The organism is Rhizobium esperanzae (assembly GCF_014197615.1).
Taxonomy (GTDB): Bacteria; Pseudomonadota; Alphaproteobacteria; order Rhizobiales; family Rhizobiaceae; genus Rhizobium; species Rhizobium esperanzae_A.
This window is the reverse complement of record NZ_JACIFY010000003.1, coordinates 1-115,343: the sequence shown is the minus strand read 5'-3', so window position 1 is coordinate 115,343 and position 115,343 is coordinate 1. Positions and strand designations below refer to the sequence as shown.

Here is a 115,343-nt window from a genome sequence, read left to right as displayed (position 1 = left end):
GACAGCACGCCGGACGGTGTGCCGGGCATCGGCGAGATCGCCACCCTTCCGGGTTTCATCCTGGCTGCCGGCTTCAGCGGCCACGGCTTCGGCATCGGGCCGGGCGCCGGCCATCTGATCGCCGATATCGTCACAGGCGATGAGCCGATCGTCGATCCCAGGCCCTATCATCCCGACCGCTTCGGGACATCCGCCTGGGGCAAAGTGGCCGACTTTTAAATAAAGAGCGCCGCATCGACCTGCTTCACATCGCATATGGCAATTTATTGCGTGTCTCCGTCCGGCGCTTTCTTAGAGTGGCGATCGATTGACAGGGAAAGCCATGACACCGTTGCAACTGAAGCTGAAGCCGGAACGCCGCACGCTTGCCATTACCTGGGAAGGCGGCGACATCTCTCTCCTTCCCGCCTCTGAGCTCCGCCGGCGCAGCCGAGCCGCCCAGGCGGTGCGCGCCTCCCTCGACGGGCGCGAGGCGAGCTTCGACAATGTCACAGTGACCGGCATCGAGCCGATCGGCTCCTATGCCGTCAGGCTGGTTTTCTCGGATGGGCATGATCGGGGGATCTACCCCTGGCAATATTTGCGCGAAATCGCCGATTCATTGGCTTGAGGAATGATGCATGGATAATTTTGTAGAAGGCCTGTCCGAGGTCGAATGCGACGTGCTGGTGATCGGCGGCGGCACGGCCGGGCCGATGGCGGCGCTCAAGGCGAAGCAGCGTAATCCCGAGCTGAACGTGATCCTGCTGGAAAAGGCCAACGTCAAGCGCTCGGGCGCGATCTCCATGGGCATGGACGGGCTGAACAATGCCGTCGTGCCGGGTTACGCGACGCCGGAACAGTACACCAAGGAAATCACCATCGCCAATGACGGTATCGTCGATCAGGCGCCGGTCTATAAATATGCCTCGCGATGCTACGAGATCATCGAGGAGCTGGATCGCTTCGGTATCCGCTTCCAGAAAAATGCCAATGGCGATTTCGACCTCAAGAAGGTGCACCACCTCGGGACCTATGTCCTGCCGATGCCGAATGGAGACACCGTCAAGAAGGCGCTTTATCGGCAGTTGCGCCGCGAGCGCATTCTGATCTCCAACCGCTACATGGCGACGCGGCTCCTGACGGCGAAGGACGGCAGGATTGCCGGGGCGATCGCCGTCAACACACGCTCGGCGGAGTTTCTCGTCCTGCGCGCCAAGACCGTGATCCTCTGCATGGGCGCGGCGGGGCGGCTGGGATTACCCCATTCGGGATATCTCTACGGCACCTATGAGAACCCGACCAATTCCGGCGACGGCTATGCCATGGCCTATCATGCCGGTGCCGCGCTTGCGAACCTCGAATGCTACCAGATCAACCCGTTGATCAAGGATTATAACGGACCCGCCTGCGCCTATGTCGCAGGCCCGTTCGGCGCCTATACCGCCAACAGCGAAGGCAACCGTTTCATCGAAAGCGACTACTGGTCGGGCCAGATGATGCAGGAATTCTACAACGAACTGCAATCCGGCAAGGGGCCTGTCTTCCTGAAACTCAACCATCTGCACCACGATACGGTCGGCGAGATCGAGCAGATCCTGCACAAGGTCGAACGGCCCTCACGCGGCCGTTTCCATGAGGCGCGCGGCACCGATTATCGCGAGAAGATGATCGAGATGCACATCTCCGAAATCGGCTTCTGTTCCGGCCACAGCGCCTCAGGGGTGTTCGTCGATGAGTTCGCGCGCACCACGGTCGAAGGTCTCTATGCGGCGGGCGACATGGCGAACGTGCCGCACAATTACATGCTCGGCGCCTTTACCAACGGCGCCGTTGCCGGAGAGCATGCGGCCGACCTGGCCGCGGAAACCGAGCTTCCCGACTACGACCCTGAATTTGTCGCACGAGAGCGCGACCGCGTGCTGGCGCCGACGCGGCGCGACGACGGCATTCCGCCCAACCAGCTGGAATACAAGGCGCGCCGCCTGGTCAACGACTATCTGCAGCCGCCGAAGGTGACGGCCAAGATGCGGATCGGCCAGCAGCGGCTCGGCGAAGTCCGCGACGACCTCGAAACCGCGCTCGTCGCCCGCGACGCCCATGAACTGATGCGGGCGCTCGAAGTCTCCTCCATCATCGACTGCGCCGAAATGGCCGCCCACGCCTCGCTTTTCCGCACTGAAAGCCGCTGGGGCCTCTACCACAATCGCGTCGATTACCCTGACAAGGATGACGACAACTGGTTCTGCCACACGCTTCTCAAGAAAATCGACGGCCGTATGGTGTCGGAGAAGCGCAAGGTAGAGCCCTATGTCGTTCCGATCGAGACCGAAGAACGGACGGCCTACGACCGTCTGCGTGTTCAAAAGCAAGCCTGACAGGAAAACCCATGCCTCTCGCACTCTCCCCGAGCACAGTCCCCGTGATTGTCGATGACGCCAAATGCATCGCCGACAAGGGCTGCACGGTCTGCGTCGACGTCTGCCCGCTCGATGTCCTGCGCATCAGCGATCTCACAGGCAAGGCCTATATGAAGTTCGATGAATGCTGGTACTGCATGCCCTGCGAAACCGATTGCCCGACCGGGGCCGTCACCGTCAACATCCCTTATCTGTTGCGTTGATATGAGCGCTTTTGAACCTTTCGAAGCCTTTGGCGATATCGAGGCCATCGCGGAACGCCTGTCGGATGCGGATGCCGCCGTTCGCCGCCTCGCGGTCATCGAGCTTGCGGAAACCGCAAGTCCCGAGGCGCTGCCGCACCTGATCGAGGCGGCTGGCGATGCCAGCGAAAATGTCCGCCTCCAGGCGGCGATCGCGCTCGCCGAATTCGACGGCGCCGGTGCCGCCGGCGGCCTGGCGCGGCTGGTCGTCGACGACGATCCATCGGTCGCGCAGGCTGCGGCCGACGGGCTGGCGGAGCTGAAAAAACAGGAGGCCGGCGGCAGCTTGCTGCCGCTGCTGGATCACGCCAGCGCCTTCGTGCGCGCCGCGGCATTTCGCGGATTGAAGGGGCTGCGGCTGCAGGATGCACTCGGCCCCGCCCTCATTGCGCTGCGCGACGCGGACGCATCGGTGCGGGTGCAGGCGCTCGGCACCATCGCCTATCTCAAGCTCGACTCGACGCTTCCCTCCCTGATTGCGGCAACGCGCGACGAGAATAACGAGGTGCGCGCCGCAGCGGTCAATGCCCTGACGTTCACGGCGCAGCCGGCTGCGGCCGAAGCTGTGGCTGCGGCGCTCGGTGATGCGAACTGGCAGGTCCGGGCGGCGGCGGCGGAATCGCTCGGCCGCATCGGCCACGCCTCTGCGGTCGAAGCGCTCGGCAAAGCGCTGTCCGACGACTATTGGCAGGTGCAGCAAAAATCGCTCAATGCCCTCGGCAAACTGAAGGCGGAGACCGCCCTGCTCCGGATCGCCCTTCTGCTCGAAAGCGGCATGCCCACCTTGCGCAAGGAAGCGGCAGCCGCCCTTGGCGAGATCGGCAGTCCCCGGGCCAGCGAAGCGCTGGCCGCGCATATCGACGATCCCGATCCCGATGTGCGCAAGACCGTGCGCTGGGCGCTGACCCGCCTGGGTTAGGAAAAACGGCTGTCGGCGGCGCTTAAGCGCCGCCCTTCGACACCATCGCCATCAGCAGATGCGGCCGCTCGATGCGGATGTGCCGCGGCGTGACCGTCAGCAATCCTTCTTTCTGAAAACGCTTCATCATCATCGTCACCCATTGCCGGGTGGAGCCGACCATGGCTGCGATCTGGTCGTGGGTCACCTTCGCATTGATGATGACGGCGTGCCCATCGCGCACGCCGTGCAGCTTGCCGAGGTTCGTCAGAAACTGCGCCAGCCGCTCGATGACCGAGCGGGTGCCGAGCATCTGGGCCATGGCCGAATAGCTTTTGCCCTTCGACGCCAGGCCCTGGATAAGACAGAGCGCGAAATTGGGCAGTTCGACGATCAGCTTGCGCAGGACGGGACCGGGCAGAAACAGAATCTGGCAATCATCCATAGCCTCGCCCGACCAGATATGCGTGCCGCCGCCGGTCATCTCCGGCCCGCCGATGAAATTGCCAGGCGTCCAGTAGGCCAGCGTGATCTCGCGGCCGGAAGGAGCCGAATAGAAAACGCGCACCGAGCCGCGCTCGATGATGAAGACGCCGCCATGCCGGTCACCCTGCGTGAAGATCGCTTCACCGGCGGAGAAGCTGAGCTGGCGCCCGTGACTGCGTAAAACGGCCCATTCCTCCGGCTTGAGCGGATCGAGGAAATGCGCGCCCTCGTCCAGCCCGTCGACGGTCTCGCTCAGAAACAACGACTGGGCGCCCGGCAGGATGGCCTGTGGGGGCAGCTCGGGACTTATTTCGCGCAATCCGCGTTTCGGTTCCGGCCTTGCGATTTCAAAATCCAAGCTCATCGATAGCCCTCTCTGGTGTCGAATGAGTGGTTCAATAAATATAAAATCTATGGACTATAAAGAAATATATTTGCGTATTCGCTGACGAAAGTGGTCGTTTATCGCCGGAAATCCTAGCAACCTACCCAGGCGAATGGCAACTAAGCAATTGTAATAATTTATATAAATTCGCCGATATCTGTCGGGATCGATCCCCTCCGGACGTCTGGCGCCGACCTGACGCAATAGTCATGCAAATTAATTGCTTCCGCCGTCATGGGTCCTCGCCACATAAATTTGCGCGACGGCGGCAGGTGAAACAGCAGCTGCGGTCGGCAAGAATTCGGAGATTTCCCGCCGCGAGGCGACGGACAATAATGGGTTGGCACGATGCATTTTCGCTTAACATTGGCAGCCGCAGCCTTGGCTGCGACGAGTTTCATCGGCGCGGCGCATGCGGAAACCATTCGCGTCGCCATCGGAACGCAAGACACGACGATCAACACCGCCACCGGCGGCCTCCTGATCCGGGAACTCAACCTTCTCGAAAAATACCTGCCGCATGACGGCAAGTACAAGGACGCCACCTACGACATCCAGTGGAAGAATTTTACCAGTGGCGCGCCGATCACTAACGAGCAGATCGCCGGCAAACTCGATTTCGGGGTGATGGCGGACTTCCCCGGCTCCTTCAACGGCCTTGCGCATCTGAAGGCGGGACGCAGGAGCCTGTTCATCTCGGTCCTTTCCGGCAGCGTCAAGGGAAGCGGCAACGGCATCGTCGTGCCGACGGATTCCCCGATCCAGTCCATCTCCGAACTGAAAGGCAAGACGATTTCGGTTCCCTTCGCCTCGACCTCACACGGCCTGCTGTTGCGCGCCATCAAGGCTGAGGGCTGGGATCCCGAAAAGGACGTCAACATCATCGCCCAGGCGCCCGAAGTGGCCGGCGCCGCGCTCAAGTCCAACCAGATCGAGGCGCATGCCGACTTCGTGCCCTTTGCGGAGCTTTATCCCTGGCGCGGCTTCGCGCGGAAGATCTATGACGGCTCGCAGGCGAACGGCCCCACCTTCCACGGCGCGCTTGTTGATGCGGACTATGCCGAAAAATATCCGGAGATCGTCACTGCCTATCTGCGCGCCGCACTCGAAGCCGACCAGCTGATCGCCAAAGAGCCGGAAAAATACAGCGAGCTCATCGCCAAAGTGACAGGCGTCGAAGCGGAAGTGGACTATCTCTTTCATGGCCCGCTCGGTCTTCAGACCCGCGACCTCACATGGAAGCCGGAATACCGGCAGGCCGTCGGCACCGCGATCGAAACCCTGCAATACCTGAAGAAGGCCGATAGCGGGCTCGACGTCGACACATTCATCGACGATCGTTTCATCAAGGCCGCCTTCAAGGCCTCGGGTCTCGATTATGAGGCAAGCCTGAAGAATTACGATCAGCTTCCGCTCGACGCCAAGGACGCGGCAACCGGCGAGCCGATCAAGGATCCGAAGCGCGTCGCCGAGATCTGGGTCAAGGACGAGCCGCTCGTCCGCCATTACGCCACGGCGGAAAATGCCTTCAAGGCTTTGAAGGCGCTCGAAGGCGAAGGCAAGGCCATCCGCGTCTTCTATGCCCAGGATCGGGAAAGCGGCATCAAGCTGCTCGGCAACCAGGCCTGGTTCGTGCGCGGCGACAACGGCGAGGTCAGCGCCTTCCTGCTCAAGGAGAATGCCGAGGGCTGGGCCAAGGCGCATGGCGGCGCCGTGCTCGATTTCACCAGGGCCAAATCCTCCGTCGTGGCAAGCAACTGAGGCCGATAATGACGACGTGGACGCACCCTGATTACGGATCTTGGCTGCGCCGCGCGGGATCGATCGCCATCTGCCTGTTCCTGTGGCAGATGGCGTCCACCCTGCGGCTCGATCTCGGCCTTGTCACCTTCCAAAACGTGCCTTCGCCGGTGGAGGTGCTGGCCGCCGCCCTGGGGTTCCTCCAGTCGCCGAAACTGTTCGCGCATGTTTCCAGCAGTCTTGAAAGGGTGTTTGCCGGATACGCGATCGCCGCCGTCGCCGGCATCGCCTTCGGCCTGGTCATCGGCCGGTCGCGAAAAGTCGGCGATTTCCTGCTCGCGCCCCTCGAGCTCTTGCGGCCGATCCCGGCCGTCGCCTGGATCCCCCTTGCCGTGCTGATGTTTCCGTCGTCCGAATTGTCGATGATCTTCATCACCTTCACCGGCGCCTTGTTTCCGATCTTGCTCAATACGGTCCATGGGGTCGAAGGCGTCGATCCGCGCCTGATCGCCGCCGCACGCAGTCTCGGCAGCACCCGCCGCGCGATGCTGTTCGAAGTCATCCTTCCAGGGGCGGCGCCAAGCATCGTCACCGGCCTTGCCATCGGCATGGGCACGTCGTGGTTCTGCCTGGTCACCGCCGAAATGATCTCCGGGCAATTCGGCATCGGCTACTACACCTGGGAAGCCTATACCTTACAGAACTATCCCGAAATCATCGTCGGCATGGCAGTGATCGGCGTGCTCGGCATGGGCAGCAGCACCTTGCTGCGCACCCTGGGCAACGCCCTTATTCCCTGGCAGAAAAAGGAAACGGCACGATGAACAGCCACCAGCGCCTGGTGCGATCGGAAACCGGACGAATCCTCGCAGACTGCGTTTCCATCCGCCTCGGCAAGGGCAAGGCCGCTTTCGAAGCGGTGTCGGATGTCAGTTTCTCCGTCGCGCCCGGCGAGTTCGTCTGCCTGCTCGGCCCGTCCGGTTGCGGGAAATCGACGCTTCTCGGCGCGCTCGCCGGCCATATCGACATTGCCGGCGGCCGGCTGGATGTCGATGGCACTCAAGTGCGGGGACCACACCCCGAACGCGGCATCGTCTTTCAGCACCATACCCTGTTTCCCTGGAAGAGCGCGCGTGACAATGTTGCCTTCGGACCCAAGATGCGCGGCGTCGGAAAGGAACAGCGCCGGCGCGAGGCGCAGAGAATGCTCGATCTCGTCGGCCTGAACGGCTTTGCCGATCGCTATCCCGCCCAGCTTTCCGGCGGCATGCAGCAGCGGGTGGAAATCGCCCGCGTCCTCGTCAACCAGCCGCGGCTCTTGCTGATGGATGAGCCGTTCGGCGCGCTCGACGCCCTGACGCGACTGAAGATGCAGGAACTGCTGCTCGCCATATGGGAACAGTTCCGCAAAACCATCCTGTTCGTGACGCACGATATCGACGAGGCGCTCCTCTTGGCGGACCGGATCATCGTGATGAAGGCGCGGCCAGGCCGCATTCACGAGGAGATCACCGTCCCCTTCCCGCGACCGCGAGCGACCGATATCGTCGCGTCATCAGAGTTTTCACGGCTGAAACGTCACTGTCTCGCGCTGCTCCATGAAGAAGGCAGCGCCGACACCCTTCCCCGCCTGACACCGCTTGGGTTGGGCAGATCAGTCTGACCTTCCCGCCATGTTCGGCTCAAGGCGGTACTCTCAGGAAGCCAGCGACATCGATGGGCTGGCTGCCCTGCGGCCATCGGCGACAGCGGTCTGGAAGTGCGAGATTCTTTCATTCAGGACTTCCACCTGGTGGCGGAGCCGGTGAATTTCCGCGGTGTTCTCCTCCACCATGGCGGCATTGTGCTGGGTGATGTACTCGACGTCGCGCACGGCGTTGTTCACCTCATCGATACCCTTGTACTGCGTCGTCGTGGCCGACGAGATGACCTGCACCAGCCCGTTGATCGAGGTGAAGTGCTCCATGATCGCCGAAAGCGCCTCACCGGTCTCCTCGACGAGCTTGACCCCCGTGCCGACTTGCGATGCACTGTTGGAGATTAGCTCCTTGATCTCGCGGGCAGCCTTGGCGCAACGCTGCGCAAGTTCGCGAACCTCTTGCGCGACAACGGCAAAACCTCTGCCGGCCTCCCCCGCGCGCGCAGCTTCCACGCCGGCATTGAGCGCGAGAAGATTGGTCTGGAAGGCGATCTCGTCGATCACGCCGATGATGCTGCTGACCTTTTCGGACGACCGGTTGATGGCGCCCATGGCGTCGACGGCCTTGGCGACGACGGCTGCGGAATGCTCAGCCTGACGGTGTGCTTCGGCGACCGAACGCGACGTCTGGCTGGCATTTTCGGCTGTCGTGCGCACGCTGGCTGTGAGTTCGCCGAGCACGCGCGAACTGTCTTCGAGGGCCGCGGCCTGCTGCTCCGTGCGGCGGGCGAGATCGTCGGCAGCGCCTGAAAGATTGGTGCTGCCCTCGGCAATCTCATAGGTCGTGTTGCGAACCTCGGCGAGCGTCAGGCGCAGCGCGTCGATAGCGTGATTATAGGTGCGGGCCATGGCGACATATTCAGCGGCCAGATCCTCGCTCATCTCCGCGGCGAGATTGCCGTTGGCAAGCTTGCCGAGCATGTCCGATAGAGCGCTCAAAGCCTCGCTCTGTTCCGCCTCGATGCGCGCCTGCTCGGCTGCACGGCGAGCCTGCTCCTGTTCGTCCCGCGCCCTGTTTGCTTCGGCAAGCTCTTCCAGCCTGGTCTTCTCCAGCGCCTGGTCGCGGAAGACCGTCACCGATCGGATCATGTCGCCGATCTCGTCGCCGCGCTTGCCGTCGCCGATTGAGATGTCGAGATCGCCGTCGGCCAGTCTCATCATCGTCTGGGTGATCCGCTTCAGCGGTCCGCGCAGGGTTTCGATCAGCATGAGACCGCCGATGATCGCAAGCACCGTGCCCGCAATCATTGCCGCAAGCGACATTGTCGCCGAGCGCTGGCTGATTTCCTTGCCGCTCTCCTGCGCCGTGCTGACGAACTGTTCGAGCGTGTGGCTTGCGTCGGCCACCAGTGCGGTCGCCGCCTCCTTATTGGCGCGCCACCGGTCGGCGATCGATATCAGAAGCGAACTATCCTTTTCGATCGAGGCAAGCGACGGTTCGATCTTCTTGGCAAGATCCTGCAAGGCGGCGTTTTTCCCGCTCAAGGGTACGAGCTGGGCAGCGCTCTCGCGCAACGCCTTGAGATCGGCGAGAACAGCATCCCGCGCCTCGGCATCGACCCGCCTGTTCAATTCGCTTAAGTGCAGGCGCAGATCGTCAATCGATTTGAACGCGGTATTGACGATCGCCGCCATAGAGCGAAGCGTCGATATGCTTGCATCCATACCGACAAAACGCTCGATCGCAGTATCCGCATTCCCTGAGGCAAGCTTTCCGAACTTCTCCTCGAAACCCTGCAGGTCCTGGTCGACAGGAGCGTAGCCCTCGAGCGTCAGGTTGGCGCTGTCCTTGGCCATCGCGGCGAGCTTGTCCAATACCGGTTTCAGTGCGGCAACCTGGCTTTGGGCTTTGTCGGAGGCGAGTGCGGCGCTCCCGCCGACTTCCTTGACGAGCGGCGGCAGGAGGCTGCCGAGAGCGCCGGCGATATCGGCGGGCGCAGTTGCCTGCGCCGTCGCCTTGCGCAACTTTCCAATACGCTGCGCGAGATTCTTGTAAACGGAGGCATCGAGGAGCAGCGCCCGGACGAAGGCTTCTTTTCCGTTTGCCTGATCCTGGAGAACGTCAAGCTGCTTGCGGGCGGTCTGGCTTTCCTTGAACAGCAGGGTCACGGCATCGTCGATCGCCTTTTCGGTATTGGCGCGCTCCTGCGACACAGCCCAAAGCGCATCGGCGCCGCTCTGCATCTTCGCCCCGAGTTCGCGCACCACGGCGATCTGCTGCTTTTGGGCGGGATCGATCAGCATCGCATCGAGCGTCGTAGCCCCCTTCTCCTGATCAGAGATGCTGGCAACCAGCCGATCGCGCGTGGCGGCCGCCGGAAGATCGGTAAAGGCCGTCAGCGAAGACCGCAGTTGCTGGAAACTGGAAAGGGCATCGATCGTCTGCCGCGTCAGCGTCATCTGGCCTTTGAGCGTACCCGCGGTGAAATAGCCGAATAGCCCGATACCGGCGATGAGAACGATCAGCGGCACCAGGAAGAAGAGGACCTTCGTCACGATCCGCATGCGCTGCAACAGTCGGTCAATCAATGCCATAAGAACCCCGCCCCCAGGAATGGTCACGCCTTATGGCGCGAAGATAGCCGCAACTGCTAAAAAAATGGTCAATGGTGTCGAGTTTATTCAGTGTCGCTGGAAGCGTGATCGAGGCACCGCATTTTCTGCATCTTCAGGCTACCAATAAAGCTCGCTCTTTGCTCGGCGCTATCCTCGGCCTTGTGCCGAGGATCTGCTGCCCTATCGAACGGAGGCAGATGCTCGGCACAGGCCGAGCATGACGATGGAGAGGTTGGCAGCCTGGATCAGTGGCCTGGAGGGCGCATTTCCGCGCCCTCGTCCTGTCTGGCTCAGCCGATCGCCATCAGGCTCGCGTTGCCGCCGGCTGCCGCGGTGTTGATCGATGTCGACACCTCCTCCAGCAGCCAGTTCAGGCAATAGGCCTCGGGATCGCTCGCCAACTCCTCGCTCGTCGCGGCCTGGACCAGCAGAAGCGGACCGGGCAGAGCGGCGATCTTCCGATTGACAAGCAGAACCCTGTCGCGATCCCCTTCGACGAGTGCGCCCGAGAACGGCCCGTCCTTTTCCCAATCCGACGTCCAGGAAACCCGGCTGGCGACAGCCGCCGGCAGATCCGCCAAGGTCGATTTCGGCAGGGAGCCGGCGTCCACGACGATGTGGTTGCCCGTGGACAACGCTGCGGCGATCTGGCGATGGAGCCCGCTTTCGGTATCAGGCACCGCAAGAATGCGACCGCGGGGATGGAGCGCGTAGAGATTGCGCTCGCCGACCGGACCGGTGAGTTCGCGTTCGAGCCCGAGCGCCGAGCGGCTCGCATATCCGCGCGCCGCTTCCCCTTCACCCGGCAAGCCCTTCTTGTCGAGCCAGACAATATAGTCGCGAAGGGCGAGGTCCGTATGAATGGAATCCTGCTGCGGCGGCACGGGAGCCCGCTGTACCAGCCGGCCGATATAGAGCGGACCACCGGCCTTCGGACCGGTGCCCGACAGGCCGCGGCCGCCGAAAGGCTGCACGCCGACGACAGCGCCGATGATGTTGCGGTTGACGTAGAGATTGCCGGCCTTGATGCGGCTCGTCACATGGGCGATCGTTTCGTCAAGCCGCGTGTGAAGCCCGAATGTCAGGCCGTAGCCCGATGCATTGATGTCGTCGATCAGCCGGTCGAGGCCGTTCCGCTTGAAGCGCACGACATGCAGAACCGGCCCGAAGATCTCCCTGGTCAGGTCCGACAGCGACTTGATCTCGATGATCGTCGGCGGAACGAAGGTGCCCGCCGCAGCACTTTCGGGCAGCGGCAACTGATCGACCTTGCGGCCGCGGCCGCGCATCTGCTCGATATGCTGGTCGATCTCGGCCTTTGCGCCATCATTGATGACAGGACCGACATCTATGCTCAGCCGGTCGGTGCGACCGATCGTCAGCTCGCGGAAGGCGCCCTTCAGCATGTTGAGGGTCCGGTCGGCCACATCGTCCTGCAGGCAGAGAACGCGCAGCGCCGAGCACCGCTGGCCGGCGCTGTCGAAAGCCGAGGCAATGACGTCGGCGACGACCTGCTCGGCCAGGGCCGAGGAGTCGACGATCATGCCGTTCTGGCCGCCGGTTTCGGCAATCAGCGGGATCGGTTTGCCGGTGGAAGAAAGCCGTTCGGCCAGTTGGGCCTGGATCATGCGGGCAACTTCGGTCGAGCCGGTAAACATGACGCCTGCTGTTTCCTCAGCGCCCACCATGCCGGCGCCGAGCCGGCCGCTGCCGGGCACGAACTGCAAGGCACCCACAGGCACGCCCGCCTCATGGAGGATCTTGACGCTCTCCGAGGCGATGATCGGCGTGACGCCGGCAGGTTTGGCAAGCACGGGATTGCCAGCCACCAGTGCAGCGGCAACCTGCCCGGTGAAAATCGCCAGCGGGAAATTCCACGGGCTGATGCAGACGATCGGGCCGAGGGCCGCATGAGACGGCCCAAGCGTCTTGCGCGCCTGTTCGGCGTAATAACGCAGGAAGTCGATCGCTTCACGCACCTCGCCGACGGCATTGGCCGCCGATTTGCCGGCCTCGCGCATGATGATGCCCATCAGCGTCTTGATGCGGGCCTGCATGATGTCGGCCGCCCGCTCCAGGCAGGCCGCACGCTCGGCCGGCGGCACCGCCGCCCATTGCGGGGCATGCTCGGCCGCCATCGCGACGATCCGGGCGGCGTCTTCGACCTTCAGTTCGGTGACCGTGCCGACGACATCGCGGTGATCGGCAGGATTGAGGACGTCACGGGTCACCCCGTCCGTCGAGCCATCGGCCAGGATCGGCAGCGCATGCCATGGGCTTGCGGCCGAGGCGGCGAGCACCTGCGCCAGATCGGAAAGGGTCGCCTCGTTCGACAGGTCGAGACCGTCGGAATTGGCGCGGGCGCTGCCGTAAAGCGCTTTCGGCGAGGCGATCTGCGCGTGGGGAGCGCCGACGACAGGCATGGCGGCGACGGTTTCGGCAGGATCGGCGATCAGCGCCTCGACCGAGACGTTCGGATCAGAGATGCGGTGCACGAAGGAGGAATTGGCGCCGTTTTCCAGAAGGCGGCGGACGAGATAGGCGAGCAGCGTCTCATGCGTTCCCACAGGCGCATAGATTCGGCACGGCCGATCAAGCTTTTCCTTGCCGACGACTTCATCATAGAGAGGTTCGCCCATGCCGTGCAGGCACTGGAATTCGTATTTGCCGACGGCGAAATCGGGACCGGCAAGGTGATAGATCGTAGCCAGCGTCTGCGCATTGTGGCTGGCAAACTGCGGAAAGACGGCATCGGGTGCGTTAAGAAGCTTGCGCGCGCAGGCGATATAGGCGACGTCGGTGTAGATCTTGCGGGTATAGACCGGATAGTCGTCGAGACCATCGAGCTGAGCGCGCTTGATCTCCGCATCCCAATAGGCGCCCTTGACCAGACGCACCATGACGCGGCGTCCGGAGCGCCGTGCGAGATCGATCACATAGTCGAGCACGAAGGGGCAACGCTTGCCATAGGCCTGCACGACGAAGCCCAGGCCATTCCAGCCTGCAAGATCCGGGGCAAAGCAAAGTTCTTCGAGCAGATCGAGCGAAAGCTCCAGCCTGTCGGCCTCCTCGGCATCGATGTTGAGGCCGATATCGTAGGACTTGGCGAGAACCGCCAGCGCCTTGACTTTCGGCAGCAGCTCGCCCATCACCCGGCCGGCCTGCGCCCTCGCGTAACGGGGATGCAAAGCCGAAAGCTTGATCGAAATGCCGGGGCCATCATAGATGCCGCGCCCATCCGACGCCTTGCCGATGGCGTGGATCGCCTTTTCATAATCCTTGAAATAACGTTCGGCGTCGGCGGCCGTTGTCGCTGCCTCGCCCAGCATGTCGTAGGAATAGCGGAAACCGCGCGCTTCGAGCGGCCGGGCGCGCTTCAGCGCCTCCTCGATCGTTTCGCCGGTGACGAACTGCTCGCCCATCATGCGCATCGCCATATCGACGCCGCGACGGATGACCGGCTCGCCGGCGCGCGCGATCAGCCGCGTCAGCGCCGCCGACAGGCTGCGGTCGTTAACCGTCGAGGTGAGTTTACCGGTGACGACGAGGCCCCAGGTGGCGGCATTGACGAACATGGATTTGCCGCCGCCGATATGCGAGGTCCAGTTGCCCTCGGCGATCTTGTCGCGGATCAGCGCGTCGCGGGTGTCCGTATCTGGAATGCGCAGCAGCGCTTCGGCAAGGCACATCAGCGCGACGCCTTCCTGGCTGGAAAGCGAATATTCCTGCACCAGCCCTTCGACGCCGGTGCCCTTATGCTTGGCGCGCAGCGCCTCGATCAGCGTGCGGGCGGTGCTGCGGATGTCATAGCGCTTGGCCTCGGAAACGCGTGCTGCTGCGACGAGCGGCGGCAGGCATTCGGTTTCCGGGCGGCGATAGGCGGCCGTGATTGCCTGGCGAAGCTCGGATTGCGGCCGGATCGGCGGCGCGAAGGCGGCGAATGGCGCGCCCTCGGCGGGATCATTGGAGGAGGCGGGGTCGATCGCTGCGTTCAACATGGGAGTCCCTGTTCAATCAAAATCTGTTTAGCGGATAAATGGAACACCGGGCTCGTCATCCCAGAGGGCATCATCCAGAAAAGCGGGACCGGAATATTCCGTCTCGCGAAGCGGGCGCGCATCCGGCTTGTCGCGCTTGACGGTGAACGCGGCCGCGACCGCTCTTATCGCCACCGGCCGGTAGTGAACGAGCAAGTCGGGTTTCCGATCGTCATCCGCTTGTTTCTGCTGCATCCGTGATCCCCCTTTTTGGTGCGGCGCCGCTGCCGATCCCGGCAATGCGCCAGGCGCTCGTACCTTCTTCCCATTACCGCCGCAGAATGTACCACAGCCATAAATCGCGATCTCACTTGATTTTAGCGGTTTTCAAGCTGTATGAACTTTTAAAGAGATCAACGAGAGTTCAAATGGCTAACGAAACCGACGTCTTTAGTGAATTGGACCAATTCGACAGAAAGATCCTCGCGGCGCTCGCCGAGGACGGCAGACTGTCGATCACCGATCTTGCCGCGCGCGTCGGGCTTTCGAAGACGCCCTGCCAGCTCCGCTTCAAGCGACTGATCAACGACGGCTATATCGAAGGCTTCAAGGCCGTCCTCAATCCTGCGAAAATGCAGCTCGACCATATCGCCTTCGTCGAGGTGAAACTCTCCGATACCCGCGAGGCCGCGTTGAAAAGCTTCAATGAGGCCATCAAGAAAATCAGGGAAGTCGAAGAATGCCATATGATCGCCGGCAGGTTCGACTATCTCCTGAAGATCCGCACCCGCGATATCGGCCGCTACCGCCGCGTTCTCGGCGAACGCATCTCGACGCTGCCGCATGTTGCCAACACCTCGACCAACGTCGCGATGGAGACGATCAAGGAAGGCTGGGACAAGTTCGGCTCGAGCCTTTCGTGATCATTGACCCTGCGGCTACATTGCCGCATTGAGCTTTCGGCTCGGGAGCATTATCAACGTTTCACGCCGGATGGCGGGGGAACCATGCAAAGTCGTTCGGACATGATCGGGAAGTGGCTGGTGCGCATTCTATGCGCCATCGCACTCGTGTCTGTCGGATTTGCTCACCAGGCCCCGGCGATCGCGGCCGACCCCGTCGACCTTGCCGAATATGTGCTTCCGGACGGGACGCTGCCTACGCTTTGCGTTACGGTCTCCGACGACGAAGGCAAGACGGGCACCGATCACAGGCTCCACAATCACGGCTGCGAAGCCTGCCGGATCAGTGCTTCCACCCTCCTGCCGCCGCCCGCAGACATCGCCGGGAAGGCTGTCGCATTTTCCGTTCGGGTGGATTTTCCGATCCGCATCGAAGCCTTCCACCGGCACATTTACCCGCCCAATACCGGCCCCAGAGCTCCTCCTACCGATCCGATCCTGACCTGAACCAGCGCATCAGCCCTGCTGAGGCGCGCGCTTTGTTATCGGCCGCGCCTTTTCCAGCGGCCACGGATTCGGAAATTTCATCATGTCGACCATCACTTCCGCCGCTCCGGCGGAAAACGCCGTAGCCGGCGTCTCGCTTTACCGCGCCATCTGGCGCTGGCACTTCTTCGCCGGACTGCTCGTCATCCCCTTCATGCTGAATCTGGCGATCACCGGTTCACTCTATCTCTTCAAGAACGAGATCAACGAAAGCGTCTTCGCCTATCGCTATGGCGTCGTCGCTTCGGGCCAGCCACTGGCGCCGGAAAAGCTGGCGGAGATCGCGACAGCCGCCGTCCCCGGCGCTGCTGTCACCTCCTACAAGGATCCGGCAACGCCTGAGCGCTCGGCCATCGTCACGATGTCAGGCCATGCCGGCTCCACGCTGGTCTTCATCGATCCCTATAAGGGCAAGGTGCTCGATACGGTCGGCTCGACCGAAGAGTTCAACTACGTCGTCAAGCGCATCCATAGTCTTGCTTTGTTTGGGGGCCTTCCAAACAAGCTGATCGAGATTGCCGGCGGATTCGCCATGGTGCTTGTCGTGACCGGCATCTATCTCTGGTGGCCGCGCCGCCAGACGGGCGGCATCGTCACCGTCCGTGGCACACCGGCCCGACGCGTCTTCTGGCGCGATCTGCATGCCGTGACCGGTGCCTTCGCCGGCCTCCTGATCTTCTTCCTGGCGATCACCGGCATGCCGTGGTCGGGCTATTGGGGTTCGAACGTGCAGGCATGGCTCGGAAGCCATGGCCTGGGCTATCCCACGCAACTCTGGGACGATGTGCCGAAATCTGAGAAAGTTACCCAGGACATCCTGCCTTCAGTCGGCTGGACGGTCGAGCAGGCTCCGGTCCCGCTCTCCGACATTGTCTCTGCCCGATCGAAGAAGCCGATAGGCCTGAACAAGGCCGTCGAAATCGCAAAGGCTGCCGGTCTGACGCCGGGTTTCGACCTTGCCATGCCTTCCGGTGAAACCGGCGTCTATTCGGCGGCGATCTATCCCGATGATCTCGCCAAGGAACGGACCATCCACATCGATCAGTATTCCGGCAAGCCGCTCGTCGATATCTCCTACGGCCAGTATCCGGTTTTCGGAAAAGCCATCGAGTGGGGCATCAACGTCCACCAGGGGCGCGAATTCGGCCGCGCCAATCAATTCCTGATGCTTGCCACCTGCCTGGCGATCATTCTTTCCTGCGCGACCGGCCTCGTCATGTGGTGGAAGCGACGCCCGTCCGGACGTGTGGGGGTTCCACCGCTGCCGCCGCGGCGATCGGTTTATTTCGGCCTATGGGTCATCGCGGCCGTCTTCGCCCTGGCCTTTCCGCTGACCGGTCTCGCCATCCTGCTGATGATCGCGGTCGACCAGGCCATCATTCGCACGATCCCGCCGCTTCGGCGTGCCTTCGCTTGAGGATGTGCCGATAAAGACGATCCGCACCCGCCCTCCGACGAAACTTTGACAAACGACCGCTCCCACTGGCAACTTCAAAGGAAATAAGTGAGATGACCATGTCAAAACTCGCCCGCATCGCTTCCATCGCACTGATCTTGACGGCCGCGACCGCCAGCCAGGCCCTGGCTCACGCCCACCTGAAAACTTCGAGCCCGGCTGAGAAGGCGTCCGTCGTCTCTCCCGGCGAACTCGACCTGACTTTCACGGAAGAACTCGATCTCAAGTTCAGCGGCGTGAAGCTCACAGACCTGGGCAAGAAGGACATCGAGCTTGGCGAAGCCGGGCTGAAGGACGATGGCAAGGTTCTGACGGTTCCGGTTTCCGCAACGCTGGCACCAGGCGACTACACCGTCGACTGGCATGTTCTTTCGACCGACGGTCACAAGACCAGCGGCAGCTATACCTTCACCGTCAAGCCGTGATCACGCCCGAGACGGCCTATATCGCTTGCCGCTTTTTCCTGGACATCGCTGCCCTGTATCTGTGGGGCAGCTCCGCATATCTGTGGCTGCTCGTTCCCGCTTCCCTTTCCGGGAATATCTGGACACGGCAATATTGGTTTCGAGCCCTTGCCGTCGGCTGCATCATGGCCGCCACAGTCCTTGCCCTCCCCTTCAGGTCCGCGATCCTCGGTGAAGACTGGGCGCAGGCATTTGATTTCAGTGCAATGCTGGATATTCTTTCCGGCACCACGATCGGCACGGCGTGGATGTGGCAGGCGGCGGGAGCCGCCTTGGTTTTTCTCGCATACATCGCGGCGCCCATGCGATTGCGGGCCGCTACCACGACGATCGCCGCGGGATTCCTGTTGGCCGGTCTTGCCGCGAGCGGCCATGCCGCCATGAACACCGGCTGGCTTCGCGCCCTGCATCGGGGCAACGATATCGTCCATGTCCTGGCGGGAGGCGCCTGGTTCGGGGCTCTGATCCCGGTCGCGTTGATTTTGCCGCTGCTGTCAGATCGCCAGGCCGGCCGCGACGCGGCGACGGCGCTCGTCCGTTTCTCCACGGCAGGCCACGTCGCAGTCGGCGCGGTTTTGATCTCCGGCATCGCCAACATGTTCCTGATCATCGGCGGTCTCCCGCTCGACTGGTCGGTTGCCTATCAGTTTCTGCTTTCCCTGAAGATCGTGCTCGTCCTGTCGATGATCGGACTGGCGATCCTCCACAGATATGTGCTCGTGCCCAAACTCTCACGGTCTCGTGGAGCTGTGACCGCACTCAGGATCGGAACCGTGATCGAAATCGTCCTGGCGCTTGCGGTCGTCGGTCTGGTGGCATGGTTCGGCACGCTGGAGCCGGTTGCTATGTAAGTCGCGGCTGCGGTTCCCAAGCGTTGCGACCACGGTGGCAATCGCCTCGAAGACAGTTCAGCCGTCTTTCGCTTTCCGGCCGCGTGTACCCGGCTTCACCGGCACGCTTTTCCCGTACTCGTTCCACCATGCCGTCAAGGCTTCCATCGTAGGCCCGAGGCCCCGCGCTTTTTGCGTGATCGCATATTCGACGCGCGGTGGAACCTCGGCAAAGACGGTGCGCGACACGAGACCGTCTGCCTCCAGCTCGCGCAATTGCGCCGTCAGCATATGTTGGGTGATGCCGGGAATAGCCTTTCTCAACTCACCGAACCGGTAGATTCTCTGATTGAGCAGCCACATGATTTCCAGCTTCCATTTGCCGGAAAGCAAGGCGAATGCGCGCCGCATCTCCTCATGCATATTGACGCCTTCTTCAGCCATGGTCTGCTTCTCCATACTAGCAGCAAGTATTTCATCCTACTTGCAAATATAAATCTTAGACGACATTTTCCATACATGCACGAGGGAGCGCAGTGAAACAGCGCTTCTGAATATCAACCGATAAAATCGACGAGAGGAATGTTGCTGCGCGGGCAGCGACAGGGACGAACTATGCTTGAATATTACGGATATTGGATCAGCACGGCACTTCTGTCGGCGCTCTATCTTACCTCGGCCTGCATCTACGTCATCAAGGGAGACTGGGTTCGACAGGCGCTGGGAGACCTCGGATACAAGGCTCCCTATCTCGTTCCGGTCATGATCGCCATCAAGGTTCTCGGTCCGGCCGCCATCCTTTCGCGCGTCAGCGTGCCCCTCAGCGATCTCGCCTATGCCGGCATTTTCTTTCATCTGCTGCTGTCCGGCCTTGCGCATATCGGTGTTCGAAAACCTGTCGGCGCTCTGCCGGCAGCAATCGGCATGGCGCTGCTTCTCACCTCATTCGTCACGCAGAATGATGCCCGTGGCGTGCCCTCCGCTCATATCCAGGCGGCAATGCGTTGACGTCCGGTAACCCAAGTCAGATCAAGGAGATAAAAATGGGTCGATTGAATGGAAAAGTTGCGATCGTCACCGGTGCCAGCCGCGGCATCGGCCGCGCTACCGCAAAGCTGTTTGCGGCCGAAGGCGCCAAGGTCGCCGTGCTTTCCCGGACGCCCGAAGGCGTCGAGCGCGTCGTCGCTGATATCGCCGGAACAGGTGGCGCCACGCTCGGTGTCGTCTGCGACGTTGGCGAGGCCGACCAGATCACCGCTGCGGTGGATAAGGTTGTCGCTGCCTACGGCCGCATCGACATCCTCGTGAACAATGCCTTCGATGGTTCGGCAGTCCTGTCCTCGGTCATCGACCTTTCGGTCGAGCAACTGCAACGGAACTTCGACACCGGGCCGATCGCGTATCTGCGCTTCATGCAGGCTTGCCATCCTCACCTCAGGGAGAGTGGAGAAGGCCGGATCATCAACTTCGGTTCGATGGCAGGCACCATCGGCCTGGCTGGTTACGGCCCTTACAACATGGCCAAGGAGGCCGTACGCGCCCTCACGCGCACCGCGGCGCGCGAATGGGGCACAGACAATATCACCGTGAACAATGTTCTGCCGATCGCCGACACATGGGGCGCCGTGGCAAAGGATGTCCCTGCGCCAACCAACGCGCTTGCCCGTTTCGGCTCGCCGGAAGACGACATCGCGCCGGTGGTCCTGTTCCTTGCCAGCAAGGATTCGCGGTTCATCACCGGCTACAGCCTCACTCCCGATGGCGGCGCCATCATCGACAGCGCTCGCTAACCGCCCTCGAAAAAGACCGATCAGCCAGGGGCGCGGCGGATTGCGCCCCGTTGCCCGATCGACCTCTCAATGGAACTTGCCTTCAACGCCGGTATCGGAAGGCTTCCACGAAGGTAGAGAAAGCGGGGGATGGATGGCGCCGACTGGGGTAATAGAGATGATAGCCCTGAAATGTCGGGCTCCAGTCTGCCAACACTTCCTGCAAGCGGCCGCTGTCGACATATGGTCGGACGAGGTCCCTCGGCACATAGGCCAGCCCGACGCCGTCAAGGGCGGCATGGATCGCTGGTTCTATGTTGCTCAGGGTGAGTTGCCCCTCGACGCGGACGCTGAATTCGCGACCGTCCTTTTCGAACTCCCAGGCATAGAGCCCGCCCGACGTTGGAAGCCGCAGGTTGATGCAATTGTGGTCCGTCAGATCGTGCGGGGTCGCAGGCGCGGAGCGGCCGGCAAAATATTCCGGTGACCCGACCACGGAATAGGAGACGTCGGGGCCGATGCGAACGGCCACCATGTCGCGGGCAATCGCTTCGCCAAGCCGTACGCCGGCGTCGAACTGGCGTTCGACGATATTGGTGAACCCGTTGTCGACGATGAGTTCCACTGTGATATCCGGGTAATCACGCAGAAATGCCGGCAACCTCGAACGAAAGACCAGTTCGACGGCGTCGTCGGGGCACACGATCCGGATTTCGCCCGAGGGCTTGTCACGCAATGCGCTGACGGCGCTGATGCCGGCGGCGATGCTTTCGAAATGGGGTTGAATGCTTTCCACAAGACGCTCTCCGGCCACCGTGGGCGCCACATCCCGCGTGGTGCGGGACAGCAGCCGGACGCCGAGCCTTGCTTCGAGCGCGCTGATCGTGTGGCTCAAGGCGGATCGCGTGACACCCAGCTTCGATGCCGCGCGCGTGAAACTCCGTTCTCGCGCCACCTCCAGAAACGCGCGCATTTCCGTGAACTCATCACGCCTCATTGTTGAATCTCCTGCATCACGGCATTCAGATTATAGCTTCTAGTCGCGCAAAACCAGCCAGGCTATCTCTGGGCAAGAGACAGGAGAGCATAGATGACAATCGAGCTGACATTGGATGAGACCCGGGCGACCGAGGGCGCGGCAACCCGGTGGGCCGCAGTGACCTGTCTGTCGCTTCTCACCTTCCTTCTGGTCGGGTTGGAATTTCTGCCGGTGAGCCTTCTGACCCCGATCGCCGGGGAACTCTCGGTGTCGGAAGGGCAGGCCGGATTGGCGATCACCGTGTCCGGGGTCTTCGCAGTTATCACCAGCCTTTTCGGCAATGCATTCCTGGGAAAAACCGACCGGAAGGCTGTCGTCTTGCTTTATACGGCGGTTCTCGTTGCATCGAGCCTGGCGGTTGCGCTGGCGCCGAACTTCCTGGTCTTTCTCGTCGGGCGGTCTTTGATCGGCATTTCGATCGGCGGTTTCTGGTCGCTGTCGACGGCTATTCTGGCACGCCTGGCGTCGAACCGTGATCTGCCCAAGGCGATTGCGCTGCTTCAGGGCGGCACCGCATTCGCGCTCGTCCTTGCCGCGCCGCTCGGCAGTTTCCTCGGCGGGTTGATCGGATGGCGCGGAACCTTCTTCGTCACCGTGCCCGTTGGAATTGCCGCGCTTGTCTGGCAACTGGCCGTCCTGCCGGCGATGCCCGCGACGGCCAACGTGTCGGTGGCTCGAATATTCGGCCTGCTTCGCAATCGTACCTTCGCGATCGGAATGGCGGCGACCGGTCTCGCCTTCATCGGCCAGAACGCATTGTCCATTTACCTTCGTCCGTTTCTCGAAAGCGTCACGGGACTGGAATTGAACCTTCTGTCCATGACGCTGCTCGGCCTTGGCGTCGGCGGCCTGGCTGGAACCTCCGTCATCGGCTTCGCCGCCCGGCGGCACCTCTTCCTCGTTCTCGTCGGATTGCCGGCGACGCTTGCGATCCTTGCCCTGCTGCTGATCGCTTTCGGGCCGTTTGCGGCAGTGACCGGCTCTCTGCTCGTCATGTGGGGATTTTTCTCGACCCCGATTCCGATCGCCTGGAATACATGGATGGCCGCCATCGTCCCCGGTGAACTGGAAGCGGCAGGCGGGCTGCAGGTGGCGCTGATCCAGCTCGCCATCGCCGGCGGCGCGTTTGCCGGCGGCATGTTGTTCGACGCTGCGGGATGGTGGAGCACCTTCCTGCTGGCCGCCGTCCTTCTTGCCGGCTCGGCTGTCCTTGCAGCCCTCGCCGGCCGCCGCGCCTGAAGCTTCCGGCGAGCGCATCTCGAGGCTGCCCCACATTGCCGATACGTCGACCAAAGTCGCGATGGAGCCGATCAATAAGGCTGGGACAAGTTCGGTTCGAGCCTTTCGTGAAGGCGATCCGCGGAATACAAAATGCAACGAACCGGGCGGCCACTTTGGTACCGTTGCCGGCTCCACGACATCCCCGATCACATTGACAGATATCCGGGGCGTTAGATTGCTGACGACCGAGGTGACCGTTGATGTTTGTGTCGGAAGCGTTTGCACTGAGTTCAGCCGTATGCATTGCGCTGAGTTCCATGTTCATAAGCGAGCTCAATGGCCGTGTGCCCTTGATGCGGCTCGCTCGCTGGCAGCTCACGGCGGGCTTCGTGATCACCGCGAGCGTGGCAACAATCGTCGGAGGCTGGGCCACTCTCGGGCTGTGGCAAATAGGGAATCTGGCCGCATCGGGCGTCTTTGGGATCGCTCTCGCCAGCACGACCTATTTTGCTGCGATCTATACGGCCGGACCGCGTCTCACGGCCCTGCTCTTTTCATTGACCTCCCCATTCGCGCTGATCATGGGATATTTCGCTTTCGGTGAGACGATCAGCGCCACCCAGGGTGCGGGTGTTGGATTGATCCTTGCCGGCATCGTTATCGCAATCGGCCTTCGCCGCCGCCGGCCACCCGCCATGATCCCTCTCTCGGACGCCGAACCTATCGAATCCATCCCGGCCAGCGGACCGCCGCCATCCCTGCTCGGCATATCGCTTGGCATCTTCACAGCCTTCGGTCAGGCTATGGGAAGCCTGCTTGCCCGTCCCGCCATGGCTTCAGGGGTCGAGCCTTTCGCAGCCATGGCGGTGCGATCCGGCCTGGCTGTTCTTTTCTTCTGGTCGTTACTGGCATTGCCGAAAATCCGGCGAGACGTAGCGGATTTCCGCAAAGCCGATTTCGGCATTGCCGTCATAGCGGCATTCTTCGGCACCGCGCTCGGCATGTCATTGTTGATGGCTGCGCTTAGCACGGGAAACGTCGGCATCGTTTCGACGCTCTCCTCCATGACACCCGTCGTCATCCTGCCGATGGTATGGCTGCGAAGCGGTCAAATGCCGCGCGTCCATGCCTGGTGCGGAGCAGGACTTGCCATCATCGGGACGGCTTTGATCAGCACCACATAAAACGAAATGACGGCTATCGGCTCGAAACGGCCAGGGATCATGCCTGCCCATCCTCTGCGTCTTGCTTTCGAAGCGATCACGGCGTCTGATGCCGCCAGGAGATGGATCGCTTGACATGAACGAGTCTTCGGCGACCGAACCCGCGAATGAGGAACAGGATGGATCACGCCCATAGCCCGCAAGCGTCGGCGAGCGAAGAGAGGGAAGCGCGCAGGCTGCAATATCTTCCTTGGGAACGCATCGCATCGGATCTTCATCATCCCGCACACCTCACTCGCAAGGCGGAGCTTCGGCGCTCATGCGGTGCTGCATTGGCCGAGACATCTTACATCGCCGAGAATGCCGCGATCTTCACAGAAAGCCTGACGATGGGCCAGCGGTCGTGGATTGCGGGGCACGCACTCGTGCGCGGCGATGTCATCCTCGGTGACGATTGCTCCATCAATCCTTACGCCTGCGTTTCCGGCAAGGTGACTTGCGGCAATGGCGTGCGGATTGCTTCGCATGTATCGATCGTCGGTTTCAATCACGGCTTCGACGATCCTGATGTTCCCATACACCGCCAGGGCGTCGTCAGCATCGGCATCACGATCGGCGACGATGTGTGGATCGGCGCCAATTGCGTGATACTCGATGGCGCGACGATAGGAAATGGCGCCGTGATCGCCGCCGGGGCGGTCGTGACCGGCGATATTCCCGCCATGGCGATTGCCGGCGGCGTTCCCGCCCGGGTGCTGCGAAGCCGGGGTCTGGCCGCCGGAAAATCCGGCACGGGCGACACCGAAGATCAATTGCTCAAGCTCGGGCAGAAGGCACAAGAGCAATGGCCTGATATTCTCGCACGGTGGAGAATAGAGGGAAATTATGAATCGCTGGAAGCGGACGGCATCGGCAGGCCGGCGATCCGGCATCTGTGCGACGCGATCGAAATTGCCGCCGGCTTCGGCCATCTGCCGCCGGACCTCGATCCGCCGGAGGTTATCGAGCGCCTCCAAAATCTCCAGGACCCGGAGACCGGCCTATTCCCGGAAGAGCATGTGCGCGTGCCGGACAAGGCGCTGAGGGATGATCCGAAGGCGCTCTACAATGTCCTTTCGGTTGGATACGCGCTTGAACTGCTCGGCTCCCATCCGCGGCAACCTGTCCAGGCTGTCCGGCTCGACACTCAGGACCTCGACCGATGGCTCAGCGCCCTGCCTTGGCAAAGCAGGGCCTGGCACGCCGGCAGCGTGGCCGATGCCATCGGAACCGCTATGTACTTCAATGCGAAGTATTTCGGCATCCGGCATCCGCGGCAGGCGCTCTTCGAGTGGCTGAGCCGGCATGCCGACAGCGTCTCCGGCCTCTGGGGCGAGCCGACGGCACTCGAAGGATGGCTGCAGCCGGTGAATGGCTTTTATCGCCTGACGCGCGGCACCTATGCCCAATTCGGCCTCGCGCTTCCGCACCCGCATGCCGCACTCGAAACGGTTCACTTGAACTATCGCAATCACAAAGGCTTCGTTGCCGAGAGATACAATGCCTGCAATCTGCTCGATACGATCCATCCTCTGCTGCTGATTGCCCGGCAGACCGACTACCGGCGCGCCGATGGGGAGGCGATCGCGCGCAATCTCATCTCAAGGGCGCTGGACAGATGGCGCGATGGCGAAGGTTTCCCCTTCGCCGACGGTGGCGAACCCAGCCTGCAGGGCACGGAAATGTGGCTTTCCGTCATTCACCTGGCTGCCGATTTCCTCGGCCTGACAGATCGCTTCGTCTTCGTTCCCAAAGGTGTGCACCGGACGGCAACGCCCGGGTTGGGTCTGTAACTTTGGCTTTTCCGATCAACCATGCAGCGACGCCGTCAGCCAGGCGGCGGCGAGGTCGCGGGCATTGCTGCGCTTGGCTTTGACGGGCACGATCACGTTGTAACGCCCCTCTGCGGCAAGCTCGCTTTCCTCAGCGCGCACCAGGGTCCCGTCCTCGAGAAAGGTGCCGATCAGCATGCGCCATCCGAGCGCAATCCCCTGCCCGGCGCGCGCCGCGGCGATGCTCTCGGTATAATGGTTGAAGCGCAGCGACGGCTTGACCTCGATACTGGAGCCGGTGAGCGATACCCATTGCGACCAGTTGTACCAGGAGCGGTCGACTACATCCGTTTCGATGAATTCGTCCGCCGAGCCGAGCGGACCATCTCCGCGACGCCTGAGATAATCCGGAGAGCATACGGGGGAAATGACGTCGCCGCGCGAGGCGATGACGGTGCCGTCGCTGAAGGGAGGCAGGCCGTAGCGGACCGCCACATCGACCTCTGCGCCATCGAGAGCAATCGGGCTGTCCTGGGATATCACCCGCACCAGAATACCGGGATTGGCCCGGCGGAATTCCGCGAGCCGCGGCAGCAGCCAGAAGGAAGAGAATGCGACGGTCGCCCCGATCGTCACCACGTCCTGGCTGCGCGACTGCATCGCCTCCACGCTCTCGGCGATATCGGCGAAGCTCTTCGCCAACGTCGCGCCGAGGCTGATGCAGGCCGCCGTCGGCTCGATCGCCCGGTGCTTGCGCACAAAGAGCGGCTGGCCGAGCCCCTCCTCCAGCGAGGCAATCTGCCGGCTGACCGCCGCCTGGGTGACGCCGAGTTCCGTCGCCGCCAGGGTGAAGCTTTTCCTGCGCAACACCGCCTCCAGGGTCACCAGTGCGGTCAACGATGGAAGCCGTCTTCGAAATTGCATTCTCGAATGCCTTATCACATGAGAAAAGATTATGCGAACGTGATTTTTTATGCCGTTGAAAGCCCAGCTCTGCAAGCGCAATCTAGGGAAACTCTCACATAAGAGGTTCTCATGCTAAACAGGCTTCCGTCTTCCATTTCAGCCCTTCTCGAAGCCCGTGCCGATGGCCACTCGCTGCCGGCCGGCCTCTACACCAGAGAAGACGTGTTCGAAGCTGATATCGACGTCTTCTTCCACAATCACTGGATCTGTGTCGGCCTCGACTGCGATGTTGCCGAACCCGGCGACGCCACGGTGATGGATATCGGCAAGACGAGCCTGATCCTGCTGCGTGACGACGACGGCGAAATCCGCGTGCTGCACAATGTCTGCCGCCATCGCGGCTCCCGCCTTCTCAATCCGGGCAAGACGATCGTTTCGAAGCTCGTCTGTCCCTACCACACCTGGACCTATGAGCTGACGGGCGAACTCAGCTATGCCCCTCATATGGGCAAGGATTTCGACAAGGACTGTCGCGGCCTGAAACCGGTCACCTTCAAATCGATCGGCGGCCTGATCTACGTCTGCCTCTCCGACAATCCGCCCGAGGACATTGCCGGCCTCGAACAGGCGATGGTCGAGCGTCTAGCTCCCTATGACATCCGCAATGCCAAGATCGCTCACCAGACCGACGTCATCGAGGACGGCAACTGGAAGCTGACGATGGAAAACAATCGCGAATGCTACCATTGCTCCGCCAACCACCCGGAACTCTGCGTCTCCTTCGTCGATCTCGACTTCGGCTTCGATCCGGAAACGCTGAGCCCCGAAGACCGTGAGCAGGCAGCGGAGCATTTCCGCCTTTACGAGGAACGCACGCAGGCATGGGAGGCCGACGGTTTCCCCTCGGCTGCCATCGAGCAGCTCACCGACTGCGCCACGAACTTCCGCACGCAGCGGCTGATCATATCGGGCGCCGGCGAATCCCAGACCCACGACGCCACCGCCGCCTCCTCCAAGCTCCTCGGGCAGATGACCCGCAAGGATCTCGGCGACACGCATCTCTGGGGTCATAACAGCTGGAACCACTTCATGGGCGACCATGCGGTCGTGGCAACCGTCATCCCGCTCTCGGCAGGCAAGACGCTGGTCAGGACCAAGTGGCTGGTGCACAAGGACGCCGTCGAAGGGGTCGATTACGACCTCGACAAGCTGACGGATGTCTGGATCGCAACGACGGACCAGGACGCCGACCTCGTCGCCCGTTCCCATGCCGGCGCTCTCGATCCCGCCTATCAGCCGGGCCCCTATTCCCCCTTCTCCGAGACGAACCTCGACAAGTTCGCCACCTGGTACATCGACCGGATGCGCGCCCATGGGTATTGATCTCACATCCATGCGTCTCGGTCAGAGCGCGCAGCAGGTCTGGGATCCGGAGACCGACGAGACCCTCGTCTGTCTCGACGTCCATCAGGAGACGCATGACGTGAAAAGCTTCACGTTCGCGTCGCCCGAAGGCAAGCATTTCCACTTCGATGCCGGCCAGTATTTTCTGTTCGACTTCCCCAGCGGTTCGGATGGCGAGGCGCGATGCTACAGCATCTCGTCGTCGCCCCATCGAAGCAACGCCTTTACGGTGACGGTCAAGCGCGTGCCCGGCGGCCGGATATCGAACTGGCTCCACGACCACATGGCTCCAGGCATGACCGCCAAGGGTCAGGGACCGCTTGGTCATTTCATCCGACCCAAGGGTGAGAAGATCAAGCTTCTGCTGCTCTCCGGAGGTTCGGGCATCACGCCCGTCATGTCGATCACGCGTGATCTGGCAGACCGCTACGAAGCGTCGGACATCGTCTTCCTGCACGCGGCGAGAACGCCTGCCGATCTGATCTTTCGCCATGACCTCTCGGGGCTCGCGGCGAGGATGAAGGGACTGCGTCTCCAGTTTCTTCCCGAGACGGTCGCCGGCGAATTGTCGTGGCCGGGGCTGACCGGCCGGATCTCGCCGGAATTCCTCAAGCTTGCCGTTCCCGACATCGCCCAACGCATCGTCATGTGCTGCGGTCCCGCGCCGTTCATGGCGGCGGCGCGTTCGATCACGGCGGCTCTCGGCGTCCCGGCAGAAAACTATATCGAAGAGAGCTTCGACGCCGCGGTCATCGACGAGCCAGGCCTCGACGTCGAAGCACAGCCGGCGACGAGGACTTTCCGGGTCGAATTCTCGAAACAGAACAAGACATTGGCAGTGCCGTCAGACCAGACCGTACTTTCAGCGGCAAAGAAAGGCAGCGTCCGCCTGCCTTCCTCCTGCGCGAACGGGGTCTGCGGGACCTGCAAGTCGAAGCTTATTTCCGGCTCGGTGGAGATGAACCATAATGGCGGCATCCGGCAGAGGGAAATCGACGCCGGCTTTTTCCTGCCCTGCTGCTCGAAGCCGCTCAGCGATCTCGTCATCGAACGCTGAGCAATACTGCACTACCCACCGACAACAGGGGATCATTCGGATGTTGCGAGACGAAAACGATTCCGTCGAGCTGAGCGGCTCGACGGTCTTCAAGGACGAGCGGAAGCAGGCTTACCTCAATCCCGATGGGGCCGACCGGCCTCTCATCAGCCCTGTGCCGGCCGAAACGCTCGACCGCGCGCGCCGCTATCGGCTGGAGCGGCTGCGCATGAAGATGCGCGAGTGGGATTGCGGCGCCCTGCTGCTCTACGATCCCGTCAACATCCGCTATGCCTTCGACTCGTCGAATATGAGCATCTGGACGATGCATAATCCGTCGCGCTACGCATTGATCCTGGCCGACGGCCCAGCTATCATTTTCGAATTCGAAGGTGCAGAACACGTCAATGACGGGCTCCCCGGTATCGACGAGGTCCGGCCGGCGAAATCCTGGATCTTCTTCACCGCCGGCAACCTCATAGAACCCCGCCTGAAAGCCTGGGCGGACGAGATCGCCGACCTGGTGACGGGGAACGGCGGCAACAGGCGCATCGCCGTCGACAGGCTCGAACCATCAGGCGCGTTCGAACTGACGGAACGCGGATTTACCCTCCTCGACGGCCAGGAACTGGCGGAACGGGCGCGGTCGATCAAGAGCGCCGAGGAAATCGAGCTGATGCGCTGGACGATCCGCGTCTGCGAAGCAGGTATGGCGCGGATATACGAGGTGTCCGAGCCGGGCCGCACCGAGCGGGAGCTCTGGGCCGAGCTGCACTTCGAAAATGCGCGCAGCGGCGGCGAATGGCTCGAAACCAAGCTGTTGACCGCAGGGCCGCGAACCAATCCCTGGTATCAGGAATGTTCGGATTATGCCGTCAAGCGTGGTGAGATGATCTCCTTCGACACCGATATGATCGGTCCCTACGGCTATTGCGCCGACCTCTCGCGCTCATGGACGTGCGGCCATGTCGCGATGAACGCCAAGCAGAAGGAGCTTTACGCGGCGGCCAGGAACCAGATCGAACACAATCTGTCGGTCATCAGGCCCGGCATGACGTTCCGCGAGTTCAACGAGCTATCGTGGCGGATTCCGGAGAAATACCAGCCTTATCGCTACACGCTGGCCCTGCACGGAACGGGCATGGCGGATGAGTGGCCGGGAGTACTGCTGCATCCGGATTTCGATCCCGATTTCAGCGGCATCATCGAGGAAGGCATGGTGCTCAACGTGGAAAGCCTGATCGCCGAAGCCGGATCCGAAAGCATCAAGCTGGAAACCCAGGCCCTGATCACGGCAAAGGGCGCGGAGCGGCTGGACAGCTTTCCGTGGGAAGAGATCTGAACTCTTCGCGCGATAGCTGTCCCTGCCTCAGTGCGCTCTCGAAGCCGCCGCGCGATGCTGCGACGGCGTCTGCCCGAAGGTGCGCTTGAAGGTTCTCGTGAACTGCGAGGCGTTTTCAAAGCCGACATCGAGCGCGATCTCGATCAGCGGTGCCTTCGACTGGACAAGGATCGACTTCGCCCGCTCCATGCGAACGCGATTATAGGCCTTGGCTGGAGACATTCCCGTCTTTTCGATGAAGATCCTCTCCAGCTGCCGCCTGGAAAGACCCACCATGGCGGCAAGCTTCTCGATCGGCATGCTGCCGTCGACGAACTGTTCCATCGTGATCATCGCCGCTTTGACGCGGGTATCGCCATAATCGTCGTACAGCGGGCGTCGGGGCTGGATATCCGCCGGGGTTCGGGCCTTCTCGATCTGAAGCACTTCAAGCGCGTTCCGTTCGGCATCGCGGCTGATATATTTCCTGACCAGCAGCGCCGCCATGTCGGCCGAACTGCTGCCGCCCGCGCAGGATCCGCGCTGACGATCAAGATTGAAAAGCCGATCGGAACGGACACTGAGATCGGGAAACCGTTCGCGAAACTCCTTGTAATGCAGCCAGCTGACGCAGGAATCGTGCCGTTTCATCAGGCCTGCCTCGGCAAGAATGAAGGAACCGGTGCAGACGCCGATCAGCGGCACCTTCTTGGCGTCCGCCTGCTTGAGAAAGGCGATGGTCTGCTGATCGACGGGCTCCGCCACCGTCAGCAGTCCGCCGACGACGGCGATGTAGTCGAATTTCAACGGATCGACGAAATCGGACGTCGGAGCGACCTGGACGCCGCAGCTCGAGGTGATCAGGTGCCGCGTACTGCCGATCACCTGCCAGTCGGCAAGCACCCTTCCGGAGCGATCCTGTTGATCGCTCGCAAGCCGCAGCGTGTCCACGAAGAGGGCGAAGGCCGATAGCGTAAACGATCGCGACAGCACGAATCCCACTTTGAGCCTGGCACCGGATTTCGCGACGCCGTCTCCCTGTCGATGTTGCTCCGGTCGCATAGTCATCTCCTCGCCGCCTCTCAAACCTCGGAAAACGCGCTCATCGAATTTGAAAACCGTGTGCCAGCGGATCACGGTCGTCAACAAAAATGGTATTGTGGCCGATGACGCGCGCCCAGCCGCCGATGCTTGGAAGGATCCCGCGATAGGATCCAATCCTTGCCTCGGCCTCGACCCGGCCCTCGAAAATGGTTCCGATCAGGCTTTCATGACGGTATCTCGACCCGACGGCGAGCCGCCCCTTGCCGTGGAGCTGGGCCATGCGCGCAGACGTTCCGGTGCCGCCCGGCGACCGGTCGATGGCCTTGTCCCCGTAGAAAACAGCGCAGCGTCCGTCCGAGACGTCGTTCACGGGGCGATCGCACCAGATCGCGTGATGCACGCCTGATATCCTGGCATCGTCGGGATGAACGGGATTGCAGACATCGGCAAGCGCCGATCTCAGCTTCTGGCTGCAGCCGACGATGTCGGAGGCACTCATGCCATCGAGCCCGCTCCAGTTCTCTTGCGGTTCGACGACAGCATAGTAGTTGCCGCCATAGGAGATATCGACGCGCAGACGGCCCATTCCGGGCACATCGACCTCAACATCGGCCTCATGGAGATAGCTCGCCACATTGTGGAGACGAACGGAATCGACATATCCGCCCTTCTCCTCATAGGTGACGTCGACCCTGCCGGCCGGCGTTTCGATCGCCACCCTGCCGGCTTCACGCGGCTTGACCAGTCCCTCTTCGATCGCGGCAGTCACGGTGCCGATCGTGCCGGCGCCGCACATCGGCAGGCAGCCGCTCACCTCGATGAAAAGCACGGCGAAATCGCAGTCCTCACGATAGGCCGGATAGATGATCGAGCCCGACATGATGTCATGCCCCCTCGGCTCGAACATCAGCGCCTTGCGGACCCAGTCATGGTCGCGGACGAAGATTTCCCGGCGCTCGCCCATCGGCAGATGCGGGAGCAGAGGGCCGCCGCCGGCGACGAGACGGACGGGGTTGCCGCAGGTATGCGCATCGATGCAGAAGAAGCTGTTTCTCATTCCGTCATATCCTTCTCATCTCGCCTTCGGCAGACTGCCGCGGTCGAACAGACCGCGGGACAACCGGTCGAGCAGAAGGGCGACCGCAACGATCGCCAGGCCAGCCCTGAGGCCTAGCCCCATCTCCATACGTGTCAGGCCACGCGTCACCTCAGCGCCCAGCCCGCCTGCACCGACGAGGCCGGCCAGCACCACCATCGCCAGCGACAGAAGAATGCACTGGTTGAGCCCGACCAGCAGCGTCTGCTTGGCCAGGGGGATTTCGATCTTCCAGAGGATCGAGCGCGGCGGCGCACCGATGGCGCTGCCGAGTTCGATGAAGACCTTCGGCACCTGGTTGAAGGCCAGCGTCGTCAGGCGCAACATCGGCGGAACGCCGTAGACGATGGTGGCGATAATGGCCGGTACACGTCCAAGGCTGAAGATCATCACCGCGGGAATGAGATAGACCCACGGAGGCACGGTCTGCATCACGTCGAGAATTGGGCGAACCACCGCCTCCAGCGCCTTATGCCGCGAGCACAGGACGCCGATCGGAAAGGCGATGAGCACGGAAATCATGACGGCGACGCTGACCAGCGCAAGGGTCTGCATCGATGCCGTCCACAGCCCGACAAGCAGGCAGAAGCCGAGGCAGAGAGCGGCAAGGATTGCAGCGCGCAGGCTGACGGCAAAAAATGCCAGGACGACGACGACCGCGATGAGCGCATAAGGCGGCACGAAGAGCAGCGCCGCCTCGATTGCCGAAAGCACCGTCTCGACCAGATAGCTGATGGCCGCAAACAGGGGATGAAGATTGGTGTTGAGCCAATCAACGACAGGGGCCAGGAAGGCACCGGGTGAAAACTGCAAGATCGAAAGATTCATGACTTCCTCCCTGTTCCCAAGCGAGCGGCGCTCTGCGTTATCCGGTCAATCACCATAGTCAGTACCACGATCGCGATCGCTCCATTGATTGAGGTGGCGATGTCGAGTGTCCTGATCGCGCCGTAGATCGTCTCTCCGAGCCCACCGGAACCGACGATACCGGCAATGACGACCATGCCGAAGGCCATCATCAGGCTCTGGTTTATGCCTGCCATGATGCTCGGCAGCGCAAAGGGAAGGCGGATCTTGAAGAACATCTTTGCAGGCGTCATCCCGAGCGCCTCCCCAAGTTCGATGAATTCCTTGGGGGTCATGCGGATACCAAGCGAGGTCAGGCGGATCGCCGGCGGCACGGCGACGATCACGGTCGCGATCAGCGGCGTCGCCGGCCCATAACCGAGCAAGGCGATCGCCGGCAGCAGGTAGATATAGGGCGGCATCGTCTGGATCAGATCGAGGCCCGGCTCAATGAAACGATCGAGCGCCGTGAAGAAGCCGGCGGCGATACCGATCGGGATGCCGATCGCCAGGGCGATCGCAGTCGCAGTCAGCACCAGCGCCAGGGTGCTCATCGTCTCCGGCCAGAGCCCCATCGAAAAACACAGCGCCAGCGCGACGCCGCTGAGCAGCGCAAACCAGACATTGACCAGCCGCCAGCCGATCAGCGCCACGATCAGAGCGACGACGTAAAAGGGCGGAAGCTCCAGGAGCCAGAGGATCCCGTCATAGAGACCTTCCAGAACCTGTCTGATATGGTCGAAGAGGAAGTCCCCGTTGTCGCTTACCCATTCGAGCGTAGAGTCCGTCCATTCGTCGAAAACATCGGTGAAGGCTGAACTATCCATGTCCATCAACTCCAGTTGGGCTCACGCCGTGGTGAGATCGGGGGCGGAGGTTCCCTTGACGCCCATCAGCAGGCTGCGCGGCGTGACGACGCCGACGACCTGATCGTTGTCGACGACGGCGATGGCGTCGCGCTCCGACTGCATCGTCAAGGAGATGAGCTCGTCGATATCGGCGTCCGGGGTCGTGCGCGCCAGTGAGGCGATGTCGAAGGTCGGTGCGCCCTGCTGGAATTCGGCGACGCTGCGCATGACGGAATGCGCCTTGATCAGGTGAAGGCGGGAGATGCCCGCAACGAATTCGGCGACGTAGGCATCGGCCGGATTGAGGATGATTTCCTCTGCCGTGCCGGTCTGGATGATGACGCCGTCCTTCATGATCGCGATGCGGTCGCCGATGCGGATCGCTTCGTCGAGATCATGGGTGATGAAGACGGCGGACTTGCCGAGAGCCTTGGTCAGTTGGCGGAATTCATCCTGAAGCTGGCGCCGGATCAGCGGATCGAGCGCGCTGAACGGCTCGTCCATCAGGATGATCTCGGGGTCGGAGGCGAGCGCGCGGGCAAGCCCGACGCGTTGCTGCATGCCGCCGGAAAGCTCGTTGGGATAGCGGCTCACCCAGTCGGCGAGGCCGACTTTTTCGAGGGCGGCGGCGGCGGTCTTGTTTCGCTCGGTCTTGGCAATTCCCTGGACCTCGAGGCCGAAGGCCGCATTTTCCAGGACGGTGCGATGCGGCAGGAGAGCGACGCTCTGAAACACCATGCCGATGTTTTTGGCGCGCATTTGCCGGAGATCGACCGGCGACAGGCTGGCAAGGTCGCGCCCCTTGACGAGAACCTTGCCGGAGCTCGGTGTGATCAGCTTGTTGAGGAGGCGGATCAGCGTCGATTTTCCGCTTCCCGACAGTCCCATGATGCAGAAGATTTCGCCGCGCCGGACCTGAATGCTCGCATCGGAGACGCCGACGACGCAATTGAATTCCTGCAGAACCTCCTTCTTGCCGAGGCCTCGCTCCTTGATCGATTTCATCGCGGCAGCGGACTTGCCTCCGAAGACCTTCCAGAGGGCCTGACAGTCGATCAGGACATCCTTGGCATCGATATTGACGGCTTTCATAGCGATCCCCTTTGAGCCAATGGCGCTGGCTTCTTTCGTTGGGCTTCAGGGTGGCCGCCCGGTGGAGCGGACGGCCACGAGACGTCTTAGTTCTTCTTGATGTTTTCCCAGCGCTTGATCAGGTCGGCATGGGTGCCGATCCAATCCTGTACGGCCTGGTCCATCGTCTTGCCGTCCTTGACTTCACCATTGATGGTGGTGATGTCGGCGATCGGCACGTAGACGCTGGCCATGACTTCGCGGGCATGCGGATATTCTTCGGAGAAGCCCTTGTGGCCGATCCAGTAGTAGCTCTGCGGCGGCGGGAAGACGCCCTTCGGGTCCTTGAGGTACTTGACCTCGTACTTCTGGACCATCCACGACGGTTCCCAGATCGTCACCGCGATCCACTCCTTGCGATCGTAGGCGGATTTCAGCGCCGCCGTCATCGCGGCCGTGCTGCCCTCGACGAGCTGGAGCTTGAGGCCGTAATCCTTGACCGCATTCGCCGTATCGCGCATCAGGCCGGCGCCCGGCTCGATACCGATGATCTTGCCGCCGAACTTGTCGGCATTCTCATTGAGCCGTTCCAGCGAGTCGATCGGCACATATTTCGGAACGGCGACGCCCTGATAGAGGCCGTGCGACACGGGCGAAATCTTTTCGAGACGATTCTTGTTCTTGTCCCAGTAATCCTGGGCGACATAGTCTGTCTGCGAGGTGAGAGCCTGGATGTCACCCTTGGCAAGAGCGGCATAAGCGATGCCCCATTCGGAGAACTCGGTCACCTTCACGGTGTAGCCGGCGTCTTCGAGAACCTTCTTGGTGATGCCGGTGATGGGCGTCAGGTCTTCCCATGCCATCGTGCCCAGATTGATCGTCTTTTCTTCCGCGCGAGCAGGAAGGATACTGATTCCGATCACCGCAGCGGCGCAAAGCGCCTTCCACAAAGTCTTCATTGTTCTTACTCCTGGTTTTGTTCCCATTCTCATTGAAGTCTGCGGGCGGCAGTCTTCACATTGCGCGGCGACGGATCATCCCTCGCGACCTGCACGCAATTCCTGCAAACGGATCACCGCATTGATGCCCAGCCATGCGAACGGCTCAGGGGGAATCTTCGACGGTCCGGGGTGATCCATAAATTCTTCGAGATGCCGGGAGGTGGTCCCGGTCGCCAGTTCGGCCGCCATCATACCGGCGAGCGTGCTCTTGACGGTTCCCAGTCCGTTCTCGCAGCACGCGGAGTAAAGTCCTTCTTCGATTTCGCCGAAGGCGGGCACATGGTTCAGGCTGAGGCATATGCGCCCGGCCCAGCTATGCTCGAACGGGATGCCCCTGAGGCCGGGGAAACGTGCATCCAGCGAGCGCCGATGTTCCTCGGCCATTGCCCGTAGCCGGCGCTCGGTCAATGCTATGGTCGTGTCATAGGTCCATCGCGTTCTGAGCACGATGCGCGACTGACCGCCTGACATGATCTTGCGAACGGTCGCCCCCATGGCGTCCGCCGGAAGCAGCGCCCATCTGTCGCGGCCACTGGCCTTGCGTCCGAGGTCTTCCGCCGCGAAAGGAGCCGTCATCGAGGCATAGCCATAGAAGTGCATCAGACGGCGGCGGTAGTACCCGAAGTCGTTGATATGACCGTTGACGCCCACGATCACCTTGGATGCGGTGACCGTGCCCTGCGGAGAAGCCGCCGTCCAGGTTCCGTTCTCACGCTTCAGTGAAGTAACCGGCGAGTGTTCGAAAATGTCGACCTTGCCCGAGAGCCCGCCAGCAATCGCGCGGATATAATCGGCAGGCTGGATCAGAACGGCACCCGGCGTAAAGACGCCGCCGAAGTAATAATCCGATCCCGTGATCTCGCGCATCTCCGCCGCATCGAGGAAGCTGTGCTTCTCGCCGGCGCCCTTCAGTGACTCGCCGAAGCTCCGGTTCAGCTTCATGCCCCGTTCTGTGGCCGCCGCATTGATCTTCCCCACGGGATCGAATGTCTCGCGCGACATGCCGTATTCCTGCGCGGCTTGTGCGGCAAAAGCGATCGCGGAGCGGTTTTGCGCCATCTCCAAGCGGGTCGAATCCACCTCTCCGCTCGAATATTCGCCGCCCGCCAGATTATGCGGGACGTCGATCATGAAGCCTGAGTTCCGGCCGGACGTGCCTTTGCCGACCTCGCTCGCATCGAGGACGACAATCTTGTCGTCCGGTCGAAGCTGGAGGAGACGGCGGGCCGCAGAGAGGCCCGCAAAGCCGGCGCCGATGATCAGCCAGTCTGCAGTAACGTTGCCTTCCAGGCTTCGAACCGGGAACGAACGCTTACTGATCGCCTCCCAGCCCGAGATGCCATTCTCAACCGGCAGACGTTTGACCGGTCTCGTGATCATCGGATCGTCTCGTCCACCGACCGCTCCGAGATATCGATCCAGATGGTCTTGAGCTCGCAGTAATTGTCGTGGGCGAAGACCGACTTGTCGCGGCCGCCGAAACCGGACTCCTTGTAGCCGCCGAAGGGGGTCGAGGCATCGCCCTCGCCGAAGCAATTGACGGTGACGAGGCCGGCGCGGATGTCGCGGGAGAGCCGGATCGCGTTGCGCAGACTGCCGGTATAGATCGACGCGGTCAGGCCGTAATTGGTGTCGTTGGCAAGGGCGGTGGCCTCGGCCAGGTTTTCGAAGGTGGTGACCGAAAGGATCGGTCCAAAAATTTCCTCCTGGAACAGCCGGCTCTTCGGCGTGACGCCGTCGACCACCGTCGGTTCGATGAAGGCCCCTTCAAAAGTTTCACCGCCATGGGCAAGCGAGAGTTTTTCGGTCTTCACGTCATCGAGGAAGGATTTCACCTTGTCGAAATGGCTCTTGCTGACCAGTGCACCGATGCGGTTTTCCGGGTTCAGCGGATCACCCGTCTTCCATTCGCGCATATAGGCGCCGATACGCTGCAGCAATTCGTCCTTGATGCTGGCATGAACGATCAGGCGCGACGTGGCCGAGCAGTTCTCGCCCATGTTCCAGAAGGCGCCGTTGACCACCTGCTCGGCGACGAGATCGAGGTCTTCGGCATCCGCCAGCACCACCGCCGGGTTCTTGCCGCCGCATTCGAGCACGACCTTCTTGAGGTTCGAGTCCGCGGCGTAACGCAGGAAACGGCGGCCGGTCGGCGTCGATCCGGTGAAGGCCACCATATCGACGTCCATGTGCAGGCCGATCGGTTCGCCCACTTCCCGGCCGGAGCCGGTGACGACGTTGAACACACCAGCCGGAATACCTGCCTCATGGGCAAGCTCGGCGACGCGCAGCGTCGTGAGCGTCGTTTCCTGCGCCGGCTTGACGATGACCGAGCAGCCGGCGGCGAGCGCCGGGCCGATCTTCCAGGCCAGCATCAGCAGCGGGAAGTTCCACGGCAAAACACAGCCGACCACGCCGATCGGCTCGCGCACCACCATGGCCAACGCGTTGGCGCCAACATTGTTGGTGTTGTCGTAGATCTTGTCGATGAGCTCGGCATGCCAGCGGATCGTATGAATGGTATCGGGAACGTCGACCGTCTGGCATTCGCGCACCGGCTTGCCGCTGTCGAGGCTCTCCAGGACAGCGAGTTCGTGCCTGTTTTGCTCCATCAGCTTGGCGAGCTTCAGCAGCACTTCCTTGCGCTCGCCCGGCGAGCGCAGCCGCCAGCGTCCGTCGTCGAACGCGTCCTTCGCCTTCTCAACCGCGAAGTCGACGTCGCTGGAATCGCAGGCTGCGATTTCGGCAAGGACCTCGCCTGTCGCAGGGTTCGCGGTGGTGAAAGTCTTGCCGGAATTTGCCGGACGAAATGCGCCGTCGATGAAGGCGTTCGTCGGAAACTGAAGTTCGGCGGCGATCGCCTTATATTCGGCGGCGGTCAAGGGTTCATGCATGATTGGCTCCCGACGTGATCTGGGCGACCGTGCGCTTCAATGTGGCGACGACGGTCTGAAGGCTTCGCTTTTCTTCGGAGTTGAGCGGGCGCAGCGGTGCGCGGACCGATCCGACATTCAGCCCGATCAATTCGCAGCCGTGCTTGATCGACTGGACGAACTTGCCGCATTCGAGGAAATCCATCAGCGGCAGCATCGCGCTCATGATCGCCCGGCCCTTGTCGAAATTCTTCTCGAGGACACAGGCCTCATAGAGGGCGACATGCTCGCGCGGCAGGAAGTTGGAGCCGGCGCAGACCCAGCTCTTCGCACCCCAGGCAAAGAATTCGAGCGCCTGGTCGTCCCAGCCGCAGGACAGCGAAATGTGCGGAAATTTCCGGGCGAGCAGATGAAGATTGCCCATGTCGCCGGAGCTTTCCTTGATGGCGACGACGTTCTTCGACTTGCCGACGCGGGAGAAATACTCCTCGCCCATCACCACGCCCATGCGGGCGGGATAGTTGTAGAGCATGATCGGCAGGTTGGCGGCGCGATCGACCGTCAGCGCATGGACCGCATTCTCGCGTTCGGTCGGCAATGCGTATGGCGGCGACGACACCAGGATCGCATCCGCACCGATTTCCTTCGCCGACTTGGCATATTCGACCGAATCTTCGGTCCGCGTGGCGCCGGTGCCGATGATGAGCGGCAGCCGCGTCCCGATGACTTCCTTGGCATAAGCTGCGAGCTCGTAACGTTCCTGGCTGCTCTGGGCATAGTATTCGCCCGTCGAGCCGCCGACGATGATGCCGTGGACGCCCGCCTCGATCAGCGACTCGAGCACGGCGGCAAATCCGGCTCGGTCGATCTGTCCGTTCTTGTCGAGCGGCGTCACCGCCGGCGTATAGATCCCCTCAAATTTCACGATGACTTCTCCAATAATTGCGTGGCTGGACCGCCCACGAAGGCATCAGCCTTGAGGCCTTGCGGAGCGATGAACATCTCCATGTTCTCGCGGGACAATTCCCAGTGTTCGAAAACGAGGTCGACGACGGCATCCTCGTCGTGAGCGCTGAGCGCCACGATGAAGCCATCGTGATGGTCGACGGCCAATTGCAGCCGCCGCTTCATGTCCTCGTTTCTCGGCCGGAAAAACGTGTGACCGATGCGCGCGTGGTCGATGAGCAGCCGGCCGAGGCTCGGCTGCATGTAGACGTTGCCCGACATCTCGCCGAAGATCTCGTGAAAGCGATTGTTTTCGAGGACCATCGCCAAGGCATCCATATTCTGGCTGGCGGCGCGGAACCGTTCCTGCGTCTGCTTCAGGTCCGACAACTGGGCGGGCTTGAAGTTCTGCACCGCGAGACGGCCGATCGCCGCATAGATCATCGGCGCGACGAGAAAGAAATTCCGAAGCGTCGAGTGGTTCATCGGGATAACCCGCGCCCCCCTGTTCTCACGGATATCGATGTAACCCTCACCGGCAAGGCGGCGGAAAATGTCGCGCACCGGCGTTCGGGAAAGCCCGTATCTTTCGCTCAGACTGGCCTCGTCCAGATCGGCGTCCGGATCCAGTTCCATCGTCAGAATCTGGCGTTTCAGGTCTTCGTAGAGATTGCTCTTCGGTGTCTTCGCCATCGTCGATCTCCCGCCATTCGTTGCTCTACGCCCTGAAGATGGCAGCCTTTTTCGACGGAGTCAAACGATTGTGTACTTTGCGTACACAATTATTATTCTGCTGATACACAATCCATCGAGGCACTGCTGATGCGGGAATGCCAGATAGCGATTGAACAACGCTCCGCAGCGGCAGCCATTGCGGAGTTGCGGTTATGAGGACAGGTGAGATTTTTCTGCAGCCAGGGCTGGAGCCTGAAGCGCCGGCAAACCGGCGGCACGCGGCCATCAGGATTATTTCGATCGGATGGCAGCGATGGTCGAGGAGCGCCGGGACCGGCGCTCCTCGGGATTTTACGAGGCGAGGACGCCGCTCTTCTTGGCGGTCCAGGTGGCGATATAATCCATCAGGCCGGGCGAGAGGCAATCATAGGGTTCGAGACCCGATGCCTTCAGTTGTGCTCTGACGGCGTCCATCTTGGCAGGATCGAAGCCGCTTTCGATGATCGACGAGACGAAGGCCGCAAAGGTCGGCTTTGCCCAGCCGCCTTCCTGGAAACGCTCGGGATGAACGAACGACAGTCCCTGGAAGGGATGTTCGCGCTCGACCGGCCCATACATATGCACGCCGCACTCTTTGCAGGCATGCCGCTGGATCAGGGCCGCGGGATCGACGACAGCGAGCTTGTCGCCGTTTTCGAGCACTTCGACGTTTTCCGTCGGCGCTACCGCCACGACCGAGAAGGCCGCCCCCTCTGGCTTCCAGCATTTGGTGCAGCCGCAGGCGTGGTTGTGGGCGATGTCGCCCTTGATCCTGACCTTGACCGGATTGCTCGTGCATTTGCACACGAGCGTCCCGCCCGCGAAAGCAGCGTCAGTCGCTCGAAAGCCTGAATCCACTGCCGGATGAATGGCTATGCTGCTCATTGATTTTCTCCTTCCCTCCCTGGCCGTTTGCGTTATGCCCGGCCGAGCTCTGCAATCACTTTCCCAACCTTTGCGCATGCCAGCGCAGATGGTCCTCCATGAATGTCGAAATGAAAAAGTAGGAATGGCCGTAGCCTTCCTGCATTCGGAGCTTGAGGTTGATACCAGCCGCTTCGCAGGCCTGCCGGAGTTCTTCGGGACGCAAGCCGTCCTCCAGGAAGCTGTCCGCCGTTCCCTGATCGACGAACAGTTCGGGGAACCGATGCCCGTCCTCGATCAGCGAGCAGGAATCATAGGCCCGCCAGGTGGCCTCGTCAGCGCCGAGATATTTCCGCAAGGCCGGCTTCGACCAGCCGGAGACCGAAGGATGGCTGATCGGCGCGAAGGCCGAGCAGCTCCGGAAGCGGTCCGGATTCTTGAGCGCGATGGTGATTGCGCCATGGCCGCCCATCGAGTGGCCGAATATCCCCTGGCGGTCCATGTCGGCGGGGAAATGCTCGGCGACAAGCCGCGGCAACTCGTCGACGATGTAGCTGTACATGCGATAATTCGCCGAATAGGGCGGCTCGGTGGCGTCGACGTAGAAGCCCGCCCCCTTGCCGAACTGCCAGTTGTCGGGCTCATCGGCAACATGGTCGCCGCGAGGGCTGGTATCCGGGCAGACGATGATCAGCCCGAGGTCGGCGGCAAGCCGCCGATACTCGCCCTTGTCCATGACATTGGCATGCGTGCAGGTCAGACCGGATAGATACCATAAAACCGGCAGCCTGCCCTTGGCGGCCTGCGGCGGCACGAAGACCGCAAAGGTCATATCGCAATCGCAGGCCTCGGAGCGGCTGACGTAAACCCCTTGGGTGCCGCTGTGGGACTTATCGGTCGAGATCGTCTTCATGCTCAATAGACCACCACGCCGCGGATCGATTCACCCTTGTGCATCAGGTCGAAGCCCTTGTTGATGTCTTCGAGCGGCATGGTGTGGGTGATCATCGGATCGATCTGGATCTTGCCCTGCATGTACCAGTCGACGATCTTCGGAACGTCGGTGCGCCCGCGCGCGCCGCCGAAGGCCGTGCCCATCCAGTTGCGGCCGGTGACCAGCTGGAACGGACGGGTGGAGATTTCCTGGCCGGCGCCGGCAACGCCGATGATGACCGACTTGCCCCAGCCGCGATGGCTGGCTTCCAGCGCCTGACGCATCACCCTGGTATTGCCGGTGCAGTCGAAGGTATAGTCGGCGCCGCCGATCAGGTCGCCGTTGCGCTTGGTCATGTTGACCAGATAGGGCACGATGTCGTCGCCGACCTCCTTCGGATTGACGAAATGCGTCATGCCGAACTTCTCGCCCCAGGCCTTGCGATCCGGATTGATATCGACGCCGATGATCATGTCGGCGCCGGCAAGGCGCAGACCCTGCAGCACGTTCAGACCGATGCCGCCGAGACCGAAGACGATCGCCGTCGAACCAATCTCCACCTTGGCGGTATTGATGACCGCGCCGATGCCGGTGGTGACGCCGCAGCCGATGTAGCAGACCTTGTCGAAGGGGGCGTCGGGATTGATCTTGGCGAGCGCGATCTCGGGCAGCACCGTATAATTGGCGAAGGTCGAGCAGCCCATATAGTGATGGATCTTGTCCTTGCCGATCGAAAAGCGGCTCGTGCCGTCCGGCATCACGCCCTGACCCTGGGTTGATCGAATCGAGGTGCAGAGATTGGTCTTGCGCGACGTGCAGGAATAGCACTCGCGGCATTCGGGCGTGTAAAGCGGAATGACGTGGTCACCCTTCTTCACCGAGGTGACGCCCGGGCCGACGTCGACGACGATGCCGGCGCCTTCATGGCCGAGAATGGCTGGAAACAGGCCTTCCGGATCGGCGCCCGACAGGGTGAAATCGTCGGTGTGGCAGATACCGGTCGCCTTGACCTCGACCAGCACCTCGCCGGCCTTCGGCCCTTCCAGCTGCACGGTCATCACTTCAAGCGGTTTGCCGGCCTGTACGGCAACAGCGGCGCGAACGTCCATTTGATAATCCCTCCAATTAAATTGAATTCAGTGACTGCATATGCGGATAAACGATCTTGCCCGGCCTCGGCTCGGTTATCCCGGCTCGACCTGGCACCAGACTGCCAGCAGCGGCCGGGCCGTGCATCTTATGGCGAAAGATTGCCCGGCGTCGTTAGCAAAAACTGTGCCGGTAGCGGCAGAAAACCATTGGGAATCGCCAAGGCAGATTTCAGCCGGCGAAAACAGAAGGAAGGCGCGAGGCTGGGTCTGAACATGATCGGGGAAGCGGCTGTAGCGATCCATATAGATCACGCCGACCCTGAGATCGGCGCGTTCTTCCAGGCCCCCGGGACCGACCACGACAGCATGGGAATGCGTGTTGCCGAAATTCAGACTTGCAAACGGACCGGAGCGGCCGCGTCTCCAGAGCAGCTTATCGGCGAGACTATGGAATTGGCTGGCGATCGCCTCGTATTTCCGTCCTGATTTTGCAAGATGGCCAATAACGTCATCAAGCCCTTCCGGCACGCCGGGAAGAGATCCGCCCTCCGGCCGCACCTTGCCCGTTTTGAGCAGCCTCTGCAGGACCTTGCCGGCAACGAAGCTGGCGACGGCAGGGGCGTCGGCCGACAACATCAGCCCGCCGACGTCATTGAGGAATTCCTGCAGCGGCCGGGGCCGCCTTTCCCTTCCGATGTCGTGCAGCCGGATATATGCCGGCTTTTCGTCATCGTTGAGAAGCAGGTCGGCACCAGGCTTGATTGGACGTCCCACCGCGCGCGCCACGTTCGATCCCCCTCGTCAGAGCGCCTTCTGCAATTCCGGCAGGGCTTCGAACAGATCGGCGACCAGACCATAGTCGGCAACCTGGAAGATCGGCGCCTCCTCGTCCTTGTTGATGGCGACGATCACCTTCGAATCCTTCATGCCGGCCAGATGCTGGATGGCGCCTGAGATGCCGGCGGCGATATAAAGCTGCGGCGCAACGACCTTGCCGGTCTGGCCGACCTGCCAGTCGTTCGGCGCATAACCGGCATCGACGGCCGCGCGGGATGCGCCGACGGCAGCACCGAGCTTGTCGGCAAGCGGCAGGATGACTTCGCGGAACTTCTCCGCCGAACCCAGTGCCCGGCCGCCCGAGAGGATGATCTTGGCAGACGTCAGTTCCGGACGGTCGGAAGCCGACAGTGCATCCTTGACGAAAGCCGACAGGCCCGGATCGGAAGCGGCAGTGATCGCCTCGACGGAGGCAGAGCCGCCTTCAGATGCCGAGGCAAACGAGGCGGTGCGCACGGTGATGACCTTCTTGGCATCGCTTGCCTGCACCGTCTGGATGGCATTGCCGGCATAGATCGGCCGCTTGAAGGTATCGGCTGAGACGACTTCGATGATCTCGGAGATCTGGGCGACGTCGAGCAGGGCTGCGACGCGCGGCAGCACGTTCTTGCCGACCGAGGTGGCGGCCGAGATGATCGTGTCATACGAGCCGGCGAGCGAGACGATCAGCTCGGCCAGCGGCTCGGCCAGATTGTTGGCGAGTGCGTCGCTTTCGGCCAATAGCACCTTGGAGACGCCGGAGAGTTTGGCGGCCGCATCGGCCGCAGCCTTGGCGCCCTTGCCGGCAACCAGCACATGAACGTCGGAGCCGATCTGGCTTGCTGCCGTCAGCGCCTTGGCGGTCTGGTCGGAAAGGCTCGAATTGTCGTGATCGGCCAGAAGAAGAATGGTCATGATAATTGCTCCTGTTCTTGCCCGATTACAGCACGCCGGCTTCGTTCTTCAGCTTGTCGACAAGCTCGGCGACCGACTTGACCTTGACGCCGGCCTTGCGGCCACTCGGCTCCTCGGTCTTCAGCACCTTCAGCCGCGGTGTGGTATCGACGCCGAAATCGGCCGGGCTCTTCTTGTCGAGCGGCTTCTTCTTCGCCTTCATGATGTTCGGCAGCGAGGCATAACGCGGTTCGTTCAATCTGAGATCCGAGGTGATTACCGCCGGCAGCTTGATTTCGATGGTCTGCAGACCGCCATCGACTTCGCGGGTCACAGTTGCTTTGCCGTCACCGATTTCGATCTTCGAAGCGAAGGTCGCCTGGGCCGAACCCAGGAGGGCCGCCAGCATCTGGCCGGTCTGGTTGCTGTCGTCGTCGATCGCCTGCTTGCCGACGATGACAAGGCCGGGCTGTTCGGCATCGGCGACCGCTTTCAAGATCTTGGCAACGGCGAGCGGCTCGACCTGATCCTCGGTTTCGACCAGGATCGCCCGGTCGGCGCCCATGGCGAGCGCCGTCCTCAGCGTCTCCTCGGCCTTGGCGGGGCCGATCGACACCACCACCACTTCCTCGGCCTTGCCGGCCTCCTTCAGCCGCAGCGCTTCTTCCACCGAGATCTCGTCGAACGGGTTCATCGACATCTTCACATTGGCTAGCTCGACACCCGTGCCGTCCGGACGAACCCGGATCTTCACGTTGTAGTCGACAACCCGTTTGACGGGCACGAGAATCTTCATGGGCAACCCCCTTTAATTTCCAAATTGCCAGCCGTCAGTGCGGCCGTTCGGCAAGCAACACCCAGAAGGCGAAGAGCGGCGTATCGACCGACCTCATGGCATGTCTGATACCGGGAACATTGTAGAACGACCCGCTGATGCCGGGCGAAAACCACTCCCCGTCGCCTTGCTGGAACTCTCCTTTGGACAGCACGAGATAGACTTCCTCCGGCGCGTGATTGTGATCAGGATAGCGCACATCGGGCGCCATCAAAGTCACCCCGAACCACAGGTCGCTCCGCTCCTCCAATCCTCCCGGGCCGATGATCATGGCATTGGCATGCCCATCGACGAAGTTGTCGCTGGCCGTGCGGTCATACTTGGTGCGTCGACGCCATTCAAGCATTGGTTCGACGCCTTTGAACGCCTCGACCAATCGCGTCAGCGAAGCATAGGAAGTATCCACCGCGAGCGCCAGATCGAGGTGCTCACAGACGGGCAACCGGCTTCCCTCTCCGGCACGCGCGGCGCCCGGGCGCTCCAGCGCCGCAAAAAACTGGCGGACCGAGCGGCGGGCCTCCGGGGCTTTCGCGAACTGATCGAAAGCCAGAGACGCCGCATCCACGAAAAGCTGGAGGCTTTCCCCGCGTATACTCATATCATCCCTCCCGAGACGATCGGCCGACAAACGACCACTCCTGCGATCATATATCCTTTGCGATGCGCAGGCCGTCATAAATGGCGGCATGCGTGTTGCGCGCAGCGACAGCATCGCCGATCCGGAACAGCTGGAACTTGCCCTCGGGATTGCGAATGACGGACTGCGCCTCCCCGGAAAGAAGCTGCTCGTGCGACATCTCACCGAGATTGCTGGAATGCGGCCTCAGCTCGAAATAGAGCTCGTCGAGCGGGATGGTCCCATGATTGACGACGATCTGGTCGAAACTGCTCTGCCTGGCAATCCCGCCGTAATCGCTGCCGACATGGGCGACGAGCTGGTTGCCGCTCTTCTCGACGGCCTCCAGGCGATAGGTGACGGTGAAGGTCACGTCATGCTTCTGAAGAGAGCGCATATAGGGCACCAGGTTCATGGCCATGACTTCGGGCGCAAAGGACCGGTCCGGCGTCATGATCTCGACCTTGGCGCCAGCCTTGGCAAGAAACTCCGCCGCCTGAAGACCGGCATGGTCGCCGGCATCATCGAAAACAAGCACGTTGGTGCCGGGCTTCACGTCACCGGAGATGATATCCCAGGAGGAGACCACCAGCTCGTTGCCCTTCGTGAGAACCTCGGTATGCGGCACGCCGCCGGTCGCGATGATGACGACATCGGGGCGCTCGGCTTCGATCGCGTCGGCTTCGGCCCAGCTATTAAAGTGGAAAGTGACGTCGTATTTCTCGCACTGGCTCATGCGCCAGTCGATGATGCTGATCATTTCCCTGCGGCGCTCACTCTGGGCGGTGAGCCGGATCTGGCCGCCCGCATCGTTCGCCGCCTCGAAGACGACGACCTTATGGCCGCGTTCTCCGGCAACACGCGCCGCTTCCAGACCGGCCGGGCCGGCGCCGACGATAACGACCTTCTTCTTCACCTCGGCCTTCGGCAGAATATGCGGCATGGTCAATTCGCGGCCGGTGGCGGCATTATGGATGCAGTAGGCGGCCCCGCCCTGGTAGATGCGATCGAGACAGTAATTGGCACCGACGCAGGGACGGATATCCTCCTCCCGCTTTTCGATGATCTTGCGGACGATGTGCGGATCGGTCATGTGGGCGCGGGTCATGCCGACCATGTCGACCTTGCCGGCCGCGATTGCATGGCGGGCGGTGGCAACGTCAGGAATTTTCGCCGCATGGAATGTCGGGAAGTCGGTCGCAGCACGGATTTCGCCGGCGAAATCGAGATGCGGCGAATTCGCCATGCCCTGGATCGGGATTACGTCGGTCAAACCTGCGTCGGTATCGATATGGCCGCGGATCACGTTGAGGTAATCGATAAGGCCGCTCTCCTTCAGACGCTTGGAGATTTCGATGCCTTCCGCCTTGCCGGTACCGCCAGGGAGACACTCGTCGGCGGTATAACGCAGGCCGAGAATGAAATCGTCGCCCACCCTTTTCCGGATCGCCTTGAACACGTCAAAACAGAAGCGCAGACGGTTATCCAGCGAGCCGCCATAGGGGCCATCGAGTTCGTTGGTAAGTGGCGACACGAATTGGTCGATCAAGTGGCCGTAGGCCTCGAGTTCGACACCGTCCATGCCGCCCGCCTTCATGCGTTCGGCCGCGTCGGCAAAATCCTTGATGATGCGCTCGATATCCCAATCTTCCATCTTCTTCGGGAAGGCGCGGTGGGAGGCCTCGCGATGATGCGATGGGGCAACGACCGGCAGCCAGTCGCCCTTGTCCCAGCGGGTGCGGCGGCCGAGATGGGTCAGCTGGATCATGATCGCCGCGCCCTCTTCATGCACGGCATCGGTCATCTCCCTGATCCAGGGGACGATTTCGTCCTTGTAGGCAAGCAGGTTATTGAAAACAGGCGGGCTATCCTTGGAAACTGCGGCCGAGCCCGCCGTCATCGTCAGGGCCACCCCGCCCTTTGCCCGCTCCACCGTATAGGCGCGATATCTCTCCTTCGGCATACCGTCTTCCGGATAGGCCGGCTCGTGAGAGGTCACAATGATACGATTGCGAAGCCTTAGATGCTTGAGCTGGTAGGGCTGAAGGAGGGGATCATTCGACATGGGCCGTGGTTCCGGATTAAAATATCAAGGGAGACGCTAAGCGCAATGTACATGTGTGTCAACGATGAAAACAGCAGAGTCGTTATTTTTGACACTTATGTACATTTTTCTTGTGTGCAGCTTCATAATTTGATAGGAGATATTCCATGGATCAGGCTTTGAACGACACCGGCTGGCGGGGATCACAGGAGGGATGGCTGGAAGCAGCTTACCACTCCCTTCTCGAATCCGGCGTGGATTCGGTGAAAATTCTGCCGCTGGCGAAAAAGCTCAATCTCTCGCGCACGAGCTTCTACTGGTTCTTCAAGGATCGGGAGGAACTGTTGGCAGCGCTCGTGGCGCGCTGGCGCGACAAAAACACCGGCAATATCGTCAAGCAGTCGGAGGCCTATGCGGAATCGCTGGCCGAGGCGATGCTCAACGTCTTCGATTGCTGGCTCAATACCGATCTGTTCGACGCGAAATTCGAGTTTGCCGTGCGTAGCTGGGCGCTACAGTCCAACGAGCTTCTCGCCGAGGTTCAAGAGGCTGATCAGATCCGGATGGAGGCGCTCAAACGCATGTTCATGCGGTTCGGGCTACCAGAAACGACATCGGATGTCAGAGCGCGAACGACTTACCTCGTTCAGATCGGCTACATTTCCATGCAATCGAGGGAGGAACTCGCCGTCCGCATGAAACGGATTCCGGAATATATCGCGATCTACACGGGCGTTGTGCCGCAGCAGAGGGAGCTTGATCGCTTCTTCTCCAGGCATGGCTACAGGCCCGGTTAGAGGAGGCCTGGATGAGTGCTTCCTTGAGGATCGGCATTATTGGCGGCGGCGGCTGGCTGGGCGGAGCAATCGCCGGCTCGATTATCGATGCCGGCCTGGTCGATGCTCGAAATCTCTCCCTTTCCTATCGCAGTCAGCAGCCGGATCGTTTCCCGAATTCTTTCTGGACTCACGACAATCAGGCGCTTGCCGACCGCTCGGACGTGATCCTTCTCTCCGTCCGGCCGGATGACTGGCATGCTCTTGATGTCGATGCCGGCGGCAAGCTCGTGATTTCGGTCATGGCGGGCATCGGCCTCGCCGCGCTTTCGCAGCGCCACAAGACCGGTCGTGTCGTCCGCGCCCTGCCGAACGCGGCCGCCGAGGTGGCAAAGTCCTATACGCCCTGGATCGGCGCGAGCGATGTCACGGAAGATGACCGCGCGGTCGTCCGCGCCATTTTCGAGGCTTGCGGATCTGAGGATGAGGTCGCCAGAGAAAGCGACGTCGATTACCTGACAGGCCTTTCCGGCTCCGGACCGGCCTTCCCGGCGCTGCTTGCGGCAGCCATGATGAACGACGCCGTCGCACGCGGCCTGCCGGCCGAGATTGCGCGCCGCGCCGTCAACACGGTGATATCAGGCGCCGGCCGCCTTCTGGAACGCCATAAAGAAAGTCCGGACGACGTCGTCCAAACCTTTCTCGACTATCGCGGCACGACTGCAGCGGCCATCGAAGGCATGCGCGCGGCAGGGTTCGACGCTTCGGTCGCCAAGGGATTGTCCGCAGCATTTGAGAGATCGGTGAGTATGGGAAAAGCTTCCTGACAACCGTTGGGGCGGGCACTGCGGCACCCCGCTCGGCAACACCAGCCGCTAAACAGAGGGAACGAGAATGAAGAAATTACTTGCATCCACGTGTTTGACGTTCGGCCTGATCGGCGGGGCGTCTTTCGCCAGCGCTGCCGAATGCGGCAGCGTGACCATCGCCAGCATGAACTGGCAGAGCGCTGAAGTTCTCTCCAACCTGGACAAGTTCATCCTGAACGAAGGCTATGGCTGCAGTGCTGACATCACCGTCGGCGACACCGTCCCGACCATCACCTCCATGTCCGAAAAGGGCCAGCCGGATATCGCGCCCGAAGCCTGGATCGACCTGCTGCCCGACGTGGTCAAGAAGGGTACGGATGAAGGCCGCATCGTTCAGGTCGGCTCGCCACTGCCGGATGGCGGCGTCCAGGGCTGGTGGATTCCCAAATATCTCGCCGATGCCCATCCCGACATCAAGACGATCGGCGACGCGCTGAAGCATCCGGAACTGTTTCCGGATCCCGAAGATGCGAAGAAGGGCGCCGTCGTCAACGGCCCGCAGGGCTGGGGCGGCACCGTCGTCACCTCGCAGCTCTACAAGGCCTTCGAAGCCGAGAAGGCGGGCTTCACCCTGGTCGATACCGGCTCTGCCGCCGGTCTCGACGGTTCGATCGCCAAGGCCTACGAGCGCAAGGAAGGCTGGGTCGGCTACTACTGGGCGCCGACCGCGCTGCTCGGCAAATATCAGATGGTCAAGCTCGAAGCCGGCGTGCCGGAGGATGCCGCCGAATGGAAGCGCTGCATCACCGTTGCCGATTGCGCCGACCCCAAGCCCGCTGCATGGCCGGTCGACCACGTCGTGACCCTCGTTGCCAAGCCCTTCTCCGAAAAGGCCGGCCCCGAGGTCATGGACTACTTGGCGAAGCGCTCCTGGAGCAACGACACGGTCAACAAGCTGATGTCGTGGATGACCGACAACCAGGCAACCGGCGAAGACGGCGCCAAGCACTTCTTGAAAGAAAACAAGGACCTCTGGACCAAGTGGGTCTCGCCGGAGGCAGCCAAGAAGATCGAAGCTGCTCTCTAAAGCCAATATCGCGGTGCGCCAAAAGCGCACCGCTTCTCGCCGCCGATAAAATCAAAAAGACTGCCACGGCTCTTTGAAGAAAAGGGGAACCGAATGGAATGGTTTTACAAATTCCCGCATATGAACGACGACGCGCTTCGTAATCTGAAGAAAGCGATCGATGACGGCTTTCGCGGGTTCACCCGCAGCTATGGCGACGGCATCGAAAGCCTGTTCGTCCCGCTGCAGCATTTCCTCATCGCCGCCGAACGTTTCATGACGCAGACGCCGTGGCCGATCATTACGGCGATCATCCTCGTCATCGCCTGGTTTGCGAGCCGCAGCCTGAAGATCGTCGTCGGCTGTCTGGTGACGCTGATGCTGATCGGCTATTTCGACATGTGGGACGATACGATGCGGACGGTCTCGATGATCTTCGTCTGCACCGTGCTCTCCATCGCCATCGGCATTCCGATCGGCATATTGATGGCGCGCTCCGACCGGCTGCAGCGCATCGTCAACCCGATTCTCGACGTCATGCAGACGATGCCGAGCTTCGTCTATCTCATCCCGGTCGTCATGCTGCTCGGCATCGGCAAGGTGCCCGGCCTGATCGCCGTCGTCATCTACGCCATCCCGCCGATGATTCGCCTGACCGATCTCGGCATCCGGCTCGTCGACAAGGACGTGCTTGAGGCAGCTGACGCCTTCGGGACGTCGCGATCGCAGAAGCTGTTCAAGGTGCAGTTGCCGCTGGCGCTGCCCACCATCATGGCCGGCATCAACCAGACGATCATGATGGCGCTCGCCATGGTGGTCATCGCCTCGATGATCGGCGTCCAGGGCCTCGGCCAGCCGGTGCTCAAGGCGATCGCCAACCAGTATTTCACGCTTGGCATTTTCAACGGTCTTGCCATCGTCGGCATCGCCATCATCTTCGACCGAGTCAGCCAGGCATACGGCAAAAGGCTCCAGAAGCATCGGGAGACCGTCCATGGCTGAGCATCGTTTCGGCGGCATCAAGATCCACCACCTCTACAAGATCTTCGGTCCCAACCCCACCGCTTATGTCGATGCTGTTCAGAAAGGCCTGACCAAGGCCGAACTCAACGAAAAGCACGGCCATGTGCTCGGTCTCAGGGATATCAATGTGGAAATCCCTTCCGGCCGCATCCAGGTGATCATGGGCCTTTCGGGTTCGGGCAAGTCGACGTTGATCCGCCACATCAACCGGCTCATCGATCCAACCGCCGGCGAAGTGCTTGTCGACGGCGTCGACGTCGTGAAGATGAACGAGACCGAGTTGCGGACGTTTCGCCGGCAGCAGACGGCGATGGTGTTCCAGAAGTTCGCGCTGCTGCCGCACCGCAACGTGCTCGAGAACACTATCTTCGGCCTCGAAGTGCAGGGTATGGAGCGCGCCAAAGCCGTCGACGTCGCCATGCGCTGGCTGGAGCGGGTCGGGCTGAAGGGCTTCGAGCAGAGATATCCCAACCAGCTCTCCGGCGGCATGCAGCAGCGCGTCGGCCTGGCCAGGGCGCTCTCCAACGACGCCCCGGTCCTTCTGATGGACGAAGCCTATTCGGCGCTCGACCCTTTGATCCGCACCGACATGCAGACGGTGCTTCTCGACATCCAGAAGGAGATCAAGAAAACCATCGTCTTCATCACCCACGATCTCGACGAGGCGCTGCGGCTGGGCGACCAGATCGCCATCCTGCGCGATGGCGAAGTCATCCAGCAGGGCACCAGCCAGGACATTGTTCTGCGGCCGGCCGACGACTACATCGCCAACTTCGTCAAGGAGGTCAATCGCGGCCGAGTCATCCATGTCGAAGCCGTGATGACGCCGCTGCATTCCGGTGCGGCGCCGGTTGGACTGGCAATTGTGGCAGGAACGACCGTCGAAGAAGCCGTCCGCATGCTGTCATCGGCGCCAGAGGGCGACGCCAGGGTGGTTTCGCCTTCCGGGGAAACCTTGGGGCTCGTCACCTTCCGCCAACTCGCCAGTGCCATGGTGAACTCGCAGGAGGGGGTGGCTGCCCGACACGACAGTACCCTCTCGGTTGCTCTTTGAAGCCTGCTCTCAATGCGGCCGTGTCTGCGTTTCGCCGTCGACAGCGATAGTGGGCACGCCGCCTTTTGTGAACTGAAAGTCGGTGACCCGACGCCTGAGGAACCGCCATGTCGGAACTCTTCCCGCGTCTGTTTTCGCCCCTCAGCCTGCGCGGGCACATCTTGGGCGGGCGCATGCGGCAAATATGGCAAGCGATGGTGTGCCGGGCGACCGGCATATCGCCTATCATGCCGAGCGCGTGATGGGTGGCGCCGGAATGATTGTCGTCGAACCGATGCAGGTCCATCCCGCTGCCGTCCTGACGCGCGGGAATTTTCGTCCCGGTGACGATAATGTGATCCCTCACTTCAGAAAGGTCGCAACCGCGATCAAGCAAAACGGTGCGATCGCAATCCGGCAGCTCTACCATGGCGGTGCGCACGGCAACTCCGGCAATTCACACCACCCGCATTGGTCGCCATCCGGCTCGCCCTGCTATCACGACAGCGAAGGCTCGCATTCGATGAGCGAGGCGGAGATCTGGGACACGATCGACTGCTTCGTGCAGGCAGCGCGCCGCTGCCGCCGCGCGAACATGCTTAGCCAGCGGCCGCCTATACATTTTGCGCAGAACCAGTCCAGACTGCGTCGCGAAAAGCCAGTTGGCGGATAATATCGTGACCCGACAATTGCTCCAGGGCTGAGGAACAATAAGATGAACCTTGACCTGGACCATGATGGTTTGCGGTCCCAAAGCCAAGCCCGTTCATCCATCACCCCCAAAAAGGATGGAAGGGATCATACATCCGCACACCATCCCGTGCGTATGCCTGCATGCATGTCTGCCTGCCGAAGGCAATCTTAAGCGGTCCACTATAGAACCTTCGGCAGGCGACTGCGCGGCTCGCGACTGCGGCACATCTCCATTCGCGTCAGGCAATATATGCATCGCGGCGCCACCGCCGCATTGGTTGGTGACCTTCCAGCCACACGCGAAAATTTTGCCCTTCAGCGTAATCGTTTCATCATATTGCCAATTGTCCCGTGTTCTGCCAGTTCGTCCGTCAGGCCGAAACCGGATGTAATGGGAACTGTCGACAATCTATGTCTAGCTGGATTTTTGACATTTGCCGCGCCCGAACTCGGCCTGCATCGGCTTGCGCAAGGCGCAGGTTTCGATGCCGGTATCAGGCGGAAATCCAGTCGCGCGCACGCCTGCGCCCGGCGCCCGGACCGTCTACCATAGGGACTATCAACCGGCCCTGATGAGCACGCAGCGGAGAACGATGATCGAGACAATTGGCCGAGGTACGTGCATCAAGCCCACCGCCACGAAACTCGTCCTTCGTTCCGGCGTCTGCGGGCAATCGAGGGCAAGTCGAAGCAAGCGAATTGCACAACGGAAGCAGCATGACAGATAGTAGCACTCCGCAATTCTCATTTCGATTTCGCGGCTCGTCCTTCGACAATATGGTCGAAACCCTCGGGGGCGCTTTTGGCGCGTTCGATGCCGAGCCTGTCGGCCGGGCTCAGCAGTTCCATTGGGGATTGGATTTTTCTGCGGCTGACAGCGCTGTCCTGCTCACCGGCTATCACGAGGCGGAGTTTCAGTTCAATATCGAGCCGACCGTCGATACGACAGAGTATTTGTCGATCGTCGTGCCGCGCAGCGGCGGCATGGGGGTGGCTTACGGATCCCGCCTCGCCGAGGCGGGGCAGGGAAAATTGCTTCTCTACAATAATTTCGAACCAGACAGCGTCATCATGCACGGGCAGTCGAACGTCATCGACGAATTGCTGATCAACTGGTCCGTGATCCTCCAGACGATCGGCCAGACGTTCGAAATACCGTTCAGCGGCTCTCTCGATCTGCTGCCTGAACTGGATCTGTCGACGCCGATCGGCCGGACGATCGGCAATCTGACCGAAACGATCGCCATCGGCATGCGCGACGACGGCCCTCTGCTGCAGTCGCCGATCGCCATGGCGCATATGACGCAGGCGCTGGCCGATCTGGTCGTGCGGCTTGTGCCGAACCGGCTGTCGCATTTTCTCGACAAGGGGCCAGCCCTCATCGCTCCCCGGCATGTGCGCAAGGCGATCGAATTCATGCAGGCCAATATCGATCAGCCGATCACCATGCCGAAGGTCGCCGAAGCGGCCGGCGTCTCCAGCCGGGCGCTCGAAACCGGCTTTCGTGCTTTCAGGGGCACCTCTCCCGCCGCCTACCTGCTGACGCTTCGCCTGCGCGCGGCCAGGCAGGACCTGCTCAACCCCGAGAGCACCGAAACCATGAAGGCGATCTGTCTCAAATGGGGCTTCTTTCATTTCGGCCGGTTCTCCTCGGTCTATAAGTCGACCTATGGGGAGTATCCTTCCGAAACTAGGAAGCGCGTCTGTCGTCGATAATGCCCGTCATCGGCAAGCGCGCGGCGATCAATGCGAAGCGCTTTGCCGGCCGTGCTTACGGCGAGCAAGCCGGAGGCAAGGTGTAGTGCACTCTCATCGTCTTCGGATCCCGCTTGACGATCTCGATCATGCCGCCGCGCTCCGCCAGGGCATTGAGTTCCCGCAGCACGAGGGAATGCGCGATCCCCAGCCTGCGTGCGAAGGAGCGGCTGTCATGCGCAATCCCGAGCTTGGCTGCGACGAGAAGACCCGCCTGTATCGTTGTCAGCCTGCCATCCCCGGCTTGCGCAGCCGCAACGAGGGCAAGAAACCGATCGACGTCGGACGTCTCTTCCTTCACGCGGCGTTTCGCCCGCGGAAAGACACCATGATCGACTTCGAGGTCGGCGTATCGCTCTCCTTGCCGGCGCTGCCGAGCGGCACCAGCACGTTCAGCTCGGGATAATAACCGGCAATGCTGCCCCTCGGAATCTCATAGGGCACCAGGCGGAAATTCTCAGCGATGCGCTCGATGCCGTCATCATACTCGCCGATCACGTCGACCCGGTCGCCGGCCTCGGCATTCATCGCCTTCAGGTCGGCGGGATGAATGAAAATCACCTGCCGCTCGCCGTAGATGCCGCGATACCGGTCATCGAGACCATAGACGGTCGTATTGTATTGATCGTGCGAGCGGAACGTCTGCAGGGCGAAACGATGCCCCTCGCCTTTTCGTGCACGCTGATGCACCGTCTCCTCCGGAAGCGGCTCGGAGGAGAATGACGCCTTGCCTGCCGGCGTATCCCACTCCCGATGCGCAGCCGCATTGCGCAGGTGAAAGCCGCGTGGCTTGCGCAGGCGCGCATTGTAGTTTTCGAAGCCCGGAATGGTCGCCTCGATATGATCGCGGATGCGGTCGTAGTCGTCGGCAAGCTCGGCCCAATCGACGACGGCGGAGCCGACCGTCGCTTGGGCCATGCCGGCAATGATGCCGACTTCTGAGAGCAGGTGCGGCGAGGCCGGACGATTGATGCCGGCAGAGCCATGCACCATGCTCATCGAATCCTCGACGCTGACGAGCTGGGAGTTACCGGCTTCGTTGAGGTCCATCTCGGTGCGTCCGAGGCAGGGCAGGATGAAGGCCGCCTCGCCGGGCATGAGATGCGAATGATTGGGTTTGGTTGCGATGTGCACCGTCAGCTTCAGCCGCCGAAGCGCCTTTTCGACGAGGGCACTGTCGGGCGTTGCGCGCGCGAAATTGCCACCAAGACCGATGAAGGCTTCGGCCGAGCCGTCAAGCATCGCGCCGATCGCTGCCAGAACGTTGTGGCCATGTTCGCGGGGAACGGCAAAGCGGAAGTGTTTTTCCAGAGCATCGAGGAAATCGTCCGATGGCTTCTCGTCGATGCCGACTGTGCGGTCGCCCTGCACGTTGGAATGGCCGCGCACCGGGCAAAGGCCGGCGCCTGGTTTGCCGACATTGCCGCGCAGGAACATGAAGTTGGCGATCTCGCGAATCGTCGCGACCGAATGCAGGTGCTGGGTGACGCCCATCGCCCAGGTGCAGATGACGCGTTCGGCGTTGATATAGACCTCGGCCGCCCGCTCGATCTCCTCGCGGCTCAGTCCCGACTGGTCCTCGATCTCAGCCCAGCTCGTCGCCTCGACCGCGGCCCGATAGGCCTGGAAATCCGCGCAGTGTTCGGTAAGAAATGCATGGTCGAGAACGGAAGGCAGACCGGCGGCGACCGCTCTGTCTTCGGCGGCCAGCACGGCCTTGGCCATGCCCCGCACCGCGGCCATATCGCCGCCGAGCTGCGGTTGCAGATATTGGCTGGCGATCTCGGTCGAACCGCCCCGCAGCATCTCGATCTTGTCCTGCGGATCGGAGAAGCGCTCCAGGCCGCGTTCGCGGATGGGGTTGAAGACGACGATACGCGCGCCGCGGATCGCAGCGCGGCGCAGGTCGCCGACCATTCTCGGGTGATTGGTGCCGGGGTTCTGACCGATCACGAAGATCGCGTCGGCCTCTTCGAAATCCTCCAGAAGCACGGTGCCCTTGCCGACGCCGACGGCCTGGCGCATGGCAATGCCGCTGGCTTCGTGGCACATGTTGGAGCAATCGGGAAAATTATTGGTGCCGTAGACGCGCACGAACAGCTGGTACAGGAAGGCGGCTTCATTGCTGGCCCGGCCCGAGGTGTAGAATTCCGCCCGGTTGGGCGTATCGAGGCCCTTCAGGATGCCGCCGATCTCGGCAAAGGCATCCTGCCAGGAAACCGGCAGGTAGCGGTCGCTGACCCTGTCATAGCGCATCGGATGCGTGAGGCGGCCGTTGAGCTCGAGTTCATAATCGCTCAGCCGGCGAAGCTGCGAGACCGTATTGTCCGCGAAGAAGGCGGGTGTTGCCCGCTTCTCTGTCGCCTCCCAGGCGACCGCCTTGACGCCGTTCTCGCAGAACTCGAACGACGATCCGTGTTCCGGATCGCCCCAGGCGCAGCCCGGGCAATCGAAGCCATCCGGCTGGTTTGCCTTCAGCATGGTGCGCGCGCCTGAGATGGGCATGCCGCTTTGCAGCAATTGCTTGCCGCAGCTCTTCAAAGCGCCCCAGCCGCCGGCTGCCGCCGATTTCTTGCCAATGAATTTTGTGTCCATGCGCCCTGTATTGTCGAAGCGGACAAAACATCAAGGCCACAGCAACGATGGTTCGATAGAAAAAACCTATCGAAGACGGATCAGATCCAGGTTGATCGGGACGGTGACCTAACCGACTTCCTTCATGGCATGCCGTTCGCCAGGGGGCGAATGGGCCAGAATGCGGTTGCGACCTTGGGTCTTGGCGTCGTAGAGCGCCGCGTCGGCCTCGGTCAGGAGGCGGTTCGGGTTGGTTCGCAGAACAGCCCCGGTCGCGCAGGCCAAGCCGATGCTCGCCGTCACCCGCGAAAATTCGCTGCCGGAATGAGCGATATTTTCCTTGGCGAGGCGACGCGCGAATTGCTCGGCGACGATCATCGCCCCTTTGGCGCTGGTGTCAGGGAGAAATACCACGAACTCCTCACCGCCATAACGCGCGACGATGTCGGCCGGCCGGCTGACCGATTGGCGCAGACACTTGCTGACATCACGCAGGCATTGGTCTCCGGCGGGATGGCCATATGTGTCGTTATAGGCCTTGAAGCGGTCGATATCGACCATCAGCAGGCTGAACGGCGTGTTTTTCCTGGCGCTGCCTGCGGTTTCGCGCGCGAAGGCTTCGTCGAAGGCGCGACGGTTGACGATGCCGGTGAGGCCATCGGTCTCGGCCAGGCTCTTCAACTGCTCGGCCGACAGCCTGAGGGCCATTTCCGCCTGCTTCGTCGCCGTGATATCCGAGACGACGGCCATCGCCATGCCGTCTTCCGCAAGCCTTGTCCGGATGCTGCGCCAATCGCCGTTGTGAAGCTGAACCTCTTCGTCCTTGTTGCTGTGCAGTGAGACCGTGGCAGCCTTGATCCACCCGTCCACATCGTCGGGGATGCCGGGCCGCTCGCCGGTTTCCGCGACGCGGCGCAGGATATCGCTGATATGGGCACCGATCACGCGAGCATCTCTGGAGAGCGGAAACGCATCGCGATACTGGTCATTGCAAAAAACAAGAAAACCCTTGCTGTCGTACATGGCGATGCCATCGGACATGCCCGCCATCGCATGCGACAGCAGGTTCTTGCTTTCGCGCAATTCCCGCTCCAGGGCGACACGCTCGGTAACATCACGTGTCACGCCGGCAAGGCCGATCACCCGCCCCTGCCTGTCCCGCAATGGAACCTTGGAGGCGAGCAGGGATCTGCCCTCGATCTGCTCGGCCGAGTCGATCAGCGGCATGCCGGTGTCTATGACGCGCTGCTCGAGATAATATAATTCTTCGGCCAGAGGCCGCGACATCAGATTGAAGTCCGACAATCCGATCATCTCGGCCGTCGTCCGAAAACGAAAGAGACGAGTCATATTCTCGTTGACGGTAATGAAGCGGCTGTTTCGGTCCTTCACATAGAGGTAGTCAGGCGACTGTGAAAATGCGGTCACCAATATGCTTCGTTCCAGCTCCCATTGCTGCGTCTTCAGCAGCACTAAACCGCACAGCACAGTTGCCAGGCAGTTCAATGTCGTCAGAGGAAACCCGACACCGGCCAGAAGATGGGCATTCTGCAGGGTGGGAAGCGCCACCATGGATATCACAAGGACACCGCCAAGGGCGAGGCTCAGCAGCGCAACGTCCAGAGGTCTAGGAGCTCTGTTGCGCACGCAGAAATGCGCCGCCAAGCCTATACCGGTCGCGGCGACGATTGCCACGATACCATCGATCATTGCCGCGCCGCCGACAGCAAAACGAAAGGCGATCGCCAGCGCGGCGGCAAAAGCCGCCGCGATCGGCCCGCCAAACATGCCCGCCAGCGCAAGCGGTGAAAAACGCAAGTCGACATAGATGCCCGGGTTGAATTCGACCGCCAGCAATATCGATCCGATGGAAGCGCAACCGGTTATGATCCCGAAGGCAATTTTCTCCTGCCGGAACGAGCGACGCTGAATCTGGATCGAAAAATGCGCCCAGAGCGAGATCGCCAGGCAGACGAATGAAAGGTTGCCACCGAATTGCGCCCAGATGCCGTTCACCGCGTTAGGTCCACCTTCCACTACGTGTAAGAACCCATCATAGGGCAGCACTGGTTTGAGCTTGGTTAAACCGCAGACCTGTCGGCTTCATTGTTTGCCGACGCGCCTGGGAGCAGATCGGCAAGAGACATCATGTCCACGACGCGCTGCGGTTCGACTGCTAGCACCGGATGAATAAGGCAGGCTTAACAACCGCGCCCCAAGCGACGGGACACGCATCTTGCCGACACAAAAATGCGCCATCCGGACAGGATTGCGCAATCGGGCCAGCTGTAGCGCGCTGGTTGATCACCTTGAGGACAGCAATGCGTCGATCTCCGCGCGCGAGGGCATGGCGGGGGCCGTGCCCGGCCGCGTCACCGCAATTGCCGCCGTGGCGCAACCGAAGCGCACCGCTTCTGCCGGGGCATATCCTTCGGAGATCGCCGTCGCGAAGCCGCCCAGAAAGGCATCGCCGGCGCCCGTGGTGTCGACGACGTTGCCCGCAGAAAATGCCGGTACGAATTCGCTCCGATCGGCTGCGTGGTAATAGGCGCCGCGTGCGCCGAGCGTCAGAATCACCGCTCTTGCGCCGCGATCCAGCAAAGTGCGCGCCGCCGCCCGTGCCTGCTCATCCGTTTCGATCGCATGTCCCACCAATTCGGCTGCCTCCACCTCGTTCGGGACGATGAAATCACACAGGCCATAGACGCTGTCCGGTATGGTGCGGGCCGGCGCGGGATTGAAAATCGTCGTGACCCCTGCCCTTTTCGCCATCGACAGGGCATGTATGGCCGCCTCGAGCGGCTGTTCGAGCTGGGTCATGAAGATAGCCGCGCTTTCGATCTCCGCCCGGTTCGCATCGACGTCTTCAATGCCGATAAGACCGGCAGCACCCGGCGCTACGATGATGGCATTGTCGCCGGTCACTTCGTCGACGAAGATGAAGGCAGCACCGCTGGAAACGCCGTCCATCTTCATCACATTGGCTTTGACGCCCGCCGCCGCATAGGCCGCAAGGGCCATTTCGCCGAACGGGTCATTGCCGACCCGGGAGATAAAGGTCACTTTCCCGCCGGCCTTGGCCGCGGCGATTGCCTGGTTGGAGCCCTTGCCTCCCGGCCCAAGCGTGAAGCCGGACCCCATCAGCGTTTCGGCAATATGCGGCAGGCGTTTGGCCTTGTAGGCGGTGTCGGCGGCAAAAATCCCGAGAATGACGATTCCGCTTTTCCCGCTCATCGCAGAGCCTCCTCCGCCGGGATGACGCCCTTGGTCAGGAGGAAGCATCCGTAGAAACGCAGTTCCCCGGTTGCGATCACGCAATAGGCCTTTTTGGCGATATCGTAGAACGCCATCCGTTCGACCGGATACATCGGCGACGGCTGGCCTTCGGCGCGGTCGACAACGGCCTGGACTTCCTGTTGAAGCGGCGGAATTTCGTTAGGCTTGCCGATCACCTCCATGCGGCCCACCGAAGGCTGGATGGGGGTGTCCAGCGGAAAGACGGAAAGGATCGCATCGATCGCCTGCGGCGCGGGGATGTTTTCCATGCTCAGCAGCTTGCCCAGACGCGTCTGGCGCGCGATCGAATCCGATGGAAAATTAATGTCGGAGATGACGAGATAGTCGCCATGCCCCATGTTGCAAAGTGCTTGAAGAATATCGCCGTTGAGTTCGGCCCTGATTCCCTTGAGCATTGATCCTTCCATCCCTTTCTCGTGGCCGGACCACCGGCCGTGCTTCAATTCTTAATGTTTGGCGGTATCGGGCTTCGGCTTCGGGCACGGGCCGGTCGAACCCCGCACGACCAGCGCCCCATCGACCATCTCGTCTCGCCTGCCCGAGGGCTCATCGAGGAGAAGGCCGACCGCGCGCCGCGCCAGCATGTCCGCCGGCTGGCATATGGTCGTCAGCCTGGGAACGACGAGATTGGCGAGCGAAATATCATCGAAACCCGTCACCGACAGCTTGCGCGGCACGTCGATCTTGAGGTCGCGCGCCGCACGCAGCGCGCCGATTGCCTGCTGGTCGCTGGCTGCTGCAATTGCCGTGGGCCGGTCCTGCGGCGGGCGTGAAAGCAGATCGCGGGCAATTCTTTCGCCGGATTCGTAGTCGAATTTGCCGTAGGCGATTTCCAGTTCGACCGGCTCGCCTGTTTTGCCGAACCTATCGATGCGACCGACGAAGCCTTGCCGGCGCATGCGTCCGGCCTCGGTGTCGGGCGGCCCGGCGATATAGGCGATGTGGCGGTGCCCGAACTCATAGAGATGGTCCGCCATCAGCGCGGCCGCCTGCGCATGGTTGGTCGAGACCAGAGGAAAGGCGCCGAAGCGCCGGTCGAGCGAGATGACGGGAATCGCGGCCTCCAGATGGAGCCCCGGACTGTCGCTCGAAGCCACCACGATGATGCCGCGCACAGACCGGTCGAGAAACGCCAGGACATGGCTCTGCTCCGCGTCGCGATCGTCATGCGAACTTGCCAGCATCAGGCTATGTGCGCGTTCGAGCGCCGCGCGCTCGACGCTGGCCGCAAGCTGCGCGAAGAATGGGTTGGTGATGTCTGGAACGATGAAGCCGATGACATCGGTTCTGCTGGTGCGCAGCGCTCTCGCGGTGACGTTCGGCCGGTAACCGAGCGCTGAGATGGCGTCGTTGACCTTTTCGCGCAGCATGGGTTTGACCGCCGCTTCGCCCGACAGCACGCGCGAAACGGTGCCCACGGATACACCGGCATATTCGGCGACATCCTTGACTGTGGGCATCTTTGACATTTTCGACCGTCCCGCAGCTATTTTACCGCTCCAGCGGTCATCCCCGCAATGATGTGCTTTTCCAGCACAACGCCGACAGCGACCAGCGGAAGGATGCCGGCGGTGGAAAGTGCGGCCATCGACCACCAGTTGATGCCCTGGCTGCCCGTCTGGCTGGCAATCATCACCGGCAGGGTGTTGGTATTGGTCGAGGTCAGCAAGGCGGCAAAGAAATATTCGTTCCAGCACAGGATCAGCGCCAGCAGGAAGGCGGCGACCATGCCCGGCAGAACGAGCGGCACGATGATGCGGGCAAAGGCGCCCCAGATCGACAAGCCGTCGACCAGCGCGGCCTCCTCGAGCTCGACCGGTATGGTGGCGAACTGGTCGCGCATGATCCAGACCACGATCGGCAGCACCATCAGCGTATAGACGGCGATCATGCCCACATAGGTGTCGAGCAGCGCCAGCTCCTTGTAGAGAACCAGGAACGGCAAAGCGAGAACGACGGGCGGCATGATGAGCTGCGACAGGAAGAAAAAGGAAATGTCGGAATTGCGCATATGGCCGAACTTGTAGGAAAAGCGGCTGAGGCCATAGGCCGCGAGCGATCCGAGCACGACCGCAAGGGCGGATGCGGTGACGGAAATGATGACGCTGTTCCAGAGCCTGCGCATGAACTCGTCGCGCACCGTCGATATCTCGAAAATCGTATCGGGAGACAGCCCGAGCGAGCGCCAGCCGAGCCAGCTGGGCGCAAAGTTGAACCAGGGGATCAGATTGCCGCGCATGACATCCGCGGCTGTCTTGAACGAGGTCGACACCGTCCAGAACAGCGGGAAGATGCAGACGAATGCCCAGATGATCAGCAGGCCATAGACGGCGAAACGCATGGCCCACCAGCGGATGCGCTGGCCGCGCCCGTATTTTTCGAAATCGATCCGAACCATCAGAGCCTTCCTGTCATGCGCTTCACGATACGGTCGGAAATCTTCATCAGCCCCGTCATGCCCACGACGATGATCACCAGATAGACCAGCGCGAGCAGGGTTCCATATCCGACATTCGAACGGTCGCGGTATTCGCGATAGATGAAACTGGTGACGGAATCGGTCGCGCCGCCGGGACCTCCCGATGTCACCGTGATGATGATGTCGGCGAGCTTCAGCTTGAAGATGATGCGGATCATCACCGCCGTCACCGAAACCGGCAGCATCAGCGGGAAAATGACCTGCCAGAAACGTTGCCATTTGGTGGCGCCGTCGACTTCGGCCGCCTCGAGCACCTCCCTGGACAAAGCCTGCAGCCCGGCAAGCAGCATGATCATCATGAAGGGAATGAAGGTCCAGGCATCCATGATCATGATCGACAGCCGCGCCGTCAGCGGATCGCCGAAGAAGGAGGGATTTTCCCATCCGAGCCAGCGGGCGAAACGCGCGACCGGACCGAAACGGGTCTCCAGCATCGACTTGCCGACCATCCAGCTCACTGCGACCGGCGACAGCATCAAGGGCACGAGGAAGGTGACGCGCCAGAACTTGCGGGCAAGGATTTCCTGGTTGAGGAGCAGCGCCAGGCCGAAGGCGATCGCATATTCCACCGCTATCGCCAGGCAGTAGAGGATCATGTTGAGCAAGGCGTTGGCATAGAACGGGTCGGCGATCATCCGGCGCACATTGTCGAGCCCGTTGAAGCGCCGCCCGGCGGAAGAGGCGAGGTTCCAGTCGGAAAAGCCGATCCAGAGCGCAAAGAGCAGCGGAAAGACCACCATCGACACGACGAAAAGTGCTGCCGGCAGAACGAAAAGCGCCTTCTTGCCCGCTTCGCCGTGAATGACGACACGGGTGACGCAAAGAACCGCGGCCCAGAGAAAATAGGCATAAAGAACCGGCCGCCAGTTCGCGAAGCCCCAACCGGTCCAGCCCAGTTCATGCATACCCTGCAGTACGAACGACGCTATGAACCATAGGGCGCTGAGCCACAGGGCCGCGCGGCCCCAGAAGCGGCGGCTCGCGGAAATGGAGCCGGCTTCGACCGTGTGGAGCAGGTCGCCTTCGACTGTCGACATGATATTCCTCGTCCGGACAGAATGGGCGCTGGCGAAATCGCTTCCGCCAGCGCGTATGAGTCAGCGATCAGAGCCCGAGGCTTGCCCGGTAAAGCTTCAGCTGGCTGTCGCGGCCGATCTGGTCGGTGATCTTTTCCCAGGCAGCCGCGATCGCATCCGCGGTTTCCTGTGCCGATTTATACTGTCCGGCAAAGCCCTTTGCCAGTTCGTCCTCGGCAACGGAGTAATATTGGAAGATGCCGGGAATGCGCGGCTCGATGGCGGCGTTCGGATGGTTGTAGCTGTCGGCGTTCGAACCGAGATAGTCCTCGATATAGGCGCGGTCGTAACCTGCCTTTTCCCATTCGTCGTAGTTGAAGTTGGACTGACGATAGGGCTGGAAGCCGGAAGGATAGGCCGACGTCCACAGGGACAGATCCTTGCCGCCGAGATGGGCGGCGGCAGACCAGGCGGCCTTGCGCTTTTTCTCGTCGCCGGAGACCTGCTTGGTGACGTAGATGCCCCAGCCGAGATAGGCCATGTTGGGCGCTTCGTTGTACTTGTCTTCCCATTGCCCGGTCTTGCGGTTGTAGACGCGGTTGGAGCCGCGGTTGATGCCGAAGCCGACCACATCGCCCACGACCGACGTGTCCGAGGTGCGAGCGCTGGAGCCGACGTCGCCCCACCACATCAGCATGGCGCCGGTGCCTGCGAGGAACTGCGAGAAAGCCGTGGTGCCGGGGTCAGCATTGATCTGGTCGGCCGGATACGCCTTGGCGGCGATCAGATCCAGGACGTCCTGGATCGCCTGGACCCAGGCGGGGTTATTGACCAGCGGCTTCATGTTTTCGGGATCGAACAGCCAGGCTGGGTCGCCGGGATATTTGGCATAGGCCGTCGCGCGGTTCTCGATAAAATAGAAGCCGAAGCCGCCCCAGCCCTTGAGCGGATCGAGATAGCCGTAGGCCGGCTGGCCGGTCAGCGGATCGGTCTTGCCGATCAGCGCCTTGGACGCCGCATTGACCTCCTGCCAGGTCTTCGGCGGCTCGGCCATGCCGCTGATCGAACCCTCGCCGAAGTAATCCTTGCGGTAAGCGAAGGTGTGGCAGTCGCCGTCGATCGTGACGCGATAGGTCTTGCCGTCCCAGGTGCCGACCGGCGGCTTGAGGTAGCTCACCAGGTCGTCGGCTTCGATCTGCTTTGCAGCCCAGTCGGGCATCTCGTCCAGAAGCCCGCGCCCGGCGGTGTCGCCTTCGAAGGGCGCGCCCATTTCCAGAATGTCGAAATCGACCGTGCCGGTTGCGATCGACTGCTGAAGGCGGGCGTTGTAATCGGCCTGGGCAAGATCGATCCAGTTGATCTTGGCGCCGGTATAGGCTTCCCACGGCTTCAGGAAACCGCGGAACAGGAAGTTGTGCAGATTCTGGTTGTTGAGCCCCATGAAGGTCAGCTCGACGCCGGCGAATTCGCCCTGCTTGACATTGCCCTTGGTCGGACCGAGGCAGAGCTCGCCGACCTTCTGCCAGTCCGCATCCGTCGGCGATCCCTTGCCGACGCCCGGAATCTGCAGGATCTGGGCGCGCACGTCATCGCCGGCAAACGCCATGCCGGGAATCCCGCCGATCGCGCTCGATACGCCGAGCAGAGCCGCGGCACTTGCCGTTCCGCGCAGAACGTCCCGGCGGCTTGCCTGACGGCGCATCAATGCATCGTATATTTCAACTTTCATATCTTCCTCCTCCACGTTTCCTGGCGCTTTCGCCCGCCGGCCTTGCCGGGTCGGCTCCTGTCCAATTTTAAGACTGGCTCGATACAGAACTATCTGGTAAGCAAGAAATGAAACGTTTCATATCCTGCTTGAAACCGCTCCTCCCGGTTTCGCCGGCGAGCATCAGACGGCCGGCGGGAAAAGTCAACAAGAAATGAAACGTTTCATGGGAGAGGTTCGACGGGTGCTTTGAGGAGGCGCAGCGGCCGGTTTTGCCTGCCGCATCCTCTCGGACACACGGCAAGGCATGCATGCCCCATGAGTCAGCTCGGGGGCGCCGAAAGCAAGTGGGAGGCACATGGCTGAGGTCAATATTTCAGGGGCGCAGAAGGCTTACGGCGCCGTCAATGTCCTGCATGGCGTTGATATAGATATTCGCGACGGCGAATTCGTGGTGCTCGTCGGCCCGTCCGGTTGCGGCAAATCCACCCTGTTGCGCATGGTCGCCGGGCTGGAAAGCATCACCGGCGGCACCATTTCGATCGGCGAAAAGGTCGTCAACAATCTGCCGCCGAAAGACCGCGACATCGCCATGGTCTTCCAGAGCTATGCGCTCTATCCGCACAAGACCGTTGCCGAAAACATGGTCTTTGCGCTGCGCCTGCAGAAACAGCCGGCCGAACTCATCAAACAGCGCCTGCAGGCGGCGGCCGAAACCCTCGATCTCGTGCCCTATCTCGACCGTTACCCGCGCCAGCTGTCGGGCGGCCAGCGGCAGCGCGTGGCGATGGGCAGAGCCATCGTCAGGTCGCCGCAAGTCTTCCTGTTCGACGAACCCTTGTCGAACCTCGATGCCAAGCTGCGCGTGCAGATGCGCAAGGAAATCAAGGAGCTGCACCAGCGGCTGAGAACCACAACCATCTACGTCACCCACGACCAGGTCGAAGCGATGACCATGGCCGACAAGATCGTGGTGATGCAGGGCGGCAAGGTCGAACAGATCGGCACGCCGCTGAAACTCTACGACCGTCCCAACAACACCTTTGTGGCAACCTTCATCGGCTCGCCGTCGATGAACCTCCAGAAAGGCCGCTACAAGGCCGATGGCGCTATCTTCGTCACCGAGACCGGCGATGAGATCGCACTTGGTTTCATCCCGGAAGCCGCCGACGGACAGCCCGTCCTGCTCGGCATTCGGCCCGAACACCTGTCGCTCGCCCAACATGGCCTGAAGGCAACCGTCAACGTCACCGAACCCACCGGCCATGAAACGATGGTGTTCCTGCGCTACGGGCCGGGCGAACTCGTCGCGGTGTTCTCGGAACGCCACGAATTCGAGCCCGGACAAGTGGTCACCGTCGCTCCCCGCACCGACAAGCTCCACATATTTGATGCCGGCTCGGGCAAGTCGCTGCGGCTCGATTGAGCCCGGCGCCTCGCTTGAGTATTTTCGATTTTCTTTGAATTCGGGGCGATCTCATGCACTAGGACGGTTCGCACGGGGACCGCCCTCATCTGACCGAAGCATTCATGCCGGCATTACCTCCTGCCAGCAAAGCGTCCTGCACCATTGCAGCATTCAAGAGCATATGAAGCGCCCCAAGAATTCGCGCATCGATTCCGGTTCATATTTAGAACAGAGAGACAGGCATCAGGTTGATGCCGTCTCCACTGCGCCAACCTCTCCATCAGCCCATGACATAAATCTCGCTGATGATCTCTTTGGTGGTTTCGATATAGCCTGTGATGTCATCGTCCGTCATCGGAAGGGTCAAGCCGAGCTGGCCGCGATGAACGGGAAAATACCCGCGAGTGGCCATCTCCAGCGCGTAGATCATCATCTTTTCATCATCGATTTTATGCCAATAATCCCGGTGCGTGGTAATCGTCTGTCCCACTTGCTTGGTGAAGGCATAGCCGAGAACCGAGAATTCCCCGAATATGAGAAATGGATGGCCTTTCGCCTCGGCCCACGCGTTCAGCTCCCTCTTCACCCTCTGTGCCATCATGTTGAGGGTTTCATAAGCACCATGATCCATGACCTTCATCGTCGCCAGACCAGCGGCACAGGCCAGGGGATGGCCATGATGCGTTCCCGACATCATGACCTGGTTGTCCTCGACAACCTGGAAAATGCGCCGCTGGCCGCCAACGGCTCCGATTGGCAATCCTCCGCCGATCATCTTGCCAAACACAGTCAGTTCGGGTTTGATTCCGTAAATACTCTGGAGCCCTCCGAAAGCCGCGCGCAGGGTGATGGTCTCATCAAAAATCAGCAATATGCCGAGTTCACTCGTGAGTTCGCGCAACTGGCGAACGAATTCGTGATCCAGAGATACGATCCCGCCTGCACATGACTGGAGTTCCAGAATAAGGCAAGCGATGTCGCTGCCATGACGTCTCAGAATGCTTTCGCAAGATTGGAGATCGTTCTGGACCAGCGTCACCACATTGTCGGTCTTGTACGCGGGGATGCCATCGGAGTCCGGCAAGGATTTGGGGCTGAAATCCGGGCCGGGGAAGCTGGCTGGGCTGGGGTGCACGGAGACCGCAAGATCATCGGTGAATCCGTGATAACCGCCTTCGAACTTGGCGATTTTCCGCCTTCCCGTGTATCCTCTCGCGATACGGATCGCTCCGAGGCAGGCCTCGCTGGCTGAGCAAAAGAACTTTGCCTGCTCGACAGAATCGATCCTGTCGCAGAGCAACTTGGCAAGCTCGAGTTCATGGCCAGTAGGGTTGCCGAACGAGAAGCCGTTAGCCAAGAGCTCCTGCGTCGCCGCCATGACCGCTGGATGATTGTGGCCGATCACGTTGGTCGAGAAGTTGTTGTTCAGATCGAGCAGGCGTTTGCCTTCGATGGTATAAATATATTGCCCTTCGCCCCTTTGGGCGAAGACTGCATGTGGGCCGTAGTTAAAGGTTCGCCTGCTGAAGCCGCCTGGTATCACACCTCTTCCGGTTTGCGTCATGTCCTTGGACAGATGGAAGGCGGTCGAGAAATTTCTCAGCGAGGTCTGGTAGTCAAGCATCATCGTCACTCCGTTGATTTATTCCGGCGCCGGAGGTTCCGACACATTGCCACTTCATCGAGCCGGGTCCGCTGGCATAACGAGACGCGACTTGAATATGGTTCAGCTGTCGGCGGTCGCTTCTGCGAAAGTCTTGTCGAGACGATCGTAAAGGGGTCGGTTTGTGCTGCGGATCCGCAGGGCGGTCACCACGCCCGCCATACCGATCACCACGACCGCTACGGGGAACAGACCGACGAGCATGTTTTCGCTGCCCGTCAGCAAGGGAAGATTCCGCGATACTTGTATGAAGGCGGCGAGCAGAGCGATCGCCGCCACAGACGGAGCGATTAGAACCCTGAGAGGCGAGAAGCCGCGCAAGCCATTGCGGAAGAACAGGATGATCGACACCGAAACCAGCACCTGAACGGCGAGGATTCCGATGCCGGCAAAGGCCACAGTCCAAGCATACACCACTGCGAACGGATCGGCGCCGATGACCACGAACCCGAGCAAGACCGCGGCGACAAGGACAGCCTGAACACGCCCTGCCACGTAAGGCGACGCATTGACCTGATGTATGGCGGCGAGCCGCTTCCAGATGAGGCCGTCGCGTCCGAGCGCGAAGAAATATCTGTTCAAGGTGTTGTGGAATGAAAGCAGGCAGGCAAACAGGCTCGTCATAAGCAAGACGTTGACCGCGACCGTGGACCAGGCACCCAGCACATCCGCGATCGCCCCGATGTAAAAACCTTCCAGCGACTCGCTTGCCTTGGCGGCAACGGCAGATGCGCCATAATATTGAACGACGGCCCAGCTCACGAATGCATAGAACACCGTAATGATGGTTACCGCCGCAACCGTCGCCCGCGGGATGGCCCGGTCAGGATTGCTGGCTTCCTCGCCGAAAATCGCCGTCGCTTCGAAACCGATGAAGGCACTGACGACGAAAACGAGCGTCACGCCGAGGCCGGGTGAGAATACGTCGGATGGGGCAAGGCCGGCAAGTGTCAGCCCTTGGGCGCCGCCGCCCATAAGGACCACACCGACGGCGAACAGCGCGAGGATCAGAAGCTCGGCGATCATGCAGATCCCCAGAAGCCTTCCGGAAAAGACGATATGGCGTTGTCCGCACAGGAGTACGGCCACAAGCGCCACCAATGACCAAGCCCACCACGGCAGGTTGATCCCGAGAGACAGCATCGCTGCCTGGCAGAACACGCCGAGCTGCGCATAGACACCGATCTGGATCGCAAAATAGGTCACGAGCGCGAGGAATGCCCCGGCCACGCCGAGCGGCCGGCCAAGCCCCTTGGATATATAGGAGTAGAATCCTCCCGCGCTGCTGACATGGCGGGCCATGGCGGTGAATCCGGCCGAAAAGATCAGGTAGAGCAGACCAACCAGAACAAAAGCACCGGGTACGCCGATATTGCCGAAAGCGAAGGCCGGAGGTGTGGCGCCCACGACAGCGGCCATCGGCGCGGCGGCGGCCACCACGAAAAATACAATGTGCGCCACTCCGATCGAGTTGGCCGCGAGTTTCTGTTTCGCGGGTTGTGAGATTTCATGGATTGTCATGCAATTCCCCTCCAATTACGTTTGGATTTTAGCTATCCTCATGGTGTGCCGAGCTGGGTCATGCGTCCATCACAGAGCATGCCAGCAAGATGACAATTTACGACAGATTCAGGAAACACAGGGAACATGGTAGCTCGAAACAAGCCAGTGACAGCCTCCGTCCGGGTACTGGTGCTGCAAGCCATCATCCAAAGCCTCCCGAGAGCCGGAGCGGATCTGAAGGCGCTTCTCGTGCGCCATGGCCTGTCAAACACTCGAATCGGCAATCCGAATGCCCGCATCGACATGCGCGACTATTTCGAGTTCTTCGAAGACGCCGCCAGAGCATTCGAAAACCCTGCGCTGGGCGCTCGCCTCGGTTTTGCCTTGCGGCCAGGTGATCTCTGGCCCATCGGACTTCTGCTCATGCAGGCGAGCTCGATCGGCTCGGCGCTGACTTATTATGCCCGCTACGCGACGGCGTTTCAGACGGCGACAACTTTCTCCCTGCAACCCGCCTCGCAGGGGCTGGTGTTCGGCTACAAAGTCCATGCGGATATAAAACCGAAAAGCCTTTTCCGACAGGACAACGAATTCACGCTCGCCTGCATCTGCAGCCAGTTGCAAATGGCCTTCGACAGCGACTGGCGGCCGCTGGAGGTGCATTTCGAACATGCGAGCAACGGTCAAGATGCGACCCTGCAACGGATGTTCGGCGCTCCTGTCCAATTCAACCAGACCAGAAACTGCATTGTCATCGACCGGCGAGACGCCGAGCGGCAGTACAGGATAGAGGACCGCGACTTCATCAACGTGCTGAACCAGCACATGGCGTCCGTCATCGCCTCGAGCAATCAAGACGTTTCAGCCACTGAGCAGGTAAGGGCATTGATAAGCGTCCGGCTGGGCCTGGCATCAGTGGAGCTGAATGACCTCGCCGCCGAAATGGCGATCACACCTCGCACGCTCCAGCGGCGGCTCGCCGAGGAGAACACCTCTCTGCGCACCATTCTGAAGGACTATCGAGAGCAGATGGCAATTGCGTATCTTACACAAGGCAACATGACGGCCGAAGCCATTTCCACAGCACTCGGCTACGCCGAGTCGACGGTGTTCTCACGTGCATTCAAATCCTGGACGGGCAGCAGTCCTTTCACAAGGATTGCGGCGGACGTGGATCAAGACGACGAAGCCGGAGATGGGACCCTGCCCCCGGCGCCCGTCGGTTCGGCCTGATACCAAAAAACCAAAAAACACCGCTCGATGAGCAAAGGCATGGTCGCATCCGATCAGTTGATCTAGCTCTCTACAACGCGATGCCGGAGAGCCGGTCTATCGCCGACCAGATGCGCTTGGCATAACGAGGGTCGAAGAGCGCGTGATAGCCACCCGTATGCCAGAAGACGACCGGCCCTTTCAGCTCCTTCCTGGCGGCAAGGTCGATGATGGCGGCGACCGCCTTGCCGCTGTAGACGGGATCGACCATCAGACCCTCTTTGGTCGCCAGCAGATCGATCGCCTCGTAAATGCCGGCAGCCGGCAGCCCATAGCCCTCGCCGAGATAGGCTTCGGTGATGTTGATGTGATCGCGCGTCAGCTCGACCTCTGCATTGATCAGATGCGCGCCGCCTTGGGCGAACGAAAGGTAGGCGCCGGCCACGTCGGGATAGACGTCTTCCGCCACGACGATGCCACGGATTTCGCTTTCGAAACCATGGAGTGCGTTGCCAAGGACGAGGCCGGCATGGGTTCCGCCCGACGAGCTGGCATGGACGATCGTCCCGACGCTCCGTCCGTGCGCGCGCATCTGGTTGCGGAGTTCGCCATAGGCCAGCGCAAATCCCAGGCAGCTTCGTTCGGACGCACATCCGATCGGCAGCCGGTAGACGCACTCCCCGGAGCGTTCCAGGTCATGAACAACAGTCTCCGCAAGCTCAGCGAGTTCATGCCAGTTTACGTTGCCGACAAATCGCAGGTCGGCGCCGAAAAGACCGTCGAGCATCAGGTTGCCGACAGGCTCGCGCGGCTCGTCATGACAGAGCAGCAGCGTGCATTTCAGTCCAAGAGCAGCAGCGGCGGCGGCAACCGCCCGCGCTGCATTGGAAAGGCGCGAGCCCTCGGCGACCAGATGCGTTGCGCCGCAGGCCATCGCATGGGCCAATTCGACCTCCAGCTTGCGAACTTTGTTGCCCGCGAGACCGACGGACCCGATGTCATCGCGCTTGCACCAGACCTCGACGCCAATCGCCTCGCTGAAACGTTCGAGACGCTGTACCGGTGAAACGAACCCGCGCAGATCGAGGCGCGGCAATCCTTCCAGCATTTCCAGGGCAGTCATCCGATAATCCTCTACACATCTGAGATGAGAACCCTATACACAGGGAGGGATAGTGAAATCCGGACAGTGGATACTTGGCTTCTGACAAAATGAGCGGCGAGGATGGTACTGGGGGCGATCAAATGCTGCCGCCGGATTCGATCGCCATGAAGATCGTGCAGCTCGCCGAGGTCACCTCTTTCCCGATGGATCGGCACAGCTGGGGTCAATTCGTCTACTCGGTCGCGGGTGTCATCGAGCTGACGGTGAAAAGCAGCCGCTACGCGGCACCGCCGGATTTCGGCGTGTGGCTGCCGCCGGAGACCGAGCATCTGGCCTGGGCTGGCGACGAAACCTCCTATCTGTTGCTCGACATCGAACAGAGGCTCTGTGACCGCCTTCCCAGTCAGGCGAGCATTCTCTCGGTCGGGCCGATCGCCAAGGCGATCCTTCTGGATCTGAAGAAACGCGGGATCGGGGAGCCTCGAAATGCGGACGATGCCCGGTTGATGCGCGTTTTGATCGATCAGCTGAGTGTCGGGTCGCCACTGGAGAGCTTCCTGCCGCTGTCGGATGATCGCGCGTTGAAGCCGGTGCTGGAAGCGCTCTGCAAGAACCCCGGTGACGGCCGCTCACTGGAAGAATGGGCAAGGCAAGTTCACAGCACCGAGCGTACTTTGGCCCGGCGCTGCAAACGGGATCTCGGCATGAGTTTCGTGAAATGGCGACAGCGGCTTCGCCTCTCCCGGGCGGTTGCCATGCTTTCGGATGGGCTTTCCGTTCAAACCGTCGGCCACAAGCTCGGTTACAGCACGACCTCCGCCTTCATTGCGATGTTTCAGGCGGCGATCGGCGCGACGCCGAACGCCTTCCGTGGTCGTTTGCGCGAGGAAGACGAAGGCCTGCGGTAAAGCGTGTCGCCTCTTCCACAGGCCGAGCGGGAACCGGAGCCCCTTATCGCCCTCCGAGTAAAGTGATCGTCATGGACCTATCGACATAGGGCCGGCGGCTGTTGAGCAGGGGCGGTCGTCATGATTTACCTGCGACTGAAGGACGGTCACAAGGCCGCAACTTTCGCCCTCGTTCTTCATACGCGACGCGCCTCAGCCCGCTCGTCCCTCGAGGAGATATCGGCGCTCGGTCGGAAGACAGTTCAATCGCTATGGTTTGCCGCAGATGGGTATAGACCGCCTGATTGTTCGCCAGCATCGGATAGCCTGCAGCAAGGCTTCGCACATGACGCATATGGGCGGCCCGTATGGCGGATCGACTGGCGACTGGCGTTTTCATCTGTCGCGCGAACTTGATCTCTTCGCCGCTGAGGTCATAGTAAATCATTGAGTCTTCTGAGGAATGCTGGTGCTTGTTCTCTCCAAATGAACTAAACTCGTGCGATAGTTTTATCTCGCTGACATTCATCGGATCATCATCATGAATATCAGGCAGATGACCGACAGCGCCGAGCAGTGGCTGACGACGTTCATTCTGAACGAATGGACGTTCTTTCAGCTTGCGATCATCATCGCCGGCTACAGTTTTGCGTCCTTGCTTGCGTCGCGCACGGAGCCTGCGATGGAGGCAAAGGCGCGCCAGATCAAGGGCAATCCAGATCTGCTTCGGGTCATCATTGCTCCGATGCGCCGGATGATGTGGCTTTTCCTTGTGGGGTGGTTGTGGCTCGCAAACGTCGTGTTGAGCAAGAGCGCGTGGCCCTCACAACGCTGGCTTGTGTCCACGGCTCTGACGCTGGCAGCAGCATGGTTCGTCATCTCCGTCCTGACCAAAATCATCCGCAACCCTACCCTGTCACGCGCCGTCGCGATCGTCAGCTGGAGCTATATCGCTCTTTATGCGGTCGGTCTTGACGGCCCGGTTCTATCTGCTCTTGACGAGCTCGCGATTAATTTAGGTGCGGTGAGACTCTCACTTCTGCTTGTGCTCAAAGCCCTCGCGTTGGCGATCGCCTTGATCTGGATAGCCGTCCTCATTGGCAATATGCTTTCCCACTGGGTTCAGCAGTCGGCCGATTTGTCGCCTTCCATCAAGGTGTTGATCAGCAAATTCATCAAGATCAGCCTGATCATAATCGCGGGAGCTATCGCCTTGTCGGCGACCGGGGTCGACCTTACGGCGCTGACCATTTTCTCAGGCGCGGTCGGCGTCGGAATCGGCTTCGGCCTTCAAAAAGTGGTATCAAACTTCATATCCGGCATTATCATCTTGATCGACAAGTCAATCAAGCCGGGTGACACGATCACACTTGGCGACACGTTCGGGTCGATCCGTGACCTGCGCTCGCGGTTTGTTTCTGTCATCACCCGCGATGGCAAGGAGTACCTCATTCCGAACGAAGACTTTATATCGCAGCAGGTAGTCAACTGGTCGTTCTCGAGTGATTATGTACGAATAGACGTCGACTTCGGGACGTCCTACGACAGCGATCCCCATCAGGTCGTCAGGATCGCCATTGCGACGGCATCGACGGTGCCCCGGGTCGCAAATCAGTATAAACCTCCCGTCTGCTGGCTGACCGGCTTTGGCGCATCGTCGCTCGATTTTCGGCTTCGCTTCTGGATCTCGGATCCAGCGAACGGGCTGACAAATGTTCGTGGGCAAGTCCTGATGGCGCTGTGGGATGCCTTCAAGAAAGCTGGCGTCTCTATCCCGTTCCCGCATCATGAAATCATCATGAAAAGCCCTATCGAGATCAAACAACCGGACTGACTGTTACCCCAGTGCCCGCGAAGGAGGAGAGCCTTGGCGCGCTCAAGAAGAGCGCCCACGCAATCGATAAATATTGTGCGATCGCGTTTCACAAGGTGCGCAATTTGGCAGTTGGCCGGATCCGACCCTACGGCCCATTCCGAGACAGGCGTTTCGAATCGAGGTTCCTGGCCATGCTGAACGGCAGCACGTTATCCGTCTCGAGCCGGGCCGCCGGCGCGGGCCGTCCGATGTAATATCCCTGGATCTGGTTGATGCCGTACTGCTGCATCAGCAGCTGATGTTCGATCGTCTCGACGCCTTCAACGAGGATCTTCACGCCGCGATTGCGCAGCAGGCTGATGATGTCGAGCAGCATCCTCTTGCCTCTCTCCGTGTTGCTGTCATGAAGGAAGGACCGATCGATCTTGACGGTGTCGAAGTCTATCAGGCGAAGCCACGAGAGCCCGGCGAAGCCTGTGCCGAAATCGTCGAGCCAGACTTGAGCGCCGAGCGCCCTCAGGTCGCTGATGCAGCGAACCAGGTCCTGGTCGATTTCCAGCTCGACGCCTTCGGTAATTTCGAAAGCAAGCCTGGCGCCCGCCACGTCGAATTCTGCCAGTGTTGCTGCGATATAGCTGGCGAAACCCGGCGTCTTCAGTTCGATCGGCGAAACGTTGACGCTGGCAACCTCCACCAGGTCGGTTGCCAACAGGTCGCGGCAAACGGTGCGGATGGCCCACCGGCCGAGTTTAACGATCGAACCGGTCCTTTCCGCAACCGGGATAAATCTGTCAGGCGGCACCGCGGTTCCGTCCAGCATCCTCAAACGCATCAAAGCTTCGACACCGTCCGTCTTGCCGGTCTGGACGTTGCGGATCGGCTGATAGACGAGGTGGACGAGGCCGTGTTCAAGCGCGATCTTCAGGGTCGCGGCGATATCCTCGCTGTCGTCGCTGCTCTGCGGGTCGTCGGGATCGAAGACCACGACGGTGTTGCGACCCGTTGCCTTGGCGGCATAGAGCGCGCGATCGGCTTCATGAATGACCTTGTCGACCTGCTTGGTCTGGTCTCGCGTGTAGGAGACCCCGACACTGACGGTGATGACGGTGGTCCCGTCCCGCCGGTGCTCGTGTGGCCAGGCCAGCGCGCGGACGGCGGCACACATTGCTTCTGCCAGTGCGGCCGCCCTTTCCGAATTTTGCATGGGTGCGATGACGATGAATTCCTCACCGCCGTATCGTCCGATGATCGATCCGTAAGACGAGGCCACGCTCTGGAGAAGCTGGGATACGGCCACAAGGCACCTGTCACCTTCCTGGTGGCCATAGCAGTCGTTATAGTGCTTGAAGTAATCGACATCGATGAGCAGGACGGCAAAGGGCGCCCTCTGGTCCTGCCAGCGTTGCCAATGATCACGCAGGCGTTGATCGATTGCCCGGCGATTTTCGAGGCCCGTCAACGAGTCCGTGTTCGAGAGGTGCAGGAGCGCCTTGCCCCTTTCCTCGGCGGCCGCTTGCTGCAAACTGGCTTCAAGGGCATTCAGGAAGACCTTGTAGCGCTCTCTGTTGAGCTGAAGGTTCACGTAAGACGTGAAAATGAAGCAGGAAATACAGAAGGCGCCGAGGATCAGCTTGTGCAGAAGCAACATAGGCGCGAACAGATAAAGAGCGCCGACGAAGATGAGCACGTTGGTGACGGAGGCCGCAAGGGCAAGCGGAAACCGGAAACTGAAGAACAGGTTGACGCTCATCATGAAGATCGCGCCAAAAACCATATAGTATGAGAACGCCTCCCTGACCGTGGTCATCTGGGCGGTGAGAAGCCAGGCAAGATAAGCTGCCAGCACGGATACCGCCGCGGCCATGTCGACCGTGTCGGCTTTTGCCTTGCGATAGAGCAGGAGTTCCAGCATGCACAGCGCGCTGGCGCTTACAGCCAACCGGCCGGCGATGGTGTATTGGACGACATCGCCAATAAAAAGATAATCCGTGAAGGCATAGGCAAGGTAAACAGCGACCGCGATCCAGAGGCCGCCGCGCGTCGCGCACTTTCGGCCGCTCTCGCTCCTATGCTTATAAAGACGACGCAGCCGTTCTGGCGACAGCGTTGGCCGCATTGTGGCGACTGCGGTCTCGGCTAACACGTGCATCATGCCCCTGCCACCCAAACAACTTGCAGCCGTTGCCCTACGCCGACCGCCAGCTGAATTGGATAGCCCCACGCAGACCCCACATCAACCGATAACACTCGAACAGCGCCTGATCTGGCGGTGTATCTCTCGGTTTCACTAATATTTTCTAAAATTAAGTGGTGCAGTGGCGACCGTTGCCGCGGACCTTGACTTGACGTTAAGAAATTGCTGAGGATTTTATCCTATCTCTTAAGTTGTTATTTACCAGTGAGGTTCCGTGGCACAGCCGCTCTTTTCCCTTGATGGCCAAAGCTTGATCACCCCGCAGTCCGTCAGCAATAACTTCCTCTCACCCGGCCAGGATCACCAAACAGGCTTACTGCGAACTGCGGAGGCCGAGTTTGCGATTGTCATCAGCCTTGCAATGCAGCGGTTCGCCGCCGGCAAAGACCTGCCTGAGGCCGTCAGGTGGCTGATTGGTCAGCTCCACGACGTCCGCCAGAAATGCGGCGCGGCCGTGTGGCAGAAGCTCATCCCGCTGATTCAGGCCCATCCCTCGGCAAAGATCCTGCAACAGTGCCCGTTCACGCGCTGGTCCTTCGAAAAGCCGCGCGGTTATTCCGGTGATGCCAGTCTGATAGACTTTATTTACGGGCATTCGGCGGTGGCCGAAGAAGTGGCCAGATCCACCCCTCTCGGTCTCGATATTTTCGAATATACCATAAACGCACCCGGGCCGGTGGCCGTTAGGGAACGTCGCGACATCCTGACCCGCTACGTCGATGATACCGCCGCGCGAACCGGTTCGGATACCGAGGTTCTGGCCATCGCCGCCGGTCACCTTCGCGAAGCGGAGGCATCGACAGCACTGGCGGAAGGCCGGCTGAAACGCTGGGTTGCCCTCGATCAGGATCCGCAAAGCATCGGCTCGATCTCGAGCCAGTTCCACGGGACTCGTGTCGAGCCTATCGATGGATCCGTGCGCGGCCTGCTCGCGCGAAAGCATCAGATTGGCACATTCGATCTGATCTACGCAGCAGGCTTGTACGATTATCTCACGGATAAGGTTGCAATCCGACTCACGCAGATTTGCATGGAAATGCTGAAACCGGGCGGCGTCTTTCTGTTTGCCAACTTCTCCGATGAGATGGCGGACGACGGATATATGGAATCCTATATGAACTGGGAGCTTCTCCAGCGGTCCGAAGCCGACATGTGGCGGATTGCCAATGCCAGCGCGGCGGAAAACACGGTGGATAAGCGGGTCTGGTTCGGCACCAACCGCAACATCATTTACAGCACCATCAGGAAGCTGCCGTAAGCCTCAACGGCCGGGCGTAACAAAATCTCACGCCCGGCTCCGGCGATGTCGGCTCTACTTGCAGATCGCCGCGGCCAGAAAGCCGCGCATCGCCTCGCCGAACGGAGCACGCATCATATGTTCCGCTTCCACCATCTTGCTCTGGTGATAGACGGCGCGCGGATGCGAGAAGGCGAGGAAACCGAACTTGCCGTGATAGGCGCCCATGCCGGAATGGCCAACACCGCCGAAGGGCAGGCCTTCCGCCGTGACATGGCTCATGCAGTCGTTGACCGTCACCCCGCCGGAGGTCGTATTGTCGAGAACGCGGCGCTCCTCTTCGTGATCCCGGCTGAAATAATAGAGGGCGAGCGGGCGCGGCCGGGCATTGATGCGATCGATGACGTCAGCAATATCGCGATAGGGAAGAACCGGCAGCACCGGCCCGAAGATTTCCTCCTGCAGCGCGTGCATATCGTCTGTGGGATCGAGGATCAGGGTCGGCGGCATGCGGTGGGCCGGCTGCTGCGAGAAATTCTCCCCCGCCGGATTGATCTCGACGATACGGCCGCCCTTGGCCCTGGCGTCTTCGACCAGGCTCTGGACGCGGGCATGATGGCGGCCGTTGACGATCGACGTGTAATCAGGATTTTCCTTCAGCGTCGGATACATCGCGGCGACCGCCGCCACCGCATGTTCGGCAAAGGCTTCGACGCTTTCCTCGGGCACATAGACATGATCCGGCGCCAGGCAGATCTGGCCGGCATTCAGCGTCTTGACGGTCATGACGCGGCGCGCAGCGTCCGCAAGATCGGCCGAGCGGCCGACGATGACGGGCGACTTGCCGCCGAGTTCCAGCGTCAACGGCGTCAGGTTTTCCGCCGCCGCCCGCATGACATGATGGGCGATCGCCGTGCCGCCGGTGAAAATCAGATGGTCGAAGGCAAGCGATGTGAAGGCCGTGCCCGTCGCCGGCCCGCCCTGCACCACTGAGATTTCCGTTTCGTCGAAGGCGCCGCCGATGAGTTTCGCCATCAAAGCTGATGAAGCCGGCGTCACCTCCGACGGTTTGATCATGGCGCGGTTGCCGGCGGCGAGAATGCCGGCAAGCGGCGCAAGGGCGAGCTGATAGGGGAAATTCCAGGGACTGAGGATCCCCACGACCCCTTTCGGCTGATAGACAACTTTGGCGACCGCATCCGGAAACAGTGCCTCGTGTTCTTCCGGCTTCAGCCATTCGGCCAGATGGGCCTTGGCATATTTGAGCGAACCGATGCAGGTGAAGACGTCGAGCAACAGGCTTGCCTCGACGCTGCGGCTGCCGAAATCCTCCGACAGAGCCGCGGCAATCGCATCCTTATGATCGACGAGAAGGGCGATGACGCGGTCGATGCGATCGATGCGGGTCTCGATATCAGGCGGCCCGTCCTTCAGGAAGGAAGCCCTCTGCCGCTCGAGCAGCGCCTTCATGGCATCGGGGCTGGTATCGCCGGCGATCGGGGTCATGGTGTTCATTCTTTCCTCCCTTGAACGGTGTCAGACGGCCGGCTGGCGCACGATCGGTTTCAATACGATGCCTCTTTCCGAGTCCTCGATCGCCCGGTTGATGTCGGCGAAATCATAGAAGGTGACGAGCCTGTCGAAGGGGAAGCGGCCCTGCCTGTGGAGGTCGATCAGCAGCGGGATCAGCACGTCGGGATTGGAATCGCCCTCGACGATGCCGCGCACCCGGCGTCCGCCGGAGAGGAGATGGGTGAGATCGAGCGTCAGCGTCGCGCCGTGCGGCGAAGCGCCGACGATGCCGCAGGTGCCGCGCGGCGCCAGCACCCGCACACATTGATCGATGACGGCGGGCACGCCGGAGGCATCGATCGCATAATCGACGCCGGCGCCGGTCATCGCCATGATCGCGGCGACCGCATCACCCGCCTTGCCGTCGACGATATCGGTCGCGCCGAGTTCGGCGGCAAGCGCCAGCCGCGTCTCGTTGACATCGACGGCGATGATCCTGGAAGCGCCGACGACCCGCGCGGCCATGACGGCGGCGAGGCCGACAGAGCCCATGCCGAAAACCGCGAGCACTTTTCCCGGTTCGACCTTCAGCGCATTCATGACCGCGCCGGCGCCGGTCTGGATGCCGCAGGCGAGCGGCCCGAGCAGCGCGAGATCGGCATCTCCAGGCACTTTCACGATATTGCGCTCATGGCAGAGCGCGTGGCTGGCGAAAGAGGATTGCCCGAAAATATTGCCGTGAACCCGCTCGCCCTCGCAGGAGAGCCCGCTCGAACCGTCGGCGCGCGACCCGAAGAAATTGCGCGGGAAGAATTCGTGGCAGTAGGTCTCCTCGTGATCGTTGCAGCTCGGGCAATGACCGCAGGAATTGAAGGTCATGACCACGTGATCGCCAGGCTTCACCCTGGCAACGCCCGGCCCGACACGCTCGACCACGCCGGCACCTTCATGACCGAGCACGACCGGCTGCGGCACCGGCAGGTGCTGGTCACGCATGACGCTATCGGTATGGCACACCCCGGTCGCCACGACGCGAACCAGGATCTCGCCCTCGCGCGGTTCCTCCAGATCGAGCCTTTCCAGCGAAAAGGGCATATGCGGCGCACGCGCCACCGCGGCATGGATTTTCATTCTATCCTCCTCCCGATGATCGGCCCGCTCACGACCCGGCGGGCCGGGTTCGTGTCCTCAGCGGCTGCGATTGTAGGCGCCGAGCCCCGGCTGGTAGGTCTTGTCGTCGAGGAACTGCTTCAGCCCCTCGTCGCGCCCCTTGGTCTTGTCGAGAAACAGCATCTGCTCCAGCTTGGCGTAGATGTAATCGTCGGCGAGATCCCAGGGCAGGTTGCGCACCCGCTTATAGGTGTCCTTGGCGGCCTTCAGCGTCACCGGGTTCTTTTCGAGCAGGCTGGCGCAGATCTTGCGCACCCGGGTTTCGAGCTCGGCGAGCGGCACGGCCTCGTTGACGAGCCCCATTTCCGCGGCCTTGCGCCCGCCGAACAGTTCGCCGGTCATGATGTAGTAGAGGGCGTCGCGATGGCGCATCACTTCGGCGACCGCGCGGGTGACGTTGCCGCCCGGCAAAATGCCCCAGTTGATCTCGGAAAGGCCGAAATTCGCTTCCTCGGCGGCGATGGCAAGGTCGCAGGAAACCAGCGGCGTGAAGGCGCCGCCGAAGCACCAGCCGTTGACCATGGCGATCGTCGGCTTTTCGAAATACATCAGCCGGCTCCACCAGGTGCCGGACTGGCGCCGCGCCTTCAGCGTGGCATCGCGCGGCTTGCCGTCATTGTCGCGAAAATACTCCTTGAGATCCATGCCGGCGGACCAGGATTGTCCGGCGCCGCGCAGGACGAGCACACCGCAGCGCTCGTCGCCTTCGAGCTCGTCGAGCACCTCGAGCATCCGGGCATTCAGCGCCGGGTTCATCGCATTGCGTTTTTCCGGACGGTTGAGGGTCACGAAAGCGATGCCATTGTCGAATTCGACCAGAACCGGCGATTGGTTTTCAGTCCTATTGTTTTCAGTCTTGTTGTTTTCACTCATGAGGTCACTCCATTGGTTTCGGCATGAAAGCCGGAGGCCGCTTCATCAGGCCTGTCGTTGAAGGGTTTCGTCGCGATGCTGCTGGCGCAGAACGTGTTTCTGCACCTTGCCGGAGGCGGTGCGGGGAATGGTCTCGACGAAGAGGATGCGCTGCGGGCGCTTGAAGGCGGCGAGCCGTTCCGCGCAATGGCCAGCGATCGCCTCGGTTGTTGCCGCAGAACCCGGCCGCAGCACGACATAGGCGACGCCGCATTCGCCCCACCTGGTGTCGGGAATGCCGACAACGGCGACATCGAGAATATCGGGATGGCTCACCAGCACGGCTTCGACTTCGGCCGGGTAAACATTCTCGCCGCCGCTGATATACATGTCCTTCAGCCGGTCGACGATGCGATAGAAGCCGTTGGCGTCGCGCTGGCCGAGATCGCCGGTGCGGTACCAGCCGTCGGTGAAGGCGGCAGCGCTTTCCAGCGGCTTGTTCCAGTAGCCCGGCGTCACCGCCGGCCCGCGCAGCCAGAGTTCTCCGATCTCGCCATCGCCAACGTCGTGGCCGTCCTCGCCGACAATGCGAATGTCGAGCAGCGGCGCCGGCAGACCGACGCTGCCGGGATTGTCCTGCACCGCGCGCCGGTCGATCGGCACATGCAGCACCGTTCCCGCCTCGCTCATGCCGTAACCATTGACCAGCGCGACGCCGTCTTCGAGGTAGCTTTCGATCAGCGCCTGCGTCAGCGGCGCGCCGCCGACGAAGAGCGCATACAGGCCGGAAAGTGCTGCGGCGCTATAGGCGTCATCGGCACGCAAGGCGAGCGCGATCTGCGGCACGGCGAAATAATGGGTGATGGCGTGCTGCCGGTCGGCAAGGGCTGCCAGTGTGCGCGCCGGGCTGAAGCGGTCGGATATCACAAGCGTGCCGCCCAGCATCAATGTGGTGCGCGCAACCGCGATCAGCCCGATCGTGTGGAAGAACGGCAAGTCGCACAAAGCGACGGTTTGAGGCCCGATCTCGCCGACGAAGGAAAAATTGACGCCGGCAAAAAAAGCATTGCGGCGGGTGATGACGACGCCCTTCGGCTGCCCTGTCGTGCCCGAGGTGTAGAGAAGGACGCAGGCTCCATCGGCATCGGCGGGCGCCGGTCCGACAGGAAGGCTCGCCTCGATCCGCCCCGCGAGCCCGGCCGGACCATCGGCCGTCGAAATCACCGTCATCGCGGCATCGGCGTTCGCAAGGCTCGCCACGACAGCCGAAAACTCCTCGTCGTGGACCAGGAGCGCCGGCGTGCAATCGGCAAGGATCGGCCGAAGCTCGGCGGCATTGAGGCGCCAGTTGAGCGGCACGTAAATGGCGCCGGCACGCTGGCAGGCAAAGGCCAGCACGATCGAATCCATCGCGTTGCGCGCCAGCATGGCGACCCGCGCCCCATCCCGCCGCGCGTCGAGCACACCGCTTAAAAAACCGGCGCAGCGGGCTATCCGTGCATCGAGTTCGGCATAGGTGAGCTGCCGGCCGGTAGCGATCTCGAACAGAGCCTGCCGATCCCCCGCCACGCGAGCGCGGTAGAGGATCGGATCATCCGTCACCAGTCCGCAATCCGCCTGCGAAGCCACCCCGGAAAAGGAATGCGCCATGATTTCCTCCCATGCCTACCGCTCCCACAGCAGGCACCAAATTTGTATGTAACACATACTAATATCTTTTCCCGGAGATGCAAGAGCCGTTTGCGGCAATCCGCGCATTCGGGCGGGCGCGGCAGAAATTGCGGCCGCAGATATTGACTAACCCGCTGATTTTGATGGTTATGGCGCCTGAACCAGGCGAGACGAACAATGACCACGAAAGCACCGCAGGACGATGTCGAGGGTGAGGAAGCGTCCGCAACACCGCCGCTCGACGTCGGCCGGCTCGGCGATCTCCTGGGCTTTCATCTGCGCATGGCGCATGTCGCGATCTATCGCGACTTCGCCGAAACCATGGAGCAGCTGGCGCTGACGCAGAAGCAGCTCGCGGTCATGGAGCTGCTTGCGGTCAACACCGGCGCATCGCAGATCGACCTTGCCAACACGCTCGGCACCGACCGCGCCACCATGATGGCCCTCGTCAACCGGCTGACGGCCCGCGACCTGATCGAGCGCCGCCCTTCCCAGGCCGACCGCCGCCGCCAGGAACTGCATCTGACCGAGGCCGGACGCGCGATACTCGCACAGGCGCGCAAGCTGATCGACACGCACGAACAGCGTTTCATCGACCTGTTTTCACCCGATGAGATGGACGCGCTGCTGGCGGCGCTGAAGCGGATCTATAAGAGAAACTGAAAACCGCTTTCGCTTTTCCCGGCGGCTCCGGTTCAAGACCCGCTTGCCACAGAGAAGCCTGATGACCGCCCCAGCCGAAGCGGTCACACGCTTCGAAGCGACTTACATTTTCCGCGACATCTCATGAATGAGAAGATGCCCAACGGGCTCCCGATGCACGAATTCCGCCTCGACATGTCTTAAAACATGACGCTGCCCGGCGAACGGCACCATCTCCACGGCCTCTGCGAACGAGACCCTAATTCGGCGATGGCTGACATGGGGCCGAAAGGGGACAGTCAGCTTTCTGCGTTTATGCAGAGAAGCAGACACCGAGGAACGAAAGTAGTTGACTTGGAGCGGCGCTGTAGTGGGGCTAGTATCACTATAATTCCTTACGCTACCCAGAGCTCCAGCGCGTGTTCCAAGTCGACGACGACATTCAGCAGAGCAAATTGCACTTCTCACTCAAACCGGTTGTCTTGCTTACGGCTTTCGAGTGCCTCGTCGTTCCGCTCCTTCCTGATTTGATTTTCAAGCCGTTCGATGGCTGCGTTGAGAGCGTCTCGCAACAAGTCTTCATCACCAACAGGTAGGTTCCTAAGAATTTTTAGACGACCTTCTAGAGTGCTCGCGTAGGAACCACTCCAGGATTTGGGGTACAGGCGCGAAACAAACACATTAAGAACTGCCTTCTGGTCGGGGGCCTCTCGGAGAACCCGAATCGCGAGCGGCGCCCATTTGGTCGGATGTTCATCGTCGATTTTCTTTTCATAGAGCTTGACGGTCGCCGCGGCCAACGGAAAACGGCTCGCTGGATCGATGGCCAGCCACTCGAAAAGGGTCTCTTCCGATACAACGTCAAGCGGTCGCTTTTCAAAGCGCTCTAAGCTCTCCAACATCTTCAAGGCCTTAGAATGCGACTTGGCCCGTTTCGGGAACAGTTCGTCCAGCGATAGGAGCGGCTGGACCTGAAATAGGCTGCGTATGACGTTGCCGAAGTCGTGAGCGCTAATTGCATATTTGTTTAGCGCGCTTATGAGTTTGCGGATCAGGCGCCTCGCGACTGATCGGCCTTTCGCGCCTTCCAAGCTGTGCCGTATGATCTTGGCTAGCTCATAGTCGTCTCGATGGTAGCTGCCGCTGCGGGTCGGAAATTCGAACGCGTCGATAAGTGCTCGCCCAGCCTCGCGGATCTCGACGGGAATCGAGTCTTTATCAGCACGCAGGCCATGCAGACGCATGGCAAGGATATCGATCGCAACCGATAGCCCACCTTGCCGCTCCCCAATTCGAAGCACAAGATCCTTCAATTGGGCGCCCGGAACCTTGTCGGTGATACGGCCGACCGCCAGACTGAGGTAGGCATCGTTTGGCGCGCTGCCAAGATCCAGCGCGCGATGGAGCCGGTCGATACCCCGTGGATCCAATCCGATGGCTGCCTGGAGATGTGGCAAAAGCGGCCCCAACACATCGTCCGAAACTGCCTCGTCCAGCAATCTTTCTGCAAGATCCGCGTCCCGGAGATTTAGCCACCAATCAACGTGTGATTCCGGCGTAAAAGCAGCACCTCATATCCGGCCATTCTCTCGCGGATAACGACGACCGATACGGCAAAACAACGAATTGGAATTTCGGCCACTCGCCCTCTCCTCCAAAATGATCCTTTGCGTCGTCGGCTGGCATAACAGGAAATTCCGCGACGCGCACAACGTCCGCGTTCGGCAGCTTCGCGCCTTTTAGCAATCATTGCGCCGTAATCGGCAATGGCTGATATGGGGCCGGGAGCGACCGGGCCGCTTCTGGCATGGCAAAAGCGATAGCAGACATTCAACGATCCGGATCGAGGTTTCGAGCCGACCCTTTGCTGCCATTCCGAGGTCGATCCAGGAACGTGCGATATGTGCTAGAATGCGGCCGAAGACGGAGCGCGAAAGTCGCACTGCGACGGGCGGCGTGATCGAACCGGAATTCGCGCGACGGAGAGCCGACGTTGTGCTTGAAGGGGAGACGAGGACGATGCCGACACCACAGCAACCCAGTCTAATAGTTCGACAGAAATCCCCACCGAACATCGAATTTCCGTTTGCGTCGCTCGCCGATTGGCTGATCCCAACCGAGCAGTTCTTCGTGCGAAACCATTTTCCGTCACCGGACCTCGATGCGCGAGACTGGAGATTGCGCGTTGGCGGGGCGGTGGAGCGGCCGATCGAACTTGACCTCGACAGCATCAAGACGATGCGTCGCACGACTCTCACCGCCGTCGTCGAATGCGCAGGGAACGGGCGCGTCTACTATGAGCCGCCGAGGGAGGGGTTGCAGTGGCAGAACGGAGCCGTCGGCAATGCCGCCTGGACAGGTGTTCTTCTGCGCGAGATTTTGGAGATGGCGGGCGTCAAGCAAACCGCATGTGAGGTTCTGCTCACAGGCGCCGACAGCGGCGTCGTCGACGCGAACAAGAAAACGGCCTCTCCCGGCCCCATCGCGTTTGCGCGCAGTTTGCCGCTTGAGAAGGCCATCGCCGACAGCACGATCCTTGCCTATTCGATGAACGAGGAGCCGTTGACGCGCGAGCACGGCTATCCGCTACGCGCGGTCGTGGGCGGCTGGTTCGGCATGGCTTGGGTCAAGTGGATCACTGATATCACGGTTGTGGAGCAACCGTTCCTTGGCTACTGGCAGGCGCGCGATTATTTCCGTTGGGAGCGCAGCCTCGGGGAACCCAGGCTGGTCCCCCTTGCGGAGATGGAGGTCAAAGCGCAGATCGCGCGTCCCGTACAGGGGGCGCGTCTCATCGCCGGCCAGCCGAACCGGATTTTCGGTGCCGCCTGGAGCGGAGAGGCTGCTATCCGGCAGGTGCAGGTCTGCACCGGAGATGGCAGGGGCTGGCACGAGGCAAGGCTCCTCGAAACAGAACGTCCCTTTGCATGGCGTTTGTGGGAGTACATCTGGACCCCTGAAGAAGTGGGGCAATACACACTGCGATGTCGCGCGATCGATGCGGCGGGGCGCGTGCAGCCCGACCTCCAGCGTTCCGATTGCGAGAGCTACGCCGCCAATTGGATCATTCCGGTGGAGGTTGCGGTCGTTCCCGAACCACAGACCTACGACGAGGAATTCGTGATCTAATCACCCGCATGGGGCGGAATGGCGGCTTGGCGCAACTACGGTCCACGTTGTCACTGCATCATGTCCGCTTTGCAGTAACAGCGGCCGGTGGCTCGACGACCACTATCAGGGCGCAATGCGAGTCGCCGGAGGTCCCAACATGGATACGGCCCCTCGATCCGCCGAAACGGCTCAGACCGCTCGAACTTCGGCGAGCCGCTTGACGGCGTATTCGTCCTGCCAGCAGACGGCGGCTTCCCATGCGGCGGACGCTTGCGCGGCGATGTCGTGTGCGCCGTCGTCGAGACCGGCGGCGTTGCCGGGCAGCACCAGGTCGAGGTCGGGAACGTCGACATGTGACTCGTCCCAGTCGATCAACGCGACCCGATCGGCCGTCATGCGGATGTTGCCAGGGCTGTTGGAGTTGCCGTGGACAACGCATCTCTGGCGTCCGATGAGCCGCGCCCACGCTGCTCGACATCGAATAACGCCCTCGGGCGGCATCGCGGCAAGGTTGATCCTCGTTCCGGTTTCGGCGTGAAGGAGGTCGGTCGACGATCGCCAGCCCGGACGCTGCGGCCAGCCCTGCGTCAACCGATGCAGTTCGCGGAGCGTGTCGGCCACGCGGCGCCAGTCGGACTCCGTCTCGGGCGGTCCGCCCTCCATGTATTTCATCACCACCAGACCGTCCACGAACAGCCGGCCGTCCGCCGTCGGGATCGGCACTGGAACGTGCATGCCTTCACTGTCGAGGTATCGGATGAGCTCGGTTTCCCATGCGAGGTCGGCGTCGGTCCTGGAGCCGAGACGACCGACCGCAATCTGCCCGTGGACGCGAACGCTCCACACGTCGTTGGCAACTCCACCCGTCAGTCGTTCGATGCGAACCGCGTCTTCACTCCATTGCCCGAGTGCTTCCCATCCCATCGGCGATACCCTTGGCGGCCATGATTAAATTGACGGCAGAAATAGAGAGAGTTTGCGACGCCACGATGGCCGCTTCCGGCGCAAACCGGAAGCACTGATAGCCCGATGACAGTCGCTCGGGGGCCGTCAGCCAAGGAAAGTTCGGGACGCTTGCGTTTCCCGAGCGAGCAGGTTAAAACACTGAACTAGATGGTTCAGTATTCAAACCCTCCCCTCGATCTCTCGTTCGCGGCGCTGTCCGATGCGACCCGCCGCGGGATCATCGATCAGCTTGGGCGGGGGGACGCGTCGATCACCAGTCTCGCGGATAGGTTCCAGATGACGCTGACCGGCATGAAGAAGCACATCCATGTTCTCGAGCGCGCGGGGCTCGTCGTCACGCAGAAGGTCGGACGGGTGAGAACATGCCAGCTCGGTAAACGCGGTCTCGAGGCGGAGGCCGAGTGGATCGAGGCGCATCGCAAGCTCTTCGAGGCCCGCTTCGAGGCATTGGACGAAATCATCAGCGAACTGAAACGGGAGGGAAGCGATGAATCGGCAAGTTGACAATGCAGGTGGTGTGCAGAACCGCACGTCGGTCGAGCGCAAAGGGGATCGCGAACTCATCGTGACGCGGATATTCGATGCGCCGCCGAGCACGGTTTACAGGGCGTGGAGCCGGCCCGAGCTGTTTCAGCGCTGGTGGGTGCCAAAATCAGCACCCGGCATTTCGCTCGTATCGTGCGATATGGACGTCCGTACCGGCGGCAAATACCGGCTGGAATTCGGCGCCGGCAGTTCGGACACCATGGCCTTTTACGGCAGGTATATCGAGGTGGTGCCGAACGAGCGCATCGTCTGGACCAACGACGAGGGCGAGGAGGGCGCGGTCACGACCGTGACTTTCGAGGAACAGGGCGGGAAGACGCTGCTGAAGTTCCACGAAGTCTATCCATCCAAGGAGGCGCTTGAGGAAGCACTTCAGGGCTCGGCGGTCGCGTTGCCGGAACAGTTGGAGCAGCTCGACGAATTGCTTTCCAGCCTAGGCGAGTGAGCGGGGTGCTCTGGGAGGACGGAAGAGAGATGGTGGCTGGACACAAAGCCTCGCCGACGCGAATGAAGCTACGGCTCCGCAACGCCGCCTCACACGCTGCATCGGCGGTGCGTTTGGCGAGAAAGCCCTCCCCAATCTCCGTCATCCCAGGGCTTGACCCTGGGACCCACAACCAAGCACACGGCTCCAATTGTTTCCCTATCAGCTCCCAGCCTATCGATTTCTATTAAGAAAATCCCGTGTTATGATTGCGGTCCTGGCGTCGTCCGCCGTGGGTTCTGCGCACGGAGACTGATCTGATGAGCGAAATGGACGCACTTTTTGCCGCCCTGCGGCAGGCCGCCGACCCGCAGACGGTCGAGTGCATCGAAAACGTCGTCAAACATGGCTCGGATCGCGATCTCAATCGCATCAATGCGCTCGCTTTCGCTGGTCAGCATCATCTCGATGAAGAGAAAACCATCGCCGCGCTTCTGCACGCGGCCCGCATCGGCGCGTTCGAAATGACCTGGAATGTGCTTTGCCCGGGATGCGGCGGTGTCCTCGACAGCGGCGCAACCCTCAAAGGGGTCTCGCAAGAGACCTATCATTGCGCACTCTGCGCGGCCGGCTACGAGCCGACGCTCGACGAGATGGTCGAGGTAACCTTCACCGTCAGCCCGAGAGTGCGCAGGATCGCCGCCCACGACCCCGATCGCCTGCCGCCGCTCGAGTACTACCGCCAGATCTTCTTCTCCTCCGGTGTCGACCTGCCGGAAGACCTGGAAGCGAAGTTTTCGCGTATCCAGCTGGAGATGATCGAGCTGGCGCCGGGCGAGAAGGCTTTCGTCTCGCTGCAACTGCCGGCGCAATTCGTCATCATCTTCGATGCGGTCACGCATTCGGCGCAGTTCATCGACGTGAAAGGCGAGCCCACCAACGAACGTCAAACCCTTTCGATGGTCATCAGCCGGGCGCATGCGCTGAACGAAACGCTGACCCTTCGTCCCGGCCAACTGCGGCTCACCCTCGAAAACCACACCGATCGCAGGGTGGTGCCGAACGTCTGCATCGCGGGAGATGACCTGCACGACCTTCTCGGGCGCAGGCGGCCTTTTCTGACAGCCAAGCGCCTGCTGACCAACCAGAGCTTCCGCGACATCTACCGGACCGATACGCTCGACGTCGACCAACGCCTGAAGATCACCAGCCTGACCTTCCTCTTCACCGACTTGCGGGGCTCGACCGCGCTTTACGAACGCGTCGGAGATCTTGCCGCCTTCGATCTGGTGCGGGCGCATTTCAGGGTTCTGCACGAGATCGTCGCCACCGAGGCAGGCGCGGTCGTCAAGACCATTGGCGATGCCGTGATGGCGACCTTTCCGAGCCCTGACCGCGCGGTGGCGGCCGCGCTCAGGATGCGGGAGGCGATGCTTCGGCTGAATGCCGAACACGGCAGCGACGATCTTCTGCTGAAGATCGGCATCCATGAGGGCCCGTGCCTCGCCGTCAACCTGAACGACCGGCAGGATTATTTCGGCCAGACCGTCAATATCGCCTCACGCGTCCAGGGCCTTGCCGATCCGAATGTGATCATGACCACGGAGGCGATCGTCGGCGATGCCCAGGTTTCGGACATACTGCGCGACAGCGGCATCACATCGGCCTCGCGGATGGCGGAACTTCAGGGCATTGGCAGAGAGGTCAGAATTTTCGCCCTGTCGTGAGCTTCGTCTGCTTTTCGCGCGCATTACAGCCCACCATGAACATCGGTGCAGGCCGCGTTTCTCCGTGGTGCTGATCGGATTTTTGCCCGCGGCTTGCTGTTTTTATCATCGCCACACCTTGTGCGGGTGAAGCATATTGTCTTGATCAACGATAGTTCATATTGAGTAGTGTGCCGGCCACCTAAAAAACGAGTTGTTCATGGCTTCCGTCTTCCGCCTGCATGCGCTTGCTGTCCTCGGTTGTGGTCTTTTTTCGACGGTCTGCCATGCGCAATCCTTTGATTGCAGCAAGGCGCAGACCGTTATCGAGAAGGCGATCTGCGCCTCTCCGGCCCTGATTGCGCAGGATACCGCCTTGGCGGCCTCCTACCGGCAAGCTTTGACGGATCTCGGCGGCGACCCGGCAAAGCTGAACGATCTGCGCCAGCAACAGCGCCGCTGGCTGGCGGACCGCAACAAATCCTGCGTGGATACCGATCCGGCCCGGCTGTCGGCATGCCTGACGACAAGCTACCAGACGCGTCTTGCCGCGCTCGGAGCAGCGAGCGCTTCTCCAGATCAAAAGTCTCCCGAATCCGCCCAGTCCGTCCAACCCACGCCATCGGCCGCGCCGGCGACCCAGCCGGCGGTGGAACAGGATAGTTCGGCGCCGGCGGCTGCCGCAGCATCTCAATCCGTGCCGGCAAAAGCCCCGCCCCCGCTGGTGTCGCAGCCGCATCTGGCATTGGATCATTTGCCTGCCGATCAGGACGGCAGCACCTTGCTGACCGTCGAGGCGCCCGGCCATATCACCATCCGCACGCAGAGCACCTCCGGTGCGGCGCTGCAGCTCGTCGATATGATCGCAGGCCCCGGGGACCGCATGGGTGCCGCCGGCGTCAGCGACGGCCGGATCGATGCCCTGCTCGACAAGGGCACCTACAAGATCCGCGTCTTCGGCGCCAAGGGAGCCACCGGCGACGTCAAGCTCACCGCGCAAGCCTATCAGGAGCTCGAACAGCCCGACGCCGCTTTGACCGCCGCCACTCCCATTCATGCCGATCTCAGCGATCTGCAGCAAAGATCTTATTGGATCGACATTCCTGAACCTGGGCCTGAATCCGGGGCCGGTTCCGGGCGCGTCGATATCGAGGCGGTTGGGCGCTCGCTTCAGGACCTGCGCCTGTGGCGAAACGGCACCGATATTGCCGATCTCTCGCCTGAAATGTCGATCTTCGAACTGAAGCCGGGCCTGCCGATGACCCGGGCCAGGCTGACGGGAACGGTCGAGCCGGGCCGCTATCTCATCACGGCCTATGGCGGCCAGAAGCTTGTCTGGACCAATTCGGATGCCGCAGAGCCATTCCATATTCGCACCGGCACGCAACTGTCGCTTGCCGGAGGGATCGCCGAAAATGTCATCGGGCCTTTTGGCTCGATCCGTTTCGAGGCGCCGGCAGATCTCGACACCTTCCGTCTCGAGCTGCCGCAATCGGCGCCGGCGGTGCTCCGGGCCGGTCGGATTTCCGGCGGGGAGACCGCTTTTCAAAGCGCCGCGATCGACAAGGCCAGCCGTGAACCGACGGCGACGCTTTCACTTTCGACGGACAGTCAGCCGAGCATTGTCGAAGTCTCGGGTTATGAAGGCCAACATTTCCAGGTCCGCGGGCTTCGGTTCGGCACCGAGACCCAATTCAAAGGCTCGGTGCCCAATCTGATCAGTCTCGACGTTGCCGGCGAAGGCGGCGATGAAATTCCGGCGATGGCTCTGCTGGTGCGCCAGGATGGTGATGGCAAAGCGACCATCGTCGCGTCCGACCTGCCGCATCTCGGCCCGGGCCAGGCTTGGCGGCGGCGCTTCAATTTGCGCGGGCCGACGTCGCTGCTGTTCGAGATGACACAGGCAGGCCAGATCGCGATCCGGAGTGCGGGCGTTGCCCTGCACGCCGACATCAGCCCGGTTCTGGTCGGCAATGCACCGCGCGCCGATGGCCGCAATCCCGACCGTTTCGATCTGGATGCCGGCTATTATCTGCTGCGGCTGCTGCCCGACAACGATGCCGCCGGCATCGTCGACCTCACTTTCGGCACGCCGGGCCTCGTCCCACCGGTTCAGCCCGCCGCTCCGGCGCGCACCACCATTTCCTTCGGCATCCGGGGAGCCGAAAAGGCCACGCGCTACGAGATCATCACCAATGCCGCGCCCGGTCTGCTGACGGGGCCGCGCGCCGTGGCCCTGCCCGCCAATCTTGAGGCACGGCCGCTGGCGCTTTGGCAGCCCGCCGATGCCTCGGCACCACAGCAGCCCCTGCCGGACCAACCCCCGCCGAACCAGCCAATGTCCGATATGCCGGCGCCCGTGCCGCAGGCCAAAGGAGCCCGGACCAACGGCGCGGACGCCCTGTCGCGGCCGGCGTCATCAGCGGATTTGCAGATCGACGTCCGTGTGCCCGCCGGGGGCACGATCACCGCCGTCGACATACACAATAACTCTGTCGCTTTTGCCACCAGCAACCAGCGCGCTGACGCAAAAGGCCGGACGCTGACCTTGCGCTTCCCGGCTTCAGCCGCTGCCCGCTCGATCGTCGTCAGTTGGCAGCCCGATGCTGCCGCGGCGCCCAGCAGCGCACCGCCGGCCCCCACATCCCCGTTGATTGCAGGCCAAAGCCAGTTTCTCGATCTCGCCGAGGACGCGCAGAAATCCTACCGGCTCGAGGTTGCGCAAGGGGGGCTTTATCGCATCGAGACCCTTGGCCGTTTGCAGACATCGCTGAGCCTTGGCACCTCCTTCCTGCCGAAGCTGGGAGAGGCGGCGGACAATGGCGATGGCCATAATGCGCTGCTGCAAACCTATCTGCGCGCGGGAACCTATCAGATCGACCTCTCCGTGCAGAACTCCTCCGGCCATCTCGGCGTCGCCGTGACGCCGGCCTCGCTTTTGACGACGGCAACCCTGGTCGCCGACGGCACCAGCCGAGGAATTCTCTCCGGCGGGCGCGGCGCCATCGTGCCGATCGAGATAACGAGTGCGGGATCTTATCAGCTCGATCTCTACTCGCTTGGCGAAGACCTGACCGCTCGCCTCGAGGATGCGGAAGGCTGGCCGCTGACCGCGCCCGGTCCGCTCTCCACGCTCAGCCAGGATTTCACGCCGGGGCATTACCGCCTCGTAATCCTGCCGCGCGACGTCGACACACGGTTTGTCGCGCGGCTAAGGCCTCTCATCGACCCGCCGCAGCTGCAGGGCCACGGGCCGCATCCGCTCGCCTTCAATCAGACCCAGGAATTTCAGTGGCGCGAGCCTCAGAGCAAGAGCGACACACGCGTTCCCGACAGCTGGACTTTCGATCTCCTGGCCGATGCGGATGTCAGCATCGATCTGACCGAAGGCATGATCGGCACGCTGTTTCGCGACGACAAGGAGCAGATCGCCCGATTTGTCGCCGCTCCCCAATTCACCGGCAAGTTGAAGGCCGGGCGTTATCGCATCGATCTCACAAGCCTCGCCCATGATGACCGGCTGGATTATCAGGTCACCCTGAACACCCGGGATTTGCAGCCCGGCGAGGCGCGCTTCGTCAACCTGCCGGCCGAGCTTTCCTTCAATGTCGAAAAGGACCGTGTCGTCAGCCTCGGCACTTTCGGCCGCAGCGAAATCAAGGCTGTACTGAAGGACGAGCATGGCGCCGTCGTCGAACGGCTGACGGGGCGCAGCGATGATTGGAACATCGCGCTCTCCACCCGCTTGGCCGCCGGATCCTACACACTGGCTCTCGATGAGGCCGCGGCGGCAGGCACAGCCAGCAGCCAATCGGATGATAGTTCCGACGATCAAGAAGCAGACTCCGGTGACGATGACCAGGAGGCAGCCGACGACCCGGCCGATGTCGGGGATATCGAGGTCCAGTTTGCCCTGCCGCAGGAGCAACCGCAGCCGGCGCTTGCCGACAGCGGCACCGCCTCCGTCGATGGTGCCTCCGTCTTTACTTTCCCTCTGCCGGGCTCCTCGTCGGCCAATGCAAAGGATCGGCTCGCGCTGGTGGCGGCGCAGTCGACCAGCGACCTGGTTCTCTCCGTCGAAAAACACGACGCCGATGGCAGCTGGAAGCCGCAGGCTTTTGCCCGCGGCCGCACGCCCTTTATCGCCTGGCCGGCTTCCGAGGGAGATGCACAGTGGCGCGCGTCGGTCTGGACCCTCGACGGCGGCGCGGCGCCCATCAAGATCGCTGCGCGCAGCATCGCTGGCGATATGCGCGAGCCTGGCGACATTGCCTTGGAGCCCGTGGCCATCGATGGCCTCGATCTCTCCATGAACATCGCTCTCGCACATGCCCCATCGGCCGGCCTGGTCAATCTTGGCGCCAGCGCCGATCTGCTTGCGGGCGCCAGTGTCGATCGCCCGCTGACGGCGGCGACATCGGGACTTTTTGCGCCGCAATCGGATCGTTTATGGCTGGTCTCCCGCGCAGCCGGCCATGTGCTGGTGAACCCCGCACAGCCCGATGCAGAGATCGCGCTGACGCTTTCGGGGGGAGACCGGGCAGTTGTTCCAGCCACCCCTGCTTTGCCGGGTAAGGTAAGACTGTGGCGCGCGGATTCGGCCTTTGGCCAGCCTGGCCTTTCGGCCGGACGCGGCATGGGCGTCAGCCTCAACAGCGCGGTAGCCCTCGCCGATAAACAGGATTTGCATATCTGGAACGCCGCAAGCGATGAAAGCCTGCAGATGCGGCTCAGGCCGATCGATGCGGCCGAGCTCGAGCCGGTGCAGCTGAACGGCACCCTGACCGCGACCCTTCCAGCCTTCAGCGCGCAACCGGTGAAGCTCGCAGCCGGGGTGAAACGGCTGACGCTCGATCTCGCGCCCGGGATCGCCGTCGTCTCCGATCCTTCAGCCTCTGAATTGTTGAACATCTGGTCGGGCGCCGCTCCCCTGTCGCGCAGCGTCGCGACCTCGGCCGAAGAGATCTGGCTCGTCAATCTGACGGGGGATGCCGGCTCGGCGCGCGTCGGCCTGTCGCCAGGGCAAGCCGTCAGCCTCGGCAGTGATCAGATCAAGCGCCGCTTCTTCGGAACGGTCGGATCGGAAGAAATTGCCGTCGATGCCATCAAAGGCGATATCCTGAATGTTTCCGGCGGCGCGGCGACCTTTATCGGCGACGACGGTCGGGTCTTGCGCGGTGAGAGCATGTCCGTCTCCGGACCCGGCCGGCTGATCGTCGATCATGGCGCCGGGCTCGTGGCGCTGTGGCTGGAACGCGGCGGCAAGTCGCCCTGGCCGAAGCCCGAACCAAAACCGATGAGCCTGCCGCAGAGCGTGGCGCTCGAGGGCGAAGCCATGGCCTTCCGTCTCGATCCGGCCCAGCCGATGGTGCTTGACGTCAGCACCGACGCCCCCGTGATTGTCGGCCTGGAGCAGGATGGTCGCCGCGACATGCAGCTCTTTCCGACGGGAGCGGAATTCCACCGCTATCTTGCGGCGGGCGAGGCGATCCTGACGCTCTATTCCACCCATGAAGGCCCCTTGTCGGGCAGCCTGGATATGACGGCGACGCCGGTCGTGCCGGTCAGTGACGGCATCGGCGCCCCGGTCGTGCTAGCACCGGGCGCAACGGCCCTGTTCGGCTTCGAGGTCAAGAACAGCGGCAATATCGGTGTCGGCCTGCGCTCCGATCCGGACCTGGCCATCGGCCGGCTGCTCGATGCCAAAGGTGAGGTGCTCGGCGAAGGCGTCAATCAGCTCAAGCAGCTTGCGGCAGGCTATTATCTCCTGGAAGCGCGCGCACCGGCCGACGCACCGACGCTGATCGTCAGGCCTTCGGTGGTCGGATTGTCGCCACCGCCCGCAGGTCCGCCGCCCGAAATCATCAGCGATTATCTGCAGCGTGCCGGTTTGAAGCCCACGGGATCGAAGTGAAACACCAATGAAAAAGATCGTATTTCTCATTGCCCTCGCGCTAGCGTCTTCCACGCTGATCTCAAGCGGCCACGCGCAGCAGGGCGCTGCCGCGCCGGCACTCGATGTTCTGCAGCGCGCCGACGGCGTCAAAATCGTGCCGGAGAGGTTCCTGCGCGCCTATGATCCCGTGACGATCTTCTTTTCCAACGATACCGGCCCCGCGAGCGGCGGCCCGGAAGACGCGCCCGAACGTTTCGTGACGATGGAGCCGGCGGCTGCCGGCGCCTGGCAATGGCTCGGCCCGCGCGCCCTGCAATTCAGGCCGGCCGACAAGTGGCAGCCGCTTGCCCGCGTCAAGGTCAAGATGCTGGCGCATGACAAGGATGCTGGCGGCGAGACCGAACTGATACCGCTGCTGCCGGTGCCGGTCTCCACGGCCCCGGCTGCTGCCGACGATCCGGTCACCGAGCTCGACCAGATCACCTTGACCTTTGCCGAACCCGTCGATGTCGCGGCGCTGAGCCGGCTTCTGTCGATCGAGCTGCGTCCGGCGCCCGGCATTGGCGACGAGGGCGGCCTGATGCTGGGGGCGCAGGATTTCGATATCCAGCCGCTGGAACGCAGCGGCCGCAGCGACCAGCAATCCTATGTGGTGAAGCTGCATGCGAGCGTGCCCGATGGCCGCGTCGCCATTTTACGGCTGAAGCTTGCCGACACGCCTGATTTCAGCGATCAGACCTTCGAATTGCGGGTGCGCACCGCCGTGCCCTTCACCATGACCAAGTCCGATTGCGGGCGCGGCTTCGACGCCACCACGAGCGACGGCATGATGCGCTGCACGTCCAACGCCACCGTCAGCGATGACAGCGGCGCGGTCGACGATGACGGCAACCCCGTCGGCCGAGGGCTGATCTTCCGGTTTTCCAGCAATCCGGTGGCTGGGGAGCAGCTCTCGGTCCGGGACGCCCTGCGCATTTCTCCGCCGGTCGACGATCTCAAGGCGGAAGCAAGCAGCGGGCGGCTTTATATCAACGGCCGCTTTCTCACCGACAAGGTCTATACGCTCGATGTCGCCGCCGGCGCCTTGAGCGATGAGCGCGGCAGGCCGCTCGCTGAGGGCTTCAGCCGCAAATTCGCCTTCGCCCCGGAACAGTCCTCGCTCGTCTGGGATGCCTCGCAGGGGGTGGTCGAGCGCTTTGGCCCGCAACTCGTGCCGTTGCGCGGACGCGGTTATGACCGGGCCGATGTGCGCATCCATGCGATCGATCCGCTGTCGCGCGATTTTTGGCCTTTCCCGCAATCCGGCCTCGATACCGACGACGACGAAGCGCCGCCGCTGCCCGGCAACGAGCCGCAGAAATGGGCCGACAGCGATGAGATTTCGGCCGATGCGATCCAGGCGCGCATCAAGGCGTTGGGCTCGCCGGCCATATCGCAATTCGTGGATCTGCCGATCAAGAAGGGCGGCGTCGACACCAAGTTCGGCCTCGATCTGAAATCCTTTTTTTCCAGGATTGCCGGCACCGACCAGCCCGGCACTTACCTCGTCGGCCTGCGCGCGGTCGATAATCAAACCCGCCATTGGCTTCGGGTGCAGGTCACCGACCTGACCCTGAGCGCCGTGGAGGAACCGGGCCGGGTGCGCTTTGCCGTCACCTCGCTTGCCGGCGGCAATCCGATCGCCGGAGCGCAGATCCGTCTCGACGGTTTGCGCGACGGCAACTTCGTCACGCTCGCGACCGGGACGACAGACGCCGAGGGTTTCTTTTCCTGGGAACTGCAGCAGCGCACCGATGCGAAGATCCGGCGGGTGATCGTGACGAAGGGGCTGGATACTCTGGTTGTCGACCCCGATCATGCCCCGGCGCAATATGCCAGGGATAACTGGACCAAGCCGTCGGCCTCGTGGCTGGAGTGGACCACCGATCCGGAAGACAATCGGACCGAGCAAAGCCGCACGCTCTGCCACATCTTTACCGAGCGGCCGATCTATCGCCCGGAAGAGCCGGTGCATATCAAGGGCTTTGTCCGCAGCTATCTCGGTGGCCACCTGACGCTGCCGGCGCAGGGCGGCCAGATCGTGATCACCGGCCCCGACCAACAGGAATGGCGCGTGCCGGTGCGGCTGGACGCGTCCGGCAGCTTTTACCACAAATTCGACGCCGAGACGCCGGCGACCGGCGATTACGAGGTTCACTTCGAACCGGGTGACGCGGCTCAGGCCCCAGACCAAAGCCAACCGGCGCAGACATCTGATGACGACGGCAATGCCGACAGCCAGCCGAGCGACGGCAACAGCGACGATGCGACGGCCGACGACAGCCAGGCCGAGACTGCCGAGAGTGCCGACACCGACGGCAGCGGCGACAAGACCGTCCAATGCGGCAGCATCTCCTTCAAGAAGGAGGCTTATCGGCTGCCGACCTTCGAAGTCGTGCTCAACAATCCGGAAACCGTACCGCTCGATTCCTCCTTCAATGTCGATCTGATCGCGCGCTATTTCGCCGGCGGCCTGCTGGCCGATCGCCCCATCCGCTGGCGCGCGGTGCAATATCCCTACAATTGGACGCCGCCCGGCCACGAAGGCTTCCTGTTTTCGACGGATTCCCGCTACTCCGGCGGCGGCGAGTTCAAATCCTCGCCCGCGCTCGAACGCGACGGCAGCACCGATGCCGGCGGCGCCGCGCGCATCAGCTTCGACACGACGATCGAGCCGACGGCGCAACCCCGCCGCTACATGATCGAGGCAACGGTGACCGGCGACGACGACCTGCAGGTGCGCAGCATCACCGACGTCTATGCGGTCCCGCCCTTCGTGCTTGGTCTGAAACTGCCGCGCTACGTGCCGACGCCCGGCGCCATCGAGCCCGAGATCCTCGCCGTCGACGGCAATGGCGATCCCGTCGCCGGGCTGGAGATGACGGCGCGCCTGATCCACCGCAACTGGACGTCGACGCTGCAGGCGAGCGACTTCAGCCAGGGTTCGGCGAAATACATCACGCAGCAAATGGACGAGACCGTGCTGGAGCGTAAGATTACCAGCACGTCGGAGATTCAGACCCTGGCGCTCGAGGCGAAGGACGCCGGCGTCTACGTTCTGCAGCTCGAAGCCAGCGACCGGATCGGCCGCCGGCAGCAGGTGAGCGTCGACTTCTTCGTCGGCGGCACTACGCCGGTCACCTGGGGGCAGCCGCCCGCCCGCACCGCGGTCGTCACGACAGACAAGGACAGCTACATCCCCGGCGAGACCGCCAACCTGCTGATCCAGTCGCCCTTCCAGACAGCCCGCGCGCTTGCCGTCGTCGAAGAGCCCGAGGGGACGTTCCGCTATGACTGGGTCGATATCGCCGATGGCTACGGCCATTACGCAGTGCCGGTCCGCAAGGAATATACGCCTGAAATTCCCGTGCACTTCCTGATCATGCGCGGCCGGCTGGAGACCAGCATTCCCTCGCCGAACGCGCCCTTCGACCAGGGCAAGCCAGTCACCATCGCCGCGACGAAGACGGTGGCGGTCAAGCCGGTGAAAAACACGGTCGCCGTGACCCTGGACTATCCGAAAAAGGCCCGCCCCGGCGACGAAGTGGAGGTGACGCTGCATCTGGCCGACGATACCGGTCAGCCGATCGCGGGCGATGCCACCTTCTGGCTGATCGACCAGGCGGTGCTGTCGCTGGCACCGGAGCAGCCACTGGATCCGCTGCCGAATTTCATCGTCAAGCGCCCCTCCACCATGGCGCTACGCGACACCCGCAACATGGCCTTCGGCATCATTCCCCTGGACGAGGTCCCGGGCGGCGACGAGCGGGAGGACTGGGGCACGGACAACAATATATCCGTCCGCAAGAATTTCACGCCGGTGCCGATCTATCTTCCGGACGTGAAGGTCGGCCCGGACGGCGTCGCCAGGATCAAGGTGAAACTGCCGGACTCACTGACCGTCTTCAAGCTGCGCGCCAAGGCCGTCAGCGGTCCCGACCGCTTCGGCTACGGCACCGGCGAAATGCTGATCCGCCAGGAGATCGTGGCGCAACCCGCCCTGCCCCGCTTCCTGCGTTATGGAGACCAATTCGAGGCCGGCTTCATTGCCCGCGTCGTCGAGGGCAGTGGCGGCGCCGGCGCTGCTTCCATTGCTGCAGACGGATTGACGCTGGCAGGCAGCAAGGATCTCGCCTTTACCTGGGAACAGAACAAGCCGGCGCATATCGGCGTTCTCGCCGCGGTGCCCGAGCCACAGCCCGGCAAGGAGGACGTGCGGCTGCGTTTCGGGGTCGAACGCCTGGACGACCGCGCCAGCGACGCCGTCGAAATCACGCTGCCGGTAAAGCCCGACCGCGTTCCGACCAGGCATTACGAGATCGTCGAAATCCCGGCGGGCGGCTCGAAAACGCTGCCGGCGCTTCAGGAAAATCTGCGCCCCGGATCGTTTCAGCGGGTGATGACGCTGACCTCCGATCCGGCATTGGTCAAGCTCGTCGCCGGGCTCAACACCTTGGTGGAAGCTCCCTACGGCTCCACCGAACAGCGGATATCGCTCGCCTCCTCCGGCGTCGCCTTCAAAAGTTTCGCCCCCATCCTGGCCGCGGCGCAGCTCGAGAAACGCATCGACGGCGATGTGCACAATACCGTGCTGGCAATCGGCCAGGCGGTCGATGCCGATGGCCTCGTCGGCTTCTGGCCGCACAGCAAGGGCAATGTCTCGCTGACGGCCTGGGCCTATTCCTTCCTGGTCGCGGCCGACAAGGCCGGAGAACCGACCGACAAGGCTTTGACGGATCGCCTGGCGAGCGTGCTGAAACTATCGCTGCGCTCGGACTATCCGCATCTCATCAGCGGCGACGAGCTTCGCGAACGGGTCGAGGCCCTGACGGCGCTCGCCGAAGGCGGCGCGCTCGATCCCGCCTATACGGCCGAACTTGCCCGCTCGGCCGCCGTGATGCCGAATGTCAGCGTGGCCAGAATGACGGCGGCGGCCGCGGCGGCACCCGATGCCGACCAACGCCTTGTCGGCGGCCTTGCCGACACGATGTGGTCGCGCGTGCGCATCCTCTCCCGCAATGGCCAGCTGGTTTATGACGGCCAAGCCCAGGATGGCGGCAGCCCGATCATCCTGCCTTCGGAAACCCGCAGTCTTGCCGAAATGGTGCGCGCGGCGGCTCTGACCTCGGAAACGGATCCGCGTTATCCCGCCTTGAAAAATGCCTTGCTGCAGCTCGGCGAAGGCGATGGCTGGGGCTCGACCAATGCCACGTCGGCCGCGATCCGCGCGCTTGCTGCTGCCTGGCAGCGGCCGACGACGCCTTTGCCGCTGACGCTGGCTCAGAGCGGCAATGTGCAAAAGCTGACGCTCGACGCCAATGCGCCCGTGTTGCGGCAGGTGACCCTGGATCCGAGCGCCGTCACCATCCAGAATACCGGAACGACGGCCGCTCTTGCGCTGGTGGAAACCAGCTATCTCTCCGCTGAAGCCGGCTATACCGCGCCGGCCGAGAGCCAGGGCTTTGCGCTCACCCGCACGCTCTACCGCGTGCCGGCCGGCGATGCGCCGCTGGAGAAGCTGATCCCCGATGCCAAAGGGGCGATCGAGCTCAAGGTCGGCGACGTGCTGGAGGAAAGGGTCGAACTTGTTGTCTCCGAAGATCGCACCCATGTGGCGCTGACCCTGCCGCTGGCGGCGGGGCTCGATCCTCTCAACCCGAATATCGCCACCGCCCCGGCCGAGGCCACACCTGCCATGGCGTCGAACCTGCCGAGCGACTGGGTCTCCTATGGCGACGATCAGGTCTTCTGCGCGGCGGACAGACTTCCGAAAGGCAATTACACCTTCGCCTACCGGACGCGCGCCCTGATCCCCGGTACGTATACGCAGCCGCGGGCCCTTGCCGAAACCATGTACCAGAAGGGGGTTCAGGGAATGAGCGCTGCCGTACAAATCGTGGTGGCGAAGTAGGCCGCCGCCATCAGGACGACATCAGGCGAGGAGCCAGTCAGCCGGCTAATGACACTCTTGGGAAGGCGCCGATCGAAGCTCGTTCTTTTCTCCTCGCTGCTTCTCGCAGCGGGGGCCCTTGCCTATGCCTATCTCATCGATCAGCGCGCCCAGCTGATCGCGCCTTCGCCGACGCCGATCCTCTATGATCGCAGCGGCACCTTCCTCACGCAGATCGGCCATGCCGACGGCACGAGCGGGCGCATCGATTATGGCTATTGGCCGCTGGAGCAATTGCCCGACCGCGTCGTCAAGGCGACGCTTGCCCTCGAAGACAGGCGGTTCTACGACCATATCGGCGTCGACCCCTATGCGGTCGGCCGGGCAGCCTGGCAAAATCTCAGTGGCGTCGGGCGCCGCTCGGGCGCCTCGACCATTGCGATGCAGGTGGCGCGGATGCAGCAGCCGGAATCGCGCAGCTTCACGCACAAGATCCTCGAGGCCGGCACCGGTGTGCTGCTGACCCTGCGTTACGGCCGCGACGCCACGCTGGCGCAATATTTGCGGCTGGCGCCTTACGGCAACGGCAGCCACGGCATCGCCCATGCCGCGCGGCTCTATTTCGACAAGCCGGTGGCGGACTTGTCCTGGGCCGAGATCGCGCTGCTGTCGGCCATCCCGCAATCGCCGACCCGGATGAACCCGCTGCGGCCGCAGGGCTTGCGCCGGGCCGTTCACCGCGGTCATCACATCCTCGAGGCGCTGGCGAAACAGAATATCCTTGCCGCCGACGAGGCGGAGATCGCCCACCGCCAGCTCGACGCCATGCGGATGCCCGACCTGCCGCGCCGCCCGGACGCCCTGCACCTGATCCTGCGGTATCACGACCTGATCGAGACCGGCCTGGTGGCACCCGCCTCGGCGGCTGCGCCGCTGATCCACACGACGATCGACCTCGGCCTGCAGGCCGACGTCACCGCTCTTGCGCGGCAATATCTCGACGGCTGGCGCTCTGCGGGCGCCCAGCAAGTCGGCGTCATGGTGGTGTCGCGTCAAACCGGCGAGGTGCTCGCCCAGGTGGGGTCGAGCAATTATTACGGCAGGCATGCCGGCGCCTTCGACTATACGCGGACGCAGCGCTCCCCCGGCTCGACGCTCAAACCCTTCATTTACGCGCTGGGCTTCGAGCGCGGCGTGCTGAAGCCGACCGATATGCTGCTGGATCTGCCGGAAGGCGCAGCGGGCATCGGCGATGCCGACCGCGAATTCCTCGGACCCATGCTGCCGCGCCAGGCGCTCGCCAATTCGCGCAATGTGCCCGCCACCAATCTGCTGCGCAGCATCGGGTTGGAGACGACCTTCCGCTTTCTGCGCGATCTCGGTCTGCACGATTTGGAAACGCCGGCCGATCATTTCGGCCTGTCGATGGCGATCGGCTCCTTGCCGACACGCCTGGACAGGCTGATGCGGGCCTATGGCGTGCTGGCAAATGACGGCCAGTTGCAGGATCTGCGCTGGGCGCGCGAGCAGCCGCAGCCGCAATCCGTGCGGGTGATTTCGCTCGATACGGCCCGGCTGATCACCTCCTTCCTCTCCGATCCGCAGGCCCGGCTGCCGAGCTTCCACCGCTACGGCACGCTGGAATATCCCTTCCCCGTCGCCATCAAGACCGGCACCTCGCAAGGTTACCGGGATGCCTGGGCCGTGGCCTATTCGGAAAAGGTCATCGTCGGCGTCTGGATCGGGCGGGGCGACGACGGCACGATGAGCCGGATGACCGGCGCCGGTAGTGCCGCCCGCCTCGTGCACGCGATCATCGACCGGGTCCACGGCAACAAGCCGGGAGACATCGCCGATGCGCGGTTTCCGACACCGCCGGACCGCAAGCCCATGCAGGTCTGCCTCGTCAACGGACAGACAGACGACAACGGCTGCAGCCGGACGCTGGTGGAATGGCTGAAGCCCGACGAGATGCCGAAGGCGGCTGCGCCATCGCCTCGCCCGGACGCCGGCCTTACGTCTATCCCGATCAGTGCAACAGCGGGCAAGAGCCCGAATTATGCGCTCGCCGGTGGCGATGCCAACGCCAAGATCCATCTCGCCATATCGGCACCCGCCCGCAACAGCCAGATCTGGCGCAATCCGGAACAGCCGGCCGCGTTCGACCGGCTGCCGCTGAAGGCCGATGTGCAGCCGCATGTGCCGCAAATCGTCTGGTATGTCGACGGCCAGCCCTTCGCCGTCACCGACCCCGACCAGCCTGTCTTCTGGCCCATCCAGCGGGGTGAACACCGCTTCCAGATCCGCCTGCCCTACCGCGACGAAACCTCCGCGGTGGTGCCGGTCTTTGTGCAGTGAGAAGGTCGCGTCGTCCGTCGTAAGCGGCTGTCGCACACTCAGCAATCCTGCACTTAGCGTCGAGGGCCTGTAGCCTTAACTGTAGGCTGCTCTACTCGTATGAGCTGAACATAATTCCGACTATTATTACGGCAGGTATCATCGCAAGAATATTTGCCTTTGCGGCATAGCCGTGATCTGCAGCAATTGTTTTCGCGGCGAGCACATGCCCAAGTGCGCAGCCTAAAATTAGGGCGAGCATAACTGGTTGTTTTTGAAGTCCAAAGCAAGCGAGGGCCACGCCGAGAGAAACGAGGCCCAGCCAAATCGAAGCAGTAACTTTTAAAAAACGCATGCGTCAGGCTCTCCAGTGCAGATCCACTTGATATGCCGCCTGGAGCTTTCCATTTGGTGAAAATGCTATGTAGAGTTGCTTCGAAGGCGCCATCGGCCTTTGACCCCTGCAATAGCTGAATCCGATCGGCGTGATAGGTTGCTGTTGATGGCTTGAAAGCTTGCAGGCATGTGTGTCGGTCCCTACGGTTATCGGACACGAACAGTAAACGGACATTGATGTTGGCTGGCATGGCGTGGGAATACAAGGGATTTTACATTCCTAAAGAGGATGACTGGCAGCCTGAAGATCCCAGTGACTTCGGCTTCTGGATGGACTTCTATGTCGGCAATGGCAGCGGTCGGGATGCATTTAGCGTTCTTGTGTGTTCGCTTCCATGGTTCATGCGGGAACACGGGCATCAGGTCATCAGCGGACGTAATGTGATCTTCCTGCCCCGATTTGACCGAAGCGCTCTTGATGAGTTTCTCAAGGCGAAATGTTCAGAAGAAGATGCCGGGAAAAGTCCTCACACGACGATGCTGAAGATCGACGGCATCGGCGAGTGGGAATACCGCTACAGGTTCTGATCAGCAATCCAGCGCGGGATGGTCTGCGCGGCTGCAATGGGCCGATGCCGCATGCCGTTGCGCCGGACAGGCATCGTCCTTATTTCCCTAGAGCGAGGCCGACATAAATCGCAACCGTATTCGTCGCTGTCCTTGCTCCAGAAGCCGCCCCACACTCCGTCATCCCAGGGCTTGATGACCCTGGGATCCACAACCAAGCCCCCTGCTTAATTGTTTTCCTGCAGTTGGATGCGGTGCCTTTTCACGCAGCGCCAGCCGCATGGATCCCAGGGTCACAGGCTATGGAGATCAGATGCCCGGACGTTCCCTCACCAGTTTCCTCGAAATGGGCCTGGCGACAAACACTCCGCCACTGCCTGCCAGACCGGATCCCCACGGCTCCGCTCGGCGCCAGTGGTGGTGCTGATCCGTAAGCACCGGTGATGGACAAAGCCCGCGTAACCTACCGTAAGATACGTTGGTGCGGCAGCGCACCCCGCCTATGCTGCAAGTGCTAAGAAAGCGATTGGCATATACGCCATGCGCCGAGAAAGCACGAGGATCAAGAATTTCGCCCAGCATTCAGTCTTAAAGCTCCCGCCAGGCGCGGTGAGCCAGGAGGTTTGGCATGTGGTTCCCTTCCTATCTCCCCGCGCATGGTCTCGCGAGCCAGTTCGGCCAGGCCTTCGACTATCTGAGAGATGCGGGCCAGCGCAGCGTGCTCTTCTGGGACGTGATGCGAAAACGCGGCAATCAGTATCGCATCAATGCCGAAGCGCCCGCACCGCATGTGCTGAGCTTCACGCCTGAACTGCTGCTCGATGGGCGCACGCTGGAGCGGCCCGTCAACTATGCGCTGGTGCGCATCGTCCCGCCCGCGGGCATAGAGATCGACCAGACGCGACGGCCCTTCGTCGTGGTCGATCCGCGCGCCGGCCACGGACCGGGGATCGGCGGCTTCAAGGCCGATAGCGAAATCGGCGTGGCGTTCGCCGCCGGTCATCCCTGTTACTTCATCGGCTTCCTGCCGGAGCCGGTGGAAGGCCAGACGATCGAGGATATCGCGGCGGCCGAAGCGATCTTCCTGGAGAAGGTGATTGCGCTGCATCCGGGAGCCGATGCCAAACCCTGCGTGATCGGCAATTGCCAGGCAGGCTGGGCCGTGATGATGCTCGCCGCCATGCGGCCCGAGCTTTTCGGCTCGATCATCATCGCCGGCGCGCCGCTTTCCTATTGGGCCGGCGAACGCGGCAAATATCCGATGCGCTACACGGGCGGCCTGCTCGGCGGCACATGGTTGACGGCATTGATGGCAGACCTTGGCCACGGCAAGTTCGACGGCGCCTGGCTGGTGCAGAATTTCGAGAACCAGAACCCCGCCAACACGCTCTGGAACAAGCAGTATAATCTCTATTCCAAGATCGACACGGAAGAGGAGCGTTACCTCGGCTTCGAGCAATGGTGGGGCAATCATGTCAATCTGAACGCCGAGGAGATCCAGTTCATCGTCGACGAACTCTTCGTCGGTAACAATCTCTCTGCCGGACGCATAGAGACCTCAAAGGGTGAAGCGATCGATCTCCGGAACATCCGCGCACCGATCGTGGTCTTCTGCTCCAAGGGCGATAATATCACCCCGCCCGCCCAGGCGCTCGGCTGGATTGTCGACCTCTATGACAGCGTCAACGAGATACGCTCGCATGGCCAGACGATCGTCTACACAGTGCACGAAAAGATCGGCCATCTCGGCATTTTCGTCTCCGCCAGCGTCGCCCGCAAGGAACATGGCGAATTCTCCAGCAATATCGACCTGATCGACGCGCTGCCGCCCGGCCTTTACGAGGCGACATTCGAGGCGAAGACCGAGGCAACCGTCGGCGGCGATCTCGTCGACGGCGATTGGATCATGCGCTGCGAGGAAAGGACGCTGGACGACATACGCGCGCTCGGCTGCAACAATGCCGCCGACGACCGGCGCTTTGCGGCGGCAGCCAAGGTCTCCGAGATCAATCTCTCGCTCTACCGGACCTTCGCCCAGCCCTTCATCCGCGCCATGATGGCGGAACGGGTGGCCGAAGGAATGCGTCGGCTGCATCCGCTGCGCCTGCAATATGAACTCCTCTCCGATCTCAATCCGCTGATGGCGCGCGTCGCCGAGATGGCCGCCAAGGTGGAGGAAGACCGTCGTCCGGTCGCCGGCGATAATCCGTTCCTGGCTCTGGAACAGATCGTCTCGCGCCAGATCGTTGCCGGGCTCGACGCCTGGCGCGAAGGCATCGAGGCCATCAGCGAGGCGACCTTCCTCACCGTCTATGGTTCGCCCTTCCTTCAGGCGGCCGTCGGCATCGATCCACGAGACGAGAAGCCGCAGCGGCGCGCGAGCAAGACTGCGCTGCATGCCCAGACGCTCAAAGCGCGAATTGGCGAGTTGCGAGCCCGGATAGAAAAGGGCGGGCTGCAGGAAGGTCTCGCCCGCAGCTTGCTCTATGTCGCCATGGCCCATGGGGCCGCCGACGAACGCGGCTTTGCCGCCATCCGCCGGATGCGCCGCATCGAAGACGGAATGCCGGCCATGACGCTTGCCGAATTCAAGGCGCTGATCCGCGACCAGTTCCTGATGCTCGTCATCGACGAGAAGGCGACCGTCGCGGCGATCCCGCATCTGCTGCCCGCAGACGAGGACGCCCGTCGTCTTGCGCTGAGCTCGCTGCGTCAGGTGCTTACCGCCCGCGGCGCGCTGACAGGCGAAGCGGAGGAGCGCTTTCAGACGATCGTCGGCCTCTTCGGCGTTTCCGAAGAGCCGCTCGCCGGCCCGGCATCACTGGAGGCGCCGACGCCGCTGAAGACCGTCAGGCGCGCAAAGTAACGGGAGCACAGACAGATGACGGAATGGGAAAACTCCGGGGAAACCGGGCGGCACGAGAAATATGAGCGGCTGATCGCAAGAGCAAGGCAGGCTCCCGAAATGACGATGGTCGTGGCTCATCCCTGCGACGAGTCAGCCTTGCGCGGCGCGGTCGAGGCGGCCGAAATGGGCCTGGTACGCCCGGTCCTCGTTGGCCCGGTGCAAAAGATGCGCACCGTCGCCACCGCGCACAGTATCGATATCTCGCCTTTCGAGCTGGTGGATGCACCTCACAGCGATGCGGCGGCAGCCAAAGCCGTCGAGATCATCCGCGAAGGCCGCGCCGATCTCCTCATGAAAGGCAGCCTGCACACGGATGAGCTAATGCGGGCCGTGACTTCGTCGGCGACGGGCCTGCGGACGGCGCGGCGTATCAGCCATGTCTTCATCATGGACGTGCCGAACTATGCCGAAACGCTGTTCATCACCGATGCTGCGATCAACATTGCTCCCGATCTCGATGTCAAGCGCGATATCATCCAGAATGCCATCGATCTCTTCACCGCGATCGGCCTCGGCACGCCGCGCGTTGCGATCCTTTCGGCAGTCGAGACGGTGACCTCCAAGATCCCCTCGACGATCGAGGCGGCGGCCCTGTGCAAGATGGCCGAGCGTGGCCAGATTACCGGCGGCATTCTCGACGGACCGCTCGCCTTCGACAATGCGATCGACCCCGAAGCCGCACGGATCAAAGGCATCCAATCACAGGTGGCAGGCCGGGCACAGATCCTCGTCGTTCCCAATCTGGAAGCCGGCAACATGCTGGCGAAAAACCTGACGTTCCTGGCGCGGGCGGATGCCGCCGGTCTCGTGCTCGGTGCACGCGTGCCGATCATCCTGACATCGCGGGCCGACAGCGTGCGCGCCCGCCTCGCCTCTTGCGCCGTCGGCGTGCTTTTTGCCGAAGCCCGACGCACGGCGGCGCCGATCCAAGGGGGCTGATCCATGGACACGATCCTCGTCATCAATGCCGGCTCCTCCAGCCTGAAATTTGAACTCTTCGCCTCGGTGGGCGTGCTGAGGCGGCTCGTCAAAGGCAAGATGGACGGCATCGGCACTGCCCCGCACCTGGCCATCAAGAGTGCCGGTGGCGACCGGCTGGCCGACGAAACCTATCCGCATGAGACCGTACCCGACCTGCCGGCGGCCATGCGTCTCGTCGGCCAATGGCTGCGCGAGCGGCACGAGGGCGAAATGGTCGCCGTCGGCCACCGCGTCGTCCACGGCGGCCCTGACCATACGCACCCGGTCCGCGTCGACCAGAACATCCTGCGCGAACTGGAGGGCTTCACGCCGCTCGCTCCCCTGCACCAGCCGAACAATCTCGCGCCCATCCGCGCGCTGCTCGAACACCAGCCCCATCTCGCCCAGATCGCCTGTTTCGACACCGCCTTCCATCGCGGTCACGACCCGATGACAGATCACTATGCCATTCCCGCCCATTATTTCGCCGAGGGCGTACGGCGCTATGGTTTTCACGGCCTCTCCTACGAATATGTCGCGGGGCGGCTTGCCGAGATCGCCCCCGATATCGGCCGTGGCCGTGTCATCGTCGCCCATCTCGGAAGCGGCGCTTCCCTCTGTGCGCTGAAGGATGGCAAAAGCATCGAGAGCACATTTGGCTTCACCGCCCTCGATGGCCTGCCGATGGGCACGCGCTGCGGCCAGATAGACCCCGGCGTGCTGCTCTACCTCCTGCAGGGGGGCATGACGGCAGCCGAATTGCAGGACCTGCTCTACAAGGAATCCGGCCTCAAGGGTCTCTCCGGCATCAGCAACGACGTGCGCGACCTGCTCGCCAGCGAAGCGCCGGGCGCCGCGCTGGCTCTCGACCATTTCGTTCATCGTATCGGTCTTAATGCCGGCGCGCTTGCGGCCGCCCTCGGCGGGCTGGACGCCTTTGTCTTCACTGCCGGCGTCGGGGAGAACTCTCCTGTCATGCGCGAACGCATCAGCCGAAAGCTCGCCTGGCTCGGCGCCACGCTCGATCCCGCACGAAATGCGGCCGGCGAATTGCTGATCTCGACAGACCAAAGCAAGGTCGCGCTCTACTGCGTGCCGACCGACGAGGAGCTGATGATCGCGCGACACACATTCGCACTGCTCGCCCCATGATGGGCAAATCGTTCGACCAGAGACGGAGCTGATAATGATCCCGGAAATGAAGGCCAAACTTCTTGAAGGCAAGCGCGGCCTGGTGGTCGGCATCGCCAACGACCAGTCGATCGCCTGGGGCTGCGCCAGAGCTTTCCGCGCGCTTGGCGCCGAACTCGCCGTCACCTATCTGAACGATAAGGCCAAACCCTATGTCGAACCGCTTGCCGACGCGCTGGAGGCACCGTTCTTCCTGCCGCTCGATGTATCGGTCCCCGGCCAATTGGAGTCCGTCTTCGACGCCATTTCCGACCATTGGGGCGAGCTCGATTTCGTCGTCCACTCGATCGCCTTTTCGCCGAAGGACACGCTGCAGGGCCGCGTCGTCGACGCGCCGCGCGACGGCTTCCTGAAGACGATGGACATTTCCTGCTGGTCCTTCATCCGCACGGCCCATCTCGCCGAACCGCTGATGAAACGCGGCGGCACGCTCTTCACCATGACCTATTACGGCAGTCAGATGGTGGTGAAGAACTACAACATCATGGGCGTCGCCAAGGCAGCGCTGGAAAGCGCCGTGCGCTACCTCGCCGCCGAACTCGGCCCCAAAGGCATCCGCGTCCACGCCATCTCACCCGGCCCGCTCGCGACACGCGCCGCCTCCGGCATCCCGGAATTCGACGCGTTGCTGAACAAGGCCCAGGAAACCGCGCCGACCCGCAGCCTCGTGTCGATCGACGATGTCGGCATGGCCACCGCCTTCCTGGCGCATGATGCGGCCAGGCTGATTACCGGCGATACGATCTATATCGACGGCGGCTATCACATTATCGATTAGCGGCTGCCATGATCGCACGCGGTCGTGCCGGTCTAGGTGCAGTGAGAAGGTCGCAATGCCCACAAATCCTGCGACCGAGTGACGGCTGGTTCGGCGGGCTCAGCGGCGGACGCGGTAGCGGATGTGCGTGGCCTCGGGTGTATCGATCACCCGGACGATCTCCAACTCGACGCGCGATGGTAAGACTTCGAACATTCGGCGGCCACCTCCGAACAAGACTGGAACCTGGTGTATTTGCAGTTCGTCGAGCACGCCAGCTTCCAGCGCCCGTTGCGCCGTATACGCGCCAAGCATCAACACGTCGCGGTCCCCGGCGGCGGTCTTTGCCTGCGCCATAGCGCTCGCGATCCCGTCGTTCACGTATTTGACCAACGGATAATTCGCGACGGATGGCCCGGGCGGCCTGTGACTGGGTACGAAGATCGGCACACCGTGATTGTCACCGCCCCAGTGATCGACCTGTTCCACGGTTCGCCGACCCGCCAGAATCGCACCTGGCGCGTTCCATTCGTCCCACAACTGCCCGACCGGTCCGGTCGGTCGGGAAAAATCCCCGTACCACTCGTGCAACCGCATAAAGTCGTCGCCGCCGGGATTGCCTACTTCATCGTTGGGCCCCGCGATATATCCGTCCAGTGACATGGACATGAAGAGCACTGATGCAGACACTTTTATCTCCTATGGTCTTTTCCAAACTGGGGCAGTGGCAATGCGCTCTGCGGTTGGACCGTTGATGCAAAAGCTCGTTCAGGCAAGCGGAGAGCGGGGCTGACGGTCTTGATGTTCCCAAGGACGCTCGAGCGACGCCGACGCCGACATGCCGAATACGGATTTTTGGTACTGCCCTATTTTTCAAGGGGCCGGACCATGCTCGAGCCAACTGGTTTGGTCCGGCCCCTATCCACCGACCCCATATTCCGTCAGACAATGGGCCCAGACAGCTAGAGCGCGGCCGACGTAAATCGCAACCCTATTCGTCGCTGTTCTTGCTCCAGCAGCCGCCCCACTCTCCGTCTTCCCAGGGCTTGACCCTGGGATCCATGCGGCTGGCACTGCGTGGACAGAGATGGCGTCCAACTGCAGGGAAGTTATTGAAGCCGCGTGCTTGGTTGTGGATCCCAGGGCCAAGTGTAAAGCCCGGATACATACCTGACAGATGTTCGGAGACATGCCTGACACTTTCGAGATGATTTTTCGGGAGGTCGGCATGGTTTGGCGGTCGAGGTCAGTTGTGGATGAACGATTGGAATTCTGCCGGTTGGCGGGGCTTAAGCATCTCGGCAACACCTCTCGTCCGCTGCCCTGGCTCCAGAAATCGCCCCACTCTCCGTCATCCCAGGGCTTGACCCTGGGATCCACAGCCAAGCACTCTGCTGGAATGGCAGGATACGTTTACATCGTCACCAACCAGAAAAACGGCACGCTCTATATCGGCGTGACATCCGATCTGGAGCGCCGCATCTATGAGCATCGGGAGGGGCTGACGCCGGGCTTTGCCTGGAAATACGGCTGTACCCGCCTCGTGTGGTACGAGGAGCATTGGGATATCGGCACGGCGATCCAACGCGAAAAGTCAATGAAGCGATGGAACCGGCAGTGGAAAATCGACTTGGTCGAAGCGATGAATCCCGAGTGGGACGATCTCTATCTGACGCTGTGGTGATGCCATCTTTGTTCACGTGTGCCAGCCGCATGGATCCCAGGGTCAAGTGTAAAGCCCGGATACATACCTGACAGATGTTCGGAGACATGCCTGACACTCAGTGCTGGCTTTTGAGATCGATTTTTGCGACCTGTGTTGCGCC

The 115,343-nt window shown here is 61.8% G+C and carries 93 protein-coding genes and 1 pseudogene (1 of these 94 running past the window's edge); 47 read left to right on the top strand and 47 right to left on the bottom strand.

The annotated features are described in order from the left end of the window. The 5 genes from GGD57_RS05380 to GGD57_RS05360 all read left to right on the top strand — a co-directional run. Window positions 1–219, top strand: partial view of an NAD(P)/FAD-dependent oxidoreductase gene (locus tag GGD57_RS05380; RefSeq protein WP_184467598.1) — the 3' end only. It extends 1,107 nt beyond the left edge of the window; 219 of the gene's 1,326 nt are visible here — the last part of the coding sequence; its start codon lies off the left edge, out of view; the stop codon is at window positions 217–219. A 103-nt stretch (window positions 220–322) separates the two neighbouring features. Continuing rightward, window positions 323–610 carry a DUF971 domain-containing protein gene (locus tag GGD57_RS05375; RefSeq protein WP_184467596.1) on the top strand — a complete coding sequence of 96 codons (288 nt, stop codon included), beginning with the start codon at window positions 323–325 and terminating at the stop codon, window positions 608–610. Between the two features lie 10 nt (window positions 611–620). Continuing rightward, on the top strand, window positions 621–2,357 hold the full coding sequence (locus tag GGD57_RS05370; protein ID WP_184467594.1) for a fumarate reductase/succinate dehydrogenase flavoprotein subunit: 1,737 nt from the start codon (window positions 621–623) through the stop codon (window positions 2,355–2,357). A gap of 11 nt (window positions 2,358–2,368) precedes the next feature. Then, window positions 2,369–2,602 (top strand): 4Fe-4S dicluster domain-containing protein, encoded by a 234-nt coding sequence (locus tag GGD57_RS05365; RefSeq protein WP_097618744.1) that lies wholly within the window; start codon window positions 2,369–2,371, stop codon window positions 2,600–2,602. Between the two features lies 1 nt (window position 2,603). Further along, window positions 2,604–3,560 carry a HEAT repeat domain-containing protein gene (locus GGD57_RS05360; RefSeq protein ID WP_184467592.1) on the top strand — a complete coding sequence of 319 codons (957 nt, stop codon included), beginning with the start codon at window positions 2,604–2,606 and terminating at the stop codon, window positions 3,558–3,560. 22 nt (window positions 3,561–3,582) lie between these two features. On the opposite strand, the gene GGD57_RS05355 is transcribed toward GGD57_RS05360, so the two are convergent. Next, a complete protein-coding gene (locus GGD57_RS05355) occupies window positions 3,583–4,389 on the bottom strand; it encodes a Crp/Fnr family transcriptional regulator (RefSeq protein ID WP_184467590.1) in 807 nt (268 codons plus the stop codon). Between the two features lie 369 nt (window positions 4,390–4,758). Between GGD57_RS05355 and GGD57_RS05350 the strand changes: the two genes are divergently transcribed. From GGD57_RS05350 to GGD57_RS05340, 3 genes are read left to right on the top strand one after another with little or no spacing between them, the layout of a single operon-like run. Continuing rightward, a complete protein-coding gene (locus GGD57_RS05350; RefSeq protein WP_184467588.1) occupies window positions 4,759–6,171 on the top strand; it encodes an ABC transporter substrate-binding protein in 1,413 nt (470 codons plus the stop codon). Between the two features lie 8 nt (window positions 6,172–6,179). Continuing rightward, window positions 6,180–6,974, top strand: coding sequence for an ABC transporter permease (locus GGD57_RS05345; RefSeq protein WP_184467586.1), 795 nt, complete (start codon window positions 6,180–6,182; stop codon window positions 6,972–6,974). Further along, on the top strand, window positions 6,971–7,813 hold the full coding sequence (locus tag GGD57_RS05340) for an ABC transporter ATP-binding protein (protein WP_184467584.1): 843 nt from the start codon (window positions 6,971–6,973) through the stop codon (window positions 7,811–7,813). Before GGD57_RS05345 ends, GGD57_RS05340 begins: the two co-directional genes overlap by 4 nt. A 33-nt stretch (window positions 7,814–7,846) precedes the next feature. Here the strand turns inward: GGD57_RS05340 and GGD57_RS05335 are convergent, their stop codons facing one another. From GGD57_RS05335 to GGD57_RS05325, 3 genes are all read right to left on the bottom strand, one after another. Further along, window positions 7,847–10,384, bottom strand: coding sequence for a methyl-accepting chemotaxis protein (locus GGD57_RS05335; protein WP_184467582.1), 2,538 nt, complete (start codon window positions 10,382–10,384; stop codon window positions 7,847–7,849). A gap of 311 nt (window positions 10,385–10,695) precedes the next feature. Then, the gene (gene putA, locus GGD57_RS05330) at window positions 10,696–14,403 is read right to left on the bottom strand and encodes a trifunctional transcriptional regulator/proline dehydrogenase/L-glutamate gamma-semialdehyde dehydrogenase (protein WP_184467580.1); all 3,708 of its coding nucleotides are present in this window, start codon (window positions 14,401–14,403) and stop codon (window positions 10,696–10,698) included. Window positions 14,404–14,430: 27 nt separating this feature from the next. Next, on the bottom strand, window positions 14,431–14,637 hold the full coding sequence (locus tag GGD57_RS05325; protein ID WP_184467578.1) for a hypothetical protein: 207 nt from the start codon (window positions 14,635–14,637) through the stop codon (window positions 14,431–14,433). A 173-nt stretch (window positions 14,638–14,810) separates the two neighbouring features. Here GGD57_RS05325 and GGD57_RS05320 point away from each other — a divergent pair, with 173 nt between their 5' ends. The 5 genes from GGD57_RS05320 (at window position 14,811) to copD (ending at window position 18,601) form a co-directional block, all read left to right on the top strand. Continuing rightward, entirely contained in the window at window positions 14,811–15,305 is a 495-nt protein-coding gene (locus GGD57_RS05320) for an Lrp/AsnC family transcriptional regulator (protein WP_184467576.1), read from the top strand. 84 nt (window positions 15,306–15,389) lie between these two features. Then, complete coding sequence (locus GGD57_RS05315; RefSeq protein WP_184467574.1) at window positions 15,390–15,791, top strand: DUF2946 family protein; 402 nt, start codon at window positions 15,390–15,392, stop codon at window positions 15,789–15,791. 82 nt (window positions 15,792–15,873) lie between these two features. Next, entirely contained in the window at window positions 15,874–17,247 is a 1,374-nt protein-coding gene (locus GGD57_RS05310; RefSeq protein ID WP_184467573.1) for a PepSY-associated TM helix domain-containing protein, read from the top strand. A 98-nt stretch (window positions 17,248–17,345) separates the two neighbouring features. Continuing rightward, complete coding sequence (copC, locus tag GGD57_RS05305; RefSeq protein WP_184468009.1) at window positions 17,346–17,711, top strand: copper homeostasis periplasmic binding protein CopC; 366 nt, start codon at window positions 17,346–17,348, stop codon at window positions 17,709–17,711. Then, a complete protein-coding gene (copD, locus tag GGD57_RS05300; protein ID WP_184467571.1) occupies window positions 17,708–18,601 on the top strand; it encodes a copper homeostasis membrane protein CopD in 894 nt (297 codons plus the stop codon). Before copC ends, copD begins: the two co-directional genes overlap by 4 nt. 57 nt (window positions 18,602–18,658) lie before the next feature. Here copD and GGD57_RS05295 read toward each other — a convergent pair whose 3' ends face one another. Continuing rightward, window positions 18,659–19,039, bottom strand: coding sequence for a winged helix-turn-helix transcriptional regulator (locus tag GGD57_RS05295; RefSeq protein WP_184467569.1), 381 nt, complete (start codon window positions 19,037–19,039; stop codon window positions 18,659–18,661). A 156-nt stretch (window positions 19,040–19,195) separates the two neighbouring features. Between GGD57_RS05295 and GGD57_RS05290 the strand changes: the two genes are divergently transcribed. Continuing rightward, window positions 19,196–19,588, top strand: coding sequence for a DoxX family protein (locus GGD57_RS05290; protein ID WP_184467567.1), 393 nt, complete (start codon window positions 19,196–19,198; stop codon window positions 19,586–19,588). A gap of 35 nt (window positions 19,589–19,623) precedes the next feature. Beyond that, complete coding sequence (locus GGD57_RS05285; RefSeq protein ID WP_184467565.1) at window positions 19,624–20,370, top strand: SDR family NAD(P)-dependent oxidoreductase; 747 nt, start codon at window positions 19,624–19,626, stop codon at window positions 20,368–20,370. Window positions 20,371–20,452: 82 nt separating this feature from the next. On the opposite strand, the gene GGD57_RS05280 is transcribed toward GGD57_RS05285, so the two are convergent. Next, entirely contained in the window at window positions 20,453–21,346 is an 894-nt protein-coding gene (locus GGD57_RS05280; protein WP_184467563.1) for a LysR family transcriptional regulator, read from the bottom strand. Between the two features lie 93 nt (window positions 21,347–21,439). On the opposite strand from GGD57_RS05280, the gene GGD57_RS05275 reads away from it, so the two are divergent. The 3 genes from GGD57_RS05275 (at window position 21,440) to GGD57_RS05265 (ending at window position 25,604) form a co-directional block, all read left to right on the top strand. Then, window positions 21,440–22,627, top strand: coding sequence for an MFS transporter (locus GGD57_RS05275; RefSeq protein ID WP_184467561.1), 1,188 nt, complete (start codon window positions 21,440–21,442; stop codon window positions 22,625–22,627). A 242-nt stretch (window positions 22,628–22,869) separates the two neighbouring features. Further along, window positions 22,870–23,793: an EamA family transporter gene (locus GGD57_RS05270; protein WP_184467559.1), complete on the top strand. Its 924-nt coding sequence runs from the start codon at window positions 22,870–22,872 to the stop codon at window positions 23,791–23,793. 158 nt (window positions 23,794–23,951) lie between these two features. After that, on the top strand, window positions 23,952–25,604 hold the full coding sequence (locus tag GGD57_RS05265; protein WP_184467557.1) for an acyltransferase: 1,653 nt from the start codon (window positions 23,952–23,954) through the stop codon (window positions 25,602–25,604). A 15-nt stretch (window positions 25,605–25,619) separates the two neighbouring features. On the opposite strand, the gene GGD57_RS05260 is transcribed toward GGD57_RS05265, so the two are convergent. Beyond that, window positions 25,620–26,507 (bottom strand): LysR substrate-binding domain-containing protein, encoded by an 888-nt coding sequence (locus GGD57_RS05260; protein WP_184467555.1) that lies wholly within the window; start codon window positions 26,505–26,507, stop codon window positions 25,620–25,622. Window positions 26,508–26,618: 111 nt separating this feature from the next. Between GGD57_RS05260 and GGD57_RS05255 the strand changes: the two genes are divergently transcribed. The 3 genes from GGD57_RS05255 to GGD57_RS05245 are packed head-to-tail and all read left to right on the top strand — an operon-like array spanning window position 26,619 to window position 30,271. Then, a complete protein-coding gene (locus GGD57_RS05255; protein ID WP_184467553.1) occupies window positions 26,619–27,872 on the top strand; it encodes an aromatic ring-hydroxylating oxygenase subunit alpha in 1,254 nt (417 codons plus the stop codon). Next, on the top strand, window positions 27,862–28,950 hold the full coding sequence (locus GGD57_RS05250; protein WP_432443265.1) for an FAD-binding oxidoreductase: 1,089 nt from the start codon (window positions 27,862–27,864) through the stop codon (window positions 28,948–28,950). Before GGD57_RS05255 ends, GGD57_RS05250 begins: the two co-directional genes overlap by 11 nt. A gap of 40 nt (window positions 28,951–28,990) precedes the next feature. Continuing rightward, entirely contained in the window at window positions 28,991–30,271 is a 1,281-nt protein-coding gene (locus GGD57_RS05245) for a M24 family metallopeptidase (RefSeq protein WP_184467551.1), read from the top strand. 27 nt (window positions 30,272–30,298) lie between these two features. Here GGD57_RS05245 and GGD57_RS05240 read toward each other — a convergent pair whose 3' ends face one another. The 18 genes from GGD57_RS05240 to GGD57_RS05155 all read right to left on the bottom strand — a co-directional run bounded on the left by GGD57_RS05240 (window position 30,299) and on the right by GGD57_RS05155 (window position 48,803). Next, entirely contained in the window at window positions 30,299–31,312 is a 1,014-nt protein-coding gene (locus tag GGD57_RS05240) for a GlxA family transcriptional regulator (protein WP_184467549.1), read from the bottom strand. A gap of 40 nt (window positions 31,313–31,352) precedes the next feature. Then, window positions 31,353–32,351, bottom strand: coding sequence for a 4-hydroxyproline epimerase (locus GGD57_RS05235; RefSeq protein WP_184467547.1), 999 nt, complete (start codon window positions 32,349–32,351; stop codon window positions 31,353–31,355). A gap of 15 nt (window positions 32,352–32,366) precedes the next feature. Then, the gene (locus tag GGD57_RS05230; RefSeq protein WP_184467545.1) at window positions 32,367–33,218 is read right to left on the bottom strand and encodes an ABC transporter permease; all 852 of its coding nucleotides are present in this window, start codon (window positions 33,216–33,218) and stop codon (window positions 32,367–32,369) included. Then, complete coding sequence (locus tag GGD57_RS05225) at window positions 33,215–34,063, bottom strand: ABC transporter permease (protein ID WP_184467544.1); 849 nt, start codon at window positions 34,061–34,063, stop codon at window positions 33,215–33,217. The genes GGD57_RS05230 and GGD57_RS05225 overlap by 4 nt, the downstream gene beginning before the upstream one ends. 21 nt (window positions 34,064–34,084) lie before the next feature. Beyond that, window positions 34,085–35,176 carry a quaternary amine ABC transporter ATP-binding protein gene (locus GGD57_RS05220; protein WP_184467542.1) on the bottom strand — a complete coding sequence of 364 codons (1,092 nt, stop codon included), beginning with the start codon at window positions 35,174–35,176 and terminating at the stop codon, window positions 34,085–34,087. Window positions 35,177–35,262: 86 nt separating this feature from the next. Beyond that, complete coding sequence (locus GGD57_RS05215) at window positions 35,263–36,114, bottom strand: glycine betaine ABC transporter substrate-binding protein (RefSeq protein WP_184467540.1); 852 nt, start codon at window positions 36,112–36,114, stop codon at window positions 35,263–35,265. A 75-nt stretch (window positions 36,115–36,189) separates the two neighbouring features. Then, entirely contained in the window at window positions 36,190–37,536 is a 1,347-nt protein-coding gene (locus tag GGD57_RS05210; protein WP_184467538.1) for an NAD(P)/FAD-dependent oxidoreductase, read from the bottom strand. Continuing rightward, complete coding sequence (locus tag GGD57_RS05205; protein WP_184467535.1) at window positions 37,533–39,050, bottom strand: aldehyde dehydrogenase; 1,518 nt, start codon at window positions 39,048–39,050, stop codon at window positions 37,533–37,535. The genes GGD57_RS05210 and GGD57_RS05205 overlap by 4 nt, the downstream gene beginning before the upstream one ends. Continuing rightward, the gene (locus GGD57_RS05200) at window positions 39,043–39,954 is read right to left on the bottom strand and encodes a dihydrodipicolinate synthase family protein (protein WP_184467533.1); all 912 of its coding nucleotides are present in this window, start codon (window positions 39,952–39,954) and stop codon (window positions 39,043–39,045) included. Before GGD57_RS05200 ends, GGD57_RS05205 begins: the two co-directional genes overlap by 8 nt. Continuing rightward, entirely contained in the window at window positions 39,951–40,667 is a 717-nt protein-coding gene (locus GGD57_RS05195) for a GntR family transcriptional regulator (RefSeq protein WP_184467531.1), read from the bottom strand. The genes GGD57_RS05200 and GGD57_RS05195 overlap by 4 nt, the downstream gene beginning before the upstream one ends. A 333-nt stretch (window positions 40,668–41,000) precedes the next feature. Beyond that, on the bottom strand, window positions 41,001–41,573 hold the full coding sequence (gfa, locus tag GGD57_RS05190) for an S-(hydroxymethyl)glutathione synthase (RefSeq protein ID WP_184467529.1): 573 nt from the start codon (window positions 41,571–41,573) through the stop codon (window positions 41,001–41,003). Window positions 41,574–41,628: 55 nt separating this feature from the next. Next, entirely contained in the window at window positions 41,629–42,465 is an 837-nt protein-coding gene (gene fghA / locus GGD57_RS05185; protein ID WP_184467527.1) for an S-formylglutathione hydrolase, read from the bottom strand. Between the two features lie 2 nt (window positions 42,466–42,467). Then, complete coding sequence (locus GGD57_RS05180) at window positions 42,468–43,595, bottom strand: S-(hydroxymethyl)glutathione dehydrogenase/class III alcohol dehydrogenase (RefSeq protein ID WP_184467525.1); 1,128 nt, start codon at window positions 43,593–43,595, stop codon at window positions 42,468–42,470. Window positions 43,596–43,670: 75 nt separating this feature from the next. After that, complete coding sequence (locus GGD57_RS05175; protein ID WP_184467523.1) at window positions 43,671–44,363, bottom strand: dimethylsulfonioproprionate lyase family protein; 693 nt, start codon at window positions 44,361–44,363, stop codon at window positions 43,671–43,673. A gap of 15 nt (window positions 44,364–44,378) precedes the next feature. Next, window positions 44,379–45,308, bottom strand: a complete 930-nt coding sequence (locus GGD57_RS05170) for an electron transfer flavoprotein subunit alpha/FixB family protein (RefSeq protein ID WP_184467521.1) — start codon at window positions 45,306–45,308, stop codon at window positions 44,379–44,381. A gap of 25 nt (window positions 45,309–45,333) precedes the next feature. Then, the gene (locus tag GGD57_RS05165; RefSeq protein ID WP_184467519.1) at window positions 45,334–46,083 is read right to left on the bottom strand and encodes an electron transfer flavoprotein subunit beta/FixA family protein; all 750 of its coding nucleotides are present in this window, start codon (window positions 46,081–46,083) and stop codon (window positions 45,334–45,336) included. A gap of 34 nt (window positions 46,084–46,117) precedes the next feature. After that, complete coding sequence (locus tag GGD57_RS05160; protein ID WP_184468005.1) at window positions 46,118–46,720, bottom strand: dimethylsulfoniopropionate lyase; 603 nt, start codon at window positions 46,718–46,720, stop codon at window positions 46,118–46,120. A gap of 46 nt (window positions 46,721–46,766) precedes the next feature. After that, complete coding sequence (locus tag GGD57_RS05155; protein WP_184467517.1) at window positions 46,767–48,803, bottom strand: NADH:flavin oxidoreductase; 2,037 nt, start codon at window positions 48,801–48,803, stop codon at window positions 46,767–46,769. A 146-nt stretch (window positions 48,804–48,949) separates the two neighbouring features. On the opposite strand from GGD57_RS05155, the gene GGD57_RS05150 reads away from it, so the two are divergent. The 7 genes and pseudogenes from GGD57_RS05150 to GGD57_RS05120 all read left to right on the top strand — a co-directional run bounded on the left by GGD57_RS05150 (window position 48,950) and on the right by GGD57_RS05120 (window position 55,898). Continuing rightward, entirely contained in the window at window positions 48,950–49,579 is a 630-nt protein-coding gene (locus GGD57_RS05150) for a TetR/AcrR family transcriptional regulator (protein ID WP_184467515.1), read from the top strand. Window positions 49,580–49,590: 11 nt separating this feature from the next. Next, complete coding sequence (locus tag GGD57_RS05145) at window positions 49,591–50,385, top strand: pyrroline-5-carboxylate reductase family protein (RefSeq protein ID WP_184467513.1); 795 nt, start codon at window positions 49,591–49,593, stop codon at window positions 50,383–50,385. A gap of 67 nt (window positions 50,386–50,452) precedes the next feature. Then, a complete protein-coding gene (locus GGD57_RS05140; RefSeq protein ID WP_184467511.1) occupies window positions 50,453–51,454 on the top strand; it encodes an ABC transporter substrate-binding protein in 1,002 nt (333 codons plus the stop codon). Between the two features lie 93 nt (window positions 51,455–51,547). After that, window positions 51,548–52,435, top strand: coding sequence for an ABC transporter permease (locus tag GGD57_RS05135; RefSeq protein ID WP_184467509.1), 888 nt, complete (start codon window positions 51,548–51,550; stop codon window positions 52,433–52,435). Next, on the top strand, window positions 52,428–53,510 hold the full coding sequence (locus GGD57_RS05130) for a quaternary amine ABC transporter ATP-binding protein (protein WP_184467507.1): 1,083 nt from the start codon (window positions 52,428–52,430) through the stop codon (window positions 53,508–53,510). Before GGD57_RS05135 ends, GGD57_RS05130 begins: the two co-directional genes overlap by 8 nt. Before the next feature lie 107 nt (window positions 53,511–53,617). Then, window positions 53,618–54,081, top strand: a pseudogene (locus tag GGD57_RS05125) (FAD-dependent oxidoreductase); the annotation flags it as partial. 818 nt (window positions 54,082–54,899) lie between these two features. Then, the gene (locus GGD57_RS05120) at window positions 54,900–55,898 is read left to right on the top strand and encodes a helix-turn-helix transcriptional regulator (RefSeq protein ID WP_184467503.1); all 999 of its coding nucleotides are present in this window, start codon (window positions 54,900–54,902) and stop codon (window positions 55,896–55,898) included. Between the two features lie 55 nt (window positions 55,899–55,953). Here GGD57_RS05120 and GGD57_RS05115 read toward each other — a convergent pair whose 3' ends face one another. From GGD57_RS05115 to GGD57_RS05075, 9 genes are all read right to left on the bottom strand, one after another. Next, window positions 55,954–56,238 carry a hypothetical protein gene (locus tag GGD57_RS05115; protein WP_184467501.1) on the bottom strand — a complete coding sequence of 95 codons (285 nt, stop codon included), beginning with the start codon at window positions 56,236–56,238 and terminating at the stop codon, window positions 55,954–55,956. Further along, entirely contained in the window at window positions 56,235–58,532 is a 2,298-nt protein-coding gene (locus GGD57_RS05110) for an FdhF/YdeP family oxidoreductase (protein WP_184467499.1), read from the bottom strand. The genes GGD57_RS05115 and GGD57_RS05110 overlap by 4 nt, the downstream gene beginning before the upstream one ends. Before the next feature lie 108 nt (window positions 58,533–58,640). Beyond that, window positions 58,641–60,527: a diguanylate cyclase gene (locus tag GGD57_RS05105; RefSeq protein ID WP_184467498.1), complete on the bottom strand. Its 1,887-nt coding sequence runs from the start codon at window positions 60,525–60,527 to the stop codon at window positions 58,641–58,643. A 288-nt stretch (window positions 60,528–60,815) separates the two neighbouring features. After that, on the bottom strand, window positions 60,816–61,745 hold the full coding sequence (rbsK, locus tag GGD57_RS05100; RefSeq protein ID WP_184467496.1) for a ribokinase: 930 nt from the start codon (window positions 61,743–61,745) through the stop codon (window positions 60,816–60,818). Beyond that, window positions 61,742–62,203 (bottom strand): RbsD/FucU family protein, encoded by a 462-nt coding sequence (locus GGD57_RS05095; protein ID WP_184467494.1) that lies wholly within the window; start codon window positions 62,201–62,203, stop codon window positions 61,742–61,744. The genes rbsK and GGD57_RS05095 overlap by 4 nt, the downstream gene beginning before the upstream one ends. A gap of 51 nt (window positions 62,204–62,254) precedes the next feature. Continuing rightward, window positions 62,255–63,277, bottom strand: a complete 1,023-nt coding sequence (locus tag GGD57_RS05090; RefSeq protein WP_184467492.1) for a LacI family DNA-binding transcriptional regulator — start codon at window positions 63,275–63,277, stop codon at window positions 62,255–62,257. 17 nt (window positions 63,278–63,294) lie between these two features. After that, window positions 63,295–64,206, bottom strand: coding sequence for a carbohydrate ABC transporter permease (locus tag GGD57_RS05085; protein ID WP_184467490.1), 912 nt, complete (start codon window positions 64,204–64,206; stop codon window positions 63,295–63,297). Then, the gene (locus GGD57_RS05080) at window positions 64,206–65,324 is read right to left on the bottom strand and encodes a carbohydrate ABC transporter permease (RefSeq protein ID WP_088682357.1); all 1,119 of its coding nucleotides are present in this window, start codon (window positions 65,322–65,324) and stop codon (window positions 64,206–64,208) included. Before GGD57_RS05080 ends, GGD57_RS05085 begins: the two co-directional genes overlap by 1 nt. A 67-nt stretch (window positions 65,325–65,391) precedes the next feature. Continuing rightward, the gene (locus GGD57_RS05075; protein ID WP_184467488.1) at window positions 65,392–67,032 is read right to left on the bottom strand and encodes an extracellular solute-binding protein; all 1,641 of its coding nucleotides are present in this window, start codon (window positions 67,030–67,032) and stop codon (window positions 65,392–65,394) included. Window positions 67,033–67,369: 337 nt separating this feature from the next. Here GGD57_RS05075 and GGD57_RS05070 point away from each other — a divergent pair, with 337 nt between their 5' ends. Then, complete coding sequence (locus GGD57_RS05070) at window positions 67,370–68,437, top strand: ABC transporter ATP-binding protein (protein ID WP_184467486.1); 1,068 nt, start codon at window positions 67,370–67,372, stop codon at window positions 68,435–68,437. Between the two features lie 262 nt (window positions 68,438–68,699). Here the strand turns inward: GGD57_RS05070 and GGD57_RS05065 are convergent, their stop codons facing one another. Together GGD57_RS05065 and GGD57_RS05060 are read right to left on the bottom strand one after the other, a co-directional pair. Further along, window positions 68,700–70,046 (bottom strand): aspartate aminotransferase family protein, encoded by a 1,347-nt coding sequence (locus tag GGD57_RS05065; protein ID WP_184467484.1) that lies wholly within the window; start codon window positions 70,044–70,046, stop codon window positions 68,700–68,702. 99 nt (window positions 70,047–70,145) lie between these two features. Beyond that, entirely contained in the window at window positions 70,146–71,603 is a 1,458-nt protein-coding gene (locus tag GGD57_RS05060) for an APC family permease (RefSeq protein ID WP_184467482.1), read from the bottom strand. Window positions 71,604–71,729: 126 nt separating this feature from the next. Between GGD57_RS05060 and GGD57_RS05055 the strand changes: the two genes are divergently transcribed. Next, window positions 71,730–72,818 (top strand): AraC family transcriptional regulator, encoded by a 1,089-nt coding sequence (locus GGD57_RS05055; RefSeq protein WP_184467480.1) that lies wholly within the window; start codon window positions 71,730–71,732, stop codon window positions 72,816–72,818. A 70-nt stretch (window positions 72,819–72,888) separates the two neighbouring features. Here the strand turns inward: GGD57_RS05055 and GGD57_RS05050 are convergent, their stop codons facing one another. Beyond that, window positions 72,889–73,920, bottom strand: coding sequence for a 1-aminocyclopropane-1-carboxylate deaminase/D-cysteine desulfhydrase (locus GGD57_RS05050; protein WP_184467478.1), 1,032 nt, complete (start codon window positions 73,918–73,920; stop codon window positions 72,889–72,891). 74 nt (window positions 73,921–73,994) lie between these two features. Here GGD57_RS05050 and GGD57_RS05045 point away from each other — a divergent pair, with 74 nt between their 5' ends. Continuing rightward, the gene (locus tag GGD57_RS05045) at window positions 73,995–74,810 is read left to right on the top strand and encodes an AraC family transcriptional regulator (RefSeq protein ID WP_246713552.1); all 816 of its coding nucleotides are present in this window, start codon (window positions 73,995–73,997) and stop codon (window positions 74,808–74,810) included. Window positions 74,811–74,928: 118 nt separating this feature from the next. Here the strand turns inward: GGD57_RS05045 and GGD57_RS05040 are convergent, their stop codons facing one another. Next, entirely contained in the window at window positions 74,929–75,318 is a 390-nt protein-coding gene (locus tag GGD57_RS05040; RefSeq protein ID WP_184467476.1) for a hypothetical protein, read from the bottom strand. 12 nt (window positions 75,319–75,330) lie between these two features. Between GGD57_RS05040 and GGD57_RS05035 the strand changes: the two genes are divergently transcribed. Next, window positions 75,331–76,623 carry a mechanosensitive ion channel family protein gene (locus tag GGD57_RS05035; protein ID WP_184467474.1) on the top strand — a complete coding sequence of 431 codons (1,293 nt, stop codon included), beginning with the start codon at window positions 75,331–75,333 and terminating at the stop codon, window positions 76,621–76,623. 127 nt (window positions 76,624–76,750) lie between these two features. On the opposite strand, the gene GGD57_RS05030 is transcribed toward GGD57_RS05035, so the two are convergent. After that, complete coding sequence (locus tag GGD57_RS05030) at window positions 76,751–78,757, bottom strand: putative bifunctional diguanylate cyclase/phosphodiesterase (RefSeq protein WP_432443277.1); 2,007 nt, start codon at window positions 78,755–78,757, stop codon at window positions 76,751–76,753. A gap of 256 nt (window positions 78,758–79,013) precedes the next feature. On the opposite strand from GGD57_RS05030, the gene GGD57_RS05025 reads away from it, so the two are divergent. Then, entirely contained in the window at window positions 79,014–80,057 is a 1,044-nt protein-coding gene (locus GGD57_RS05025) for a class I SAM-dependent methyltransferase (RefSeq protein ID WP_184467472.1), read from the top strand. 54 nt (window positions 80,058–80,111) lie between these two features. On the opposite strand, the gene GGD57_RS05020 is transcribed toward GGD57_RS05025, so the two are convergent. The 4 genes from GGD57_RS05020 to GGD57_RS05005 are packed head-to-tail and all read right to left on the bottom strand — an operon-like array spanning window position 80,112 to window position 85,220. Further along, complete coding sequence (locus tag GGD57_RS05020) at window positions 80,112–81,551, bottom strand: coniferyl aldehyde dehydrogenase (protein ID WP_184467470.1); 1,440 nt, start codon at window positions 81,549–81,551, stop codon at window positions 80,112–80,114. Window positions 81,552–81,572: 21 nt separating this feature from the next. Continuing rightward, window positions 81,573–82,679, bottom strand: a complete 1,107-nt coding sequence (locus tag GGD57_RS05015; RefSeq protein WP_184467468.1) for an NAD(P)-dependent alcohol dehydrogenase — start codon at window positions 82,677–82,679, stop codon at window positions 81,573–81,575. 57 nt (window positions 82,680–82,736) lie between these two features. Next, window positions 82,737–83,591, bottom strand: a complete 855-nt coding sequence (locus GGD57_RS05010) for a p-hydroxycinnamoyl CoA hydratase/lyase (RefSeq protein WP_184467466.1) — start codon at window positions 83,589–83,591, stop codon at window positions 82,737–82,739. A 45-nt stretch (window positions 83,592–83,636) separates the two neighbouring features. Continuing rightward, window positions 83,637–85,220, bottom strand: a complete 1,584-nt coding sequence (locus GGD57_RS05005) for an AMP-binding protein (RefSeq protein WP_184467464.1) — start codon at window positions 85,218–85,220, stop codon at window positions 83,637–83,639. A 198-nt stretch (window positions 85,221–85,418) separates the two neighbouring features. Between GGD57_RS05005 and GGD57_RS05000 the strand changes: the two genes are divergently transcribed. Next, window positions 85,419–85,904 (top strand): MarR family winged helix-turn-helix transcriptional regulator, encoded by a 486-nt coding sequence (locus tag GGD57_RS05000; protein WP_184467462.1) that lies wholly within the window; start codon window positions 85,419–85,421, stop codon window positions 85,902–85,904. Between the two features lie 443 nt (window positions 85,905–86,347). On the opposite strand, the gene GGD57_RS04995 is transcribed toward GGD57_RS05000, so the two are convergent. Further along, window positions 86,348–87,382: a hypothetical protein gene (locus GGD57_RS04995; protein WP_184467460.1), complete on the bottom strand. Its 1,035-nt coding sequence runs from the start codon at window positions 87,380–87,382 to the stop codon at window positions 86,348–86,350. 520 nt (window positions 87,383–87,902) lie between these two features. Between GGD57_RS04995 and GGD57_RS04990 the strand changes: the two genes are divergently transcribed. Next, window positions 87,903–89,012, top strand: coding sequence for a sulfite oxidase (locus GGD57_RS04990; protein WP_281423720.1), 1,110 nt, complete (start codon window positions 87,903–87,905; stop codon window positions 89,010–89,012). 171 nt (window positions 89,013–89,183) lie between these two features. Here GGD57_RS04990 and GGD57_RS04985 read toward each other — a convergent pair whose 3' ends face one another. Continuing rightward, window positions 89,184–89,918: a phosphotransferase gene (locus GGD57_RS04985; protein WP_184467456.1), complete on the bottom strand. Its 735-nt coding sequence runs from the start codon at window positions 89,916–89,918 to the stop codon at window positions 89,184–89,186. Between the two features lie 189 nt (window positions 89,919–90,107). Here GGD57_RS04985 and GGD57_RS04980 point away from each other — a divergent pair, with 189 nt between their 5' ends. The 6 genes from GGD57_RS04980 to GGD57_RS04955 all read left to right on the top strand — a co-directional run bounded on the left by GGD57_RS04980 (window position 90,108) and on the right by GGD57_RS04955 (window position 106,819). Further along, entirely contained in the window at window positions 90,108–90,464 is a 357-nt protein-coding gene (locus GGD57_RS04980) for an ArsR/SmtB family transcription factor (protein WP_184467454.1), read from the top strand. Further along, window positions 90,448–90,951 (top strand): SRPBCC family protein, encoded by a 504-nt coding sequence (locus tag GGD57_RS04975; protein WP_184467452.1) that lies wholly within the window; start codon window positions 90,448–90,450, stop codon window positions 90,949–90,951. Before GGD57_RS04980 ends, GGD57_RS04975 begins: the two co-directional genes overlap by 17 nt. A gap of 299 nt (window positions 90,952–91,250) precedes the next feature. Beyond that, on the top strand, window positions 91,251–92,657 hold the full coding sequence (locus tag GGD57_RS04970) for an adenylate/guanylate cyclase domain-containing protein (RefSeq protein WP_184467450.1): 1,407 nt from the start codon (window positions 91,251–91,253) through the stop codon (window positions 92,655–92,657). A 199-nt stretch (window positions 92,658–92,856) separates the two neighbouring features. Beyond that, a complete protein-coding gene (locus GGD57_RS04965) occupies window positions 92,857–98,550 on the top strand; it encodes a lysozyme inhibitor LprI family protein (RefSeq protein WP_184467448.1) in 5,694 nt (1,897 codons plus the stop codon). Window positions 98,551–98,557: 7 nt separating this feature from the next. Next, window positions 98,558–104,482 (top strand): alpha-2-macroglobulin, encoded by a 5,925-nt coding sequence (locus GGD57_RS04960; RefSeq protein WP_184467446.1) that lies wholly within the window; start codon window positions 98,558–98,560, stop codon window positions 104,480–104,482. Between the two features lie 48 nt (window positions 104,483–104,530). Continuing rightward, window positions 104,531–106,819 carry a transglycosylase domain-containing protein gene (locus GGD57_RS04955; protein WP_246713551.1) on the top strand — a complete coding sequence of 763 codons (2,289 nt, stop codon included), beginning with the start codon at window positions 104,531–104,533 and terminating at the stop codon, window positions 106,817–106,819. Between the two features lie 91 nt (window positions 106,820–106,910). On the opposite strand, the gene GGD57_RS04950 is transcribed toward GGD57_RS04955, so the two are convergent. Further along, entirely contained in the window at window positions 106,911–107,153 is a 243-nt protein-coding gene (locus GGD57_RS04950; protein ID WP_184467444.1) for a hypothetical protein, read from the bottom strand. Between the two features lie 218 nt (window positions 107,154–107,371). Here GGD57_RS04950 and GGD57_RS04945 point away from each other — a divergent pair, with 218 nt between their 5' ends. The 5 genes from GGD57_RS04945 (at window position 107,372) to fabI (ending at window position 113,538) form a co-directional block, all read left to right on the top strand. Continuing rightward, entirely contained in the window at window positions 107,372–107,722 is a 351-nt protein-coding gene (locus tag GGD57_RS04945) for an Imm8 family immunity protein (RefSeq protein ID WP_210303742.1), read from the top strand. Window positions 107,723–108,329: 607 nt separating this feature from the next. Continuing rightward, window positions 108,330–110,567, top strand: coding sequence for a DUF3141 domain-containing protein (locus GGD57_RS04940; RefSeq protein WP_184467440.1), 2,238 nt, complete (start codon window positions 108,330–108,332; stop codon window positions 110,565–110,567). A 15-nt stretch (window positions 110,568–110,582) separates the two neighbouring features. Beyond that, the gene (locus GGD57_RS04935) at window positions 110,583–111,548 is read left to right on the top strand and encodes a phosphate acetyltransferase (RefSeq protein ID WP_184467438.1); all 966 of its coding nucleotides are present in this window, start codon (window positions 110,583–110,585) and stop codon (window positions 111,546–111,548) included. A 3-nt stretch (window positions 111,549–111,551) separates the two neighbouring features. Next, window positions 111,552–112,721: an acetate/propionate family kinase gene (locus GGD57_RS04930; RefSeq protein ID WP_184467436.1), complete on the top strand. Its 1,170-nt coding sequence runs from the start codon at window positions 111,552–111,554 to the stop codon at window positions 112,719–112,721. 34 nt (window positions 112,722–112,755) lie between these two features. Further along, window positions 112,756–113,538: an enoyl-ACP reductase FabI gene (fabI, locus tag GGD57_RS04925; protein ID WP_184467434.1), complete on the top strand. Its 783-nt coding sequence runs from the start codon at window positions 112,756–112,758 to the stop codon at window positions 113,536–113,538. Between the two features lie 99 nt (window positions 113,539–113,637). On the opposite strand, the gene GGD57_RS04920 is transcribed toward fabI, so the two are convergent. Beyond that, window positions 113,638–114,195, bottom strand: coding sequence for a dihydrofolate reductase family protein (locus GGD57_RS04920; protein WP_184467997.1), 558 nt, complete (start codon window positions 114,193–114,195; stop codon window positions 113,638–113,640). A 721-nt stretch (window positions 114,196–114,916) separates the two neighbouring features. Here GGD57_RS04920 and GGD57_RS04915 point away from each other — a divergent pair. Then, window positions 114,917–115,201: a GIY-YIG nuclease family protein gene (locus tag GGD57_RS04915; protein WP_184467995.1), complete on the top strand. Its 285-nt coding sequence runs from the start codon at window positions 114,917–114,919 to the stop codon at window positions 115,199–115,201. Window positions 115,202–115,343: the final 142 nt, after the last annotated feature.

Bases quoted from the DNA above. Each gene is read 5' to 3' on its own strand.
- GGD57_RS05375 (WP_184467596.1), top strand. From the start codon at position 323: ATGACACCGTTGCAACTGAAGCTGAAGCCGGAACGCCGCACGCTTGCC.
- GGD57_RS05370 (WP_184467594.1), top strand. From the start codon at position 621: ATGGATAATTTTGTAGAAGGCCTGTCCGAGGTCGAATGCGACGTGCTG.
- GGD57_RS05365 (WP_097618744.1), top strand. From the start codon at position 2,369: ATGCCTCTCGCACTCTCCCCGAGCACAGTCCCCGTGATTGTCGATGAC.
- GGD57_RS05360 (WP_184467592.1), top strand. From the start codon at position 2,604: ATGAGCGCTTTTGAACCTTTCGAAGCCTTTGGCGATATCGAGGCCATC.
- GGD57_RS05355 (WP_184467590.1), bottom strand. From the start codon at position 4,389: ATGAGCTTGGATTTTGAAATCGCAAGGCCGGAACCGAAACGCGGATTG.
- GGD57_RS05350 (WP_184467588.1), top strand. From the start codon at position 4,759: ATGCATTTTCGCTTAACATTGGCAGCCGCAGCCTTGGCTGCGACGAGT.
- GGD57_RS05345 (WP_184467586.1), top strand. From the start codon at position 6,180: ATGACGACGTGGACGCACCCTGATTACGGATCTTGGCTGCGCCGCGCG.
- GGD57_RS05340 (WP_184467584.1), top strand. From the start codon at position 6,971: ATGAACAGCCACCAGCGCCTGGTGCGATCGGAAACCGGACGAATCCTC.
- GGD57_RS05335 (WP_184467582.1), bottom strand. From the start codon at position 10,384: ATGGCATTGATTGACCGACTGTTGCAGCGCATGCGGATCGTGACGAAG.
- putA (WP_184467580.1), bottom strand. From the start codon at position 14,403: ATGTTGAACGCAGCGATCGACCCCGCCTCCTCCAATGATCCCGCCGAG.
- GGD57_RS05325 (WP_184467578.1), bottom strand. From the start codon at position 14,637: ATGCAGCAGAAACAAGCGGATGACGATCGGAAACCCGACTTGCTCGTT.
- GGD57_RS05320 (WP_184467576.1), top strand. From the start codon at position 14,811: ATGGCTAACGAAACCGACGTCTTTAGTGAATTGGACCAATTCGACAGA.
- GGD57_RS05315 (WP_184467574.1), top strand. From the start codon at position 15,390: ATGCAAAGTCGTTCGGACATGATCGGGAAGTGGCTGGTGCGCATTCTA.
- GGD57_RS05310 (WP_184467573.1), top strand. From the start codon at position 15,874: ATGTCGACCATCACTTCCGCCGCTCCGGCGGAAAACGCCGTAGCCGGC.
- copC (WP_184468009.1), top strand. From the start codon at position 17,346: ATGTCAAAACTCGCCCGCATCGCTTCCATCGCACTGATCTTGACGGCC.
- GGD57_RS05295 (WP_184467569.1), bottom strand. From the start codon at position 19,039: ATGGAGAAGCAGACCATGGCTGAAGAAGGCGTCAATATGCATGAGGAG.
- GGD57_RS05290 (WP_184467567.1), top strand. From the start codon at position 19,196: ATGCTTGAATATTACGGATATTGGATCAGCACGGCACTTCTGTCGGCG.
- GGD57_RS05285 (WP_184467565.1), top strand. From the start codon at position 19,624: ATGGGTCGATTGAATGGAAAAGTTGCGATCGTCACCGGTGCCAGCCGC.
- GGD57_RS05280 (WP_184467563.1), bottom strand. From the start codon at position 21,346: ATGAGGCGTGATGAGTTCACGGAAATGCGCGCGTTTCTGGAGGTGGCG.
- GGD57_RS05275 (WP_184467561.1), top strand. From the start codon at position 21,440: ATGACAATCGAGCTGACATTGGATGAGACCCGGGCGACCGAGGGCGCG.
- GGD57_RS05270 (WP_184467559.1), top strand. From the start codon at position 22,870: ATGTTTGTGTCGGAAGCGTTTGCACTGAGTTCAGCCGTATGCATTGCG.
- GGD57_RS05265 (WP_184467557.1), top strand. From the start codon at position 23,952: ATGGATCACGCCCATAGCCCGCAAGCGTCGGCGAGCGAAGAGAGGGAA.
- GGD57_RS05260 (WP_184467555.1), bottom strand. From the start codon at position 26,507: ATGCAATTTCGAAGACGGCTTCCATCGTTGACCGCACTGGTGACCCTG.
- GGD57_RS05255 (WP_184467553.1), top strand. From the start codon at position 26,619: ATGCTAAACAGGCTTCCGTCTTCCATTTCAGCCCTTCTCGAAGCCCGT.
- GGD57_RS05250 (WP_432443265.1), top strand. From the start codon at position 27,862: ATGGGTATTGATCTCACATCCATGCGTCTCGGTCAGAGCGCGCAGCAG.
- GGD57_RS05245 (WP_184467551.1), top strand. From the start codon at position 28,991: ATGTTGCGAGACGAAAACGATTCCGTCGAGCTGAGCGGCTCGACGGTC.
- GGD57_RS05240 (WP_184467549.1), bottom strand. From the start codon at position 31,312: ATGCGACCGGAGCAACATCGACAGGGAGACGGCGTCGCGAAATCCGGT.
- GGD57_RS05235 (WP_184467547.1), bottom strand. From the start codon at position 32,351: ATGAGAAACAGCTTCTTCTGCATCGATGCGCATACCTGCGGCAACCCC.
- GGD57_RS05230 (WP_184467545.1), bottom strand. From the start codon at position 33,218: ATGAATCTTTCGATCTTGCAGTTTTCACCCGGTGCCTTCCTGGCCCCT.
- GGD57_RS05225 (WP_184467544.1), bottom strand. From the start codon at position 34,063: ATGGATAGTTCAGCCTTCACCGATGTTTTCGACGAATGGACGGACTCT.
- GGD57_RS05220 (WP_184467542.1), bottom strand. From the start codon at position 35,176: ATGAAAGCCGTCAATATCGATGCCAAGGATGTCCTGATCGACTGTCAG.
- GGD57_RS05215 (WP_184467540.1), bottom strand. From the start codon at position 36,114: ATGAAGACTTTGTGGAAGGCGCTTTGCGCCGCTGCGGTGATCGGAATC.
- GGD57_RS05210 (WP_184467538.1), bottom strand. From the start codon at position 37,536: ATGATCACGAGACCGGTCAAACGTCTGCCGGTTGAGAATGGCATCTCG.
- GGD57_RS05205 (WP_184467535.1), bottom strand. From the start codon at position 39,050: ATGCATGAACCCTTGACCGCCGCCGAATATAAGGCGATCGCCGCCGAA.
- GGD57_RS05195 (WP_184467531.1), bottom strand. From the start codon at position 40,667: ATGGCGAAGACACCGAAGAGCAATCTCTACGAAGACCTGAAACGCCAG.
- gfa (WP_184467529.1), bottom strand. From the start codon at position 41,573: ATGAGCAGCATAGCCATTCATCCGGCAGTGGATTCAGGCTTTCGAGCG.
- fghA (WP_184467527.1), bottom strand. From the start codon at position 42,465: ATGAAGACGATCTCGACCGATAAGTCCCACAGCGGCACCCAAGGGGTT.
- GGD57_RS05180 (WP_184467525.1), bottom strand. From the start codon at position 43,595: ATGGACGTTCGCGCCGCTGTTGCCGTACAGGCCGGCAAACCGCTTGAA.
- GGD57_RS05170 (WP_184467521.1), bottom strand. From the start codon at position 45,308: ATGACCATTCTTCTTCTGGCCGATCACGACAATTCGAGCCTTTCCGAC.
- GGD57_RS05165 (WP_184467519.1), bottom strand. From the start codon at position 46,083: ATGAAGATTCTCGTGCCCGTCAAACGGGTTGTCGACTACAACGTGAAG.
- GGD57_RS05160 (WP_184468005.1), bottom strand. From the start codon at position 46,720: ATGAGTATACGCGGGGAAAGCCTCCAGCTTTTCGTGGATGCGGCGTCT.
- GGD57_RS05155 (WP_184467517.1), bottom strand. From the start codon at position 48,803: ATGTCGAATGATCCCCTCCTTCAGCCCTACCAGCTCAAGCATCTAAGG.
- GGD57_RS05150 (WP_184467515.1), top strand. From the start codon at position 48,950: ATGGATCAGGCTTTGAACGACACCGGCTGGCGGGGATCACAGGAGGGA.
- GGD57_RS05145 (WP_184467513.1), top strand. From the start codon at position 49,591: ATGAGTGCTTCCTTGAGGATCGGCATTATTGGCGGCGGCGGCTGGCTG.
- GGD57_RS05140 (WP_184467511.1), top strand. From the start codon at position 50,453: ATGAAGAAATTACTTGCATCCACGTGTTTGACGTTCGGCCTGATCGGC.
- GGD57_RS05135 (WP_184467509.1), top strand. From the start codon at position 51,548: ATGGAATGGTTTTACAAATTCCCGCATATGAACGACGACGCGCTTCGT.
- GGD57_RS05130 (WP_184467507.1), top strand. From the start codon at position 52,428: ATGGCTGAGCATCGTTTCGGCGGCATCAAGATCCACCACCTCTACAAG.
- GGD57_RS05120 (WP_184467503.1), top strand. From the start codon at position 54,900: ATGACAGATAGTAGCACTCCGCAATTCTCATTTCGATTTCGCGGCTCG.
- GGD57_RS05110 (WP_184467499.1), bottom strand. From the start codon at position 58,532: ATGGACACAAAATTCATTGGCAAGAAATCGGCGGCAGCCGGCGGCTGG.
- rbsK (WP_184467496.1), bottom strand. From the start codon at position 61,745: ATGAGCGGGAAAAGCGGAATCGTCATTCTCGGGATTTTTGCCGCCGAC.
- GGD57_RS05095 (WP_184467494.1), bottom strand. From the start codon at position 62,203: ATGCTCAAGGGAATCAGGGCCGAACTCAACGGCGATATTCTTCAAGCA.
- GGD57_RS05090 (WP_184467492.1), bottom strand. From the start codon at position 63,277: ATGTCAAAGATGCCCACAGTCAAGGATGTCGCCGAATATGCCGGTGTA.
- GGD57_RS05085 (WP_184467490.1), bottom strand. From the start codon at position 64,206: ATGGTTCGGATCGATTTCGAAAAATACGGGCGCGGCCAGCGCATCCGC.
- GGD57_RS05080 (WP_088682357.1), bottom strand. From the start codon at position 65,324: ATGTCGACAGTCGAAGGCGACCTGCTCCACACGGTCGAAGCCGGCTCC.
- GGD57_RS05075 (WP_184467488.1), bottom strand. From the start codon at position 67,032: ATGAAAGTTGAAATATACGATGCATTGATGCGCCGTCAGGCAAGCCGC.
- GGD57_RS05070 (WP_184467486.1), top strand. From the start codon at position 67,370: ATGGCTGAGGTCAATATTTCAGGGGCGCAGAAGGCTTACGGCGCCGTC.
- GGD57_RS05065 (WP_184467484.1), bottom strand. From the start codon at position 70,046: ATGATGCTTGACTACCAGACCTCGCTGAGAAATTTCTCGACCGCCTTC.
- GGD57_RS05060 (WP_184467482.1), bottom strand. From the start codon at position 71,603: ATGACAATCCATGAAATCTCACAACCCGCGAAACAGAAACTCGCGGCC.
- GGD57_RS05055 (WP_184467480.1), top strand. From the start codon at position 71,730: ATGGTAGCTCGAAACAAGCCAGTGACAGCCTCCGTCCGGGTACTGGTG.
- GGD57_RS05050 (WP_184467478.1), bottom strand. From the start codon at position 73,920: ATGACTGCCCTGGAAATGCTGGAAGGATTGCCGCGCCTCGATCTGCGC.
- GGD57_RS05040 (WP_184467476.1), bottom strand. From the start codon at position 75,318: ATGAATGTCAGCGAGATAAAACTATCGCACGAGTTTAGTTCATTTGGA.
- GGD57_RS05035 (WP_184467474.1), top strand. From the start codon at position 75,331: ATGAATATCAGGCAGATGACCGACAGCGCCGAGCAGTGGCTGACGACG.
- GGD57_RS05030 (WP_432443277.1), bottom strand. From the start codon at position 78,757: ATGATGCACGTGTTAGCCGAGACCGCAGTCGCCACAATGCGGCCAACG.
- GGD57_RS05020 (WP_184467470.1), bottom strand. From the start codon at position 81,551: ATGAACACCATGACCCCGATCGCCGGCGATACCAGCCCCGATGCCATG.
- GGD57_RS05015 (WP_184467468.1), bottom strand. From the start codon at position 82,679: ATGAAAATCCATGCCGCGGTGGCGCGTGCGCCGCATATGCCCTTTTCG.
- GGD57_RS05010 (WP_184467466.1), bottom strand. From the start codon at position 83,591: ATGAGTGAAAACAACAAGACTGAAAACAATAGGACTGAAAACCAATCG.
- GGD57_RS05005 (WP_184467464.1), bottom strand. From the start codon at position 85,220: ATGGCGCATTCCTTTTCCGGGGTGGCTTCGCAGGCGGATTGCGGACTG.
- GGD57_RS05000 (WP_184467462.1), top strand. From the start codon at position 85,419: ATGACCACGAAAGCACCGCAGGACGATGTCGAGGGTGAGGAAGCGTCC.
- GGD57_RS04990 (WP_281423720.1), top strand. From the start codon at position 87,903: ATGCCGACACCACAGCAACCCAGTCTAATAGTTCGACAGAAATCCCCA.
- GGD57_RS04985 (WP_184467456.1), bottom strand. From the start codon at position 89,918: ATGGGATGGGAAGCACTCGGGCAATGGAGTGAAGACGCGGTTCGCATC.
- GGD57_RS04980 (WP_184467454.1), top strand. From the start codon at position 90,108: ATGGTTCAGTATTCAAACCCTCCCCTCGATCTCTCGTTCGCGGCGCTG.
- GGD57_RS04975 (WP_184467452.1), top strand. From the start codon at position 90,448: ATGAATCGGCAAGTTGACAATGCAGGTGGTGTGCAGAACCGCACGTCG.
- GGD57_RS04970 (WP_184467450.1), top strand. From the start codon at position 91,251: ATGAGCGAAATGGACGCACTTTTTGCCGCCCTGCGGCAGGCCGCCGAC.
- GGD57_RS04965 (WP_184467448.1), top strand. From the start codon at position 92,857: ATGGCTTCCGTCTTCCGCCTGCATGCGCTTGCTGTCCTCGGTTGTGGT.
- GGD57_RS04960 (WP_184467446.1), top strand. From the start codon at position 98,558: ATGAAAAAGATCGTATTTCTCATTGCCCTCGCGCTAGCGTCTTCCACG.
- GGD57_RS04955 (WP_246713551.1), top strand. From the start codon at position 104,531: ATGACACTCTTGGGAAGGCGCCGATCGAAGCTCGTTCTTTTCTCCTCG.
- GGD57_RS04950 (WP_184467444.1), bottom strand. From the start codon at position 107,153: ATGCGTTTTTTAAAAGTTACTGCTTCGATTTGGCTGGGCCTCGTTTCT.
- GGD57_RS04945 (WP_210303742.1), top strand. From the start codon at position 107,372: ATGTTGGCTGGCATGGCGTGGGAATACAAGGGATTTTACATTCCTAAA.
- GGD57_RS04940 (WP_184467440.1), top strand. From the start codon at position 108,330: ATGTGGTTCCCTTCCTATCTCCCCGCGCATGGTCTCGCGAGCCAGTTC.
- GGD57_RS04935 (WP_184467438.1), top strand. From the start codon at position 110,583: ATGACGGAATGGGAAAACTCCGGGGAAACCGGGCGGCACGAGAAATAT.
- GGD57_RS04930 (WP_184467436.1), top strand. From the start codon at position 111,552: ATGGACACGATCCTCGTCATCAATGCCGGCTCCTCCAGCCTGAAATTT.
- fabI (WP_184467434.1), top strand. From the start codon at position 112,756: ATGATCCCGGAAATGAAGGCCAAACTTCTTGAAGGCAAGCGCGGCCTG.
- GGD57_RS04915 (WP_184467995.1), top strand. From the start codon at position 114,917: ATGGCAGGATACGTTTACATCGTCACCAACCAGAAAAACGGCACGCTC.